This is a genomic window from Cytobacillus luteolus (assembly GCF_017873715.1).
In the GTDB taxonomy this organism is placed as follows: Bacteria; Bacillota; Bacilli; order Bacillales; family Bacillaceae_L; genus Bacillus_BV; species Bacillus_BV luteola.
In genome coordinates, this window is sequence record NZ_JAGGKM010000006.1 from 173,015 (window position 1) to 274,023 (window position 101,009).

Genomic DNA, 101,009 nt, shown 5'->3' on the forward strand with positions numbered 1-101,009 from the left:
CTGCAGGTCGATCTCCAACCAACTCGAGGTCTACTGAAATAGCGTCTTTGTTCCAGCGCTGATTTTCATCACGAGCTGCACTCTGACTAACGGATAGGATCTTTTGTTCTAGCTTCGTTAATTCTTCCTGTGATGTTGATCGGATATCAACAAGCATCGATGCTTGTGCAGCTATCGTATTAACGGAAGTCCCTCCATCAATGGTCCCTATGTTAAAGGTGGTTCTCGGTTGAATTGGTGTTTCTAACTCAGATATTTTCGCAATGGCTCTTCCAAGAGCATGAATGGCACTTGGTGTACCAAAGTTTCCGAAACTATGCCCTCCAGGACCTTTATATGTTACGCGATAACGACGGCTTCCTGTACCAAGATACACCGTGCGGTTGGGTTCACCTGGCTCAATTGAGATAAAGCCATCGATGTCATCCCTCTCCTGAAACAATGCCTTTACTCCCCGTAAATCTCCTAAGCCTTCCTCTCCAACAGTTGCAACAAAAACAAGATCACCTATTGTCTTTATATTTGAATGATTTAAGGCTCTTAGTAAGGTTAATAAAACCGCTAGCCCTCTACCATCATCTGATATACCTGGTGCATAGATCTTACCATCTCTTAACTTTGGTTTAACGTCTGTGCCTTCTGGAAAGACAGTGTCTAAGTGCGCAGAGACAACCAGTTTAGGCCCTGTGCCCGTTCCTACTTTTGTCCCAATCACATTTCCAACATCATCTACATGAACATTCTCAAGTCCTAGTTCCCTAAAGCGTCTAACAAAATCTTCTCCCCTTACCTGTTCCTGAAAGGTTGGTGCCGGGATTGAAGTGATGTCAATCTGATCTTTCGTAGTGTTATCATTATCTTCCTTTAAAAAGGATAAAGCCTCTTTTACTGTCTCTATACTTACAAGCTTGTTTACGACTTTTTCCACCATCATCGTATCCTCCTACTATGTACTATTTCAATTATAACAACTTTTTCTAATAGTCTGTTAAAATAGATACTAAACGGAGGGATTCAAATGTCTACTAGAAAAATTGTAATTACTCAAGATATTGATCAAAAATATTATGACCAAATAAAAGATATTATTCCTGACTGGGAATTGATTGTAGGAAAAGAGAAGGAAGTTTGGGAGACACACCTCCAGGATGCTGAAATCATTGCTGGCTGGAAAAAAGAAGTGAAGGAGTATAGCATTGATAAGGACTCAAAGTTACGTTGGCTTCAGGCTTGGAGTGCTGGTGTTAACAATCTACCATTATCTCAGTTAGAATCTAAGAATGTCTATTTAACAAGCGCCAATGGTGTTCATGCTTACCCAATCTCCGAAACAATTTTTGCCCTAATGCTCGGATTAACACGAAAAATTCATTCATATGTTCGAAATCAAACAGAAAAAAAGTGGCATCATGACAACCTTAAGCTAGAAATCCATGAGAAAACGATTGGAATTATTGGTGTAGGTGAGATTGGAAAAGAAACAGCTAAAATTGCAAAAGCTTTCGGAATGAAGGTTTTAGGACTACGTCATTCAGGTAAGCCCGAACAGTTTGTTGATGAAATGTATACACCCGATCAACTGAACGAGATTCTTCCACATTGTGATTATGTGGTGATTACATTACCACTTACGAAAGAAACGCAGCAAATGTTTGGTAAGGAACAGTTCAATCTTATGAAGCCTTCCTCTTTTTTAATAAATATTGGTCGCGGGGAAATTGTTATCGAAAGTGATTTAATAGCAGCATTACAAGAGGGGAAAATTGCTGGGGCAGGGCTTGATGTGTTTGAAAAAGAGCCACTTAGTGAAGAAAGCCCGCTATGGGACCTTGAAAATGTTATTATTACTCCTCATACATCAGGTTCCACTGAAAATTACAATAAAAGAGTGTTGGAGAATATTCTTATTCCAAATTTAAAAAAGTATATCAATGGAGAAGCACTTTCTATTAACTTGGTTGATTATAAAAAAGGATATTAAACGATTAACCCTCTGTACTAATCTAGTACGGAGGGTTATTTTTATGCGGCTAATGGTTTTCAATCCTCATCCTTCACATCAATATCAGCAGGAATTGGTTCATTACGTAATTCTTCGAGTAATGCTTTGTGCTTTTCCATTTGCTCTAGGTGGGTTGTGAATTGCTCTTTGTTGATAAGGTATTGTTCTCCATCATGGACAGCCCGAATTTTCTTTTCCAGGATTAATGCTTCGATGTATGATTCTGGAAAGGATAGGTATTCTGCGGTTTCTTTTATTGTTAGATACATGTATTCACCTTCTAGTTTTGGCCTGGTTATGGTTTATTCTAGTTTATTTGTTTTATCAAAACAATAGAAAGGACAAAGTATCCCAATATTGAACATTGACCGTCCCCTGAAGACAGAAGTCTTGTCCTTTGATTAAGTAGTTACCGACGAAAGTAAAATAAACGGAGTTTTTCCGGTTATATTCAGAATGGAGGATATTTTGGGCTAAATAACCGGATTTTTTCCGCTTATGCCATGCAAACTCCCCAAATTTAATGTTTTTAGAGTCAATAGGCGGAATTTCTCCGTCTATTTTAGCTATTTTCAGTGAAATTTACCAAATAAGCGGAGTCTTTCCGACTATCTATTAAATCGTGTGTTTATCTAATAACTCCCGAGCCTTTTTGAGAGGACATCCTTCCCACCCGTAATGGGAATAACACTTCCTGTAATGAAGTCTGATTTTTCGTCACATAGGAAGGATATGGTTCTGGCTATGTCTTCTCCTGTGCCTGGTCGGCCGACTGGGGTATTTTCATCGTTTTTCCCTTGGGCATCTAGGATGTTTGATTCCTTCCAGTGGCCGATGATTTCACCCGGAGACACCATATTTGCCGTAATACCGTATTTTGCTTCTTCTAGAGCGACTGTTTTTGTTAGTGAAACCAGTCCTACCTTTGCTGCAGCGAAGGCTGAGCGATAGATCCAACCTGGGGCTGTGTCAGCACGTTCAAAGCCAAAGTTAATAATTCTGCCCCACTTCTTCTCTCGCATTTTGGGTACGAAGTATTTTAGTAGACAAAATACTCCATTAAGATTTCCGTCTATTATATATTTCCATTCATCCATGTCATAATCTATTAAGTGTTTCCGTTCATGCACATACGGGCCTGCGTTGTTAATGAGAATATCAATATGACTATGTTCTGCAATACAATGATGGATGATTTTTTCACAGTCACGTACTGATGCAATGTCGCCCTGTATTACTGTACACTCTACTCCGAAGTTCTCTGTAATATATGTCTTAAGTTCACTGGCTTCCTTTTCACTATTCCGATAATTAATAACAGTGTTTATCCCTTTTTGAGCTAATTCAATTGCAGTTCGTTTGCCAAGCCCTGATGCACTACCTGTTAATAATGCGGTTCTAGTAGTAATGAGAATCCCCCCTCCAAACTTTCACTCTACTTTGAATATATTAATTTTCTGAAGTAAACATGTCCTAATATGAAAAAACCTACTATCAAATGGAAGACTCTCCACCTGAAAGTAGGTTTTTGTTTATCCTTCTTTAATATCTAGCAATTTCTGTCTTAATTCTCTGTCCATCGTTGCGAGCTCGTGCTCTGCCTGACGACGCTTATTTCTACCTTCCTCTTGAATCCGTAATGTTTCTTCAAGAGTTGATATTAAATTAGCCTGTGTTTTCTTTAAAGTTTCAATATCAACAAGGCCTCGCTCATTTTCTCTTGCTGTTTCAATTGTGTTGGACTTTAGCATCTCTGCATTTTTTAAAAGAAGCTCATTTGTTGTTTTTGATACTTGTTTCTGTGCTTCAACCGCTTTCCTTTGTCTAATAAGAGTTAGGGCAATGGCAATTTGATTTTTCCATAGTGGAATGGCTGTCATAATGGACGATTGTATTTTTTCAACGAGTGCCTGATTGGTGTTTTGGATTAGACGAATCTGTGGCGCACTTTGAATCGTTATTTCTCTACTCAGCTTTAGATCATGTAAACGTTTATCTAATCGGTCAGCAAACTGTGTCATATCATTTACTTCTTGAAATTTCATTTGATCACTTGAATTTTGGGCTTCTTTTTTAAGAGCTGGAATTGTTTTTTCATTTAGTTCTTCTAGCTTTATTTCACCTGCTGCAATGTAGATATTTAACGTATCAAAATACTCCTTGTTAACCTCATATAGCTTTTCAAGCATAGCAATATCAGCCATTAACCCATTTTTACTATGCTCCAACTTGACACTAATTCGATCAATTTGAGCACCTGTTTTTTGATACTTGGATAATACCTCTTGAACAGAACTAGTTACTTTCCCGAATACTCTTGATAACAAGGATGGCTTTTCGGTTTTTAACTCATCAGGATTAACGTCATGTAGCTTCTTCATTAGTTCATTAATGATATCTCCAACTTCACCTGCATCTTTTTTCTGAACATGATCAAGCATGCTATGTGAAAACGATAGAAGCTTGGATTGTGCAGGTGTTCCATAAGAAATCATCGCTTGATGGTTTGTGGGATCTATTTGCTCAGCCAATTGATAGGCCTTTGCTCTGTTCTCTTCTGGTATAACGTCAATCAGTTTCACTTGTTTATTTTCTCTTACTTCAATCGTAGGTTGCACCGTATTGTTGACTTCCCCAAAAGGATTGGCAAGAAGATCATCCATTAAATTTGCATTGCCGGTCTTTTTTAACAGGGATGGGTTTGGTTGATTTTCGGTCATTTTAATCTCCTGCTTTCATCATGAAATTTTGAACCCTCATCGTCTCTTTTTATTGATTGTTTCGCTACATTAATTTCAAAATTAAGTTGATCTATATCATCAGAAATGACATGATATAAATCTTTCTCTATTGATTTTTGAAGATCCTCTAAAGTGCGTCGCGTTTCATATAGTGAGAGCTCAAGCTCTTTTGTTCGCTTAGGCTGATTTGCAAGAAAAACATATTTTTCTGCAAGCTCAACAGCTGAATCTAAATTTGAGAAGAAAAAGCGCTCTGCCTTATAGAATCTTTTCGGTTCCTTTTTAGATAAGCTATACATTTTTCTCGTGATACGAACAAACTCGAGTCGTTGTTTAATTGATGGAATATGTTTTATGGACATAAGTGCCTTATTAAGCCTATAAATCTTTGGTTTTGCTTCTTCTAAATTCTTCATGATATATCGGTATTCTTTTTTTGAAAGCCTATGTTTTTTTATTAACTTGGATTTTAAATAGATGGACATTAACCAAAATATGAATAGCCCACCAAGGATTGATAAGGCTGATGATGCCACAAATGTTTGGTCGAATCCAAAGAAACTTACGAGCCAAACTGTAATCGTTGTTGGTATAGTTATTGCCATTTTACCTAAAAACGTCAAAAATGAGTTCATTGTTAATCGACTCCTGACTTTGTCTCTTATTATTCTATACGATTGGAATGTCGTGATGGTTTCATCTCCTATAAAATTAGTGCTCACCTTTCCATCTCTAACAATAAACAACGATTGTAAATAACTCCATAGACCTTAAACGTAATACCGACTAAGACTTAAGACGTATTTACTAATTTAGACTCACCTTCAGCTTTTCCAATCTATGACCTTGTAATCCTTAATTGATGGGTACATAACCTGTATTTTCAACTAGTGATTGTCCTTGTTTTGACAAGATCCATTCTATAAAAGCCTCTACATTTGGATTCGTCGTTCCAGCTGTAACTGCATAAAATTCAGAAGAAATTGGGTATTGGTTGTTACGGATTGTTTCTTTATCAGGAAAAACACCGTCAATTTTCAGATGACGAATGGATTTGTTATGAATCATATCCATTGAAAAATAGCGAAATGAATAGCCAATTGCATTTTTATAATTACGATAGTTTGCTGTTTGCTCGATAATGCCGCCCATTCCTGCTACCACATCCTCTGTAGGTGCAGCCATGATAGGGATATCTCCCATTAACTTCTCTAGAGCCGTTTGACTTCCACTGTCAGCAGGACGTTGGAAAGCTCTTATGTCTTCTTTTTTCCCGCCAACCTCACTCCAATTCGTGATTTTACCAGAGTATATATCCTGAATTTGTTGAATTGTTAAGCCCTCTACAGGATTCTTTGCATTAACGAAGAACACAAATGCCTCCCGCCCAATTGGTGTTAACTTCAGCTCGACGCCCCTATTTTTCGCCTGATTTAATTGACGTTCGGAAGGTCCAGCAACAAAAATGATGTCAACACTACCTTTAATTAAATTCTGGTAAGCGTCGGTCGTTTTATTCGACATCACTTCACTATGATATATTTCATATTCCTTTTTAGGATAGGTTGCTTGCACAAAGGCTGAGTACAACGGATAAAGTGCTGTAGCACCATCTAATACGGGTAAATCCCCTTCAAGCTTTAAGGTTGACTCTTCCTCTAGAGTTGCTACCTTTGATAATTGGTTGAAAGGTTGATATTGATATAAATCTACCTCCTGATCTGCTAATGTTTCAAAACTATTATGATACGCATCAATGCTTTCATAAACGATAACTGCGACTAAACATAGTGATAAAAAACTTAGAAAACTAACCTTCAACTGTTTTGGCTTTAAAAATGTAAAGAACCCATTCGTAACAAAGACGAGTATTCCTAAGGTTAAAACGATAATAAATGGTGTATAGAATTTGATTAACCCCATTAAGTTTGTGAAAACAATAGCTATAAAGCTGATAAAGATAATGATTGAACTAACTACTAATAATCCGACTATTTTAAGCAAACTACTACTGTTCACTAGGAATTCACCTGCCATTTATAAAAATCTCACATATATTCCCATTCTAACACAGAATGTTGTGAATATTTTCATGTATTTATAAAACAAATTATTATGAGTTGCAACCTTATTTCAGTATCTCAATAATTAAAGTAAGCATAAACAAAATTAATAAATATGTTGATTATAATAAATAAAATTAAATAATGTATTTACATTTTGAATTTTTGGTTATATAATTCAATCAAACAAAAGGAAGGATTTGGTTATAAAGTGGCTTATCCTGTTATTTCAAATTGTCCTGTATGTAGCAAAACCATGAAGGTAAAAAAGTTACAATGCTCTCATTGCCACACAACAGTGGAAAATGACTTTGAGTTATCAAAGATATCTTTACTTTCACAAGATCAACTTCATTTTGTTGAAACCTTTCTAACTTGTAGAGGAAATATTAAAGAGGTTGAAAAAGAGTTGGGAATTTCATACCCCACTGTCAGAGGAAAGCTTAACGACATTATCAGTTCATTAGGTTATGAAACACCAAAGAAAAGTGACCAGGATGAAAAGAAGATTCTTGCTATGTTAGAAAACGGAGAGATAACTCCAGAGGAAGCAATAAAGTTATTAAAAGAATAGTAGGAGGATGATTTTATGAGAGAAGAAATTTCAAAGGTGCTAATGATGGTTCAAGAAGGGAAAATCAACTCAGATAAGGGCGCAGAGCTTATTCAATTACTACAAGATAAGCAAGAAACGCAGAAACCAGTGAAAAATAATGCCTATTTAGACAAAACATTAAAAATCCGTGTGGTTTCTAAAGAAAATGACAACGTTAACATCAATCTCCCTATTAGGCTCGTGAAAGCTGTTCTTAAAGCTGGCCATAGTATTGCATCTAGTTTACCGGATTCAAAGAAATACGTTGAAGATATCAATATTGATTTAATTATTGAGGCGATTGAAAGTGAAGTAGATGGTAAAATCGTTGATATTAAATCTGGTAACGGTGACACTGTCGCTATTTATATAGAATAGAAAATGATAAAAGTAAAGGTGAAAACTGATAAAAACCATTCCTTCACAATTCCAGTACCTTTGGCTGTTTTACATGCTTCCAGTTCAATACTTTCTTCAGAGTGGATATGGAGAAAAGTAACAAGACAGATAAACCTGCATACGAAACATAACCTCAACTTAGATCATCCAAAATTCTTAAAAGCACATCTGAAGCAAATGATTAAAGAACTCAGACACCACAAAGGCTTAGTATTAGTCGATATAAAATTAAAAGATGGTACGTCTGTTTTGATAAGACTTTAAACTTTGTCCCCTACTTCTTCGTAAGTAGGGCTTTTTATGTCACTACATATCCTACATTTGCTTCCAACCTGACTTTACTTTTATACTGAAGGAAATATAGCGCAAGGGGAATTATACAATGTATTCAATTCTAAAGAGTTTAGAAATAGATGAGCAGGTTGAGTTATTAACCAGGGAATTAGTGAAAATGAAAAGTTATAATAGTACCGATGGTGAGCGTAATAAGGCAGATTTCATTCTAGAAATCATTCAGTCCTTTCCATATTTCAGTACTCATAAAAAATTTGCTTGGTCAGTTGTTATTGAGAACGATATGCTAAACAGAAAAAACGTGTTTGCTTTTATAAAGGGTAAAAATGATTCCAATCGCACAATCATTTATCATGCACATTTAGATACAGTTGGTACTGAAGATTTCGGTGGCTTGCAGTCTATTGCTCATGACCCTGTTGCTTTACAGGAATTCTACTCTAACTATGAAGCTGATAAGGAGGTACAGACAGATGCCTTGTCTGGAGAATGGTTATTTGGAAGAGGAGCTCTTGATATGCAAAGTGGTATCGCTGTACATCTTGCAAACCTTCTTTATTTTTCACAACACCCTGAGGAGCTGAATGGCAACCTACTTATTATGTTCAATCCTGACGAAGAGAATCAGCATACCGGCATACGAACATCCCTAACAGAATTAAAAAAGATACAGGCAGAACATTCATTAGACTATGTTGCTGCAATAAATAATGATTTTATTTCGCCACTTTATGATGGTGATATTACGAAGTATATATATACAGGCGTTGCGGGAAAGCTTCTTCCTTGTTTTCACATTTTCGGAAGAGAGGCACATGTAGGTGATAATCTTTCCGCAATTGATCCAACGCTTATTGCTTCCGAATTAAATCTTAGAATAGGGCAGAATCTCGAGCTTTCTGAAAAGATTCAAGGAGAAGTCATACTCCCACCTACCTGTTTATATTTGAGGGATGATAAGAAAAGCTATGATGTACAAACAGCTGTAAGCACTAAACTTTATTTTAATTATTTTGTTTATACGAAAACTCCACAACAGGTACTGGATGAATTGTACAGGATAGCCGTAGACGTTTGTAATCAATTCGAAAGTACGAAAAAAAGTGCTTTTCATGAATTTTGTCAAATGACAGATTTACCGAAGAGAGATTTAGAGTGGAAGCTGGAAGTAATTAAATTAGAAGACTATATTACATACCTTGAAGAGTGTAACTTATCCCCTCAAAAGGTAATCAATGATACATTGAATAAGTTTAAACAAGATATTCAGGATGATCGAATGCTTGCTTTCAAAATCGTAGAGGCGCTTCATTTGCTAGACCCTGAAAAGAAACCAAGAGTGATTTTGTTTTTTGCACCTCCATTTTTACCTTCCAACTTCTTAAAGGAAGCTGATCAAAAGGGTGAGTTTATTTATAAGTCCGTCCGTACTGAATTAGAGCAACCTGAATACAAAGAGGTACAATTTACAATAAAGAAATACTTCCCTTTTCTATCAGATGGGAGCTTTTTATCTTATAATGGTTCGGAAGATGATATTGTATCAATTAAAAATAATTTCCCTGCAATGGATGAATTATTCCATTTGCCTTTAAGGGAAATGAAGGAACTAGACATTCCATCTATCAACTTGGGTGTGTACGGAAAAGGTGGACACCAATGGACGGAGAGGGTCTATAAACCCTATTCTTTCAATGTTTTACCTAAACTAATAAGAAGTGTCACCAAAAGATTACTTTAAACGGATGGGATGCTATAGGGAGGATATGGAATGATTTATGAATATGCGTTAGTTTTTTTAGGAGCTGCTATTCCTTGGCTTGAAATTGCACTTGTTATTCCTTTAGGTATTATAAGAGGTCTTTCACCTTTTTGGGTTATGGTAGTCGCCTTTGTTGGAAATATGGCGACCGTGCTCCCTGTCATTATAGGCTTTGAAAAGGTAAGACAGTGGTATCAAAAACGCGCCGAAAAACTAGGCACAGCACCCTCAAAACGAAGTGAACGTGCTAAAGCCATTTGGAATAAATACGGGCTACCAGGCCTTGCACTACTAGGACCTATTCTCATTGGCACACACATCGCAGCCTTCATAGGAATGTCTCTAGGTGCAGAAAAAAAATGGACGATACTCTGGCTAACAATCAGCATCGGGCTCTGGACCCTCATATTTGGAGTAGCTACTGCACTTGGCTTTGACTTTTTTACACGAGATTAAGTAATCCTGAACAACTACAGTTGTTCAGGGTTTTTTTATTACTTGTAAAGAAATTGTAAAATTTTTAAAAATTCTAATATCTTATGTATGCTTTTCTAGTACAATAGGACATATAAATAGTTTACTAGGGAGGTGTAACGGATGAAACGGCTCACCAAAGAAGAAAATAGCTGGGTGTTTTATGACTGGGCTAATTCTGCCTATTCAATTATTATCTCTACCGCTGTTTTTCCACTTTTTTATAAAGCAGCAGCTACAAATGCAGGGGTTAGTGCAGCTAATTCCACTGCCTATTTAGGGTATACAATTGCCATCGCTACATTTATTTTAGCCATGCTTTCCCCTATTTTAGGAACAATTGCAGACTATCAAGGTTTAAAGAAACGGTTCTTTACTTTCTTTTTTATTCTAGGGATATCATCTACTGCATTTCTTGCCTTTATCCCAAGTGACGAATGGTTGTTTTTATTAATCTGTTATACAGTAACTGCAATTGGCTCTGCAGGTGCTAATGTTTTTTACGATGCATTTCTTGTGGACGTCTCAACTGAGGAACGCATGAACAGAGTGTCCGCTCGCGGCTTTAGTTTCGGATACATCGGGAGTACCATACCATTCATCATAAGTATTGCAATTATCATCCTTTCACAATCTGGTACCATTCCTATTACTACAACAACTGCAAGTAAAATCGCTTTCATTATTACAGCTATTTGGTGGGGTGTATTTTCTATTCCCTTACTCAAAAATGTACATCAACGCTATTATATCGAACGTGAACCAAATCCGGTGATTAATAGCTTTAAACGGATCAATCAAACATTCAAGGAGATCCGCAAATATCGTGCACTTTTCCTTTTTCTACTAGCTTATTTCTTTTATATTGATGGTGTCCACACCATTATTACAATGTCGACTGCCTATGGCTCTGATTTAGGGATTACTTCTACAAATCTACTTATTATTCTTTTCGTTACACAAGTGGTAGCGGCACCCTTCGCCATTTTATACGGTAGACTCGCAGAAAGATTCACTGGCAAAATCATGCTTTATGTAGGAATATTTATTTATATAATTGTTTGTATCTATGCTTATTTCCTAGAAACCACGCTCGATTTCTGGATTCTAGCAATGCTTGTTGCAACTTCACAAGGTGGTATTCAAGCACTAAGCCGCTCGTATTTTGCACAGCTAGTCCCTAAACATAAATCAAATGAGTTTTTTGGGTTTTACAATATCTTTGGAAAGTTCGCTTCCATTATGGGCCCATTGCTTGTTGCTGTAACAGCACAACTTACTGGAAATACAAATAGTGGGGTGTTTAGCCTCGTAGTTCTATTTATTGTAGGGATGGTTATTCTTGCATTTGTTCCAGTTCCTAAAAAAGAATTAAAACCAACTTCATAAACAATAGGCTTGGCAGATTGTTTGCCAAGCCTTTTTCTATGTACAAGGGAGCTCTACAGTGACTTTCGTTCCCTCTTCTTTTTTACTTTCTATTACCATAGTACCATTATGTTCCTGTATAATCTTGTTACTTACAGTTAGCCCTAGCCCGATGCCCTTGTCCTTTGTCGTATAAAAGGGGGTGCCTAAAAAGCGTAATCTCTCTTTTTCGATTCCTACACCTTCATCTGTTATAGTAACGATAACCCTACTATTTTCAGTCAACGATAGGTTAATTTTAATTTTCCCACCAAAAGCCATGGATTCAATCGCATTTTTTATAAAATTAACAAAGACCTGCTTCAATTGTTGTGCATTACTGAATACATCTACCTGATTAACTGTATAGTTTAATTCGAATTCAACATTATGTAGCATTGCTTGAGGATGTAAAACCTGAATTGTACTATCAATTATCGTAATAATATTATTTCTCTCATATTTAACTGCTTGTGGCTTAGCTAATGACATAAATTCATTTACAATCATATCTATGCGATTTAATTCAGTCATAATAATAGAAAGATAATCTTCCCTTTTATCAAGATTAGGATTATCTTGCATTAGTTTTGAGAACCCTTTTAATGCTGTCAACGGATTACGAATCTCATGGGCCACTCCTGCAGCCAATTGACCTATTATGGAGAGTCTGTCTAAATTGCGAATTGTTGCTTCATTCTTAACTCGGTCAGTAACATTTCGACCTACAACTACAAATGAATCAAATTCTCTATTTGTATTATAGATAGGTGAGACCGTAAAATCTGTATATATATCATCATCTTTCCTTGACTTAATGCGATTTTTTAATAATTGAGGTTCACCAGTACTTATGACTTGGTTAACAACATCGAAATATTCTTCTATATTATCTGACATAATTAAATCTTTTACATTTCGATCTACCAATTCATCTGGGTTGATCCCCACTACTGTTTCAAATGACGGTGATGCATAAATTACTTTTAGCTCCTTAGTAACTACTGCAATCAAATCTGTAGCATTCTCTGTGATGAGTTTATAAAGTTCACGTGTTCTATTCAGCTCACGCTCCATCCGTTTTTGTTCTGTTACATCACGAAAAATGGCAATGATTGCTATAATTTGACCGCTTATATTTCTAAAGGGAGAATAGGAAACTGCAATATCTAGTTCAGTCCCATCTTTGTGAAATCGCTGGGTGATTAAGTTGGTTATAACCGTCCCACCTTTAACCGACTCAATTATTCCCAATACTTCCTTTGGTGTGTTGAACTCATCAAAGCATCTACCAATAATATCTTCCTCTGTATACCCAAAAATTTTGGTATACATCTCATTTATTCTAATAAAACGGTTTCCCATATCTACAATCGCAATTGCATCAGCCGTACATTTAAGAAATAAATCAATTAGTTCATCCGGATTATAGAATTCTGATTCTTTATACCCACCAAGAATTGGAAAACTTTTTAACATTACATACCCTCCATTAAACAAATTCCATTATTATCATTTTACAGAATTTTAAGAGAAGTGTAAGTACCTTTTTCAAAACTACTCCTTCTTCGAAAGTTATGATATCTTAGATGAGATATTAACTTGAGAGGAGTCATTTTTATGACAAGTAATGAACTACACAACGAGTTACCACCAAAAACCTGTACAATCGAACGTCTTGTTACTATGCCAACAGACGTACAAAAGGTGCTTGAAGGAAAAAAGACAGCTACACGCAGGAATGGTAGATATGCTGATATTGGAGAGATAATGACATTAGAAGATAAGAAATTCAAAGTCGATCGTGTCTACTCCCAATCCTTAGGTGAACTTACAGACGAGCACGCAAAGCAAGAAGGCTTCGAAAATGTTGAAGAATATAAGCAAACTATTCTATCCTACCATCCAGGTATGCCTTGGCTCCCTCATATGAGAGTATGGGTTCATGAGTTTAGTCTTTTGACTAAATAAAAGAAACTATGGAGTTTTTGTACAGATTCTTAATTTTCATTCATGTTGTAAGTGCGGTTGCCTCAATTGGCCCATTTTTCATCCTCTTACCAATCATAAAAAAGCTCATCCATGCTAAAGAAGAGGAACTATTTGCGTATCTTTCAACTTTTAAGTTTGTTGTAAGATTATCAAAACATGCTGGTCATGTACTCGTTGGCTCAGGGGTGCTTCTCGTTTTACTCGGACCTTGGACTTGGGGGACGCCGTGGATTGTAATGACGCTAGTAATTATGTTTCTATCCCTCTTCTTTTTAGCTAGAGCCTTTACACCAAAGCTCAAAGGGTTCGAAGAAAGTGGTCATGATCGAAGTATTTTAGCAAAAAAACTAAACCAGACTGTATGGATTTACATTAGCCTTTTACTAGCGATGCTGTGGTTTATGGTAACGAAACCATATCTTTGGTAATTAACGAAAAGGAAAGACCTTGTCATGAATCGGATGACAAGGTCTTTCCTTTTATGGTTTTTATTTTCGTGAAGAAATAATAATACTTATAGACAACAATCAGTATGAGAGTAGCTTTTAATAAAAGACTATCTACTATGAAAAATGGAATGGCTATCATTGCATCAGCAAAAAGTAAGATTGTCATCTTCTGCTTTAGGGTCATTGCTCTCTCCATAACAAATGATTCTAAGTGATGCTTATATATTGCTGTTCCTTTGAACCATAGCTCGAAGCGTTCTGACCCCTTAACAAAACAAAAAGATGCTAAAAGTAATAGTGGTGTTGTTGGTAGAACCGGTAAAACTATACCAACAAGTCCAAAACCAAGTGCAATAAATCCGACAACGATATATATGAATTTTACTAGCTTCTTAATGATTTACTCCTCCTAGACCTGACCCTTCATTTAATCTTTATTCATTATATCACTCTAAGTTGGTAAAATTAAAAATAAAAAAAGCATCAAACCTTGTTTGTCTGATGCTAAATAAAATACATATGTTTATCTATTTCCTCTGTAATCACTAAGCTATTTCGTCCTTGCTCTTTTGCCATATAAAGTGCATTGTCTGCTGACTTTTTCAGTGAGTCAACAGTCGAACCATGGTCTGGATAAGAGGCAATACCCGAGCTAATTGATACGATGATTTCCTGATCATAAGTAATGATCGGATGTTTACTATAATAGTCTTTTAATTTAGGGAAAAGCTCTTTTACACTATCATTCAGTGGAGATTTAATAATAACCATAAATTCGTCTCCAGCATACCTGTAGCCTTCTATGTCCTCATTTGAAATACTTTTAATACCATCTGATAGAACTTTCAAATACCTGTCACCCATATCATGACCGTAATTATCATTTATTTTCTTTAAGTTATCAGAGTCTATCATTAATAAAGTAATAGCCTCATCCTCATCGTTCATTATTTTAGATAAGTCTTCGTGGAAAGCCCGATAATTTTTTAATCCTGTCATTTCGTCCACTTGAGACATTTTATATATTTTCTCATATAAACGTGCAGTTTCCATTGAGTTTATAACCTGTGTTCCGATAATTTGAAGTAGCTCTTCCTGTTCTTTTCGATAAGCAAAGTTTTCATTGCTTTGTGCTGAGATAACACCTTTTACATGGTCATCTATAATAACCGGAACGAAAATACAAGAGCTTGTTTCATCACCAATCGTCGTATTATACAAACCTTCTTGGCTTGCTCTTTTCATATGAATTATTTCTCTAGACGTAATTACCTTTGTTGTGTAGTTATCACCAAATTCAATTTTCTGCTTCGGATACTGTTCTCCACTATCCATCATAAAGGCCAATTGACTAAAAGAGTCACCCTCATTGTATAAAGCAACGAAGAATGAATCTGTCGGCATTACCTGGGACACCATTTCATAAGCCTTTTTAAGCAAAACATCCTCATTAAGTGTTTTACTACATGTTAGCGCAAATTCATGTAGAATCTTGTAATGTTTGTTTAACCATTTCATATTCTCCATTTGATCGTTGATGACTTGAACTTGATCAAGTAAAGCGTTAACAATTTCTTTCTCTTGTGTATCTTCAACATTATTTTTAAGATCATCATAGATGTCATCATTAACAATGTTTTTCTCAGAACCAATTCTCTTTAAAAGATGATAAATCTTAGTTAAAACATTCAGATTTACACTCTTGAGATTAAAATTCCCCATTTTAACCACTTCCATAAAAGTATTTTCCTTCATCTTGCCTTAATACATTATCACTGTGCTAAAGGACTGGTATGTGTCATACTACTATGAAGTATTAGCTGTTCATTTATAATCATTGGTAAACTGCAAATTCATCTATTAACTTACCGATTATTCAAACAATTTAGAGCAAAAATAAATCGTTTTTGGAGATAGGCTCCTAATTCTATTTTACAAAAGATTACATAGAAAGTAAGTAAATTTTTTTAAGATGAGTCATCCTACCCTGTAGGCTTCATCTGAAAGGAAGAGGTGCTTGTCGCTTTTCTACTAGAAGAAATAACTGTAGTTTAGAAATCGAATGATTAATTGCCCCTATACAAGATGTTAAGAGGATAACCTCTTATATGGGCCTTTATTCCTATTCAATCTATTGTACCTCTATTTCTATTATTTTACAATAGAAATAATGGTGCCCACCCTCCAATGTACTTGGGAAGAAATACACTGGAGGATAGGCACCATACAGTAAATAACGTATAGTACACATCTTATAGACATTCACAAATCTCATATAGTTTTTCAATGTTACATACCACAACTTTGCGGTCAATATAATCAATGATTCCTTCTCTTTTCCAACCATTTAAAATACGGTTAACACTTTCTCTTGATGTTCCAATATAGTCACCATATTCCTTATTTGTTAATTCGATCGTGATTAGGATTCCATCAGCACACTTAACTCCATTGTTCGTAGCTAATCGAACTAATGTTGAAGCTAATGCACCTGTCTTATCATTGAATAATAGGTCATTTAATTTTGATTGAGTTGCGCGGTGCATCCACCCTAACCAACTCATAAACTCTACTGCGAAGCTTCCGAATTCATACATTAACTTCTTTAAATCTTTTAATAAAATTACCCCTACCTCACTGTCTTCCGTTACTTCTGCTCGGTAGTCATAATATAATTCATCATTGATTCCAAGAAACTCACCTAAGATGCTGCCTTCTTCTTTAATAGAAAGAAGAAACTCTTTACCACTCTCAGTTGATGTTCTTAATTTAACTCTTCCTGATTGAACATAGTATAACTTATCCATTTGCTCGCCTTCCCAAAATAAATGGTGACCAGCTGCTATCTTCTTTGTTCTCATAATTCCTTGTAACTTATCAAAGTTCTCAGTCGATAAGAATTGGATTACACTCTTTTTAATTGAATCTATATTAAAAGAATAACCTTGATTTGATTGTTGAAGCATGATTGCCATTTTTCATTCCCCCTGTTGTGTTTCTTTGTACTTTAATCATATATCCATAGTGTTAATTACGGTATCGGGGGAATTACTGAACTTTACATTCGTTTTTTCCCTATTCAACTTACGTACTTTTCCCCAAGATTTTGTATAATCCTAGTGGAAAACAGTAAAAATGATGAGAGAAAGTCATTTTCCTGAAAGTAAAGTTAGGGGAATTCCCTGAATTACAATCTCCCTAAAAAGGATTACAATGGATGAAGTAAGATATTTATAAGGTAGTTGTAAATTGTTACCTTTCAGCTTGCTGCAGAAGATTCATAGTGCAGCTGGTCCCAAGAGCAGAAGGTCACAGAACAAGTGATCAAGGGGAGATTAATGTGGAGACAATAAAAATAGAAATGGAAGCCCAACTTAATGCACTTTGTACAGCAACATCAAGTGATTTCTCTGCGTTTGCACAAGTAAATGAGCACAACTACGAGATTCATTGGAAATATGTTTATGGTAATCAGAATAAAAGATATAAACAAATGATCGGGAAACCTGGAAAAGGCTTGTCTGGATCAGTTGTCCGTTTTGGAAGAAACATAATTATCGACCAGAATACACCTGATGTAGCACTGAGAAGGCTTGAGTACCCAATCATGCTTGCTGAGAATTTACAATCAGCCCTTGCAGTTCCCGTTAAATCATACAATCAAATTCTAGGTATCTTACTAATAGGGTCACGCTCTCCTAAGGAGTATAGTGAAGAACAAATTTCCTTTGTCGGACGTAAAGCTGAGGAAATATCATCCTTATTTTTAAAAGCAATACCATAATGACTAATGAATCCCATTGAAAGGATTCATTTTTTTTTATATGATTGAACTAACTGTGAGAAATGTCACACTACGATCAATTGGTGAAGGAGGAATAAAATGATTAAACTTCTTATTGTAGACGACCATGTCGTAGTACGATCGGGACTAATGATGTTACTAAACGGTAAAGATAATATTGAAGTAATAGGGGAAGCTTCTGAAGGGGATGAGGCAATCCGTAAAGCACAGGAATTAAATCCTGATGTTGTCCTAATGGATTTAAGTATGCCTCATGGTAAAGATGGCTTAACTGCGACTAAGGAATTACATGAACTAATGCCTCAGGTAGCAATTCTTATCCTAACCATGCATGATGACGAGGAATACTTATTCCGTGCAATCCATTCAGGTGCTTCAGGTTACATCCTAAAGAATGCTCCGCATGAGGACCTTTTATCCGCTATCCATTCAGTTGCTTCCGGTAATGCTTATTTAAACCCAACGGCAACAAAAAGTTTAATGAGTGGTTATATGGACCGTGTGAAAAATGGCGAGGGCTCAAATTCGTTTGAGTTATTATCTGACCGTGAGAAAGAGATTTTAGAGTGGATTGCAAAAGGTTACTCTAATAAGGAAATAGCATCTCATTTAGTGATTAGTGTTAAAACGGTTGAGTCCCACAAAAGCAACTTAATGGAGAAACTAGGTATAAAAACTAGACCAGAATTAGTTGAATACGCTATGAAGAAAGGATTGCTCCGTTTTGAATAAAAAAGAACGTCTATCTCACCAATCTGAAATTGGTGGCCCAAATGTAGAAATGCTTTTAGCTACTCTTCAGGATCATATTCAGGATTCAAATTTACGTACGGAGTTAAAACAATCCTTAACCCATCTTACAGATTTAACGTTCGCCCTTGATGAATCATCAATTGTTGCTTTAACGGACCAAAAAGGAAGAATACAATATGTGAATAAGAAATTCTGCGAGATATCTCAGTACACTAAGGAAGAATTACTTGGTAAAGACCATAGAATAATTAACTCAGGATATCACAGTAAAGAATTCATGACTTCATTATGGGAAACGATTTCATCTGGAAAGGTCTGGAAGGGTGAAATCAAAAATAGAGCAAAAGATGGCTCTTTCTATTGGGTAAACACGACTATTGTTCCATTCTTAGATGATGATGGGAAACCCTATCAATATTTAGCCGTTCGTAGTGAAGTAACAGAACTTAAAGAAGTTCAAGATGAACTTGAGAAAATGATGAACCGTGTCATTAGTATTCAAGAAGAAGAACGAAAGCGATTCTCGAGAGAATTACATGACGGTGTTGGGCAAAGTATGTTCTCACTTCTAATTCAACTTGACCAACTAATTAGTGACACAACAGATAATCGCCTCCAAAAACTGAGAGATGATGTTTCTTTTGTTATTGAAGATATCCGAGGACTTGCTTGGGAGCTTCGACCATCTGTTTTAGATGATCTTGGAGTAGTACCGGCAATTCGAAAGTATATCGAAAATTTCTCTCAGCACTATGGAATCAAAGTACATTTTGACTGTAACCTTAGAACTAGAATTGATATTCAAAAAGAAACAACCATCTATCGAGTGATTCAAGAGGCATTAACGAATATCGGTAAATACGCCAATGTAGATGAAGCTTCCGTTTCTGTTCATGAAACAGATAGTGAAGTGGTAGTTAAGATTGTTGATAAAGGTAAAGGATTTATCAGAGATAGAAAAGGTAAAGGCGTCGGTCTCTTCAGCATGGAAGAACGAGCAAAAGGAGTAGGCGGACACTTCTCTATCACTTCAACAGAAGGTGAAGGCACAACAATCGAATTCAATGTACCAAAATAAAAACTTGAAAACCTTGGGGCCTGACCCCCGGCGCTTTAAAGCTTTAGCGTGCCGGGGGTCAGGCCCCAAATCTTAATTCAAATCTCTTTTTTTATAGGATGTAAATGTTAGGGCAATGAGAATAAAGATCAGAACGAAAGAAAGGATAAAATATATTGTCTCATATCCTCCACCACTAAGAATTTGCTTCGCTTCAAAGTATTTAAAAGGTGTAAGGAATCTTAGTGGTTCGAGACTTTCTTTCATATCAATAGCAATGGACAAAATAAAGGCCGCAAGTAAGATTGCCGTTGCTATAGATGCGGCTTTTTTTGAGTTCTTTTTTAAAGCTGCTAATGCTGTTCCAATGGACATGAATAAAATTTGTAGCATAAACAGACCCATCATTAGTAAAGCTATGTCCTTAAAAACAGCTGCTCCGTCTGCATTTTGCTGCACAATTAGTAAAGAAGATATAAAAGTTATTATATTGAGCACCACTACATTTACTAGGGTTGCACATAGTTTTGATGAAATAATTTTATTTCTAGACAACGGTTTAACAAATAAAAACTCCGCTGTTTTATCTCTTTCCTCTTTTGCGATAATGGTCGCTCCAAGCATACTCGAATGAATAACAGCCATTAGTACAATATATAAAAATAGTAGTCCATAATAGCCCATAATGGTGGAAAGGTCGAAAGAATTGGAACCCATAATGGCTTGAAGAGATTTTGGCATTTGAGACATTAATTCATTCATTGATTGATCACTGGCGGAAAAACCTGAATACTTTCCTACACCACTTACAATCAATAAGACCATACCTATACTCCATATTATTAGTGACTTTCGATGAGCCTTTAATTCTCTGACAAATAAATTCATTATGAATCCACCTCCCTAAACAGTATGAACATCTCTTTTGTGATAAATATAGAAACTTGCAGAAATAGCTGCAACAATGATTAATCCACCAACTAATAAAAATGACCCTTCATAGCTTGCGTTTTCAATAATATAACTTGTATTAAAGTAATTAAAAGGCGTAATGTATCTTAAAGCCGTGTCATCCATCGCCGAGCTTACCATCGCAACCATAAAAAATCCAAACACAGTCCCTAATGAGACAGATATAACAGATTTTATTTTTGGAAATACCACAGAAACAATCACTCCTATTGATAGGAAAATAAGCTGCATTAAAAATAAGCTTACGGCTATTAAGAATAAGACTGTTACGTTGAACTCCTTCTCGCTTACGAATATTGCCATCATTATAGTGGTTCCTATGAAAAAGACATTCGTAACGATAAGTGATGTGAAAGCCGCTAGTAATTTTGCTGATAAAATCTGATAACGAGTAACTGGCTTTGTCAGTAGGAAGTCCGCTGTCTTTTCACTCGTTTCTTTAGATACCAATGATGTTCCTAGATTCATTGCTTGAATAGCACCACAAAGCTTTAAATATAAGAATATATAAGAGTAGAAACCTATCACTGTTGCGATACTATCAACCGATAGTCCAATTGCTTTACGCAACTCTTCTGGAAAGCCCTCTAACATTTCCTTAAAGGCTTGAGCGTCACTTGCAAAAGAAGGGAAAATCGCAAGGAATAGGACGACGAGTGACATCTGAGCCAAAGTCCATATAATCGTGGACTTACGATATACCCGTAATTCATGAAGATACATATTCATAGCCTTAGTCCTCCTTTTCGTAAAAATGCATAAAGATTTCTTCTAGACTAGGCTCCTCTATCCAAATATTTGAGATCTCAATCTCCGAAATCTTTTTCAGAATTGGATTAATATCACCCTTGAACATAAAACTTACTAGATTTCCATTTACCTCTAGTTGGTTGACACCTTGATCTAAAAAGTAGTTTTGTTCAATCTGTGCTTTTGTTTCAATCTTAATTTTCTTATAGTTATTTTCTTTTAACGTACTAATCTTTTCAACTTGAACTATGCGTCCATCCTTTATAATGGCTACTCGATCACATAGTCGCTGAACTTCACTTAGAATATGTGAAGAGAAGAGGATCGTAGCACCCTTCTTGTTCTCTTTTTCTAGTAGATCAAAGAACTTCTGTTGCATTAATGGGTCTAGCCCACTCGTAGGTTCGTCGAGAATAATTAACTTAGGTTCATGTAATAACCCCTGAACGATACCAACCTTCTTTTTATTCCCTAGACTCAGGTCATCAATTTTCTTCGTTAAATCTAGTTCTAGCAGTTCAGCTAGTTCTTTTATTCTTTTTGTACAATCTTTTTTATAAAAGCTTGCAGAGTATTTTAGCAGATCTATTACCTTCATATTGTCGTAATAAAAAACCTCAGAAGGCAAATAGCCTATTTCCATTTTAATCTCTGGTCCATGTTCAATAATGTCTTTGCCAAATATTGTGGCACTACCACTAGTTGGGTAGATTAAGGATAATAGTGTACGAATTGTCGTTGACTTACCAGCACCATTCGGTCCGATAAACCCAAAGATTTCGCCTTGTTCTACATGAAAACTTACATCTACAATTCCACGTGACTTACCATAGCTCTTCGTTAATTTATTAATTTCAATTACATTCATGCTTTGTCTCCTCCTTCTGCGTAGAAAGAATTTCTTAACATCTCTATATAAATATCAACTTCCTCAAATGCTTCGGTAAAGCTATCGTTCGCATCCTCTAGTAGTCTTGCTTTTTCAAGTGCCTGATTGCTAAAGCCTTCTAGTGTCCAAAGGATAATATTAATTGTTCTTTGAACATCAGTTCCTTCTTTAAATTTAGTTGTATCAATGCCATCAAACAATTTAGCTGAATGCTCTCTTAATAACTTACTATTGCTATCATTTAATTCAGTTTTGACTTCACTTGACTTTTCCATTTGTACAGCGACCATAAAATTAAATATTTCAGGGTATTTGTTCATCAATTTACTTTTGAGCAGGATGATATTTCGTAAGCGATTAAATATATCCTTTTCTGTTAAATCCAGTTCTGCAAACATCTCCTCCATTATAATTTCTACAAAATAGTCATACAGAAAGAAAAATAGCTCTTTTTTATTATTAAAGTAATGAAATAGCAGCCCTTTTGATATCCCTGCTCCTTTGACAATTTCGTTAGTCGATGCATTGTCATATCCTTTTTGGGTGAATTCATTCAGTGCTGCATTTAGAATTCGATCCCTTTTTTCTTGTTCTAGGCTTAAAAACTTTTCTGAATTCATCTATTAATGCCTACTTTCGAAACTAGTTTCAACATATTGACCACATCGGTCAATTACATTATATTCCCAACTGACCACTTTGGTCAATGGCTAATTTGTGTCTTTTGGGGCCTTCTTTTGGGGCCTGACCCCCAGCACTTTAAAGCTTTAATGCGCCGGGGGTCAGGCCCCAAAACATCATTTGTACTGTTAGTATGTTACAATTTAGGTACGACAATAAAACAGGAGGGATTATTTGATGGTTAGTCAAACAAGAGTAATTGTTCAAGAATCTTTGGATGCTTTATTGGAGGATAAAACATTCTTACCAGAATTAACCAATAAAACAAGAGAGCAGGCTTTTACATCCTTAGGAGCCATTCTTTCTACCCCTAACCATGTTAATAAGGCATTTTTGCGAATACCTTTAGAGGATGGGAAGGTTGTTAGAATCCCTGCTTTTCGAGTTCAACATAATAACACGCTTGGTCCTTATAAAGGGGGAATTCGTTTCCACGAGTCGGTTAATGAGGAAGAAGTAGTCAATCTCGCTTCTCTTATGACACTAAAGTGTGCACTTCACGAGGTTCCGTTTGGCGGAGGTAAGGGTGGAGTGGTATTAGATCCCCGAACAATTTCGATTAAAGAATTACATTCAGTCTGTAAAAAATACGTTCAGTATTTTAGTGATATTCTAGGGCCCGATAAAGATATTCCTGCTCCAGATGTTGGATCAGGGGAACGTGAAATGGACTGGATGATGGCTGAATACAAAAGCATTCGCCCAGGCCAACCATATCGAGGGAGTTTTACAGGAAAAAGTGTAGTCAATGGAGGGTCGCTCGGCCGTAGGGAAGCGACAGGAAAAGGAGTATACTTTACTTTCCGTTATATGCTTTATGACTTTATGAAGGAGCAAAAAAATCTCTTAGCAAAAACCGATAACCTATTTGCAAAAACAGCATTGGCTCATGAAAATAAGCCGCTCACTATGGCCGTACAAGGCTTTGGTAATGTAGGCTCTGTGGCTGCTCTTGAAGCTTATCACTGCACTCATATGCAAAATAAGATTGTGGCGGTAAGTGATCGTAATGTTACTCTATATAATTCAGATGGCTTAGATATTCCTACTTTAGTAAAATTCACTGCCCAAAACAGAGGAGATTTGCCCTCAACTGATGAATTATTAGCAAATGCTGGTGTGAAAGCAGAAATTTTAGACCGTTCAGACGTACTTTATTTAGATGTGGATTGTATAATGTTAGCAGCTTTAGAGGACCAAATCCACAAGGATAACATGGATAAAATTAAAGCATCCATCATCGTCGAAGGTGCAAATGCTCCGGTGACAAGTGAAGCTGATGCTTACTTAAATGCTAATGGGGCCATTATTATACCTGACATATTAGCAAATGCAGGTGGTGTTATTGTTTCTTACTTCGAGTGGTTACAAGGTCGAGAAACTCAGTTTTACAGTGAAGAAGAAGTCTATAAACTCTTATACGATAAAATGCAATCAACAATGAGTACAATTCTTCCTACCTATTTTAGTGACCCATTTTCATTACGACAAAACTGTTACATCCAGTCCGTCATGAAACTATCCACCATCCTATATAGGCAAGGGAAATTATATTAACATTTTGGGGCCTGACCCCCGGTGCGTTAAAGCTTTAAAGCACCGGGGGTCAGGCCCCATTTGTCATTATTTAATTTCAGATAGTGCCACTTCTTGATAGGCCTTGAAGAAATCACTGCAGAACTCATCCCACTCTGTTGCTGCTTCCATTGATGCATCACTTACTTCACCTAGGACAGGGCGTTGTAATAAATCTTCAAGTTTGGCTGAGAACTTTTCAATCGTTTCATGGGCTGCTCCGTCAAGTACGCTAGCGACAAATTCCTTTGGGGTATACCAATCTATGACTCTTTGTATGTCACGATATATTTGGGTTAATAATAAGTTTCTTGGTCCCTCCCATTGCTCGTTAACGACAACATCACGAAAAATACGTGGTAGCGATGAAAATTCCTCCATGACACCATGACCAGCGAATATTGACATGGCTTCATTTAAAACCTTAACCCCTTCATTTGTGGTACATATCTTTTGTAAAAGTACTAATTCTCTAAAATTAAATAATTGCTTTCTCGTTTCAAGTGGCGACTCCGAGTTAATGCCTGGGTTCAATGGTTGTTCTAACTTCAAAAACAGGTCATAAATTTTAAATGCACCCGCAGTTGTACGATGGGCAGCATCTTCAATGTACTTAAGTTTACTAGCTGCCAGTGGAAATTCTTTTACCTTTTTCCCAAAAACCATACGGAAATCAGCATAAAGATTTGCTTCCCTAGCAGCCCGGAGCATAAATCCAGCACACGCAATACCAATTTCTAGTCGTGAAAGTGTCAGCACTATTCCAACGGCTACAGCTATACCTTTATCTTTCGGACCAATGGGATAGGCAAGTGCTCCTTTATAATTAATCTCTCCTGTTGGCAGTTCTGCTGTTCCTAGCTTCCACTTAATTCGATTAATCTCGTAGCTGTTTCGCTTTTCCTTCTCTTTCTCACCTGGTAACCATGATGGAACAATAAAGGTTGATACCTTATCTGAACCAGATATTTTAGCGGTTACAACAGAATAATCAGCATGAGCAACTGAGCAGAAAAACTTGTTTCCGTACAAACGATAATTTTTTCCATCTGGTACTGCCTCTAAAAGATTAGCAGGCAAGTCGGAACCACCTTGAATCTCTGTCATGAACTGAGCACCAATTGCAAACTCACCATTGATGCCTTCTTTTGTATGCTCTAAAATCTCTTGTAGCTCCGGAATCTCTGGATTAGGAAATTGTTCAAGGATACCAATTAGTCCATGAGTACACGTTAATGGACACGCAACACCCGCTTCTCCTAGTTGGTGAGTTAGCATTCTTTTAATAAAACTTTCCCAAGGAGTCATTTTACTCGAAAACATTCCTTCACCAAAAACCTCTTGTTCTAGTTGGTGCATCTCCATAGGTCGTACAATCCGATCAATTCTATGATTAAATGCATCGAAATGAAGCATATAAGGACGCACTTCTGGTCTTGCAATTTGATCCGCTAGCTTATTCCACTTAAGTGAAACTGTAGGTGAGAACGAGCGTATTTTTTCATGTACTTGATCGTAGTCTGAACGAACATAATGCTTTGCTGCTTTTTGTAAAAATGGTTCATCACGATACCAATCCAAACTCTCTCGTTTTTCTAAAAACTCATTAAAGGTATATGAATTATTTCCTCTTGTTTCGTTTTCCTGGGAAGCTATGTTCATTACAAACCACTCCTTATTTCTCGTTGACAAATCTTAATATTCAGAATTATTATAAATGTAAGTGTACGTTAACGTCAACTTGGAGGAAATGCAAATGTCAGAAGAACGTCTATTTACGATTAGTGAATTAGCATCTATATTTGATATCAGCTCAAGAACGATAAGATATTATGAGGAAATCGGGATGCTTACCTCAAATAACCGCGATAGTTTAACCCAGCAACGTAGTTATACAAACAATGAACGGAGACGTTTAAAAATGATTCTCCGTGGCAAAAAGCTTGGTTTTAGTTTACACGAAATAAAAGAAATGATTGAACTCTACGAATCTAATCCTGAAGGCGATGATGAAAAAAAAAGAATAATAGACTATGCCGATCGGAAACTTGAAGAAATAAATGAACAAATTAGCCAGCTAGAAATACTAAGAGATGAAATACTCGCTCATAAAGAGAAGTATATTCAAGAGAGTTAATACTAGCGTTTAAAAAGAAGTCACTCATTTCAAGGTTACAAGCCCCCTCTAGTATTTTAGTAGGGGCCTTTTTTAGTGCATGAACATTTTAAACAATATGATATTATTAAAATGTTCATTGATAGTTATATATAGAAGGGGATTTGTTATGAAAAAAATTAGTATAATCTCAATTAGTATCATCATCTTCCTTACAGCTTCCTATGGTTTTGTTGGGAATTATTTTTATAACTACGCATTAAATGCGGATAAAAAGAAGGAGTTCCTTCAAGATAACCCACACCTCGAAAGAACTGAGGCCGTGTTGGCTGAAGTTGCAGAAGCTAGTGAACTAGCTGATGCGGAGTTTTCTAAGAAGCATTCACCAAGTCGACTAACGATTGTTTCTGAAGATGATTTAAAATTGAATGGCTACCTTTTTGAAAATGAGGGTACTACTCAGAAGTGGGCAATAGTAGTACATGGCTACAATGGAAATAGTACTCAAATGACTAGATATGTTCGGAATTTTTATGAAAATGGTTACCATGTGCTAACTCCTGATTTACGTGGACATGGAGATAGCGAAGGGCATTATATCGGTATGGGTTGGGATGACCGAAAAGATATGCTTCTTTGGATCAATCAAATTATAGAGAAGGACCCACAAGCAGAGATTCTTTTATACGGTATATCTATGGGTGGAGCTACAGTTATGATGACATCTGGGGAGAGTCTACCTGCTAATGTTAAAGTAATTGTTGAGGATTGTGGATATTCAAGTGTAGTTGATGAGTTCACATACCAGCTTGATGACTTGTTCGGATTACCTAAGTTTCCAGTTATGAATGCTGCGAACACAATAACTAAAATTCGTGCTGGCTATGATCTAAACGAGGCTTCCGCTGTGGAACAAGTTGCAAAGAGTAACACTCCTATTCTCTTTATCCATGGCGATGCTGACACCTTTGTTCCATACACCATGCTTGATGAAGTCTACAATGCCGCAAACGTCGAAAAAGAGAAACTTATCATTCCTGGCGCTGGGCATGGTGAAGCAGAAAAAGTAGACCCTGAAAAATACTGGAACACCATCTGGAACTTCGTAAACAAATTTATGTAAATTGTGTCTTCTGGGGCCTGACCCCCACTGCGTTAAAGTGTTAACGTGAATGGGTGGTAGGCTCTTTATTTTGGCATAGTTTGTCCCCTGACAAGCATAAGATTAAGTAAAAGGGGGTGTTATTCTGAGCCGTTCATTATCAGCTTTTCGATTGATTGAATATGCAGTTGCATTTGTGTTCATTATTTCAGGGCTTATGAAGATTTTCAGTTCAACACTGGGCAGTTACTTTATCTCTTTAGGTCTACCAGAGCCAATTCTTATTATGAATATTGTCGCTATTATTGAGATCATTTGTGGAATCTTTATTCTTTTAGGCAAAAGCGTTAAAAATGCTTCGATTCTCTTACTCGTAATTATGATTGGTGCGTTTTTATTAACTAAAGTACCACTGCTTCATACTGGACTTTTGCATTTTGCTTTTCATGCGAGATTAGATATTGTCATGCTCATTCTTCTTTACATCCTTTATTCGAAGTCCTATCGTTAACCACTTTCCAGATTGTATAAAGCAATCTGGATTTATTTTTGTTATGATGTAAATTCTAATAAGTAGGATTTTCTGCCGGTTTTAGGTAGAATATTATTTAGATAGACGAAATATTCATAATAGAAAAATACAGAGAGGAGATTACAATGAGCACAGCCTTGACCAAAGAAGCCCAGAATCAGAATGAAAATAAAGAGAAGATTTGGTCAAGAGATTTCACTTTGATCTGTTTATCAAATTTCTTTATTTTTCTTGGCTTTCAAATGACGTTGCCTACCATACCACTTTTTGTTGAACAACTTGGTGGAAATGATCAATTGATTGGTGTTGTTGTGGGGATTTTCACTTTTTCTGCATTAATTATGAGGCCATTTGCTGGTCATGCACTTGAGTCAAAAGGAAGAAAATTTGTTTACCTAGCTGGGTTAATCATATTCGTAATTTCAGTAGGCTCATTTGGCTTTGCATCTGCCCTAATGTTTTTATTTTTTTTGAGAATCATTCAAGGGATTGGATGGGGATTTTCAACTACAGCTTCTGGAACCATAGCGACTGATCTTATACCACCGAAAAGACGTGGCGAAGGAATGGGTTATTATGGATTATTCGGAAACGTTGCGCTTGCTGCGGGTCCAACTCTAGGCTTGACTCTGGTTGGCGTTCTAACTTTCAAACAATTATTTCTTATATGCGCAGCACTTGGTTTGGTTGCAGTCATGTTGTCATCAACGATTAACTATCGTCAGGTTGAAAAACCTACGACGAAAGCCAAAAGGTGGGACATTTATGAAAAGTCCGCATTACCACCTTCTATACTTCTATTTTTTATAACGGTTACGTTTGGGGGAATTGCTTCTTTCTTACCTTTATACACTGTTGAAAAAGGGATTGAAGGCATTCAATGGTACTTCTTTCTATTCGCGATTGGCATTATGATCTCTAGAACATTAGCTGGACGAATTTATGATCTGAAAGGTCATAGAGCAGTCTTTCCAGCAGGGTCTCTATCCATTTTTAGCGCCATGCTTTTGCTCGCATGGTTACCGAATAGCACCGTATTATACATAGCAGCTATTCTTTATGGGTTAGGCTTCGGTTCAATCCAACCTGCTCTACAAGCATGGTCCGTCCAATCAGCATCACTAAATCGAAAAGGAATGGCAAATGCTACTTTTTTCTCCTCCTTTGACCTTGGTGTAGGTATAGGTGCAATTGGATTCGGTCAAATCGCATACCTATTTGGATATAGCAGCATCTATGTGGCATCTGCGTTATCCGTATCTATTTCTATTCTCCTATACTTTTTCGTTTTAGGGAAAAAAACAAAATAAATTCGGGGCCTGACCCCCGGCGCTTTAAAGCTTTAACGCGCTGGGGGTCAGGCCCCAAGTGATTTATTTATAGTTTACAGTTACAGTGTATCCAAGGTTACTAAAGAATTCTTTAAGGACTCTTTCTGCACTATTTTCTGCTGTTTGTAATAAGCCAACTTCTAATGCTTCTTGTTTTATTAGTTCTTGGGCCTCTGCTGCAAGCTCAAATCCTTCTGACCACCTGACCTCAGTGCGGAATAACCCTTCATCTGAAAATGCTCTTACTTTATCCATCTGAATAGAGGGCTCTTGTATAAACGTTGCGTGAGGCAGTGTGAGGGTAATCTCTTTTTGCTTTTCATTTACATCTACTCTATCATTGGTTAAATTCTTTAAATCCACACCCGCAATCACTGTAGCAGGTACAACTAATAGTAGCTCTCTTTTTGTTCCTGGAATATTTACAGTTATATCTTTACCAAAAATCTTATTGTCTTGTTGTTCTATGATCACCTTTATGTGCGCTTGCGCAGTGGCAAGGGTCGATAACTCCTGAACCTGTTCAACGAATGCTGTTTCCCGTTGAGTGAAGGTACTGCCTGAAAAATACCATACCGTTCCTGCTATGAGTACAGTACAAATGATAAAAAGCCCAATAATTTTCAAGCCCCATATCTTAAAAAAATAGCGTAAAAACAAACCGGAGAGATTAGGCATTCTACTTTTTTGGCCCATAGCAACAGTTGTAGCTGACTCATCCCGACCAGCCTGTAACTCCTTTACTATACTTTCAAGCTGTAGTAACAACTCATCCTGCTTTTTCAAGTAACCCTCTCCTTTTTATCTATAAATCTCTAAAACTACACTTATATATAGTTTAACACACACGTAAGACAGGGTTCGACAAAAAACTTCTGGGGCCTGACCCCCGCTGCACTAAAGCTTTAAAGTGGCGGGGGTCAGGCCCCAGATTTTATAGTTGGGCTATTATTTTGTGGGCCGTTTTTTGTCCGTTTTCGATGCAGTCTGGTATTCCAACTCCATAGTAGGAGCACCCAGCTAACAGGATTCCTGGATAGGAGCCAGCTAGTTCGTTTTCGAGCATTTCTACGATTTTTGGATGCGTGATTTGATATGCTGGCATCGTATTTGACCAATCTGTTATTTCATTAGAAACTGGTTTAGCTGTTATCCCTAAGCTTTTTGATATGTCTGCAAGTGCTACTTTTAATAATTCATCTTCATTCATTTCTTTTAATGATTCAAATGAAGGATGACTGCTCTTATAGAAGAGTCTAACGAGCAAATTACCACTTTCTGATGTATGTTTCCATTTTCGACTTGTCCATGTACATGCATTACAAGATAGTTCATCATTTTTTGCTGTGATAAACCCTGTACCTTCAGCAGGCAGAATCGAATCTGGTACATCAAAGGCAACATATACACTTAATAGAGAGCCATTTTTCAATTCAGCAAATGGTTGGTCCAAACTAGGTTCGTTTAACAACTCCTGTGCTGCTATATGAGGGATGCCTAAAATAATATAATCCACATTTACCGCTTCACCATTTGCAAAGCTGACTCTGTAACCTTCATCATTTTTATCAATAGCTGTTACTGGGTGGTTTTTTAAAACCTCTACATCATCTTTAAAAGTATCTTCATAAGCATCAATTAGAGTACCCATTCCAGTATTAAAGGAGATAAACTTTTGTCCACCTGACGAATTTTGAAATTTTGCCTTGTGCGCCTCGAACCCTTTAATCACACTCCCGTACTCATTCTTATAATCAATCAGGTAAGGAAGGGTTGATGCAATTGTCAAGTCAGCAAGGGTTCCTGAGTATACACCGGACAACACTGGCCCGATTTGTTTTTCAACTAATTCTTTTCCAAAACAAAACTCCAGAAACGATCCAACAGAATCATCCTTTGTAAAGGATTCATTCTTCGTATAAAAATCCTTTAGAGCCTCTACCTTTCCTTCAGCTGATATCAGTGTACTTTTTGCTAGTGATTCTATACTCATTGGAATTCCAAAAATGGAGTCATCAGGAATAGATTTCAACTCTCCATCTACATAAATAAATGAACGCCCTGTTGCATTATAGACCACTTCATTTTCTAATCCTAAATCCTTAATAAATGTCATTGTATTCGCTTTTCGAGCTACGATTGAATCCGCTCCTGTTTCCATCACAAAGCCGCTATCACTAAGTGTACGTATTTTTCCACCAAGAATTTCTGATGCTTCAGAAAGAATGAGACGAACATCCGCCTTATTCTCTTTTTTCCATTTATGTAATTCATGCATGGCAGATAGACCAGTAACTCCTCCACCAACTACTAATATTGTTTTCATGTTCTACACACCTCTGTTTTTTACTAATCACTAGTAAAATCATAACATATCCCTATTTAGTGGCGAGTGACAAATGTCTCACCCTTACTTTACCCTTCTAGCTGCTTGCTGAATAGGGTCCCACACTCCATTATAAGGTGGTGCATAGGCTAAATCTAATTCTAGTAATTGTTCCATTGTCATCGAGTTGAATAATGCAGTTGCTAGTACATCGATTCGTTTATCTACTCCATTGCCTCCAATGATTTGACCACCGAGTAGACTGTGACTTTGCTTATGATACACAAGTTTAACAGTCATTCTTTCACTTTCTGGGTAGTATCCAGCAATATCTTTTGTCTTTATGGTTACTGTACCATAAGGAATGTTAAGACCCTTCGCTTCATTTTCAGATAAGCCTGTTCGACCTAGGGTTAGATTGAAAAATTTAATAACAGATGTACCTACTACTCCTTTAAATGTATGAGGTTGATTTATCATATTTAGTCCAGCGATTTGCCCCTGTTTATTTGCATGAGTCCCTAGTGGGATATGGTCATCTCTTTCTTTTATTCGATGGTAGTGAGTGGAGCAGTCTCCTGCAGCAAAAATATCCTTAACATTCGTTTGCATATAAGCATTTACCTGGATAGCTCCGTTAACACTTGTATGAACCCCGCTCCCTTCAAGTAACGAGACATTTGGCTTTACACCTATTGCTATCAGGACAAGGTCTGCTTTATACTCACCTTTATCAGTAATGACAGTCTCTACATGAGCCTCACCTTTAAAACTCTCTACAGATTCACCAAATTTCAGGGTAATATTCTGCTTCTTCGCTTCCTCATGGATGAGTTCCGCCAGATCTTCGTCAAAAATTTTAGCCAATTGTTGATTTCTTTCAATAATTGTTACATTCTTTCCTAATTCTGCAAAGCTTTCAGCCATCTCTAGTCCGATATATCCTCCGCCAATAACCGTGACATTCTGGACATCTTTTTCTAGATAATCGATTATTTCGTTTGCATCTGGAATTGTTTTTAATGTAAAAACACCCGGAAGCTGCACTCCCTCCCATTTAGGCACGACCGGACTTACCCCAGTAGCAACTAGAAGACGATCATAGGGGATTTCAAAGGGTGTTCCTGTTTCACGGTTTATGCCTTGGACCACTTTGCGTTCCTGGTCAATTTTTTTAACATCATGATAGACCCTGGCATCTATTCCATATTTATCTTTAAACTCATCCTGAGTACGTGCAATTAACTTATCAGTAGACTCAATTTTACCGCTTACTACATAAGGGAGACCGCACTGTCCGTATGAATAAATGCCTCCCTTTTCTAAAACAGTAATTTCATGACCAGAGCTATTGCGCACAATCTGCATAGCTGCACTCATTCCCGCTGCATCTCCACCAATAATTACGAATTTCATCATCCATCCCTCCATCTTCTTAGTTTCATATGATACTCCAAAAGATATACATAAAAGGGTACATTTAAGGGGCCTGACCCCCGGCGCTTTAAAGCTTTAACGCACTGGGGGTCAGGCCCCACTTTCCCCACTTTTTAGGTTAGATCATAGTGATAGCATGTAACTGCCTCAACTTGTTGAAAGCCTTCTTGTAAGTAAAGTGCTTTCGCCCTCTCATTATCTGCATTTACACATAGGTATGTTCGTTTATAGGATTTTTCCTTTGCAAAGCGAAGCATAGCTCTTAGTAAAGTTCTGCCTAAGCCGTTCCCCTGGTATTCTGGGATGACTGCTATGGGCCCAATATTCATAATGGGTGCATCCTCAAATTCATCATCTGACCCTCTAATCACACCAACAGGCATGTTGCCATGGAAAAGAATCATTAAACCACCTTTTATATATTCGTCAGAAGCTAGCATTTTAGAAACCATCTCTGGTGTAACTGGTGTCTCACTTCCTTTAAGAGTAGCAAAGCTAGCGTTTCTAACTTCACACCAAATGTTTTCATCTTTGCCTTCTTCAAATGATCTTAATTCGTACCCTTCTTGAAGCCCTATCTCGGGGACATCTAAATCCTCTCGTACTAAAAGATACGAATACCTCTCAACGGAGAAGTTCAAACCTTTAATACATTCTTCTAAGTTTTCATTTATCATTGGAACAAAGATAAATACTTTTTCAAGACCCTCTGTGTGTTTTATAATAGCTTCCATTAACCTCTGATAGATTTCTAGGTCATTGATTTCTGAATGAAAAATCCTAAACCTTGCCTTTTTTCCCCGCTTGTTATACTCATCTACAATTAATGATACTGTAGCAATTATATTATTTTCGCTATTCACAACAATATAAGTCGGGTTCTCTTCGTCAGGCTTGAAATCCCTTAAATCATCATCATATAAAAATGACTCGTCTACTTCATGCTTATGTTTCTTACAATATGCAACAAAATCGGCTATTCTTTCAGATCCTAATGCTTCTATTTTCACGCTATTTCCTCCCAGGGGAAATTCTATTAAATCTCTTTTAACCTTTTAGCTAACTCTCGGAACGCTACTTCTAACTCTCTCTTCGGAACACCGGCATACTGGTCGCCAATACTTACCTCAAAGTAACATAATTGATCGTCTATCACCCTTAAATGACCGCTTAATCCAATTCCAGTTTGCTCATACAAATCTAGCAAAATAGGTTCTATTAGTTCTTTTGAGTGGCTAAAATGTACATGGAACATATTTGAAACTGGTACCTCAGGTAGGGTCGTTATTCCTGGACAATCATTATAGAGCCTAGCTAGTTCTGTAGCGTCTTCGTGATACTGACCCATTTTATGGATCCGTTTATCAAAATAATAATCGGCTGTAACAATATAAGGATAAAGACTAATTAGGTCTCCACCGTGACGTCTTTTCCACACCTTTGCCTCTTCCGTAAACCCTTTTTCACCGGCTAAAATAGCCCCGGCTAGTCCACCAATTCCCTTATAAAATGATACATAAACACTATCAAAAAGATCACAAATCTGGGCAGCCGTTTTGTTGTAGTATGGTAAAATCTCAAAAAGTCTTGCTCCATCTAGCTGTAGTTTAATTCCATTTTCACGACAGAATTGAGAAATAGAAACAAGAGTTTCATAGTCAGGTAACTGACCGCCAATCTCTCGCTGCGGTAACTCTAACAATAAACAGGCTATATTCTCGTTCATATTTAAGACATCATCTAATTCTATAACTCTAGTCTTGTCAGCTAGAAGGATTGGCTCAATATGATGTAGCTTTCTTAGTCCATCTTCTTCATGTATCTCTAGATGAGATAAGGGATGATACGCAACCTTGTTTATCCCTTTTTGGTCACACCAAATTCGTAATGCGATCTGTTGGGCCATCGTACCGCTTGGAAAAAACACTGCCGTTTCTTTACCTAAATAAGCAGCCATTTTATTTTCAAAGGCTTCAATAAAGTTACCCGTTCCGTACAAATCACTTTCTTCCTGACTGCTCACAGCCTCAAATGCCTCTTTCAACACATCAACATTCCTTGTACCATGACCACCTAATTGATATTTTGTTGCTTTAAATGCTTCTATTAAAGAATTACTGCTCATCGTACTATTTCCCCTTTCTCGATTATACTCACTTTATCACTTTAACGCACCGGGGGTCAGGCCCCGATAGACTAAAAATCTTTCATTTTGGTTTTGTTGATAGTATCCTTCAACCTGAATTTCGTTTTTTAGCTCAAAAGAGGTTTGGTTTTCTAAGTAGTAGATATAATCTTCAGATGGATAATATAAGACTATCTCGACCTCACGAGGTGATTTTTCCATTGATACTAAAATATTAGAGATTACCTTCATAAATACCTTTATTGAAAACGGGTTAAAAAAATAAAATCGGTTATCAGTAGGTTCTATCTCGTACTCCTCTGCATAACTGTTGTGGATTAGTGAGATTGCCTTTGTACTAAGGGTTCTGTGACGTTTTGAATAATTCTTCAAATTAGCACTAGCTTCTTCATAAAAAGTTGAGTTCATCTCAACGCCCTTTACCACTGCCCCACTTGTATAATGAAGGAAGAATAGCAGCCTTCCTTTTCCGCAACCAAAATCTACAATTTGATCACTTTTGTTCACATCATATCTTTCTATTAACTGCTCTAACGCTTCATACGGTGTTGGCTCATACGGATGATAATGTATAGATTGATTCGACTTTTTTTGATTATCCCTCGTGCGTATATTTAACAATTTTTCATAGTAATGTTCTTTCATCTTATTACTCCTACTTTAAGGTCGGTTACTTACAATCATAGCCTATTTTATGAAAATATAAAAAGAGAGGCGGTACCTATCACTAGGCCCACCTCCCTCTAACTCGTATAAGCTACTTAACTCTAAACGAGTTTTGCTACAACTTTATTTCCCTCTTGCTTTTGTTCTGTGGTATCCTCTGCCTGTGTAGCTCGTTTTATAAAAAATGCTAAAATCAATGCCACCACAGCAATAATTGACGATACTAAGAAAGAGTAATTGATACCATTTAACATAGCCTGCATTGCAATTTGTTGCTGCAGTTCAGTTGTTACTGCCCCAGTAGCTTCTGCAGATAATTTTAAAGTCTGAGATTCAGTTCGAGTAGACATAACCGTAACTAATAAAGCAGTACCAATCGCACCTGAAACTTGATTAAGCGTGTTATTCATAGCCGTTCCGTGCGGGTAAAATCGTGTTGGCAACTGATTTAGTCCGTTGGTTGAAACAGGCATGAATACCATTGACATACCAAACATTCGTAATGCATGAAGCATCATTAAATACGTATATGGCGTTTCAAATGTTAATCGACTAAAATAAAAGGTTGTTACAGTCATAATGGTCAAACCGGTTATCGCTAAAATTTTTCCGCCAAATTTATCAAATAATCTTCCAGTGATGGGAGACATCACTGCCATTAATAACGCTCCTGGAAGCATCAGCAATCCTGCATCCAAAGGTGAAATTCCTCTTAATGTTTGAACATAGATAGGAATTAAAAGCATTCCCGAAAACATTGCCATATTTACAACCATCGAAATGGCTGAGGATAACGCAAACATTGGGTACTTATATATTCCGAAGTTAAGCATAGGTTTCTCAAGTTGGGATTGACGTAAAATAAACCATACTAATGAGGTTGCCCCAATAATAATCGTTGCATATACTTGTGGACTGTCCCACCCCTTACTACCAGCGGAACTAAATCCATACAATAGACCTCCAAAACCTACACTTGATAAAAGAAGTGAAAACAGATCTAAACGTAAATGCACTTTCTCTTTTTTATCCTTTAGTAAAAATAAACCTAATAAAAATACAGAGACAGCAATTGGCGTGACAAAATGGAAAAGCATTCTCCAGTGATAATGCTCCACAATCCAGCCTGACAATGTAGGACCAATGGCAGGTGCAGCCATCATAATTAAGCCAAAAACACCCATTGCCGTTCCTCTTTTTTCAATTGGAAAACTCACTAACATTACATTCATTAATAACGGCATCATGATTGCCGTACCTGATGCTTGAACCATGCGCCCGGTTAACAGTAACGGAAATATATGAGCACTTCCTGCGATAATCGTTCCAGCTGCAAATAGCCCCATGGCAACTAAAAACAAGCGTCTTACTGAATATTTTTGAATTAAATATGCCGTTGTTGGAATCATAATTCCATTCACTAACATAAAACCTGTTGTAAGCCATTGGACAGTGGCAGCATCAACCTTTAAATCTGCCATTATAGACGGTAATGCTATATTTAATAAAGTATTATTTAAAAATGCTATAAAAGCGCCGACCATTAATACAGCTAAAATGCCATATGGAGGGCGACTTGTTTGATTAATTGGTTGATCCATTTCGTTCCTCCTGTAGACTATCAGTCTAATAAATTATACTATTGTTCCACACTCATATATTATACCATGAGTACAATTATTGCAATTGGTAATATCCCCTTTACTAAAAGGTTTGTATTAAGGAATTAATTGATGTACTATAATTTTTAGACAGGCAGTCTAGTTAAAGTAAGGGTGAGGATATGAACGATAAAAAGAAGCACGTTATAAAAATGGCACATCAACTTTTTATTGAAAAGGGCTTTCAAGCCACTTCAATTCAAGACATATTAGACTATAGTGGAATTGCGAAAGGCACATTTTATAATTACTTTTCATCCAAAAATGAATTATTAATGGAGCTTCTAAAAACCATCTATCGAAAAATGGAGCAAGACCGAAATGAGTTGTTACTAGGTCAAGATCCCGCAAACCTAGAAATCTTTATTAAACAAATTGAATTACAAATGGAAACCAACCGAACTAAAAAACTGGTTGCTCTATTTGAAGAGGTTAATTTTTCAGATGATAAAGACTTAAAAAACTTTATTATTAAAGGACAATTAAGAATAATCCGATGGTTTTATCGACGATTTATAGATATCTTTGGAGAAAATAAAAAACCTTACTTATTAGACTGTGCAATTATGTTTAATGGGATTATATATCAAAATATGAGATATTCATCCATGGCTTATGATTCAAATAGTAGTATTCACAAGGTTGTTCAATATAGCGTTAACAGGATTGTAAAGGTTATCGAAGAAGTGTCACAAGCAGGAGAACAACTAATTGACCCAGAAGTGCTAACTAGGTGGTTTCCTGACGAACAACTAGAACACCCATACCAGCATAGGCTATATAATACTGTTCTAAAACTAAAAGCATCATTAACAAAACAGGATACACAAGCTAAATATCATGAGTTATTAGATTTTATTCAAAGTGAGCTGACCAATTCAAAGCAACCACGAATCTTCCTAATCGAAAGTGCCTTTGAAGCAATCAAAAACAGCGAAACACCCTTCAACGAAAATGCACTTAAACAACTAGAACAATTAATCAAAGAATACAAATAAAGTGGGGCCTGACCCCCGGCGCGTTAAAGCTTTAACGCACCGGGGGTCAGGCCCCTTTTGTCATATTTTAATAGCTATAATAGTACATTTTTTTCATAGCGCGAATAGCTTCTAAGGTCTCTTGTGTATCTGAACATATCTCGGTTAGTGGGGTTCCATTGACTAATGGAGTTTTATCATACACTTTTTTGACTTCTACCCCTACAGCTCCAACAGTGTCTTCCTCGTGAATTGACACCTTTTCTGGGTACCATAGGATAATGGAAAGAATCTTATTTACCGCTTCTATGTTAGCATTTTGAAGTAATTGAAGAAGTTCATTATTTGTCAGTGATTGAATAGACTGCAAATCCACCTCTTTTTCACTAGCAAATATAGAAATAGCTTTTGCTAGCATTGAATCAAGTGCCAGTGAAATTGGTTTTAGGAAGGTCCTATGATCTTCGTAGATAGCCCCGATAATGTGCTTACTTGTATCTAGGTTCGCTTCAACATACTGATGGTTAAAAGAAAGGTTTTTAAAGATGGTTGCAGGGTGTTCCTTAATCTTCCCTAACATATAAGCATCTCTCAAAAAACTATCCAAATGGTCTGCACTTAAATACGGTGTTTTATGTGATAAGGGGGAATCATTATCCAGAATTTCAATGATTCTATTTGGATCATAACCGTACTTGTTTAGGATCGTTGAAATTTCTTGTCCTCTAATATTTTCCTCTGTAATCGTATGATGATTGAAACCAAGTGTTCTTTCAACAGCATGCGAAAATGGAAGGTGACCAATATCATGAAGAAGTGCTGCTATCCGCAATTCTTCCTCCTTTGGAAAAAAGGTCGAGACAATTGCCCAAACTCCGATTGTATGTTCAAATCTTGTATGTTTTGCTGAGGTTATTAGTGACCCGGTTCCGTAATGAGATAGAAATTTTAACCTTCGAAAAGCTTTACTCTCAAGAAGTTCTACCTCACAAGGAAATGGTCTGATACTAGTTTGATAGAAAGGCTCGATGAATTCTTTCGGTTCTTTAAAAACATATACCATACAAAAACACTCCTTTAGAAAAATAAAAAGCCAGCTCCATATCTGCAAAAGATACGAAACCGGCCCATTTAATTGAAATGAGGGTGATAGCAACCACGGTTTATCAGTTCGTGAATAAAAACCATATTTATACATCTAAATTATACAAACTTTCCCAACTGAGTCAAGCGTTTTTTACAGGACCATTTCATGGGGCCTGACCCCCAGCACGTTAAAGTGATAAAGCGGTCAGCTTTTTCAATTGGGTACATATTATTTTGCATTTTTCTGACTTTTGCCTTTTAATAAGAGTAAAGAGCCTAGAGAGGAAGACAATTATGCAAAAGACAATCTTTAACTTTTCAGCTAAGGATGGTAAGAGTATATATGCAAAGAAGTGGGTTTCAGAAGATGAACCTAAAGCGATTGTGCAAATTGCTCATGGTATGGCTGAGCATATTGACCGCTATCATGAGTTTGCTTCATTCTTAGTAAGTCATGGGATTTACGTGTTTGGGAATGATCACAGAGGGCATGGGCAAACCGAAACTCGTGATTCTGACCGCGGGTATTTTGCCGATGAGAATGGGTATGAAATCATTGTAGAAGATATGAAAGCGTTGACCTACCTTATTAAACAGGATTATCCTACTACTCCCATCTTTCTGTTGGGCCATAGTATGGGTTCATTTCTATCTAGACGATACATTCAACTGTATGGTGACCTAGTAGCAGGAGTTATCTTTTCCGCAACAGGTGGACATCCTGGTTTCCTTGGAAAGGTAGGCCATTATCTAGCCGTACGTGAAGCCAGAAAACACGGTAGACGAACACCTAGTAGTAAGATGAACGCTTTAACCTTTGGCAGCTACAATAAAGCTTTCAAACCTAATCGTACGGAATTTGATTGGTTAAGTCGCGACGAAAAAGAAGTGGATAAGTATATTAGTGATCCTTTAGCAGGTGGTGTTTTCTCAGCAGGTTTTTTTGAGGACTTTCTCAAGGCCCTGAACTCACTATATGATGAGGATGATAAAATACCAAAGCAACTTCCTGTCTGTTTTCTAGCAGGAGACAAAGACCCAGTTGGGAAAAATACAAAAGGCGTATTACAAAGCTATAATCAACTAAAATCTGCTGGATTGAAGGATGTAACCTATAAATTTTATCCTGAAGCTAGACATGAAATCCTAAATGAAATTAATAAACAAGAGGTCTACGATGATATTCTAAACTGGATAAATAACCACTTATAAACTACCACCTGACCCCCACTACGTTAGCACTTTAACGTAGTGGGGGTCAGGCCCCTTTCGACATATTTGGGTTATTTATTGAATAGGTTGGTGTTAGAAAGGGAGGTTATTTTTGATGCCAAACTATTCTAAGTCTTGTTTACCTGGATTAACACCGTATCAAGTAAAAGAAGGAGAGACTATATATCAAATTGTTCAACAGTTTCGAATACCTTTAGAAGCAATTAAGGATGCCAATCCAACTGTAGATGTGGAAGAACTTGCTGTTGGTGAGACAATATGTCTACCCAGACAGGAGAATTTTCCGTCCTGCTCAAACGGAAAATTCTACTTCATTCAGGAAGGTGACTCTTACTACCGAATTGCCCACTATTTTTCTATTCCATTAGACTATTTACTCCAGGCAAACCCCAATACAAACCCGAACAATTTACAAATAGGGCAAGCTATCTGTGTTCCAACTGAATCTCCCTTTGCATATTGTCCACCTGGCACAACTCCTTATCAACTTAAACAAGGAGATAGCTTTTATAAGCTTTCCCAAGTGTTTAATGTTTCTCTCGAATCCATTATTCAACTTAATCCACAAGCGAACCCTTTTCAATTAACAATTGGGCAGTATGTCTGTCTACCATTTGATTGGAAGTATTTCTTTGACCAATCTCACCGTATTGCTTTTATGCATCCAAGAGGTTGGAGCAAAGTGTATACTTCCCCAATTAGGTATGAAGGAGAATCTGGTTATTTTGAAGTATCCAGTATAATAGCAGCTCCTCCTTCGGAACCAAGTAATGTTGCTCCTTTGAAGGAGGTATGTGAGAGCTATGCTCACGATAAATTTGACTCATATGGTTCTAACCCTGAAATTGTAGATATGACAATCGATGGGCAACAAGCATGCTTAATATTGCCTTCTAGTGATCAATCAGATGATTATAATAATAAAGCATCACTAATTGTTAAATTTCCGAAACCCTATGTAATTGGCGATTCACTTAGTCACTATTTGTTTATAGTAGCTAATAAAAAGAAGATTCGTGGTATTGCAAACACAATGAAGCTACTCAATGTTGAAAAAGATCAAACACTTTCTAAAACACAAGCTGAAAATCTAGTAAGAAGAGCATTAGGTTTGGCCAATCATCCAGAAGTCTATATAAAGTATGATCATACAGTAAATGATCAATATTTAATTCATGTTTTTGATATAGTTGATAACCACACAGCAACCAGAGGATGGTACCTCGTTCATCCAATGACAGGCGCAATTACTAACTATATGTAATAAACAGGGGCCTGACCCCCGCTGCGCTAAAGCTTTAAAGCGCCGGGGGTCAGGCCCCATTTGACACATTTGACATTTTTATTTCAGGGTTACAGTCAACACTTCCGTTTCTCCCGCTCGCCCTGTGTCTGTAGTGTTCTTTTCTAAGTTCCCTACGACCTCGTCTGTATTGGTTATGATCATTGGTGTAATGGTACTTGCTGCTTTTTCTTTGATTATATTCAAGTCAAATGCGATAAGCTTGTCTCCTCGCACTACTTTGTCACCAGCCTGAACAAAGCTTTCAAAGCCTTCTCCATTTAAGGTTACTGTCTCTAATCCAATATGGATTAGAATTTCTAAGCCGGATTTTGTTTTGATTCCAACGGCATGTTTTGTAGGAAACACTTGGACAATTTCACCATCAACTGGTGAAACAACCTGTCCGTCTGCTGGTTCAATGGCAATTCCTTCACCCATCATTTTTTGCGAGAAGACAGGATCTGGAACTTCTGTTATATCAAGAACTCGTCCGTTTATTGGTGATGTAATATGTTCAACAACTGGCTCACTGCTTTTTCCGAAAAGCTTCTTTAACATATAATCACTCCTTATTTTTTCAAATGAAATACAATCGACTCATACGGACGCAAGAGGATTTCTTTCCATTCTTCCGATGAATCATCATAATTTGAAAGTAACCTCTCACCGCTAAATCCTTCTATATCTACATTCTCTGGCAGTTTAAACATTGTTTCTCGACCATAGAAATTATTGACCACAAGCAATTTCTCATTCTCAGAACTGCGTACATAAGCAAAAATCGTATCATCATTCTCTAGAATTAGCTGATAATCTCCATCAATGATGATATTGTACTTTTTTCTAAGACTAACTAGTTTTTGATAGTGATAAAAAATAGAATTCTTATCTTCCAGTGCTTTTTCCGCATTTACTTCTTTATAATTACCCGCAACGTTTATCCATGGAGACCCAGTCGTAAAACCTGCATTTTCATTAGTATTCCATTGCACTGGTGTCCGAGAGTTGTCTCTTGATTTCTGTTTAAGGATCTCAATAATCTCTTCCTCACGCATACCTTCTTGCTTTTTTATATTAAAAATATTTAAGGATTCCACATCACGGTAATCATCAATTGTATCAAACTTTGGGTCAGTCATCCCAAACTCTTCACCTTGATAGATGTAGGGTGTTCCTTGCATCATATGGATGGTAGTAGCTAGCATCTTTGCTGATTCTTTATGGTATGTACCATCGTCACCAAATCTTGATACAACACGTGGTTGGTCATGATTACACCAAAATAACGCATTCCACCCAGAGCCCTTATGCATTTCTACCTGCCAAGTTGAAAGGATTTTTTTCAATGCTAAAAAATCAAACTCAGCCTTTGTCCACTTTTCTCCGTTTGGATAATCCACTTTTAAGTGATGGAAGTTAAAAGTCATATTTAGTTCGTTTCGCTCTGGATTGGTATATTTAATACAATTTTCAATTGTTGTAGAAGACATTTCGCCGACCGTCATGATGTCATACTTTGAAAACACTTCCTCATTCATCTCACGGAAAAATTCATGCACTCTTGGTCCATCGGTATAAAATTTTCTTCCATCACCTGGAGGTACTGAACCATCATCATTAGGGAAATCTTGGTCTTTTGAAATTAAGTTAATAACATCTAACCGGAACCCATCGACTCCCTTTTTAAGCCAGAAGTGCATCATTTCATAAACAGTATGACGTACCTTTTCATTTTCCCAATTTAAATCAGCCTGAGTTACATCAAATAGATGCAAGTAATACTGTCCAGTCGTTTCATCATACTCCCAAGCAGACCCGCCGAACTTAGACGCCCAGTTAGTAGGTGGATTACCATCTTCGCCGTCTTTCCAAAAATAAAAGTCTCGATATGGATTATCTCTAGAAGACATAGATTGATGAAACCACTCGTGCTCAGTGGAAGTGTGATTTACCACAATGTCCATTATTATTTTCATTTCCCGTTTATGAGCTTCATCTAACATTCGGTCAAAGTCTTCCATTGAACCATATTCTTCATAAATCGAATAATAATCACTAATATCATAGCCATTATCTCTTTGCGGAGATTTGTAAATTGGGGTCAACCATAAAACATCGACCCCAAGCTCCTTTAAGTAATCCAACTTTTCAATGATACCTTGAATATCTCCAACACCATTCCCTGTCGTGTCATTAAAGCTTTTAGGATAAATTTGATAAACAACAGATTTCTTCCACCATGGATGTGTCAATTTAAATTGCACCTACTTCTTCTTTTGATAAAATTAACGAGTTTTCCCTAAACGCTTATATGCATTTTCACCCATTTTTGTTTTTGCTAAAATAAATGTTAATACAATTGGTACAACGATAGCTACAAGCATAGCCAATGCGAACAGAAGCATATCCTGAACTTGAATTGATAAAATACCAGGAATTCCCCCTACACCAATTGAGTTCGCCATTACACCAGAACCTACTGATATGATGGCCGCAATCATTGAGCCAACCATTGCTGCTAGAAACGGGAAAGCATACTTTAGGTTAATACCAAACATAGCTGGCTCTGTTACTCCTAAATAACAGGAGATTGCCGCAGGAACTGAAACCTGTTGTTCTTTTTCATCTTTTCTATTCAAGAAAATCATGGCAACAACTGCAGATCCTTGGGCAATATTTGATAATGCAATCATTGGCCAAAGGTTGGTTCCGCCAAATTCACTCATTAGCTGAAGGTCAATTGCATTTGTCATATGATGTAGACCAGTAATAACTAATGGAGCATAAGCGAAACCGAATAATGCAGCAAATAACCATCCAAACGAAGATGTTAGACCTGAGTAGACTACATCAGAAATCCATGATCCTATTGCCCATCCGATTGGTCCTAACACAACGTGTGCTATTAAGACAGCAGGAACTAGAGCAAAAAACGGAACAAAAATCATAGATATGACGTTTGGAATCACTTTACGCAATCCAAGCTCTAAGTAAGAAAGTACAAAACCTGCTAAAATCGCCGGAATTACTTGTGCCTGATACCCTATCATCTGAACTTGAGCAAACCCAAAATCCCACACAGGTATATTCTCGGCTCCAGCAACGCCATATGCATTTAACAATTGTGGAGAAACAAGTGTAATCCCTAAAACGATACCTAATATTTGAGTTGTTCCCATTTTACGTGAGATTGCCCATGTAATACCAACTGGTAAGAAGTGAAATATCGCTTCACCAATCAACCATAAAAATGCATGAGCACCTGCCCAGAATTGTGAAACTTCGACTAATGTTTTAGTTCCACCATCGAGCATTTTGATTTCACCGATTACATTTCTAAAACCTAGGATTAGACCCCCAACAACTAATGCTGGAATTAATGGAGTAAAAATGTCTGCTAAATGTGAAACCATTCTTTGTAACACGTTCATATTCTGTTTTGCAGCAACTTTGGCATCATCTTTCGAAGCTGTGTCTCCTACGCCTGCAATCTTCGAAAATTCATTATAAAACGTCGCAACCTCATTGCCGATAATAACCTGAAATTGTCCTGCTTGAGTAAAAGTACCCTTAACGAGCCCAATATTCTCAACGGCCTTAACATCTGCCTTGCTTTGGTCTTTTAAAACAAACCTCATTCTAGTTGCACAGTGGGTAACAACCGAAATATTGTCTCTACCACCCACATGCTCTAGCAATTCCTTTGCCGAGTCAGTATATTTGCCCATAATTTTATATCTTCCTCCAATCTATCTCTAATAAATTTTGTTCTCATAGTTGCATATTCATTATTTTCTTACGCCAACCTTATTATTATTCATAACAAAAAGGGGCCTGACCCCCGGCACGTTAAAGCTTTAACGCGCCGGGGGTCAGGCCCCAAAATTCACATAGTATCTAGTTGGCCAAATACATCAACTACTACTTTTTCTAATTCATCTATTAACCTGAATTCTTCCTTCTGAGGTGCTAACACTTTCACAATACTTGAGTAATACCAATGTTGTTGGCTTTTACCTCGGTTAAAACGATTCCATACATCCTCTCCATTTGTTTCAATATCTTCTTTTATGCTCTTTAGATTATGTAATTTATCAGCCACTATAACTTTTATTTCATCCAATTCCGCATTCTTTAAGTGCTCAATGGTATGCTTTTTTCTTTCCTCCCAGGATAAGCTTTTATCCTGCTCAGAAGCAGCACGAACTAGACTTGTAACTTTAGATCCAAATAAGTTTGTCAAATCCTCATAAGTTACATCTGTATCCTCAACTGTATCATGAAGGATTCCTGCTGCAATGATTTCATCTGAACACTTCTCCTTTTGTAGTAACATTCCTACTGCAAACGGATGTGTTATATATGGAATGTCTGTTAATTTTCTAGTCTGACCAGCATGAGCTTTTGCTGCGATTACAATCGCTTTATCAATCAAATTCATTTATCTATGCCTCCTTACAAATATATTAATTGAAGAAACTCCTTTTTTATTCAACATATAATTATAGTATTACCATTTTAAAGGAGGTGTCCACTTTGATCCATACAATAAAGCCCGGAGAGACCCTTAATCAGATAGCAAGAGATTATCGCACCCCACTCGCCTCAATCATTACAGCAAACCCTTCAATCAATCCAAATATCATCTATCCCGGTCAAACCATTGTGATTCCAGGCTATCCATCTCCAGATACGATCCCATTTACAATAGATGTATCTATCAACAACCGAAAACTAACCTTATTTAAAAATGGCGTTTTCCAAAAACAATATCCAATTGCAGTCGGAAGAATCTTACACGGTACGCCTGTAGGTAGCTATATCATTATTAACAAAGCTCCCAATCCCGGCGGTCCATTCGGTACAATGTGGATGAGTCTTTCAAAACAGCATTATGGAATTCATGGAACCAATGACCCAAGTTCCATTGGAAAAGCTGTTTCTAAAGGATGTATTCGCATGTATAACCGTGATGTTGAAGAACTTGCGAGAACCATTCCTATTGGAACCCGTGTAAATATCCATTCTTAACAATGTATGAATAAAATCCTTTTGGGAGACGTTATAAGAAAAAAGGAGTCGTTCCTATGAGGATTATTCTTCTTATGGTGGTTCTTCTTTTCTCAAGCTTTATGTCCAATGCAGCAGCAAATGTAGATAACACAAAGAAAGTTTTAGCAATTGTAATTGATGATTTTGGGAATAACATGAAGGGTACTGAAGATATGCTTGCTCTTCCAATTCCTCTAACAGTGGCTATTATGCCACATATGACAACAACCGAACGTGATGCGAAATTAGCCCACTCAAGAGGTCATGAGGTAATTATTCATCTTCCAATGGAGCCTAAGAGAGGCAAGAAAAGCTGGCTGGGTCCTGGTGCAATTACAACAGACTTAAGTGACGAGGAAATTCGAAAAAGAGTGGAAGCAGCAATAGAAAACGTTCCATATGCGGTAGGCATGAATCATCATATGGGTTCAAAGGTAACTGAAAACGAACGAATCATGAGAATTGTTTTAGAAGTCTGTAAAGAAAAAGGTCTTTATTATTTAGACAGCAAAACAGCTGGTAAAAGTGTGATTCCCAAGATTGCAGCAGAGCTATCCGTTCCCTATTTAGAAAACAACATGTTCTTTGATCACCAATATTCAAGTAAGCATATTTATAAGCAAGCTTCAGTTATTGTAAAAAAACTTGAGGACCGCAGTCCGTTAATTGCGATTGGCCATGTTGGAATTACTGGAGATAATGTTGTTGGTGCAATTAAGGCAAACATTCCTGAATATGAAAAACATGCTGAAATTGTATTACTATCTGAACTAATTCCAAATTCTGTTCCATTATATTAATAGATCCAACATAAAAAATTCGCCAAGTAACATACTCGGCGAATTTTTTTATAACGATAATCTATATAACTGTTCCCGCTACTTTAGGCACTCTTTTCGCTTCTCCGTATTCAGGGTGAACCTTACGAACAACAGAACTCCTTGCCAAGAATAAAACCACACCAATTAGCAATAGTGATGAAGTTAACAGAATCCACTGCGGTGGAAATACATCATATAGGAATCCATAAATGACCATTCCTAGTGGCATAAGAGCCATAGCCATTGTTTCTAAAATTGAAAAGACACGTCCTTTAAAGTCATCATCAATTTCCTTTTGCATCAGTACTTGTAAAGGTGTATTCACAATCATTACCGTCACTCCAAAGCTAAACATGATGGTTGCATAATAGATAAATGTTAGTAGACTTGATAATTCGACCACTAAAGGTATTCCAATTGCCGCCATTAGTAAACCTAATCCGATGATGCCACGCTTTGAAACCAAGAAAGGATACTTTACTTCTTTTCCCATTGAGAAGTAAATCGACATTAGTAACATCCCAACAGCAAAAGCACCTTGTGTAAGACCGAAAGCTTGAGAATCCATTTTCATTTTTTCAATTAAAATAAAAGAATAACCTACCTCAAAGGCTCCAAATAAGAAATTGATTAATAAGGATATCCAAATCATAGTCATTACGAGCTTTTGTAATTTTAAATAGTTCACTCCTGCTTTTAGACCTTGCCACATTGACTCTTTTTGTTGCCCATCTTCTTTTTGTGCTCTATTAGCAAAGAGGTTAAAGTCCATTGTAGCCTCAAGGATAACAGCAACAATTGATGCACAAATATAAATGATAAGGAAGGTCGACATAGAAACCGCACCATATAGTAAACCACCTACTGCCGGGCTTGCAATTGCAGCAAATGAAATAGACATTTGATTTAATGACATTGCCCGTTGAATTCTATCTTTATCAATCAAACCGGTAATCGATGCAGTAAATGTCACACCAGAAAACATTGATGTTAATGAAAGGACGCAAGTTGTTATATATATTGCTAGTAATGATAGCCCTGAGGTAAGAGTAACTGCTAATAACGTTATGATTGTTACTGTTGTTGCAATTTGTGAGATGATAACAATCTTTTTCCGCGAATATTTATCTGCTACATAACCTGCAATCGGAGAAGCTAATGTTCTTGGCAAGATATTGCATATTAAGTTGGTAGCGAAACTTGTTGCAGAGCCTGTTAATTGCAAAATATAAAAACTGATTGCGAAAGTATACACTTGTGCTCCAAATGTAGAAATAAGCTTACTTATCGTAAACGTATACAGATGATAAGTTGCTTTTTTTAACTTTAATGTTTGATCCATCGGATAACACCTTCCAAAAGTTTAATTTAATTAAACAAATTATATCATCTTCCGTTCTTCCATTTCAACAAAAAGTTTAATATAATTAAACTAATTAGATTTTAGGAGTGAAATGCACAATTATGCTGGGAGAAAAAATACGAAAACTACGTAAACAGAAAAAACTAACCTTAGAACAGCTTGCAGGATCTGAACTTACTAAGGGTATGCTCAGTTTAATTGAAAATAATAAAGCAAAGCCTTCAATGGAAAGTCTAGAATATATTGCGAGTCGACTCGGAGTAGCTATATCAGATTTAATGGGAGAAACAAGTATCCAGGAAACTAGAGAACTATTGGAAAAAGCTGAGGCTTTAATAAATTTGGACTTTGAAAACAATAAGGACAAGTTTAAAGAATTAATTATGTTAATTGAACCATATACACCTAAGCTTTCTCATGGATATGAATCAGCTAGACTGTTAGATATATATAGTCGAAGCCTTTTTCATGAACAGAAAAGTGGCTGGAAGGAACTCGTACAACAGGTTTCAACAATGTATGATGAAATGAATTTAACTGCTAGACGTGCCTCTATCGGAATATTTAATGCTCTTGAAAAATTTTATGAGCACCGCTACTCAGAATCACTGGCGATTTTTATAAATGAACGTAAAGAGGTCGAAGCTAAACATGCCTTTATTGACCCTATGACACGTCTAGACTTTGACTATTATGAAGCAATACTGTACTTCGCGGTGGGTAATGCAGATGCCGCTTCAAAGGTTATTGAAAATGCACTGAGTTATTCAAAGGAGAAAAGAATCTTTTACCTAATTGATGAATTATACCGTATTGCGGCTGCACATTCGATGATGTCTAACGATAAGGAAAAAACGGATTACTTCTTAACTAAGTTAAAGCAATATGGAGAATTTGTTGAAGATTTTAAACCTCTCTTTTTCTATAAATTATTTAAGCTCATGTCTCTAACTTTTGAACAGCATAAATATGGACTAGCTCTGGAATTGATAAATGAGTATTCAGAGGATTTTGCCCTGGTGGAGCAGTTCGGACCTTGGCTTTATATTGAAAAGGGAAAGGCCTTATATGGTTTAGGGCACTATCAAGAGGCGATCGAAAATATCGAAAAGAGTGAAATTCCTCACTATATACATCATCCTTTCGACTTGTCGATTTTCTATATAAAACACGCTTATAAAGCACTGGCATATCTAGCTTTAGAGGATCATTCAAAAGCTTTGCTAACAGCAGAAACAGCGGTTACACTATTCGAACCTTTGCCGGATTCATCTTTTAAGCAATTTTCAAATGAAGTCTACAATAAAATCGTGGAGACACAAAAAAAGGCCTGATTATCAGGTCTTTTAGTTCTTAAGAATATTCTTTCACTATTGTTCTTGCTGCATAATATCCACTTAAACATGATGACAGTGTTCCTGGGCCCGGAAAAACATGTTCCCCCACAATATAAAATTGAGGTAGCTTTGAACGCACTCCCCTAGGCTTCCTAATTGCATTTTTTACAGTTAACGGAAAACCACCGACCCCTGATTTACCAATAAACTTCTCATAAGTTAACGGAGAACCAGCTTCGAAATACTTTAGCTTTTCCTTCACAGGTATTACATGCTCAACCTCATTAAGAATTTCACCTACTAGTTGTTCTTTAGCAAGCTTATATTCCTCTTTAGAGTAAGCATTCCATAAACTGAGGTCTGTATGCACAGATATTGTCATGGCCACCTCATTATTTATTGGCTCACCGTTCTTACCCTTCGCGTTGTGAAATGTAACATAAACTGGCCCATGTGCTCGATTTAAAAGGGTAGACTGAGATGAGCTAGGAACAATTTGGTAAGCAAACGGAAGACTACTGTCTTTTGGAAGTTCTTTTTTAATCTCATCCGATACAATCGCATCTAATCTGAATGCTCCCCAAGAGAATTCACCATCATCTGTGTAACTTGTTTTAGGACCAAAAGATATGCCAGAATTATTAATTACTATATCAAAAAGTGAAGAACACTTTTTACTTTCAATTCCCCATTTCTTCTGAATAGGATCGTAGTTTACTTTCTGAACTGGTGATTTTAGTAGCACTCTGCCGCCGTGCTCCACAATTTTATCAGAAAGTGCTTTGCTTAATTGCCCCATCCCATTTTCAAAAGTAAAGCTCCCTTTTCTGTAAATAGATAGTGCAACACATGAAGGTAAAAGGGCTGCTTCACTTACATCTGTTTGAACAGCGTCAATTAGTTGAGCATCAAGGAAATGAATGAGAGGTTCATATGAATCAAGATTATGTCGTTTTAGTAGATCCCTCACTGTCCACCGAGCAAATCGCGCCAGACGAAGTGCTGCATCAGGGTGTTTTACTAGAAACTTAGGCAACGTTCCTAAGTCATATAATCTTCTAATCGGCAAAGATACCTCAGATTCTGTTACTCCAAGAACATCCTGACTTAATTGGTTAAGTTCATCCCAAAATTTAATGACATCTCCACTTCGATCAGGAAAGGCTAGTTTTAGCTCTTTCTCCCAGCTTTCTTTTGACTTGTAGATGGAAACCTTACCACTCGGTAAAATAACATCCATCGGGTGAAGCATATCATTAACCGGCAGCTCTATTTGTAGTTCATTCACTATTTTTCTTAATACACCATTTTCCTCTAATCCAAAGGCAATGGTAGCTCCAGTAGGGAACATTCTTCCTTTACGAATATACCAACCTGCAGATCCTCCAACTGTAGTAGCTTTTTCTAAAACAGTCACATCATAGCCAGCCTTTGCTAAATAGGCTCCAGCAGTTAACCCACCTATGCCTGCACCGATGATGCATATGGACTTTGTCAATGTTCTCCCTCCTTCCATGAGTTATATATATTCTTTTTAAGAAGATAAGCAGTTGATCTGTTTGATCAACTGCTTTCTTCTAAATTTCCACTTCTATAGCTGTCACAACTAATCGTTCTTCATGTGTTCTTTTAAACGGATTATATGAACCAGTACATGTTATTAACTGCAATCTCTTTTGAGAAGTGAAACCAAATATCTCTTCAAGTGGTCCATCCTGGTATGGATATTTTTCTATTTTTGTTATACGATAGGTGATTTCTCTATTATGACCATCTGTAATAATAATTTTATCATTCAAAGTAACATTTTCTAAATGAAAGAAGATACCAGGACCAAGATAGCTATCCACATGTCCAGCTAACACTACATTCCCGTTCTGACCCGGCTTAGCACCTTGCGTATACCATCCAACTTCCATAACATCCTTTGGTACTTCCATCGTTCCATCCTCTTGAAGTCCCACTGATATGATATTTGCATCTAAGTTTAGAGATGGTATGGCAAGATTCTGAGGAACAAATCCTGTATCTTGCCTTATCACTCTAGTAGAAATCGCTTGATCCTGAAACGATTTACCTTCTACAACCGGTTCTTTATTGACTGAGCCTTCTTGTATCTCATCATATATCATTTCATTCGTTGCACAGCCTGTTAAAGTAAGGAAGAATACTAGACTAAGATTGAAACATGCTTTTTCTTCTAAATAAAAAGTATGAAAGACCTGCTGCTAGTAAAACAATTGGTAGGATAGTTGTAATTAACCCAGTTAACCCACCATTCCCTGTTTTAGGCATCTCTGTAGGCATAGCTGAAGTTGCTGGATCTGCTAATACAATTACATCTAAAGCAGGTTCACCGGCAGCAAGACCTACAGCTAGAACTGTATAAATTGTGTTTGCTTTAAGCTCAGTACCTGGTAAAGAAAGAACTACATCTTCAGTACCCGCAACACGCACTTCCAAATCTAGAGTCGCTGGATCAATCTCAGCATATTCTGTTACAGCTTTAAAAGGTGCGTCTGAGAATAGAACGTCTCCACCTGTTACCGCTACATCAACATTTGGTGCATCAGGTGAAAAGTGACCTACTCGAACCTTTGTTTTATCTGTTGTTGTTGTCATATCATCATTTAATACTGCTACTTCTAGACTTTCAAGTTTATTAACAGCTAGTGCAGTATAAGCTTTACCCGCTTCAACTGTAAGTGTTGCAGTTAATACTGGATTGCCGTCTGCGACCGTACCTGCAGCAAAAATACTCACTTCATGGTCACCAGCTGGAACCATTAAATAATCTGTAACAGCTTTAAAGCCTGCATTTTCGACTACAGTATCTCCATTGACTGTAATATCTACAGCAGGAGCATCAGGTGAGGCATGGATAATTCGAACTTTAGCTTGCTCATGATTATCCGCCATTACAGCCCCTCCAAATAATGAGAACACAAGTGTAAAGATTGATACTAAAATTAGCTTCTTCATCTTCATCTCTCCTTTGGATTGTTTAATATGTGTATAACTTATGTACAGAAAATGTATACATATGTTATACAATAGTTATACAAATTTTATACTTATCCTGTCAACAAAAAACTTTTAATTCAAGATATCTTTTTAAAAAATAGTCATAACGTCACAAAAATTCCACAAAAAAAAGAGACCTGATGGCCTCTCTTGATAGTAAAATATTACTTATAGAGCATGTGAGCTTCTTTGTTTTACTTTTGACTTTTTATTCGCCAGGTACACTCCCAAGAAGATGGTTGCCAATCCTAGCAGCAAGTTACTTGTAATGGGTTCGCCAAGTAATACATTTCCCCATAATAGTGCTGTAAGTGGGATTAAGTAGGTGACAGTACTGGCAAACTCAGCTCCTCCATCATTGATTAAGTAATAATAAAGTAAGTAAGCAATACCTGATCCTAAACATCCTAGTCCGATGACCGATCCGATAAAGACGAAATCTGCAGTATCTATTATTCGCCCAAATGCTGCTGGATCTGTAATAATTACACCGATTAACCCGACACACGCCCCCACTAGAAGAGAGAATGTAGAAGTGACAACCACATGTGTCTGTTTTAGGTATTTCCTCGTAAATTGGGTGGCAAATCCATAACAGGTTGCTGCAAGTAGCATTGTTCCGATTCCAATAAACTGACTGGAAAACAACTCGTTCACATTAAAATTCATAAGAATTAAGATGCCTATAAATCCCAGTCCAATTCCGATCCATTGCATTTTAGTGAGTATAATAGCAAACACAAAAAATCCCATTAAGCCAGTCAGTATCGGAGTCAGTGCATTTAAAACAGCTGCCGTATTACTTGTAATATTCGTTTGACTCAAAGCAATAAGTCCCCATGGCAAACCCGCATTAACAACACCCACTGTTACTAGTGCTTTCCAAGGAAGAGGTCTTTGTACTTCCTTCTTTTTTATTTTAACTAATAAAACGGGTAATAAAATCAGTACACCTGCTATACAGCGCAAAAATACTGTACCCCATACACCTGCCGTACTTATTAAGGTCTCTATAAATACAAATGATAAGCCCCATATTAAACTTAGTAGAATTAGTGCACCATATAGTTTCATCCTACACTCCTTGGTCTTACTAGTAATCTAGTTTGTTTTATAATACTATACCAAAATTCTAAATATAGACAATATAATCAGGGTATCTAGAAAGAAAAAAGAATAATGAAAGCCTTAGAATTAGATACATTTGGCATTATTCATGAAGAAATGGAGGATATCGGGGAGGACTACTTTAATTTAACACTTGAAAAAACGAACGAAACCTAGTAAACTTTTCAAAGTGATTTCTTAAACTAAATAAGTAATACCTGTATAACCTCAAGAATATGGCTTGAGGGTCTCTACCAGGAACCATAAAATCCTGATTACAGAAAATGAATGACTCATTTTTTGTAATCAGGATTTTTTTTATTTTCTAAAAAGTCCATATTGATTATTTAAAGAAAGGAAAAAGAATATGAATTTAAAAGTTTTTATACTTGCATTATCAGCTGTTGCAGTTGGACTTGTTGAGTTAATCGTAGGTGGCATACTTCCTACTATAGCAAATGATTTTAACATCTCCTTAAGCTCTGCAGGGCAACTAATTACGGTTTTTGCGCTTATTTATGCTATTGCCGGTCCTGTTTTACTCGTTTTAACGAGCAAAACTGAGCGTAAAAAATTATATCTTACATCTTTGTTAATCTTCTTCATCGGGAATGTCATGACCTATTTCAGTCCAAATTTCACTTTTATGATGATTGCAAGAGTGTTAACGGCAATGAGTACTGCATTGATTGTTGTACTTTCTTTAACCATAGCTACAAAGATTGTTTCGCCAGCACATCGAGCAAGGGCTTTGGGACTTATCTATGTAGGTATTAGCTCATCACTTGTCATGGGTGTACCACTAGGAATTCTTATTTCAGATACATTTGGCTGGCGTGTTATATTCCTTGGAATTGCTGTTTTAGCCATAGGATCCTTCGTCCTGATTTCCATCTTTCTAGAAAGAATCCCTGGTGAAAACGCAATTCCACTTTCACAACAAGTAAGAGCTGTGGGTAGTCTAAAAATTGGTAGTGCCCATCTTGCAACCATGTTTATGTTGGCAGGACATTATACCCTTTATGCCTATTTCACTCCATTTTTAGAAACGGAGCTTCATCTGAGTTCCAACTGGATAAGTCTTTGTTATTTACTATTTGGCATTGCCGCGGTAAGTGGGGGAGCATTTGGAGGAATTCTTTCTGATTCGATTGGAGCTCCGAAAAGTATCATAGCTGTGATCAGTGCATTTGCCGTTGTACTGTTTATATTGCCATTTACAACCTTCACACTAATTCTGTTCATACCAATGATGATGTTATGGGCGGCGTTAAGTTGGGGGCTAGCTCCACCACAACAAAGCTACTTGATTCAGACAGACCCTGCTACATCTGACATTCAGCAAAGCTTCAATAATTCAGCACTACAAATCGGTATTTCACTTGGTTCAGGGTTTGGTGGTGTTGTGTTAAGTCAAACTGGATCGGTTGCTAGTACGGCTTGGTTTGGCGGAGTACTTGTTATTATCGCATTGTTGTGTGCGGTCTTTTCTTTAACAAGGAGAACGTCCGAGAGAGAACAGTCAATTGTAACCTCGGCTGCTTACAAGTCCAATGTTTGATAGCTTAGTGTATGTGAAAAGCAGCAGGAATCCCCTATTTGGGGCCTGCTGCTTCTTTTAATACCATCTGCGCCACACACTCAACATGTGTCGTATGCGGAAACATATCCACCGGCTGTACTTCAACAGTCTTAAACCCACCGTCCTCAAGGATTTTCAAATCCCTTGCAAGAGTTGCAGGGTTGCAGGATACATACACCACACGCTTTGGCTGCATTTCAATAATCGTGTTAAGTAATGCCTCATCACACCCTTTACGAGGCGGATCTACGACAATCACATCAGCTTTAATCCCCTCTTTGTTCCAACGCGGGATCACTACCTCCGATTCACCTACAGCAAATTCTGCATTTTCGATTCCATTTAATAACGCATTTCTATTTGCATCTTCAATCGCTTCAGGGACAATTTCAACTCCATATACTTTTTTAGCTTTTTGCGCTAAGAATAAGGAAATTGTTCCAATTCCACAATAAGCATCTATAACGGTTTCTTCACCTGTTAAGTTTGCATACTCTAATGCCTTATCATAAAGCACCTTCGTCTGTTCAGGATTTACTTGATAAAATGATCTTGCTGAGATCGCGAACTTGATGTCACCTATATAATCATAGATATATTCTTCGCCCCATAGGACACTAGTTTCTTCTCCAAAGATGACATTTGTTCGTTTAGGATTGATATTATGAACAATTGATTTTACATTTGGAAGGTTTGTATGAATTTCCTCGATAATCTTTTCCTTATGTGGAAGCTCATTTGTTTTTGTGATCAAAACAACCATGATTTCATTTGTCACTAATCCATAACGCGCCATAATATGACGAATTGTTCCTTTATGCTTTTCCTCATTATAAGCAGTTACCCCATATTTCTCACAGATTGCTTTAACGGTTTGGATAACCTGATCATTTTTTTCTTGCTGGATTAAACAAGCTTCCATGTCAATGATTTCATGGCTACGTTGTTGATAGAATCCTGCAACAAGTCCACCTTCTCGTTCCCCTACAGGAACTTGGGCTTTATTACGGTACCTCCATGGTTCTTCCATCCCTAAAACTGGGTGTACAGTGATATCCTTTAGATGTCCAATTCTCGTTAAGACATCTTGTACTTGCTTTTGTTTTGCTTTTAGTTGCCCTTCATAGCTTAGATGTTGTAATTGACATCCTCCGCATTCTTTATACAGTGGACAAGGTGCATCCACTCGGTCTCTACTTTTTTCTTGAAGCTCAATTAAACGGCCAAAGGCATAGCCTTTTTTCACTTTTATTACCTTTATTTTAGCTCGTTCCTCTGGTAAGGCGTTTTGTACAAAGATCGGAAAACCTTCAACCTTTGCCACCCCAGCTCCGTCGTGAGTAAGGTCTTCAAAGGTAACTTCATAGTATTCATTCTTTGCAACTGGAACTTGCGTATTGGTCATATTTTCTTCTTCCTTTTCGTCAAAATGCTTAATTGATTGTAACATAACTATAACTCTGTCTGCCAATTGCCAATTAAAAAACCCGGCATAAGCGGCCAGGTTTTAACTATTATCATGCATGAATTGGGATTTTTCTTTCGAAACAAACACATCAAAATGATGGTACAAGTTTACGAACTCTCCAGGTAGCAATCCACCGTATTCACCATCAAGATTCAACTGCATTTTTTCAGTAGGATTTACTTTCACTCGATTTGCTTTTGTGTAAATCACATGTGGATCATTTATGTGCTCACCACGTAACGCAAGTGAGGCTATTTTTACAAAATCGGCTAGGTTTGCTTTTTTAAGAATGATTAAATCGAACAAACCATCATTTAAACGGGAATCAGGAGCTAGCTTTTCAAAGCCACCTACTGAGTTTGTAAGAGATACTAAAAACAACATAATTTCTCCTTCAAACTCTTTGCCATCGTACTCAATTTCAACGTGAGTCGGTCTAATGGAAGGAAGAATCTCCATTCCCTTTAAGTAATATGCTAGTTGGCCAAGCATCGTTTTTAATTTGCTAGGTACCTCGTACGTTAATTCCGTCAAACGACCACCACCAGCAATGTTTACGAAATACTTGTCATTCACCCGGCCAATATCGATAGGTTCCGTTATACCTTCTACAATAGCTCCAACAGCTGTTTCTATTGAGCCATTCACGCCAATAGCGCGAGCAAAGTCATTTGTTGTACCAACCGGGATTACTCCTAACTTTGGTCGATAGGGTTGTTCAGCTAGTCCATTTACAACTTCGTTAATCGTTCCATCACCACCGGCCGCAATGACTACATCGAAGTTTCTCTCAGCGGCAATTCTAGCTGCATTTGTTGCATCCCCTGCCCCTGTCGTTGCATGACATGACGTTTCATAACCTGCTACTTCTAACCGTTGCAATACATCTGGCAAATGCTTTTTAAATATCTCTCGTCCTGATGTCGGATTGTATATAATTCTTGCTCTTTTCATACCCATCATCCTATTATTTATTTAAATTATATTATGATTAAAGTCCATTTCCTTTACAAATTAGACCGCTGACTTTTTGCCACTATTTAACATCATAGCTTATTTAAACTGTTTAATCAATTTTAGCATAATAAGCAGGTTATTTTCCTGTTTATTGATGTCACCGAATCAAATTAACATATACTCTCATTTTATGCACCTTGTATTATTCTTTAAACCAATGTACGCACCAAAATTCCGATTAAGTCTATCTAACTCTAATTTTATAAAAGTTTCTTTCTCCCCCTAAAAATTCTTGATTATTTAACCGAGAAAAAATTATGATATAATAGAATATAGTGTTGTCCAAAAATTAGTTGCTAGCGATATCCTTTAAAAGAATCGCTTATTTTAGATTAATGGAAAGAGAGTGTTCATTGTGGGCCGTAAGTGGAACAATATTAAAGAAAAGAAAGCATCAAAGGATGCAAATACTAGTAGAGTTTATTCAAAGTTTGCTCTGGAAATCTATGTAGCAGCAAAATCTGGAGAACCTGATCCAGAATCAAATCAAGCACTAAAGTTCGTACTTGAACGTGCTAAGACATACAATGTACCAAGAGTAATTATCGATCGCGCAATCGACAAAGCAAAGGGTGGCTCTGAAGAAAGTTATGATGAGCTACGTTATGAAGGCTTTGGGCCAAGCGGCTCTATGATTATTGTTGATGCTCTAACTAATAATGTAAATCGTACTGCGTCTAATGTACGTGCTGCATTTGGTAAAAACGGTGGAAATATGGGTGTTAACGGCTCTGTTTCTTATATGTTTGATGCAACAGCAGTTATCGGGATTGAAGGTAAATCTTCAGATGAAGTACTTGAATTATTAATGGAAGCCGATGTAGATGTACGTGATATCATTGAGGAAGACGAAGCAGTTATTGTTTATGCTGAGCCAGAACAATTCCATGCTGTACAGGAAGCTTTCAAGTCAGCAGGGATAACTGAGTTCTCTGTTGCAGAATTAACAATGCTTGCTCAAAATGACGTAACTCTTCCTGAAGATGCACTAGCTCAATTTGAAAAGCTAATTGATGCACTTGAAGACTTAGAAGATGTTCAACGTGTATATCATAACGTTGATTTAGGTGAATAATACATTTAATAGCAGACCCCTTAAATAGGATGGGTCTGCTTTTTTATGTGATTATATAATCAAACTATTGCATTGTATTCGACTTCTTTTTCTTCATCTTCCCCATAATAAAGACTACTAATGGAAGAATAAGTCCTATGAGAATCATGTAAGGTGTACTTGCATACTTTGAAAATGCTTTTAAGTAGATACTACTTGGGATCATTATTAATGTAAGTACTATCACTAAAATTCCAAAAGGAAACGTAAGGGGCCGATAGTCTTTCAGATTGAAAAGTTGACTCATTCCAATTAAAAAGGAATACGAAACGAGTGCTAGCTTAAAGAAAATACTTAAAAACCAGATAAGAGCAATTAGCACTTCAATTCTCTCTAAGAAATTACCAATACTTATTTTCTTTACTAAAACATAGATAGGGAATTCATTTCTTGTTGAAAAATCAGGCCCAAGAACTAGTATACTTAGTAGTGTCAGCGAAAATAGGATAGCTCCCCCCAAAACTACACCCCATATGAAGGCAGAAGTCACTTTTTTTTTATCACTCACATGTGGTGTAATCATTAAGAGTAGTACCATTTCTACGAAAGGAAATCCTACCACATAATAAGATCCATAGAGAATGGGCCTTACCCCTTCTTCAAATATTGGAAAGAGATTTTTCGCTTCAGCTTCAGGTAATAGAAAAATAACAATGAATATAAATATTAAAAAAATCCATGGAATAAAAATTTCAGCTGAGCGAGCAATTGGTTCAATTCCAAGTCTAACACCATATACGATTGTTACAAAAATAAACAAATAATAAATAACTTCTATAGGTGTACCTACTAGTATTTGAGTCACTAAAAAATCGCCAATATCCCATAAAAGAAAACTCGATAACACTAAATGTAAAGACAACGTCACAAGTGCAATGCATCTACCTACCCATTTCCCTAAGGCAAATACAGCTAATTCAAAATAACTCAAATTAGGGTCAATTTTGCTAAAACTGCCATAAAACCAAGCTAACAACACTCCAACAATAATAGCGATTAAACAGGATATCCATGCATCCTGTTTTGCAACGCTTGCTAGGATAGTAGGGATAAATAATACCGCGCTTCCTACAACAAACATCGAAGTTAGAATTGTAAACTGCCAAGGACTAATCTGTACAGATTTATTATTCATACCTACCCTCCCCCTATCAATATGGCCTCTATCGCTTTTCCAACAGGCTCAAACGTGAATTTCAAACCATCAAGAGGATTTATTATTGCAACCCCCATTCTCTCCAAGATAAACAAAGTAGATGAAAATAATAATAAAGATAAAAATAAAATTATCTCTTTCTTCATGTTATTTTCCCTCAATCTTTTAAGCTCAAAATAAGAAACTACTCCAATAATCATTAAAAATAGAAAGACTTTTATAATCATTCTTATTTTCCACCCTGTATTTCATTGAGAAATGGTTCATTAGTTGAACCCAAACGACGGATATTGGTATCTGACTTAATATCTACTGTAAGATTCACAAACCCCTCATCATTCCATTTATCTTTTATTTGATTCCAAAGCTTTGGATCCTCCCGGTGAATCACTTCTCCAAAACCAAATATATCAGTTTTTAATTCCTTTGCTTTTTCTACAGCTTGATTCATTTTGGATACTTTGTTCCGATTTAATTCTTCTTCTAGCTGTTCTATTATATTCTCGTTAAGTAAATCAATCTTTGCTTGTACCTCACCTACATTCACTTCGGTAGTAACCTTCACTTGGATTTTTGGTTTGCTATCTTCTATTACAGCATCTACTTTTGTTTGTGTATCTCTCACTTCAAACGTAATATTTCCATCTTCCCAATCAACTACAGCAACTGTACTTTCAACTTTATCTGTTATATAGTTGTGGCCTTTACTTTCGTCCTCATTCAACCAGCCTACTAGTTTATCTCCTTTAAACACGGCAAAATGATCAATTATTAATGAAGCAGGCGTTTCAGTTTTTTCTACATTACTAAGGGTCTTTCCAATTTCTTTATTTCCTTTTACAATAATACCTGTTAACACAGGATTATCTCCTTGTTGTGTAAGTTCACTTATTAGATTATCTAGCTTTACCCCTAGTGTCGGAGCCCAGTAAGAATGAGATATTTCAAGTGATGTAAACACTTTATTAGCTGGATTTTTTTCGATAGCTGTTAGTATATTTAAGGTGTCAGAAGCCTTAACGTCTTTTGAGATAACAGTATAGAAATCTGTTCTAAATTCATGATCTCTTGACATTAAATCTAAGATTTTACTAATACCCGATTTCGCTTGTTCCTCACTAATAACAACCATTCTTAAATGCGAAAAGTACAAACGCTTAGCTGATTCTTTTGAGATTTTTCGTAAAGATTCAAAAATACTCCTACCAGTTGCTTTGTAAGTAGTAACAGGTAATCTACTCGAAAAGGTTTTACCAGCAATTTCTCCTGGATTAACAACTTGAACAGTCAGTAAATATTCCTCGTCTTCTTTATCAATTGCCATCCCACTCACTATGGCAAGTTCTGTTAGTTCATTTCTACTCCAGCAACTAGTCAAGCAAAGTAACATTACAATTATCATAGATAATCTAGTTACTCGGTTCATGATTGTCATTACTACTCTCACCCCTTGTTGATTTTTCCGAGGAACCCTTTGGATGGGGAGCAGGGGTTTCATTTTTAGTGACATCTTCTTGATTAATTAACTGTGGTCGGGACTTCATGTTCCATAAAGGAGTACGATAAATCGTATCATGAAGATCACTTGCTATTGTTGGCGCAAATGGAGCCAAATAAGGAACTCCGAATGAACGGAGACTTGATAGATGTAATACCATAAATAACAAACCCAAAATAATCCCAAATAATCCAAATGTAGCAGCTAAAATCATGAAACCGAATCGTAACATTCGAGTTGCTATACTCATATTAAATTTCGGTATTACAAAACTACATATCGCCGTAAATGAAACAACAATTACCATTGTCGCTGAGATAAGACCCGCTTCTACTGCAGCTTGGCCAATTACAAGGGCTCCTACGATTGAAATAGCAGAACCAATAGCGCGTGGCATTCTCAAACCCGCTTCACGTAATATCTCGAAGGTAACCTCCATGATTAATGCTTCTATTACTGCAGGAAAAGGGACACCTTCACGCTGTGCTGATAAGCTTATAAGCAGAGCAGTTGGTAACATTTCCTGATGAAAGGTTGTAACAGCAATATATGCTGATGGAACGAGTAAAGAAAGTAAGAATGCTGTATAACGTAAAATTCTAATCATAGTTGAAATATCTGGTCGTTGGTAATAATCTTCACTTGATTGCATGAAGTGATTAAATAGTGCTGGAACAAGTAGGACAAAAGGAGAACCATCTACAAGGATAACTATCCTTCCTTCCATTAACCCCGCGGCAACGACATCAGGACGCTCGGTATTATAAATGGTAGGAAAAGGGGAATACGTTTCATCTTGAATAAATTCTTCAATATATCCTCCCTCTAAAATTAAATCAATGTCAATTCGATCTAAACGCTCTCTTATCTCCTGAACAATCTTCTTGTCTGCTATATCTTTCAGATATCCAATCGTTACATCAGTCTTAGATCTTTTCCCAATTTGAAAGTTTTCATATACCAAGTTTTTATCACGAATTCGCCTTCTAATTAATGCTGTGTTCGTTCTGATATTTTCTGTAAATCCATCTTTCGGACCTCTAACAACTTGCTCAGTAGAAGGTTCCTCCACACTTCGACCTTCCCACCCCCTAGTCCCAACTGAAAAGCCGCGAACTTCTCCATCCAGAATAATAACTGTATCACCGGATAAGACACTTTGATTTACGGACTCATAATCATAAACGAATTTTAATTCACCTGTTGTAAGCGAGTATTGTTTCATTAGTTCACTAATGGATATAGAAGGACCAATTGAATCATTCAGTTCTGTCTCTCTAATTGAAAGCATTAAAGGATTTAATATAAACTCATGAATAAACTGCCTATCTACAAGTCCATCAGCGTAAATGATAGCAATCTTCGTTTGTTTCTCTTTACCAATTTCTACTTCTCGGAAAATAATATCTGAACTATGTCCTATATCTTTTTTTATCATTTCTATCGATAAGGACAATTCACTTATTAAAGGAGTTTGATTATTACTAGACTCTTCGACGCCCTTTAGGGGTTTTTTCTTGCTGCTATTGAACCATTTTGATAGTCTTCTCATCTACTTTACCTTCTTTTTTATAGCGATTAATTTAATACAGCACTAGCCATTTTATTAATGGATAAACATGGTATGTGAATAGTATGCTTAAACAGATATAACCTAATGCATATAATTGTTCTTACTAATAGACGAAGGGAAGTACTTTAAATGAAAAGAATAGTTGCTCTTATCACTGCTGTTTTCCTTATTCTCCCTACCTTATGTTTAGCACAACAACCAGTTTCAGATCCTTTAAGGGCAGCATATATAAAAAACAATCATTTATGGATAATAAATGGTGAAAACCAGAAGCAGATTACAACTGGGGGAAATTCAAGTTATCCTAAGTGGTCATTCGACGGCAAATGGCTTGCCTATTTAAAAGGCAACAAAAAACCTGTTTTTGAAGGAGAGCTTTGGCTTTATAGCCTTGAACAAGATAAACATTTCAAGCTTCATTCTAATAGTAAAAATAACTTCCAGTGGGCACCCGCTACAAATAGGATTGCCTATCAGATTAATCCAAAGGAACAGGGAAATGGTTTTCAATCTAAGGGTCAGCTGTACATGGCTGATGTTATGACATTAACGAATGTTCAGCAAATCTACTCTACGACTTCAAATTTTTCATGGTTACCTGATGGTAGTGGATTTTTGGTCTCAACGAAAACTGGAGATAAGTTAGATTCAGATATAGAACTATCACAAATCTTATTAGAGTCAAAAAAAATCCAGCCATTAGTTTCAATACCAGTTGCTGAAAATGAGTATTTCATAGCAACAAGCCCATTTAAATGGTCTAAGGACAACGAATGGATTGCCTTTTTACTTATTCCTACTGCTTCATTGTCGGCTGATTCTAATACTCTTTGTATAGTATCTAAGGACGGAAAGCTTTTTACCAAGGCTGATAAAATGCTAAATCATAATGAGTGGATTCAGTGGTCACCTACCTACCCATTGTTAGGCGCAATTATTGGGGAAGGAAGAGAATCTACTAGTAATAAATCTTTAAAGCTTCATCACCCTCTTTACGTTAAAACTGAAGATTTCACTCCTGCTAATTCTGTAGATCGGGATTTAACGTGGATTAATAATGAGGAAATTGTTACTGCAAGGTCCATTGAATCTGAATGGTTGGAGGAAGCGAAGCGACCTTTACCTGCATTATACAAAATAGATATTCATACACAAAAGCAAACACAATTCTCTACTCCCTCGAAGAATGAAGGGGATTTCCGACCTCAGCATATAGATGGCAAGGTGGTATGGGTACGTACTAACCGTGAAAATGCAAGTATCTGGATATCAGCTTCAGAGGGCACTAATCAAAAGGAATGGATATCAACTATTGATATCGGAAATTGGTATTATGATAAGTGGGATTGGGATGAGGTATTTGGATTGTATATCCCAAGATGATCATTTCTTGAAGGTTAGCGGACTGAGATACCGTTATTTACTTAAAAAAGGTACTTTTCCTACCTTCGCGGACTCACAGACCGTTATTCATCCAAAAGTTGACCATTCAACCACTCTTTTTTGCATATAACGGATTTTCAGTCCGGAACCACTCTGAAAATCGGCCTATTTAGCAAAATAACGGATTCTGAGTCCGAAATGGAAGGCAAATAAGAGAGTAATATATCAAATCAACACGAAAAAAGTCGGGCCTCTAAACGGCTCGACTTTTCCTATTATCCTAACGCTTATTAATCTCTTCCACTAAAACCTTATTAACAACTCCAGGATTCGCCTGCCCCTTCGTTTGCTTCATAACCTGTCCAACTAAGAAGCCGATCGCTTTATCTTTTCCATTTTTATAATCATCAACCGATTGTAGGTTGGCGTCTAGAATTTCTACAATGATTTTCGTTAAAGCACCCTCATCTGAAATTTGAACGAGCCCCTTCTCTTTAACGATCGCTTCCGGATCTCCACCATTTTCAACTAATTCTTTAAACACAGTCTTAGCTATTTTTGATGAAATCGTACCATTTTCAATTAACTTAATCATTCCTGCCAAAGCTAAAGGTGTAAGTTGAACTTCCTCTAACGACTTCTGCTCAGAGTTTAGATAGGCCGATACTTCTCCCATAATCCAGTTTGATGCTTGCTTCGCATCAGCGTCCGCTTTAACCGTTGCGTCAAAAAAGTCAGAGATTTCTTTAGTCAATGTCAATACATTTGCATCATAAACAGGTAAACCTAACTCTTCCACATAACGCTTTTTACGCGCATCTGGAAGTTCAGGAATGTCAGCACGAACTCTCGCTTTCCACTCTTCATCAATATGTAGTTCAACTAAATCAGGTTCTGGAAAATAACGATAGTCATCAGAACCCTCTTTTACACGCATTAGAATTGTTTCTTTTGTATTCTCGTCATATCGACGTGTTTCCTGTTGAATGACGCCACCCTCAGAAAGAACCTTCTCCTGACGGGCAATTTCATATTCCAGTCCACTTTTCACAAAGGCAAATGAATTTAAGTTCTTTAACTCAGTCTTTGTACCAAATTCTTTTTGACCAACCGGGCGTAAACTAACATTCGCATCACAGCGTAATGAGCCTTCCTCCATTTTACAGTCGGAAACACCAGTATATTGAATAATAGCTTTTAATCTTTCAAGGTACGCATAGGCTTCTTCTGGAGAGCGCATATCTGGCTCAGAAACAATCTCTACTAACGGTGTTCCTTGTCGGTTAAAATCAACCAAAGAATAACCATCACCGGTATGCGTCAACTTACCCGCATCTTCTTCTAAATGTAAACGAGTAATTCCTATCTTCTTCTTTGCTCCATCCACTTCTATTTCAATCCAACCGTTTTCCCCAATCGGCTTATCAAACTGTGAAATTTGGTACGCTTTAGGATTATCAGGATAAAAGTAGTTTTTTCGATCAAATTTCGTATCTGTCGCTACTTCGCAGTTTAGTGCCATTGAGGCGCGCATTCCATATTCAACTGCCGTTTTATTCAGGACAGGCAAGACACCTGGATAACCTAAATCAATCACAGAGGTTTGTGTATTTGCTGGTGCACCAAATTCTGTTGGGCTAGCCGAGAATATCTTTGATTTTGTTTTTAATTCAACGTGGACCTCTAGTCCGATAACTACCTCGTACTTCATCTTTATCCCCCCTTACAGTTGTGGTTTAGCTTTATGATGTTCAGTAGCTTGTTCGAATGTATGTGCAACACGGAATAATGTGCTCTCATCGAAATGTTTTCCAATGATTTGTAAACCTAATGGCAGTCCTTTTGAAAATCCACAAGGTACAGAGATTGCGGGTACTCCAGCTAAGTTCATCGGGATGGTTAAAATATCATTTGCATACATTGTCATTGGGTCCTTTGTATTTTCACCTAATCTAAAAGCATGTGTAGGTGCAGTAGGGCCAATAATCACATCAAAGTTCTCAAACACATCCTCAAAGTCTTTCTTAATTAACGTACGCACTTTTTGTGCTTTTTTATAATAGGCATCATAGTATCCAGAGCTTAATGCAAATGTACCAAGCATGATACGACGCTTAACTTCATCTCCAAAGCCTTCACTACGAGTTTGTTTATACATTTCAAGTAAGCTCTCGGCATTGTTCGTACGATGACCATAACGGACACCATCAAAACGAGCCAGGTTTGCTGAAGCTTCAGATGATGATAATAAATAGTAGGTTGCTAGAGCGTATTTTGAGTGTGGTAAGGATACCTCTTCCCACGTTGCACCTAACCCTTCGAGTACCTTTAGAGCATCCAGGACAGATTGGCGCACATCCTCTTTCACCCCTTCTGCAAGATACTCTTTAGGAACTGCTATCCGTAAACCCTTCACATCTCCTGTGAGAGCGGACAAGTAATCTGGAACATCCACATTGGCTGACGTAGAATCCATTGGATCTACTCCTGCAATTGCTTGTAATAAATAGGCATTATCTTCTACGTTTCGTGTAATCGGTCCAATAATATCTAAGGACGAAGCGAACGCCACAAGTCCGTAACGAGAAATACGGCCATATGTAGGTTTTAATCCTACAACCCCACAGAATGATGCAGGCTGTCTAACAGAACCTCCCGTGTCTGACCCTAATGAAAAGAGAACTTCTCCTGCTGCAACCGCAGCGGCAGAGCCTCCACTTGAACCACCGGGTACATGATTCGTATTCCAAGGGTTCTTCGTTTTCTTAAAGCTAGAATTTTCGTTTGAAGATCCCATGGCAAACTCGTCCATGTTTAGTTTTCCTATTGTAACAGTCTCCGCATCCTTTAGCTTTTGAACAACTGTTGCATCATAAATCGGATCAAAATTCTCAAGAATTTTACTTGCACAAGTAGTTCGCAACCCTTTTGTGACAATATTATCCTTAATTCCAATTGGCATCCCAAAAAGCAGGCCGAACTCATCCTTTTTTCCTAGTGCTTCATCTAATGTGTTAGCGTAGTTCATTGCTTTTTCTTCATCTAAAGTTAAAAAAGCTTCAATTTTATGGTCAACCTCATTTATTCGTTTAAAGGATTCATGAACAAGATCAGTAACACGTATCTCTTTCTTATGTAAAAATTGATGAAGTTCTGAAATTTTATAGTCAAATAGTGACATACACTTAATTCCCCCCTATTCAATAATTGACGGAACACGTATATGTCCATCCTTTGAGTCTGGTGCATTCTTCAGCACTTCTTTCAGTGGCAAACCTGTTTTAGGCTCGTCCTCTCGCAATACATTTTTCATTTTGAGCACATGCGTAGTAGGCTCAATATTATCTGTGTTTACCTCATTTAACTGCTCAGCGTATGTAATGATTGCTTCTAATTGTGTTTTAAAATTGTTTGCTTCCTCTTCCGTTATAGCTAATCTTGCTAAATTAGCTACATGCTTTACTTGGTCAATTGAAATTCTAGTCAACCGATCCACCCCCATATAAGTCGTCCGTTAATTATTCTGATAATATCAAAGTCTAAAGCATTAAAGCAACCGATGTGTGTATTTATTCTCAATCTCTTCTTTAAATGGTATAATCTTACATGAATTGAATACAACCTTCGGGGCATGGTGAAATTCCTGACCGGCGGTGATAGCTTTAAAAGCTTAAGCCCGCGACTCATTAGCATCTAATGTTAATGACTGACTTAGTGTAACTCTAAGGCCGACGGTATAGTCCGGATGGGAGAAGGTAGAGGAGTCTTTTTGTGAAGATTTTTTTAAAAATCTATTACAATAGGCTTATTTCTGTATGCCCTAACTAGATGTGTAGTTAGGCATTTTCTTTTTCCGGTTGTAGGATATTCAAAAATCTATTTTATGGAGGTTTTTGAATGACAAAGACAGCTGTTAGTCGTGTTGAAATGGCAATTGAAGAAGTAAGTAAAGGAAAGATGGTCATCATTCAGGATGATGAAAGCCGTGAGAATGAGGGAGACCTTGTCATGGCTGCTGAAAAAGTAACGGGTGAGCACATTAACTTTATTGCTACCTATGGTAAAGGGTTAATCTGTACACCAATGCTTGAGGATCGGTTAAACTTTTTAAATCTGCCACAGATGGTGGAAGAAAACGAGGAATCCTTACGTACAGCTTTTACTGTATCAGTAGATGCGAAGGAAGGAATTACAACTGGTATCTCTGCGTATGAGAGAGCACATACGATTCTAAAGTTAATCGACTCTACAGCCTCTCCCCAGGATTTTGTAAGGCCAGGACACGTATTTCCACTAAAAGCTAGAAGCAATGGTGTATTAGATCGAAGAGGCCAGACTGAGGCTTCCATTGATTTGATGAAATTAGCAGGTCTTTATCCTGCTGCCGTTATTTGTGAGATTATGGGAGATGACGGGCATATGGCTAGGAGAAGTGACTTAGAGGTATTTGCTATTAAACATGAATTAGCATTGATAACCGTACAGGATATAGTTGATTATCGGGTGAAACAGGGGTATTTGAATTGGTAATCTAGATTAATAGCACGAGCACGAGGGTTAAAGTGCTCGTGCTTTTGTTTTATTTTGAGGGTTTGGTTTGAGTATTTTAGGTTCGGCCCGATTTTGTATTTGTTCCGCCCGATTTCCAATTGGTTCGGCCCGAATTCAACATCATTCGGCCCGATTATTCCTCATTTTGGCCTGATTCTCTCTTAATCTCATAAAAAAAGACCTACTCGTTATTCACAAGTAGGCCTATTAGTCTTATAAACTATTTTTCACTTCATCAAATTTATCTTGAATTTCTTGGTCTGGCTCAGCTGTTACTAAGCTGACAATTACTACAGCTAGTGTTGCTAGAATGAATCCTGGTACAATTTCATAAAGCGGTGTACCTAACTTACTCCAAACAACAACTGTTACAGCACCAACAATCATACCTGCTAAAGCACCCCAACGGTTCATACGTTTCCAGAACAACGATAGAATGATTACTGGACCAAATGCTGCACCAAATCCTGCCCAAGCATAACTTACTAATGCTAATACTGAGCTATCTGGGTTACCTGCTAATAGGATCGCAATTAGAGCGATACCTGCAACAGCAATACGTCCTACCCATACAAGTTCTTTTTCAGAAGCATCCTTTTTAAGAATAGCTTTGTAAAAGTCCTCTGCAAGAGCACTTGAAGATACAAGTAGCTGTGAATCAATTGTACTCATAATAGCTGCTAAGATTGCTGCTAATAGAATACCAGATACCCATGGGTCAAATAATACTTGAGTAAAGAGAATGAATACTTGCTCTCCATCTGCTAATGGGCTATCCGCAAAGAATGCAATCCCCGCAAAACCTGTGAATACTGCACCAAATAGTGCAAATACCATCCAAGTCATACCAATCATACGAGCTTTTGGTACATCTTTAACCGATTTTAATGCCATAAAACGAGTTAGGATATGTGGTTGACCGAAGTAACCTAATCCCCATGCTAATAATGAGATAATACCAATAGTGGTCATTCCTGCAAACACGTCTAGGTAAGAAGGATCAATTTCTCCTACTGTGTTTACAGTGTTGCCCCAACCACCAAGTTTAGAGATCGCAACAATTGGCACCACGATTAACGCAAGGAACATTAAAATACCTTGAATAAAATCGGTCCAGCTTACTGCTAGGAATCCACCTAAGAAGGTGTAGGAAATGATAACAATTGCTCCAATCCAAAGTGCTTGGTTATACGTAAGTCCAAAAGAAGCTTCAAATAACTTTGCTCCTCCGACCATACCTGATGATGTATAGAAAGTAAAAAACAATAGAATTACTAATGCAGAAATTACACGTAAAGACTTCGAGTTATCCTTAAATCGATTTTCAAAAAAATCAGGAATCGTAATTGAATCGTTTGCCTTTTCTGTATAAGAACGTAAACGTTTTGCAATGAACTGCCAATTTAGATAAGCACCAATTGCTAGACCAACGGCAATCCAAATTTGCGGCATACCACCTGAAGCGTAAACTGCACCTGGTAAACCTAATAGTAGCCAACTACTCATATCTGAGGCACCTGCACTCAATGCAGCAACACCCGGAGATAGTCGCCTTCCACCTAATACATAGTCTGATAGATTACTTGTCATGCGATATGCAATAACACCTATTAATAGCATACCAATTAAATAAATGATAAACGTTACTAAAACTGCTGGTTCCATTAATTATTCTCTCCCCTCGGTAAAATTCGATATAACTGATAGGACTACTGTGATTAACATCGGCACAAATAGCCAAAACCAAGTTGCTCCAGTTAACGAATATTCCATTTCATCACCTCCAAGATTGTCTTACATGAAATTAATATGCAGTCACATACAATTTCATGATTATTCTAATTATGGACTAGGTATTTCGTCATGTTGATTATCATATCACAAATAGAATTTTTAGTCTTATTGAAAATTCAGACTACTTTTTCAAGATGTATATTTATAAGCAATTTTGAATCATTTTTTAAATATATCAGCTTTAATAACATATCTATTCATGTAAATTAATAAAATTAAATTGAGGTTCCGTCACAATTTAGACGAAATTTAAGTTGACTTTTTCCCCGATACCGCCAAAAATATTTTTTATTCTAACTACAAAAATAGATTTTTAGATATGAAAAAAGCCCCTCGGGCAGGAGGGACTTTCATAAAGATATTTATAACTTAAAGCATTTCAGATGTAGTTTTAGCTTGCATGTGAAGAACTAGGTAGTCTGGGCCACCAGCTTTTGAGTCTGTACCAGACATGTTGAATCCACCAAATGGTTGATATCCAACAATCGCACCTGTACATCCACGGTTGAAGTATAAGTTACCAACATGGAAGTCTTCACGTGCTTTTTCAATGTTTGCACGGTTATTAGTAATAACTGCTCCAGTTAGACCATACTCAGTGTTGTTTGCAATGTCGATTGCATGATCGAAGTCTTTTGCTTTGCATATTGCTACAACAGGTCCGAAGATCTCTTCTTTCATTAGGCGAGCATCTTCAGCAACATCACCGAAGATTGTAGGTTCGATGAACCAACCTTTAGAGTCATCGCCTTTTCCACCATGAAGAAGTTTACCTTCTTGATTACCGATTTCAACATAGCTCATGATTTTATCAAAAGCACCTTGGTCGTTTACAGGACCCATGTTCGTTGTAGGATCAGTTGGATCAGCTAATCTTAGTTCTTTTGTTAATTCAACAACGCGATCTACTACTTGATCATAAACATCCTCTAGGATAACTGCTCTAGAGCATGCAGAACATTTTTGTCCTGAAAAACCAAACGCAGAAGCCACGATTGATTTAGCAGCTAATTCAAGATCAGCTTCTTTATCAACAACAATTGTATCTTTACCGCCCATCTCAGCAATTACACGTTTTAACCAGATTTGGCCGTCGTTTAGCTTTGAAGCACGTTCGAAAATACGAAGTCCTACATCACGAGAGCCTGTAAAGCTAATGAAACGAGTACGTGGGTGGTCAACTAAGTAATCTCCAACCTCAGCTCCACTACCAGGAATATAGTTAACTACTCCTGCAGGAAGACCCGCTTCTTCAAGAACTTCCATGAATTTCGCAGCAACAACTGGAGTTGTACTAGCAGGCTTTAGTAAAACTGTGTTACCAGCTACTAATGCTGCCGTTGTCATACCAGCCATAATTGCAAATGGGAAGTTCCATGGAGAGATGATAACCCCTACTCCAAGTGGAATATAGTTAAAACGGTTGTATTCGATTGGACGGCTTTCTACTGGAATGCCATCTTTTAACTTAAGCATTTGACGTCCATAATACTCTAAGAAGTCAATTGCTTCAGCTGTATCTGCATCTGCTTCATTCCATGGTTTACCTGCTTCTTTTGTTAAAAGAGCAGAAAACTCATGCTTACGACGACGGATGATTGCAGCTGCACGGAATAATATATCTGCACGCATTTCAGGCTTCGTCTTGCGCCATGTTTGGAACGTTTTATCTGCGATTTGCATTGCTTTTTCTGCTAACTCACGGTTTGCTTTTGAAACGCGACCAACAACTTCTTCTCTGTTTGACGGGTTTACAGATACAATTTTGTCATCTGTTGAAATACGCTCTCCACCAATGATTAAGTCGTAGTCTCTTCCAAGGTAAGACTCAACTGTCTCAAGACCTGCTAAATATGCCTTCTTGTTTGCCTCGACAGTAAAATCCGTAAATGGTTCATGTTTATAAGGTACTACCATTCTACTTTCGCCTCCCTTTGTATATAAAAACGTTTTCATCATACAAATCCCATTCTACTAAAAGAAGTAGATTTCTTCAAACGTTGCGGTAATAGTCACAATTGTAAAATTTTTTTATGATACTTATTCATTATGTATAAAGTTGCTAAACTAACCAGTTGATTTCAGCTACAGGCACTCGCTTTCCGTGGGTGGTCCGTGAGCCTCCTCGGCGCTATGCGCCTGTGGGGTCTCACTTTGACACACTTCTCCCGCAGGAGTCTCGTGCCTTCCGCTGAAATCAACATAATATTTAAATCACTACTAAGTGCCCTCTAATTATATATATGAACAAATGGTTCTTCTTGCCCAGCGTCGCGTACGATTATGCTTTCTGGTCCGCTTTCGGAGGATATATAGACTTGCATTGAGAAATAATTCGGGAAATGTTCCATAATTTCACCTGTGATGTATTGGGTAAATCCGATGATCTCTGCCTTGCCGTAGAACTGCATCGGAATTTCGATTGTTAGTTGGTAAAGTTCTTCATTTTTATAAAAACCTCTTCCAATAACACCTGTGTAATTTGGGAAGAATTCATCGATATCATCTTTAAAGTTTTGGAACATCATAGCATCTTCTCTATACTCATTTGTAGCTGCAGAAGATGGGAAGAAATGATATTCTTCGTTGACATCCTCCCATTTGTTAATTTTGTTTCCTTTTTCAATCACACCTGTTTTTGCAACAAAGTTTCCCGGAGCAATTGAAGAAACTGCTTCTTGCTCAAATAAAGCAATAACAATAGGGACTTCATTTAATTCATTAATCTCACGGACTCTTGCTAAAACTTCTTCTGCAATTTTCTTACCCTCTCTAACCAGCACTTCTGTTTCAATCTTTGTTTCTCTCGGATAACCACCTTGATTATCTGGAAGATTGTAATATTGTACAGAGTTTAGTGCAATTCCAAGCACAATCCCACCTAATGCGACCTTATCATCTTTATTTTTAATAAGATAATTATGTTCGAGCATGTGGGCAAAGTAGATCGGACTTTGAGCCATTTGTTCCTCATACGACACTTCGCTGTTAGGATCATACTCAAAGGCTGGGTTAAGACCGATATTATCTGCTTGTTTCATTTTATTTTGTGTTAGTTGCGCAGGAGTCTGTTTACGTTCCAGCCATTTTTCAATCGAACTCTTTGGTATTCTCTGTCCTTCTTGATACAGATATCGGTCTGATGGAAAGGATTCTTGTGCAATTCTCATCAGTCCTGTTTCAAACTCATCAATATCAAGTCTTGTTCTTAAATTTCTTACTACAAGACCTCTTGCTTCCCCAGGCTTGAACGGTAATATCGTACGATAATAGGAATCCGATATTTTGTATCTAGGAATTATGGCTGTCTCCTCTTGTGCTTCGTCGGTATCCTGTACAATTTCCTCTTCTTTATTAAAAGTAGGTGCACACCCTGAAAGGAAAAGGACAAACGCCAACATTATCATTATTAGGCTTTTCAAAACATACACCTCTTATTTCTTTAATTCTTGAATCAAACGCTCCTCATCCCACACTTCAATCCCTAATTCAGTAGCCTTGTCTAATTTTGAACCAGCTGCCTCACCAGCAATGACTAAATCGGTACTTTTACTAACACTTCCAGTTACTTTACCACCTAGAGCCTCAATTTCTGATTTCGCATCATTTCTAGATAAAATCTCTAATTTCCCGGTCAAAACGACTGTTTTACCAGCGAAGTATGAATCAATTTCATCAGCGTTTACTAGCTTTGGACCTTTGTATTCAAGATTTACTCCGAGAGATCGAAGTTCTTCAATGAGCTCTGATACTTCAGGGGCAGAAAAATAGGTCACAATGGAATCAGCCATTTTTTCACCAATTTCATTTATTGCAATTAACTCTTCTGTTGTTACCTTAAGTAATTTTTCCATTGTTTCAAATTGCTGTGCCAAAGTTTTAGCAGCCTTAGCACCAACATGACGTATTCCAAGCCCGAATAAAAGCTTTTCTAGTGAGTTTTGTTTTGAAGCTTGGATGGCGCTGATTAAGTTATCCGCTGATTTTTCACCCATTCGCTCTAATTGAATAAGCTGGTCTTTACGAAGTTTATAAATATCAGCTACATTTGTGATTAATTTTTCTTGGAATAGTTGAGCGATTACCTTTTCACCAAGACCATCGATGTTCATTGCCGTTCTAGATACAAAATGGATTAAACCTTCACGTATTTGAGCAGGACACATTGGATTTATACAACGTAGGGCAACTTCCTCTTCTAAACGGACTAATTCGCTATCACATTCAGGACACTCTGTCGGCATGTTAAACGTTTGTTCTTCTCCTGTACGTCTTTCGACTAGTACGTTAACTACTTCAGGAATAATGTCACCTGCTTTTTTTACAACGACAAAATCCCCTATCTTGATGTCCTTTTCTCTAATTAGGTCTTCATTATGAAGGGAAGCACGCTGCACCGTTGTACCTGCTACTTTTACTGGCTCTAATATTGCAGTAGGTGTTACTACCCCTGTTCTACCAACACTTAACTCTATATCTATTAGCTTTGTGACTACTTCCTCTGCTGGGAACTTATACGCAATTGCCCATCTAGGACTTTTAGCAGTAAAACCTAATTGTGATTGTTGTTCTAATGAATCAACTTTTATAACGATCCCATCAATGTCATAGGCAAGTTTAGGTCTTTTCTCAACCCATCCTTCAACAAATGAAATGACTTCTTCGATCGATCCACATTTTCTTCGTTCAGGATTTGTTTTAAAACCAAGTTTATCAAGAAGATCAAGACCTTCACTATGGGAAGTGACTCCGGTTTCACCTAAGTCTGCAATACTATAAACATAAATATCAAGATTTCGTTTTGCGGCTAACTTAGGGTCTAACTGTCTTAGAGAACCCGCGGCAGCATTTCGAGGATTCGCAAAGAGCATCTCATCGTTTGCGTGTCTTATCTCGTTTAGTGCTTCAAAGGATTTTTTCGGCATAAATGCCTCACCACGTACCTCAATATCGAGTACGTTTGTTAAACGTAACGGAATTGAACGGATTGTTTTAAGATTCTCCGTAATATCCTCACCAATGCTCCCATCACCGCGCGTTGCACCCTGTGCAAAGATCCCTTCCTGATACCTAAGAGAAACAGCAAGTCCATCAATTTTCATCTCACATACATAGGAAACATCATTTCCAACAACCTGTTTTACTCTACGATCAAAATCACGCAAGTCTTGCTCACTGAAGGCATTTCCTAAACTCAGCATAGGTGTTCGATGTTCTACTTTATCGAATGCATCTAAAATTGTACCTCCAACTCGTTGTGTCGGAGAGTCCACAGTTTTAAATTCTGGAAATTGACCTTCAAGATCAACTAACTCACGCAATAGTGCATCATATTCGGCATCTGAAACAGAAGGAGTGTCCATTACATGATATTCATAGTTATATCGATTTAGTAACTCTTGTAATTCTTGAACGCGACTTTGTGCAGTATGTTTGTCCATGCATCGGTTCCTTTCATCATTTCATTAGTAGCAATCAATACTAGAACTAGTACTTATTCTTTAGTAATCGGTGCGAATTTAGCTAACAGGCGCTTAATACCTACCGGACTTGGAAAGGCAATATCTAGCTCCTTGGATTCTCCTTCACCTTTCACGCTCACAACTGTGCCTACTCCCCATTTCTTATGGGATGCTTTGTCTCCTACCTTCCAGCCAATTTCATCCCCACCAGTTGAAGACATAGTTGGGCTAATGGTTGCTCTTCGTTCAGGCTGTCTAGTATTTGAAAACGGTGATGTATCGAATGGTGAAGCTTGCGACCTTGGCTGTCTTTGTTGTCTTTGCTGCCTTTGTTGCCTTTCTTCTTCCATTAACTTTTCACGCAAATCTTCAATTAAGTCTGCAGGAATTTCACTAATAAAACGAGAAACAGGATTCATATTCGTACGTCCAAATAACGTTCTCATTTGTGCGTTTGTTATAAACAATTCTTCTTCAGCTCTTGTAATTCCAACATAGGCAAGACGTCTTTCTTCTTCCATTTCATCTTCTTCCATTAAGGAACGACTATGCGGGAAAACCCCTTCCTCAAGGCCAATTAGGAATACAACAGGAAACTCTAGTCCCTTAGCTGAGTGTAAAGTCATTAGGACTACCGCATCGCCTTTGTTTTGGTCATCTTCTTCTAATTTATCAATATCTGCAACAAGAGCCAAATCAGTTAAGAACGCGACTAAACTTTTATCTTCATTCTTTTCTTCAAAGTTCTTTGTAACAGATAGAAACTCATCGATGTTTTCAAGTCTACTTTGTGCTTCTAGTGTTTTTTCAGTTTTTAACATTTCACGGTAACCTGTTTTATCTAATACTTCATCTACTAATTCAGTCACAGATAAATACTCTTGCATGTTGACCCAATTATTAATTTGATTACGGAATTCAACAAGAGCATTGTAGATTTTGCCGCTTAATCCTATCTGTTCGATTTCTTCTAATGCCTGAAACATGGATAGATCATGTGCAGTTGCATAGTTTGCAATCTTATCAATAGACGAAGCACCAACACCTCGTTTAGGGGTATTTACAATTCTTGTTAAGCTAATATCATCATCTGGATTTGCGATTACACGTAAATAAGCAAGAATATCCTTGATTTCTTTTCTGTCATAGAACTTGATCCCACCAACAATCGTGTAATTAATATTTGATTTAAGTAAAACTTCCTCCATTACACGGGATTGTGCATTCGTTCTGTAAAGAATCGCGATATCTGAGTATTTCCTAGCACCACTATCCACTATTTGCTTTATTTTACCTGCAACAAATTGCCCCTCTAAAAATTCGCTATCCGCACGGTAATAAGTAATATTGTTTCCTTCCATATTTTCAGTCCATAATTTCTTAGGCTTACGATTGGAGTTCCTTTCAATTACTTCATTTGCTGCACGTAGAATTCTTTGTGTAGAGCGGTAATTTTGTTCAAGCATAATTGTCGTTGCATGTGTATAATCCTTTTCAAATGAAAGGATATTGCTGATATCAGCGCCACGCCAACGATAAATAGATTGGTCAGAGTCACCTACAACACATATATTTTTGAACCTAGAAGCTAGTAGTTTCACTAACATATATTGAGCACGGTTTGTATCTTGATACTCATCAACATGAATGTATTGAAATTTACGCTGATAAAATTCAAGAACCTCAGGGATTCGGGTAAATAATTGTATGGTCGTCATGATTAAATCATCAAAGTCTAATGCTTGGTTCTTCTTTAGACGTTTTTGGTATTCAGTGTAAACACTACTTACGACACCATCATACATACCGCCCGCTGTCTTTGCATAGTCTTCCGCCGTCGTTAATTCATTCTTTGCACTGCTAATAGACCCTAAAAGACTACGAGGATCAAACTTTTTTGGATCTATGTTTTTATCTTTAAGAATGTTCTTAATAACTGATAGCTGATCAGTTGTATCTAATATTGTGAAATTACGGTTAATACCGATTCGATCTATATCCCTTCTAAGGATTCTTACACACATGGAGTGGAAGGTGGATATCCATATATCTTCTGCAGCTGGTCCTAACAATTTTTGGACCCTTTCTTTCATTTCTCTAGCAGCCTTATTCGTAAAGGTAATCGCTAATATGTTCCAAGGTGCAACTTCCTTTTCAGCCATTAAATACGCAATTCGATGGGTAAGCACTCTTGTTTTTCCACTTCCTGCACCAGCCATAATTAAAAGTGGGCCATCTGTTGCTTTAACTGCTTCTTGTTGTTCTTTATTTAAACCAGAAAGTAATCTTTCACTGATAAATTGCATCTTTTCACCGCCTATTTACTTTTATATTACGTGAACGTATGTTCTCATTTTATAGTAAAGTTTGCTTTTTTACAAACTTGTCTTTTTAACAGCTTGTACTGTTTTTAAAGCAGCGTTCAGATCACTGTAAATGATGTTACCGACTACAATTGTGTCAGCAATCTCTCCCATTGATGCTGCTTGTTCACTGGTTGAAATGCCCCCACCGTAAAATAACTTCGTGTTTTCGAGGCTAGCTTTTACCTGTTTAACTACAGTTTCATCTCCATATTTTCCGCTATATTCTAGATAGAAAATAGGTAGATTATAAAACTTTTCTGCCATCCTACTATAAGCAATAATATCATCAATTTCTATATTAGTATTTGCATTGGTAAGCTTTGCTGCCTTACAATCCTCATTTAAGATGCAGTAGCCTTCAACTACTATTTCATCCCAGTTCATAATATCACCAAACTGTTTTACAGCTTCATGATGAAGTCCTGTAATCCATCTAGTGTCTCTACTATTTAAAACAGTTGGAATAAAATACAAATCAAACCCAGGCGTAACGGAATCGATTGTAGAAACTTCTAATACACACGGCACAGTGTATCGGCGTATTCTAGACATAAGACTAAGAACGTTATCAAGAGATACACCGTCACTTCCCCCAACAATAATCGCATCCGTACCAGACTCACATATCATTTCCAATTGTTTGTCATCTATTTCTTTATTTGGATCGAGTTTAAACACATGTCGCCACTCTTTAAAATCGTACATAGTGGTCCTCCATTCCTTTTCCATTATTCCATTATACCAAAATATGATTAGATGATTAAAGAGAAGAAGGGTACAAAAAACCCCACAGTTGTCAATTAAACAACTGCGGGGTTTGCTTAGAGTCTTCTTAGCTCTCAACTGTTTCTTCTTTACTATCTTTTAGACGATCTAATGCCATTGTATAAGCATCGTTTCCATAGTTCAGGCATCGCTTCACACGAGAGATCGTAGCAGTACTAGCCCCTGTCTCTGTTTCAATTTTATGATATGTGAAGCCTTCTTGAAGCATTCTTGCAACCTCTAAACGTTGTGAAAGAGATTGAATTTCATTAATCGTACATAAATCATCAAAAAAGCGGTAGCACTCTTCAATATCTTTTAAGGAAAGAATTGCATTGAAAAGCTGATCTAATTCCTGCCCACGTAACTTATTTATTTGCATAATTGTTATCTCCTTTATTTAATTTTCATCAAATGTAACAATTTTTAAATTAGGAACTATATTAATCCAGGTTTTACCCGGAACAAATCCGATTTCTTTACCGTCTTTAAACGGGATAATTCTACCTTCAATATTCTTCCATTCAACCTCTGTTTTCAATCCCTTTTGTAAAAGCCAGCCTTTTCCACCCGAGGTTAAGTCTATATCCCTTCGGCCTGCCTGGTCAATCACTTTATGATCCATTTCAACGATAAAGATATTGTCTAATAACACAGGTGATTTATTCTCTTTATCAACTGTTTGAACTTCAGCGCTATAACGCTTGTATTTTTCTGGTTGTGAATCGTAGTCATATTCTACTTTCCACGTTTTACTTGAATCATAGGCAATCGTGACATGATTAGAAGCATCACCATCTAGATTAGCTATATCCTCTTCAGTTAGGAAGGTATAGTTTTTAGGCTTTACTGTAAGATCATAATTCTTCTTTGCAGCACCCTTTTCAATATTCTCAAAAGAGATATAAGAATTATGGGGAGCTACCCTATCCTTTGATCTCCAGAAAAGTGTACCATCATAAAAAAGCCCGTTTATATTGTCGACCTCTCCTGCTTCAAGCATTTGTTTTGCTTTCGGGCTCCATCCGTGAGCGATAAAAAAAGGATTAAAGCTTTTTGTTAAGTCTATGAAATAGTCCCTTGCACTCCTAACTGGTCCTATAATCTCAGCCTTTTCGCTTTGATAAACTGCTACAAAACGTGTAACGTTCCCTTCGGCAAGTACCTCGTAGATAATATCTGCTTTATGTAATCCTGACTGTGGTCTTGCTTTCGGATGATTATTCACAGTAATAACTACTGCACGATTATCGATATTATCATTTGTCCCTATCCCTGTAAGAGGGTATGTGTGATCAAAAGCCAGTTCTTTAGACTCAGCCTCAGTTTCTTCTTCAACCACGTCTTTCTCTTCGATTTCAATCTCCGGCTCAACTTTTACTACTTCTTGTTGTTTGCTGCATCCCGTACTGAGTATTAGTAGCGCAATTAAAAAATAGAACATTTTACGTTTCATTTTGTAAACACAACCTTTGGGTAGTATCGTTTGCTATTCGATTTTCTTTTACATTTTAACGCATTATTGACGGAAAGAGTACAATTTTATTCATAACATCATAAATTCCTTGAGGTGTAATCCTAATATAAGGTAAGTGAGTAGATGATAAAAATAACAGAGTATAGATAGGATCAGAGAATGAATAACCCCTTGCTCGCAGTAAAGCTGTTAGCGCTTTTTCTTCTTCTATTATTTCTTCTACCTTCTTATTAGACATGACCCCTGTCAATTTTAATGGGATTTCATGAATTACCGTATCGTTCTCTGTAAGAACGATGCCTCCTCCAATTTCTTTCATATGATTGAAAGCTAAGAGCATATCTTTTTTATTTTTTCCAATGAGGATAATATCCCCAGTATTTGAAAAGGAACTTGCAAAACCTGATACATGGGTTGCAAACCCTTTAATAACCGTATTAATTCGCCATTTCCCTTTTCTGTCAATTAACATTAAGAAACTTTCATCATGCTTCATTGAAATATCATCATTTGATACATCAATTGTGATTGAATATGGTTTTATAATGACTGCGTTCTCCATTGATAATCCAAATGGCATAGAAAATTGGAGGTCGTCCATTGTTAGTTCATAATTTAAATCTAGTAAACTCAAATCATGACTCGCCCAGTCAATATCATTGAAGGCAGATACAGGTTCTCCGTATTTTTTAACCCATTTACCTTTTGCAAGAACCGAAATAGGTGTTGGCTGATCGCTTGCCTCTAGAAAATTAATATTAGCTACTCTTCCCGTTGCAATACTTCCATGTAAGTATTCAATATTATAATGTCTAGCAATATTTAATGTTGCCATATTATAAGCATCTATTAGTGGTACACCTTTTTCTATTGCTATTTTTATCATTTTATCAACTACACCTTCCTCATGAAAAGAAGGTGTGGAGCCATCTGTGGTCATTATCAAACGATCATATTGATCAATACCTAACTCATGCATTTCGTCTAACAAAACTGGTAGGTCAGGTCTTATAGACGAGTACCGAAGAGATGTTGTGTAACCCTGTAATAATCGATTTAAAACATCTTTACCTGTCATCGATTCATGGTCACAATCTGCCCCCAATAATTTAAGCTTGGCTAACGTTTTTTCAGAAGCACCTGGAAAGTGACCTTCGATTTGTTTGCGCATTCTCTTTGCTTCCTGAATCCAGTGAAGCATTAAGTCATCTCCATCTAGCAACTTCGGCCATCCTGTTAGTTCTCCACCTTGTAAAACGGCATCATGCTCAAGCCACGATTTAATATTGCCGTGTGAAAACACATCCTCCTCATCAAGAATTTCAGTCTGAGGATCAAAGCGACACCACCAATACATCGTTACTGGTATTGTTCTCATCTCACGTAAAAAAGAAAACGCTTTCTTTTTTGATAACTGTAAGGCCAGCATCATATTGTCATTAATAAGAGTAGTTGTCCCAGTTTGCGATACATATTGAGCAAATGAGTGGGGATTATATAACTGAAAAGGATGAGCATGTGGTTCAATATAGCCTGGAACTAGGAATAATCCATCACAATCAACTATTTCACAGTTCTCAGTTTGCCCAGGAAGCATATCACCAACATAGACAATCCTGTCTTCGTATATCCAAATGTTTGCCGTTATCCACTTTCGTAGTGCCTGATTTAAGTAGGTAGCATTTTTCAACAAAAGAGAAGGTGATTTTTTTCCATCTAGCACGGCAACATGTTCTCTTAGTTGTTTATTTTTCCAGCGATAGCGTTGATCTAGCATGAACATCCCCCTTTGTTACCTTTTCTGTTTTTCACCAAAATTTGTTATTACTATCGTACCATATTAAATAATTTACCGCATTAAAGAGTTTGTAAATTTATTCAAAATATTTTGTTAATATTTGAAATTTAGTTGAATACGGAGGCTAACTTAAACTATGAGACCAAATATCGGAATTGTAAACGCATTAGTTAGAATAACATGTGGCTTTACCATGCTTGCTTGGGCAACTTCTAAGCTTGTAAAACGTCCATGGAACAGCTACTCCTACATCGTAGTAGCTATGCTAGGTGGAATGAAAGTAGGCGAAGGAATCACCAGATTCTGCCCGCTAACAGCATTATTCGAAAACTACCAAGAAAACACGCAAGAAGAAAAACACGAAGAAACAGTAATCAACCCAACCTAAATATGTCTTACGGGGCCTGACCCCCAGCGCGTTAAAGCGGTAAATTATAGAAAAGGGCCAGCATTAACTGGCCCTGAATAAAGGAGTTGTTATTATGTTTTTTGAATATCTAACTGACATGAGCTTTGTACTTATAACATTGATAGGTGGAATTGTTGCCATATCATTCGCTTATATTAGGAAAAAGAAACGGGTGAGATAGCACGATACCCGATGTCTTTACGATAGAACAATTCATCACACGTGATTTTATCCAGCTCTTTATAAACCTTTTCTTTTGCTTCAACAATGGTCGAACCGACTGAAGCAACAACCAAAACTCGACCACCATTTGTTTTTATCATGCCTAAATCATCCGTAGTAGCTGCATGAAATGCAAGTGTTTCTTTATCTAGTGTTTCTAGACCTTGAATGACAGCACCTTTTTTATATTCATTTGGGTAGCCTTTAGCTGCTAATACTACCCCTACTACAGCATTAGGTGACCATGATAAAGTAACCTCTTGATCATTCAATAATCGTAGAATAACATCAACAAGGTCGTTTTCAAGTCTAGGTAAGACAACCTGTGTTTCTGGATCACCAAATCGAGCATTGAATTCGATTACCTTAGGTCCAGTTGAGGTGTTGATGAGCCCCGCATATAAAATACCTGTGAAAGCTCTCCCCTCCTGAGACATAGCCTTGACCGTCGGCTCTAAAATCGTTTTAACTGCTCCGGCAACTACTCCCTCAGAAATCTGGGGTACGGGTGAGTATGCTCCCATTCCACCAGTATTCGGTCCTTCATCATTGTCATAGGCACGCTTATGATCTTGAGATATCACCATTGGGTACACTTTCGTTCCACGGACGAAAGCCATTAGAGAAAATTCCTCACCCTCTAAGAACTCTTCGATTACAACCTTAGAACCCGCTTCACCAAATTTAGCTTCTTCCATCATTTCGTGCAGACTTTGATGTGCTTCTTCAAGTGTCATTGCAACAACAACACCTTTCCCTGCAGCAAGACCATCTGCTTTAAGTACGATTGGTGCACCCTTCTTTTCAATGTAGGCTTTCGCTTCAGAATAAGAGGTAAATGCTTCATACTCAGCTGTAGGTATTTCATATTTTTTCATTAGATTTTTTGAAAATGTTTTACTTCCCTCTATAATAGCTGCTTCTTTTGATGGACCAAAGATAAGCAATCCTTGCTCTTCGAAACGATTTACCACACCTTGTGTAAGAGGAACTTCTGGACCAACAATGGTTAAATCGATTTCCTCTTTTTTTGCGAACATAACTAGCTGATCTAGGTCTGTTTCATCGATATCGACTAAGGAAGCAACATTTTTCATTCCAGCGTTTCCTGGTGCAACAAAGACTTCTTGAACCTTTTTGCTTTGTGAAACTTTCCAGGCAATTGTATGTTCACGGCCACCACGGCCAATAATTAAGATTTTCAATTTGGTTTACACCTGCCTTTTCGATTATAAAGGGTCATAGTTTAATGTTATCAATTTGATCCTAGACCGTTCCTTTTCGCTGCAGGCACTTGCTTTCCGCAGGGAGGAAGTGCCTTCCGCTCCAATCCACTACTAATTTATATATTGTTGAGTAGCACAAACCTTTATGAAAAGAGAAAGTCCCCTAGAGACTAGTGTTTAAAGTGTCGAACTCCTGTGAATACCATTGTAATTCCGTATTCGTCGGCTTTTTTGATGGAGTCTTCATCACGGATGGATCCTCCTGGTTGGATAATCGCTGTTACACCAGCTTTGGCTGCTGCTTCAACGGTGTCATCCATTGGGAAAAAGGCATCTGACGCAAGCGCTGAACCTTTTGCTCTTTCACCTGCTTGTGTAATTGCAATGTTTGCTGCTCCTACACGATTCATTTGTCCAGCACCTACACCAACCGTCATTGAATCCTGTGCTAACACAATAGCATTTGATTTAACATGCTTAACCACTTTCCACGCTAGCTTTAGATCAGCCCATTCTTTTTCTGTTGGCTCGCGCTTAGTTGGGATTGAAATTGCAGCATCTTCTAATGTGAATAAGTCATCGTCCTGAACAAGAAGTCCACCTTGAATAGACATTAAACGGTCTTCCACTTTTTGTTTAGCCGAAAAATCGATTGTTAACAACCTAAGATTCTTCTTAGCTGTTAATACCTCTATTGCCTCGTTTGTAAAAGAAGGAGCAATGATTACTTCTAAGAAGATTTCATTCATTTTCAAGGCTGTCTCACTATCCACTTCACGATTAAGAGCAATTATTCCACCGAAAATCGAAGTTGAGTCTGCTTCATAGGCTTTTGTAAATGCTTCACCAATGCTTGCACCCACTCCAACACCACATGGATTCATATGCTTAATGGCTACCGCTGCAGGCTCCGTGAATTCACGTACTACTTGTAATGCTGCATTCGCATCATTAATGTTATTAAAGGATAATTCTTTACCATGTAACTGACTTGCAGCCGCAATTGAAAAGTTCGATCCTAATGGTTTTTTATAAAATGTAGCTGCTTGATGAGGGTTTTCACCATAGCGAAGATCTTGTTTTTTCTCAAAAGTAACCGTTAATTTTTCTGGACTATCTTCACCTACAGCATTTGTTAAATATTCAGCAATTAATGCATCGTATGCTGCTGAATGACGGAATACCTTTGCAGCAAGCCTCATTTTCGTTGCTGCTGAAACCTCACCATTTTCGTGTACCTCTTTTAAGACGATTTCATAATCAGCTGGATCTACAACAACCGTCACATCTTGATGATTTTTAGCAGCCGAACGAAGCATGCTTGGTCCACCAATATCAATATTTTCAATTGCATCTTCAAATGCTACATCAGGCTTAGCAATCGTTTGTTGGAATGGATAAAGATTAACAACCACTAGATCGATTGGTGTAATGTTATGCTCTTGCATTTGTTTAACATGATCAGGATTAGTACGCATTCCAAGTAATCCACCGTGAATCATTGGGTGTAATGTTTTAACGCGACCATCTAACATTTCAGGGAACCCAGTTACCTCCGAAATTCCGATTACCTTCACACCATTTTCCTCAAGTGTTTTTGCTGTACCACCCGTTGAGATAATTTCAACACCAGCTGCAGCAAGCTCTTTAACAAATGGAACGATACCGTTTTTATCTGATACACTGACAAGCGCTCTCTTAATTGGCACTTTCGATTCCTCCGCCCTTTTATAAATTAGATCTATTTTTCCTGTAAAAATATAGTCTGTAGTGTTTTGGGATATAATTTGTGCTCAACTTCATGAATTTTCTTTTCTACCGTCTCTATCGTATCATCATTTGTAATTGAGACAACTGCCTGTTCAATAATAGGCCCTGTATCCATTCCTTCATCAACATAATGAATGGTAACACCTGTTACCTTCACACCTGCACGGTACGCTTGACCAACCGCATCCAATCCAGGAAAGGATGGTAACAACGAAGGATGTATATTCACAATTTTCCCTTTAAACTGTGATAATAACGTTCCGCCAATTAGCCTCATATACCCTGCTAACACGATGAATTCGATCTCTTTATCTAGTAATTTTTTAGTGATCTCTGTTTCATAGGCAGCCTTATTTTCAAAGTTTTTCGGAGAGATAACAAAGCTATCAACACCAAACTTAGCCGCACGCTCAATGACTTTTGCACCTGGCTTATCACAAACAACTAGACTCACTTGTGCATCTAGCTCTCCATTTTTGATTGAGTTCATAATCGCTTCAAAATTAGAACCACTACCAGAAGCAAATACCGCTACATTCTTCATGCAAGGTCTCCCCCACCAAATGAAACTCCCTCTTCATTTGTTACTCGACCAATAATGTACGCCTTTTCTCCCGCTTCTTCTAGCTTCGAAATGACAGGCAATAATTTAACTACATCTACAGCTAACACCATTCCAATTCCCATATTAAAAATATTGAACATTTCTCTTTTATCTAAATTACCGTGTTTTTGTAGAAAATCAAAAATAGGTGGAATCGGCCATGAACCATAATCGATTTCTGCCCCCAATCCTGCAGGTAACATACGTGGAATGTTTTCGATGAAACCGCCACCTGTAATATGAGACATCCCTTTGATCTCATTCTCCTTCATTACTTCAAGTAAAGGTTTTACATAGATTTTTGTAGGACGTAAAAGTTCTTCACCTAATGGTAACTCTAGGCCATCATAGGTTTCTTCAAGGTTTAGCTTAGCATCTTCTAGAAGGATTTTTCTCACTAATGAATAGCCATTACTATGAATTCCACTTGAAGATAGTCCGATAAGCACATCACCTGATTTAATGTTCTCGCCTGTTACTAGTTTTGACTTTTCCGCCACACCTACAGTAAATCCAGCAAGGTCATAATCTTCTTCACTGTACATTCCAGGCATTTCAGCTGTTTCTCCACCAATAAGTGCACATCCTGCCATTTCACAACCATCAGCAATTCCCTTTACAATGTTTTCGATCTTCTCTGGAATGGCTTTGCCACATGCAATATAATCTAAGAAATAAAGAGGTTCAGCACCTTGAACAACGACATCATTCACACACATAGCAACGGCATCAATCCCAATCGTGTCATGCTTATCCATCATAATAGCTAGCATCAGTTTTGTCCCAACACCATCCGTACCTGACACTAATACAGGTTCTTTAACATTCACCTTTGAAAGATCAAACATTCCACCAAAGCTTCCAAGACCCCCCATTACTTCAGGCCTCATTGTTTTTTGAACATGCTTTTTCATGCGTGATACTGCTTCATAACCAGCTTCAATGTCTACTCCAGCTTGCTTATACGCATTTGCCATTGTACCTTAGCCTCCTTGATTACTAATAAGAGGGCCAGAACAGCGATGATCTGACCCATTTTTTTAAAAAATAAGTTTGTTGTTTGAAAAAGTAGGTAATTTCCCTTCTTAAACAACTTCGTTTTGGTAATTAATTGACAATACTTAACTAATTGGCTCATTTACTTAACTAAAAATCATAAATACTTACCTAAACTATGGTTTTACTTAATTGAAATAGGACTTTACTTAACAAAACATGGATTTTACTTAATTTTAAGTAGTTATCCCTTAGTTTTCTACTATCTCAATGCCTTCTCATGAGGCAAGACTGTATCTGGATAAATATCCGTCGGGTATTTCCCAGTGAAACATGCCATACATTGGCCACGGTATTCTCCACCATACGGTCTACCAATCGCTTCTAACAATCCATCCTCACTCAAAAATGACAATGAATCTGCACCAATCAGTTGGCGCATTTCTTCGATAGAATGTGATGATGCCATTAACTCTTCATGAGTTGATGTATCAATTCCATAGAAGCACGGATTTTTGATCGGCGGCGAGCTGATTCGTACATGGACTTCTTTCGCTCCCGCTTCACGTAGCATGGATACAATGCGACGGCTTGTCGTACCACGTACAATTGAATCATCGACCATAACAACACGCTTGCCTTCAACAACCCCACGAACAGGAGAAAGCTTCATTTTTACCCCTTGCTCACGTAGTGATTGAGAAGGCTGGATAAACGTACGCCCAACATAACGGTTTTTAATCAAGCCTAACTCGTAAGGAATACCTGAAGCCTCTGCATAACCAATCGCTGCTGACATACTAGAATCAGGAACACCAGTTACGACATCTGCATCAATAGGAGCCTCGTAAGCTAGTTTTTTACCTAAATTTTTACGAGCAGTATGAATATTGATTCCATCTATATCACTATCAGGTCTTGAAAAATAAATATATTCCATGCTACAAATTGCACGATTTGTATTTAGTGAGAAGAACTCCGACTGCATTCCTTCATCATTAATGATTAAGAATTCACCAGGTTCTACATCTCGCTCATATTTCGCACCGATAATATCGAATGCACAGGTCTCAGAAGCAACAACATACGCATCTCCTAATCTACCAATGGATAACGGACGTAGACCGTTTGGATCTAATGCTACCATCATCTTTTTCTCAGTCATTAAGATAAAAGCATAGGCACCCTTGATCATTGTTAATGCGTTCTTAACACGATCATGAATTTTGGTATAACCACTTCTCCTCGTTAAGTGAGCAAGCACTTCTGTATCTGAAGTTGTTTGAAAAATACTACCTTGATTTTCTAATTGGTGCTTAAGTGCATTTGCATTTACTAGATTCCCATTATGAGCAATCGCAAGACCGCCAACTTGAGAGTGGAACAGAAGTGGCTGAACATTTTCAATTCCGCCACCACCAGCTGTTGCATATCTTACATGACCAATAGCCGCTTTCCCTTGCAAATTACTCAATTGACCGTTTCCAAACACCTCTGAGACAAGACCTTCGCCTTTATGACCCTTTAACTTCTCTCCATTTGTTACAACGATACCAGCACCTTCTTGACCACGGTGCTGCAAGCTGTGTAGACCATAATAGGTAATTTGAGCAGCGTCGGGATGTCCCCAGATTCCAAAGACACCACACTCTTCGTTTAAGCCTTTGAGTTCAGCAAGCATGGAATAGCTCCTTTCCAAGCACTACGTAATTCCTCAACTGTTGAGCTGATTAGTACTTCGCCTTGGTTGTTGTTAATCACTAATGAAGCTTCATTTGTTATTTCACCGACTAATTTTGCATCTACCATTTCTTCAAAACGAGCTTTATCTTCTGGTTTTACCGAAACAATAAATCGAGATTGTGATTCTGCGAATAATTCAGTTACAGCTTCTCCACTCACCGTTACTGTAGCACCTAATCCTCTTGCGCCAATTGCACTTTCAGCTATAGCAACTGCAAATCCACCTTCTGCTACATCATGTGCAGATGCAACAACACCTTCACGAATTGCAGCTAAAAGTTGATTTTGTGCACGTAGCTCAGCTTCTAAATCTAATTCTGGTGCTTTACCAAAGATTTTGCCATTCATTAATTTTTGAAGCTCGCTTCCACCAAACTCAGGCTTTGCTTCTCCAATTACATAGATTAAATCTCCAGCTTGTTTGAACTCTTGAGTAGTAATATGAGCAATATCCTCAATCAGACCAACCATACCCACAACAGGCGTTGGATAAACAGCTACACCATTTGTTTCATTATATAAAGATACATTTCCACCAATAACAGGTGAATTTAATGTACGACATGCTTCACTCATACCATCTACAGCTTTTTCAATTTGCCAAAAAATTTCTGGTTTTTCCGGATTACCAAAGTTTAAGCAATCTGTGATCGCCAGTGGCTGACCACCTGAGCAAACAACATTACGTGCAGCTTCTGCTACTGCAATTTTCCCACCAACTTCTGGATCTAAATATAAATAGCGTGAATTACAGTCAGTAGTCATTGCTAAAGCTTTCTTAGTACCACGAATACGAACAACCGCAGCATCTGATCCAGGTGATACAACTGTATTTGTTCTTACCATGTAATCGTATTGATTATAAACCCACTCTTTGCTTGCAATAGTTGGTTGTGATAGAAGCTTCACTAACGTCTCGTTGTAATCAGTTACTTCCGGAACTCCTACTTCCATCGCTTGGAATTCACGGTAATAAGCTGGTTCTGCTGACGGCTTGTTGTATACAGGTGCATCTTCTGCAAGTGCATCAACTGGCACATCCGCTATTACTTCACCTTTATGAACTAAACGTAGCTTCTTATCATCTGTTACTACACCGATTGCTACTGCTTCTAAGTCGTATTTCGAAACAATATCTTGAATCTCTTTTTCTCTACCTTTTTCAACAACAACAAGCATACGCTCTTGAGATTCTGATAACATCATTTCATATCCAGTCATGCCAAGTTCACGTTGTGGAACTAAATCTAGGTTCATTTCAATTCCTGAACCCGCTTTACTTGCCATTTCAGCAGATGAACTAGTTAATCCTGCTGCTCCCATATCTTGAATCCCAACTAAGGCATCACATTTAACAAGCTCTAAGCATGCTTCTAGTAAAAGCTTCTCCATGAATGGATCGCCAACTTGAACTGCTGGACGTTTTGCTTCTGATTCATCAGAAAGCTCCTCGGATGCAAATGTTGCACCATGAATACCATCACGACCTGTTTTTGCACCAATGTACATTACTGTATTTCCGATTCCTTTTGCTTGACCCTTTTGAATATCTTCATGATTGATCAATCCAACACACATTGCATTTACTAATGGGTTACCTTCATAAGAAGGATCAAACTGGATTTCCCCACCAACCGTTGGAATCCCAACACAATTTCCGTAGCCTGCAATCCCTGCAACTACTTCCTCAAACAAATACTTCACACGAGGTGATGTTAACTCTCCAAATCGTAAAGAGTTTAATAGAGCGATTGGACGTGCTCCCATTGAAAATACATCACGAATAATTCCACCTACACCTGTAGCAGCACCTTGGTATGGCTCGATTGCTGAAGGATGGTTGTGACTTTCAATCTTAAATACTACTGCTTGGTTGTCACCGATATCTACGATTCCAGCACCTTCACCAGGCCCTTGTAATACCTTTTCCCCTGTAGTTGGAAATTTGCGTAACACAGGTTTAGAATTCTTATAGCTACAGTGTTCAGACCACATAACTGAGAATAACCCAGTTTCTGTATAATTTGGAGTACGCCCAAGAATGTTTTCAATCATGGCAAACTCTTCGTCACTTAATCCCATTTCACGATATATTTTTTCGGACTTAATCATCTCAGTACTTGGTTCAAGAAGTAACGACATTGGCTGATAACCTCCATTGTTTTACAATTGATTGGAATAACTTTAAACCGTCTGCACTTCCTAAAAGCTCATCAACCGCTCTTTCAGGATGTGGCATCATTCCTAGTACATTTCCTTGCTCATTTACAATTCCGGCAATATCCGCTAGGCTTCCATTCGGATTTGTTCCATAGTATTTAAATACAATTTGGTTATTATCAATTAATCTAGTTAGCGTTTGCTCGTCACAATAATAGTTACCTTCACCGTGTGCAATCGGAATCGTGATAACCTGCTCTAGCTCATAACCTGAAGTAAACATTGTTGAATTGTTTTCTACTCGTAGTTCAACTTGCTCACATTTGAATTTCAGCTTCTCGTTACGTCTCATTGCTCCAGGTAAAAGACCTGCTTCTAGTAAAATTTGAAATCCATTACATACACCTAAAATTGGCTTACCCGCTTCTGCTGCTTCTTTAATTGCAGTCATTACATTTGAAAAACGTGCGATTGCCCCTGAACGTAAGTAGTCACCATATGAAAAGCCACCTGGTAAAAGAATGCCATCAAATTCATCTAGATTCGTCGCATCATGCCATACGTACTCTACTTCTTCACCTAGTTCATCTTTAATCGCATGGTACATATCAATATCACAGTTAGAGCCTGGGAATACTATACAAGCAAATTTCACTGTGCGACAACCTCCTCAACCTCATAACGGTAGTCTTCTATTACAACGTTTGCTAGTAATCTTTCACACATTTCTTTTACGATTACATCAATTTCACGAGTGTTATCTTCAATTGTCAATTCCATGTACTTACCAATACGAACATCTTTCACTTCGTTATATTCCATACTGTGTAATGAATTTTTCACTGCATTTCCTTGTGGATCTAAAACGCTTTCTCTTAACGTTACATAAACCTTTACTTTAAACATGTTGTTTTCCTCCTAAACGATTTAAAATTTCAGTGTAAGCTTCGGTTAAATTGCCAATATCTCTACGGAATACGTCTTTATCGAATTTTTCGTTCGTATCCTTATCCCATAATCTACATGTATCAGGTGAAATTTCATCAGCTAGGATGATTTGGCCATCTTCTGTGATGCCAAACTCTAACTTAAAATCTACTAATCTTAAATTACAGCTAGAAAAATGCGTTAGTAAGATATCATTTACTTTTAAACCAATCGTTCTTAAAATCTGTAATTGTTCTGGAGTTGCTAACTTCAATGTTTTGATATGATCTTCAGTTACGAGAGGGTCTCCAAGGTCATCATTTTTATAGTAAAACTCAACGATTGTTTCTTCTAAGGAGATTCCTTCTTCTATTCCAAGTCGTTTTGAAAGGCTACCTGCAATAATGTTACGTACAACAACTTCTAGTGGAATAATATCTACTTTTTGAACCAGTTGCTCTGTTTCAGATATTTTTTTTATAAAATGATTCTGAATCCCTTCGTTCTTTAGCTTTTCAAATAGTAAACTAGTAATCTCGTTATTTAAGCGGCCTTTTCCGGTGATTTGAGCTTTTTTCTCACCGTTAAATGCTGTTGCGCTATCTTTATATTCAACCCAGACGATTCCTTCATCATTTGTTCTATAAATTCTTTTCGCTTTCCCTTCATATAACAAATCTAGCTTTTCCATTGAATAAGCCCTCCCAGGGACAGAATGTTATGACTTTTTGCTATAGAGATTAGACTCTCAACCGTTGATTGAAGCGAAATGCAATCGCTTCAATCAACTAGGTATATAAACCAAGATTTGAATCAATCTCCGCTTATACAAAGTTTTACAAACCTAGTCGTTCAAAAATCATATCCACATGTTTGATGTGGTAGTTGTAGTCAAAGCAGTCGTCGATTTGTGCTGGTGTTAGGCGTGATGATATTTTTTCTTCTGCTTCGACTAGTTCACGGAAATGGACTTGTTTTTCCCAAGCTTCCATTGCTTTTGGTTGGACTGTATCGTACGCTTCTTCACGTGTCATTCCTGCATCGATTAATGCTAGTAAAACACGTTGAGAGTAGATTAAACCTAATGTACGATCCATGTTACGCTTCATGTTTTCTGGGAACACAGTTAAGTTTTTAATGATATTGCTAAAACGGTTTAGCATATAATTAAGGCCGATTGTTGCATCCGGTAAAATAATACGTTCTGCAGATGAATGTGAGATATCACGTTCATGCCATAATGGTACATTTTCATAGGCTGTTAACATGTAACCACGAATAACACGAGCAATTCCTGTCATGTTTTCTGAACCGATTGGGTTACGTTTATGAGGCATAGCTGATGAACCTTTTTGACCTTTTGCAAAAAACTCTTCAACCTCACGTGTTTCACTCTTTTGTAAGCTTCGAACTTCTACTGCAAATTTTTCAATCGAAGTTGCAATTAAAGCAAGTGTACTCATATATTCTGCATGACGATCACGCTGAAGAGTTTGTGTTGAAATAGGAGCAGCTGTTAAGCCCAATTTTTCACACACGTATTTCTCAACAAAAGGATCGATATTTGCATATGTACCAACAGCTCCGGAGATTTTTCCAGCTTCCACTGTTGCTGTAGCACGCTTGAATCTTTCCAAGTTACGCTTCATTTCTTCGTGCCATAAAGCAAGCTTTAGACCAAATGTAGTAGGTTCTGCATGCACTCCATGAGTACGTCCCATCATAACGGTGTGTTTATGTTCACGTGCTTTTTCAGCTAAAATCTGAACAAAATTCTCAATATCTCGTAACAAAATATTGTTAGCTTGTTTTAATAAATACGATAATGCTGTATCAACAACATCTGTTGAAGTTAATCCATAATGTACCCATTTTCTTTCTTCGCCAAGGGTTTCTGACACTGCACGTGTGAAAGCCACAACATCATGACGTGTTTCTTCTTCTATTTCTTTAATTCGATCTATATTGAAAGATGCCTTTTCACGAATAAGAGCAACATCTTCCTTTGGAATATCACCAAGTTCAGCCCACGCTTCACAAGCTAAAATTTCTACCTCTAACCATGCATTAAAGCGATTTTCTTCTGTCCAAATCGCACCCATTTCTGGTCTTGTATAACGTTCAATCATGTCTTAACCCCCGATTAATTCTTTAGTTTCTTTACTCCATATTTGAAGCGTTTCTATCTGCATAAGGATTTCTTTTGTATTATTACCTAAAATGGTCAAATGCCCCATTTTTCTTTTAATCTTCGCTTCCTTTTTACCGTATAAATGCAATTTGCATTTTTCAAACTCCTGAATCTTTTGTAAAACAGGACCCACATGCTCACCTAAAATATTGACCATCACAACCGGCTTTAACAACGTTGTTTCACCTAGTGGCCAATTACAGACTGCCCTGATATGCTGTTCAAACTGTGATGTTTCACATGCATCAATTGAATAATGACCTGAGTTATGCGGCCTTGGTGCCAACTCATTAATATAAATCATATTATCCGCTGTCACAAACATTTCAACAGCTAATGTCCCAACCATATTGAATTCCCGAGCCATTTGAATCGCCATTTGTTCAGCTTTAAATGCTACTTCATTTGGAATTCTTGCTGGCACGATTGTTTGATGTAAAATATTTTCAACATGGATATTTTCTGCTACAGGAAACGTTTTTACATCTCCTGTGACATTTCTTGAAACAATCACTGAAATTTCCTTCGTATAAGAAATCCAAGCTTCAACTACACAGGTTCCATTCTTCAATAATGCCTTTGCTTCAGTTATATCTTGTTCTTTTGTTATGACGTACTGCCCTTTACCATCATAGCCACCACGGCAAGTCTTTACAACACAAGGGATTTGTAGCTTTTGCACTGCGTCCTCTAGTTCTTGTTCAGTTTCTACAACAATATACGGGGCTACACTTAATCCAATACTTGAAATGGCATCTTTTTCTGTAGCCCTATCCTGTGTTATAGCTAATAATCTACTACCCTGTGGTAGATTTGCATTCTGCTCTAGCCATGTCAATGTTTCATAGTCTATGTTTTCAAACTCATATGTTATAACATCACTAACTTCTGCTAATTTTTTTATAGCATCTATGTCTGTAAAACCAGCTGTAATTTCTAGGTCAGCTATTTGCCCACAAGGAGAATTAGGGGTAGGATCTAATACTGCAATAGAATAACCCATCTCTCTAGCTGATAGTGCCATCATTCGGCCTAATTGACCTCCACCTATAATTCCAATGGTTTCTCCAGGTAGTGTTATTTTTCTAATCAAGCTGATCACTACTTTCTACTACCTTTAGGCGAGTACTTTCTCTTCGGTTCACCAAGGCTTGATTGTATTCTGGAAACTGTGTTCCTAAAATCGAAGCTGCTAATAGCCCTGCATTGGTTGCTCCCGCATTTCCAATCGCCACTGTCGCAACCGGAACACCACCTGGCATTTGAACAATTGATAATAATGAATCTAGACCATTTAGAGCCTTTGATTGTACTGGAACCCCGATAACCGGTAATACAGTTTTTGCTGCAACCATCCCAGGTAAGTGAGCTGCTCCACCAGCCCCTGCAATAATCACTTTAATCCCGCGCTCTTGTGCTGTTTCTGCATACTGAAACATTAAATCAGGAGTGCGGTGAGCAGAAACTACTTTCTTCTCATAAGGAATTTCTAACTCTTCTAAAATGTCACAGGCAAGCTTCATTGTATCCCAATCTGACGTACTCCCCATTATTACCCCAACAAGTGGCTTCATCCTCTTCCTCCTACACCGTTCATTAACTTATGTCATTTTTCTGAAAATAAAAACCCAGGTAGAATGCTTCCCTTTTTTATAAGAGAAAGCAATTCTACCTGGGCATTGGACAGCATATCAAAAAAGTCAAATGGTCAGGAAAAACGCATTACTTTCCCTTATAGTCCAATAATTTACGGTTATCGGGTAGAAACTTATGGGCCATATCCCCAAGATTATATAAGGTAATCATATTATCTAAGCTTAGTTTACCAGTCTATTTATGAGATTGTCAATTAAAATCGAACGATAAAATTTATATTTACATTTAATGTTCGTGTTTTACAGTAACTTTCCTTCGAATATAATCTTTCTTCCGCATGGTTGAACTTCAGTTTGTCCATTTACAATCACTTCTTCAAATATCGGTTCTTCCATTCTGCGTACTGGCATATATCCATCCTTTTGCATACGCTCTAGGCATTGGTCAATTGATTCATTATCTGCAACTTCATATCTTTTCTTAGCTTGTTTTTTCACTCATTTAACTTTCCTTTCTTTACAGCCTTTACCCAAAACCCACCATGTATCGTTTTAGGTTCATATGCAATAATAAATGCCTTTGGATCAATTTCTTTAATCGTCTGATACAATTTTAATTCATATTTCCTTGGTGTTAAAATCTGCATCGATTGGCGATTGCCTTCAAGGCCTTGGGCTAACCAATTCGTAACACCATATCCCTTTTCACGAAGCATCCTTGGCAAATCCCTATCATCTTCCGCGGTAATTACATTTACTGTTATATACCCTAGAGCCAATTTCTCTTCAATCTTCATTCCAACAATAACACCAATTCCATACCCAACTGCATACGCAACTAAATTGTGAATTTGATTCAAGTTATCTAGAACCAAACCAAGACCTACTACATATATTACGACTTCTATTGTACTTATTAAAGCAGCTAAATAACGCTGTCCCTTTAATGTTAGTATCATTCTTATTGTAAAAAAAGAAACATACACAATGTTAATAAGTAAAATAATGATTACCATTACGATTCCATTCTCTAACAAGATGAAAATCCCCCTTTTAAGTTAGCATACCAAAGTACTAATTGTACTAAACATATACCCTGAATTAAATACCTTATCGTGGAATAGGCACAAATTATATAATTTCTCATATTATGGGAACAGCAATTTATAGGGGGAGCCTAACAATGAACATTAATCAATTTAAAGGAATGAATGACTGGATGAAACAGATGGACCAGTTCTTTGGAAAGGACTTTTTAGGGGGATTTGAACCAATGCTCCGAGCCAGCCAAACACAGGTTAATCTGTATAAAACAGAAAATGAGCTTTTAGTAGTTATAAGTTTACCTGGATTGGAAAATGTAGATGAGGTAGATGTTTATGCAAACCATCAGAAGCTAGAAATCAAAGGTAGGATTAATTTAAAGTTTAAGGGATTTGAACTTATTGAAGAAAATATCTTTCAAGGACATTTCGAGCGAACGGTTGACCTGCCTTATCCAGTAAGAGATGATCGTGTTGACGCTTCATATCATAATGGACTTTTAATCATCCACTTACATCGCCTCATACAATCTGAAGCATCCCGCAAGAAAATTGCGGTACGAAAGATTGAGGAGTAGAAAGAACCAGCATTGGATGCTGGTTCTTTCTGTGTGGATTTATGTGTGATTGGGTGGTTGATTTGTTTAACTCTTTTTAAGTAGTTTTTTTATTAGACAGAACCCAACTACTAACGCTAGCACATTTGCAGCGTCACCAAGATTGATTGTTATGCTAAAGTTGTTGTTAACTTTTACATCATTATTATTGTGATTTACGGTCGAACGACTGCTTTGATTTTTATCTTCTTTCATTGAATCCCCTCCCAATACAACTCTATCATATTTATATAGTTTGATTGGAAAAATAATGTAGTACTTGGAAATAAAAAGGAGATAAACTATTATTGGGACTCGTTTTATGGATTCTTGCTCAACCTGTCTGAATAAACCTTGGATTCCGACTTGTTTGCCTATGTACTTGCTTAACCTGTCGGAATACACCTTGGATTCCGACTTGTTTGCCTATGTACTTGCTCAACCTGTTTGAATAAACCTTGGATTCCGACTTGTTTGCCTATGTGCTTGCTCAACCTGTCCGAATAAACCTTGGATTCGGACTCGTTGGTCTATGTGCTTGCTCAACCTGTCTGAATATGTTTTGGATTCGGACTCGTTTATCTATGCGCTTGCTCAACCTGTCGGAATACACCTTGGATTCCGACTTGTTTGCCTATGCGCTTGCTCAACCTGTCTGAATAACCTCTGGATTCGGACTTGTTTTGTAACAGGCTCGATCAACCTGTCGGAATAACCTTTGGATTCGGACTTGTTTTATAACTGGATCACTCAACCTGTCGGAATAATCTCTGGATTCGGACTCGTTTGCTGAATTCTCGATCAGCCTGTCTGAATAAGTGTAGAAATTACAACAGCACTACCTACCAAAAACCTCTCAGTAAGTCCTTTTCAAAAAAAACACAAAAAAAGAACCAGCACAGTGCTGGTTCTTTCGCTTCGCTTGGCAACGTCCTACTCTCACAGGGGGAAACCCCCAACTACCATCGGCGCTCGAGCTTTAACTTCCGTGTTCAGCGGTCGGCTTCCGATAAGCTTCAGAATCCTTCGTCAGTTTCCCTCGCTCCGATCCTCATGTACGCTGTACACTCCGGTTCTCGCTCACTCACTTCCTCGACTTCTTCGCTTCTCGAAACCCAACCAATAAAGTTTTTCACATTTTATTATTTGAAACCTTGCGGTTTCATAAACACAAAAAAAGAACCAGCACAGGGCTGGTTCTCTCGCTTTGCTTGGCAACGTCCTACTCTCACAGGGGGAAACCCCCAACTACCATCGGCGC

The 101,009-nt window shown here is 37.3% G+C and carries 94 protein-coding genes and 3 riboswitches (1 of these 97 cut by a window edge); of the genes, 29 read left to right on the forward strand and 65 right to left on the reverse strand.

Features of this window, described 5'->3' with window-relative positions; all coding sequences use genetic code 11:
* Positions 1-934: the 5' portion of a M20/M25/M40 family metallo-hydrolase gene (locus J2Z26_RS17585; protein ID WP_193539913.1), read on the reverse strand. It extends 293 nt beyond the left edge of the window; only the first 934 of its 1,227 coding nucleotides appear in the window; the start codon lies at positions 932-934; the stop codon falls past the left edge of the window.
* Between the two features lie 84 nt (positions 935-1,018).
* Here J2Z26_RS17585 and J2Z26_RS17590 point away from each other — a divergent pair, with 84 nt between their 5' ends.
* Positions 1,019-1,981, forward strand: coding sequence for a D-2-hydroxyacid dehydrogenase (locus J2Z26_RS17590; protein ID WP_193539914.1), 963 nt, complete (start codon positions 1,019-1,021; stop codon positions 1,979-1,981).
* Between the two features lie 59 nt (positions 1,982-2,040).
* On the opposite strand, the gene J2Z26_RS17595 is transcribed toward J2Z26_RS17590, so the two are convergent.
* The 5 genes from J2Z26_RS17595 to J2Z26_RS17615 form a co-directional block, all read right to left on the reverse strand.
* On the reverse strand, positions 2,041-2,271 hold the full coding sequence (locus J2Z26_RS17595; RefSeq protein WP_193539915.1) for an excisionase family DNA-binding protein: 231 nt from the start codon (positions 2,269-2,271) through the stop codon (positions 2,041-2,043).
* Between the two features lie 363 nt (positions 2,272-2,634).
* Positions 2,635-3,417 (reverse strand): SDR family oxidoreductase, encoded by a 783-nt coding sequence (locus J2Z26_RS17600; RefSeq protein WP_319638107.1) that lies wholly within the window; start codon positions 3,415-3,417, stop codon positions 2,635-2,637.
* Between the two features lie 117 nt (positions 3,418-3,534).
* Positions 3,535-4,722, reverse strand: coding sequence for a toxic anion resistance protein (locus J2Z26_RS17605; RefSeq protein WP_193539916.1), 1,188 nt, complete (start codon positions 4,720-4,722; stop codon positions 3,535-3,537).
* Positions 4,719-5,378, reverse strand: a complete 660-nt coding sequence (locus tag J2Z26_RS17610) for a 5-bromo-4-chloroindolyl phosphate hydrolysis family protein (protein WP_193539917.1) — start codon at positions 5,376-5,378, stop codon at positions 4,719-4,721. The genes J2Z26_RS17605 and J2Z26_RS17610 overlap by 4 nt, the downstream gene beginning before the upstream one ends.
* Positions 5,379-5,598: 220 nt before the next feature.
* The gene (locus tag J2Z26_RS17615) at positions 5,599-6,762 is read right to left on the reverse strand and encodes a PstS family phosphate ABC transporter substrate-binding protein (protein ID WP_319638105.1); all 1,164 of its coding nucleotides are present in this window, start codon (positions 6,760-6,762) and stop codon (positions 5,599-5,601) included.
* A gap of 255 nt (positions 6,763-7,017) precedes the next feature.
* On the opposite strand from J2Z26_RS17615, the gene J2Z26_RS17620 reads away from it, so the two are divergent.
* The 5 genes from J2Z26_RS17620 to J2Z26_RS17640 all read left to right on the forward strand — a co-directional run bounded on the left by J2Z26_RS17620 (position 7,018) and on the right by J2Z26_RS17640 (position 11,719).
* Positions 7,018-7,380: a DUF2089 domain-containing protein gene (locus tag J2Z26_RS17620; protein WP_193539967.1), complete on the forward strand. Its 363-nt coding sequence runs from the start codon at positions 7,018-7,020 to the stop codon at positions 7,378-7,380.
* A gap of 15 nt (positions 7,381-7,395) precedes the next feature.
* Entirely contained in the window at positions 7,396-7,779 is a 384-nt protein-coding gene (locus J2Z26_RS17625) for a hypothetical protein (protein ID WP_193539919.1), read from the forward strand.
* Between the two features lie 403 nt (positions 7,780-8,182).
* Positions 8,183-9,835, forward strand: a complete 1,653-nt coding sequence (locus J2Z26_RS17630) for a M20/M25/M40 family metallo-hydrolase (RefSeq protein WP_193539922.1) — start codon at positions 8,183-8,185, stop codon at positions 9,833-9,835.
* 30 nt (positions 9,836-9,865) lie between these two features.
* Positions 9,866-10,312: a small multi-drug export protein gene (locus J2Z26_RS17635; RefSeq protein WP_193539923.1), complete on the forward strand. Its 447-nt coding sequence runs from the start codon at positions 9,866-9,868 to the stop codon at positions 10,310-10,312.
* 141 nt (positions 10,313-10,453) lie between these two features.
* Positions 10,454-11,719: an MFS transporter gene (locus J2Z26_RS17640; RefSeq protein ID WP_193539924.1), complete on the forward strand. Its 1,266-nt coding sequence runs from the start codon at positions 10,454-10,456 to the stop codon at positions 11,717-11,719.
* Positions 11,720-11,755: 36 nt separating this feature from the next.
* Here J2Z26_RS17640 and J2Z26_RS17645 read toward each other — a convergent pair whose 3' ends face one another.
* Positions 11,756-13,216, reverse strand: coding sequence for a PAS domain-containing sensor histidine kinase (locus J2Z26_RS17645; protein WP_193539925.1), 1,461 nt, complete (start codon positions 13,214-13,216; stop codon positions 11,756-11,758).
* A gap of 141 nt (positions 13,217-13,357) precedes the next feature.
* On the opposite strand from J2Z26_RS17645, the gene J2Z26_RS17650 reads away from it, so the two are divergent.
* Complete coding sequence (locus tag J2Z26_RS17650) at positions 13,358-13,708, forward strand: ASCH domain-containing protein (RefSeq protein WP_193539926.1); 351 nt, start codon at positions 13,358-13,360, stop codon at positions 13,706-13,708.
* Between the two features lie 8 nt (positions 13,709-13,716).
* Positions 13,717-14,157 carry a hypothetical protein gene (locus J2Z26_RS17655; protein ID WP_193539927.1) on the forward strand — a complete coding sequence of 147 codons (441 nt, stop codon included), beginning with the start codon at positions 13,717-13,719 and terminating at the stop codon, positions 14,155-14,157.
* Between the two features lie 22 nt (positions 14,158-14,179).
* Here the strand turns inward: J2Z26_RS17655 and J2Z26_RS17660 are convergent, their stop codons facing one another.
* From J2Z26_RS17660 to J2Z26_RS17670, 3 genes are all read right to left on the reverse strand, one after another.
* The gene (locus tag J2Z26_RS17660) at positions 14,180-14,578 is read right to left on the reverse strand and encodes a YbaN family protein (RefSeq protein WP_209794403.1); all 399 of its coding nucleotides are present in this window, start codon (positions 14,576-14,578) and stop codon (positions 14,180-14,182) included.
* 104 nt (positions 14,579-14,682) lie between these two features.
* Positions 14,683-15,915, reverse strand: a complete 1,233-nt coding sequence (locus J2Z26_RS17665; protein ID WP_193539928.1) for a sensor domain-containing diguanylate cyclase — start codon at positions 15,913-15,915, stop codon at positions 14,683-14,685.
* Positions 15,916-16,430: 515 nt separating this feature from the next.
* A complete protein-coding gene (locus J2Z26_RS17670; protein ID WP_193539929.1) occupies positions 16,431-17,153 on the reverse strand; it encodes a Crp/Fnr family transcriptional regulator in 723 nt (240 codons plus the stop codon).
* A 365-nt stretch (positions 17,154-17,518) separates the two neighbouring features.
* Here J2Z26_RS17670 and J2Z26_RS17675 point away from each other — a divergent pair, with 365 nt between their 5' ends.
* From J2Z26_RS17675 to J2Z26_RS17685, 3 genes are all read left to right on the forward strand, one after another.
* The gene (locus tag J2Z26_RS17675; RefSeq protein ID WP_193539930.1) at positions 17,519-17,962 is read left to right on the forward strand and encodes a GAF domain-containing protein; all 444 of its coding nucleotides are present in this window, start codon (positions 17,519-17,521) and stop codon (positions 17,960-17,962) included.
* A gap of 99 nt (positions 17,963-18,061) precedes the next feature.
* Positions 18,062-18,715, forward strand: a complete 654-nt coding sequence (locus J2Z26_RS17680; RefSeq protein ID WP_193539931.1) for a response regulator — start codon at positions 18,062-18,064, stop codon at positions 18,713-18,715.
* Between the two features lie 49 nt (positions 18,716-18,764).
* Positions 18,765-19,814, forward strand: coding sequence for a PAS domain-containing sensor histidine kinase (locus tag J2Z26_RS17685; RefSeq protein ID WP_193539969.1), 1,050 nt, complete (start codon positions 18,765-18,767; stop codon positions 19,812-19,814).
* Positions 19,815-19,886: 72 nt separating this feature from the next.
* On the opposite strand, the gene J2Z26_RS17690 is transcribed toward J2Z26_RS17685, so the two are convergent.
* From J2Z26_RS17690 to J2Z26_RS17705, 4 genes are read right to left on the reverse strand one after another with little or no spacing between them, the layout of a single operon-like run.
* On the reverse strand, positions 19,887-20,681 hold the full coding sequence (locus J2Z26_RS17690) for an ABC transporter permease subunit (protein WP_193539932.1): 795 nt from the start codon (positions 20,679-20,681) through the stop codon (positions 19,887-19,889).
* A gap of 15 nt (positions 20,682-20,696) precedes the next feature.
* A complete protein-coding gene (locus tag J2Z26_RS17695) occupies positions 20,697-21,494 on the reverse strand; it encodes an ABC transporter permease subunit (RefSeq protein WP_193539933.1) in 798 nt (265 codons plus the stop codon).
* A 4-nt stretch (positions 21,495-21,498) separates the two neighbouring features.
* Positions 21,499-22,383: an ABC transporter ATP-binding protein gene (locus tag J2Z26_RS17700; protein WP_193539934.1), complete on the reverse strand. Its 885-nt coding sequence runs from the start codon at positions 22,381-22,383 to the stop codon at positions 21,499-21,501.
* The gene (locus J2Z26_RS17705; RefSeq protein WP_193539935.1) at positions 22,380-23,024 is read right to left on the reverse strand and encodes a TetR/AcrR family transcriptional regulator; all 645 of its coding nucleotides are present in this window, start codon (positions 23,022-23,024) and stop codon (positions 22,380-22,382) included. The genes J2Z26_RS17700 and J2Z26_RS17705 overlap by 4 nt, the downstream gene beginning before the upstream one ends.
* Before the next feature lie 238 nt (positions 23,025-23,262).
* Between J2Z26_RS17705 and J2Z26_RS17710 the strand changes: the two genes are divergently transcribed.
* The gene (locus J2Z26_RS17710; RefSeq protein ID WP_193539936.1) at positions 23,263-24,642 is read left to right on the forward strand and encodes a Glu/Leu/Phe/Val family dehydrogenase; all 1,380 of its coding nucleotides are present in this window, start codon (positions 23,263-23,265) and stop codon (positions 24,640-24,642) included.
* Between the two features lie 66 nt (positions 24,643-24,708).
* On the opposite strand, the gene J2Z26_RS17715 is transcribed toward J2Z26_RS17710, so the two are convergent.
* Positions 24,709-26,322, reverse strand: a complete 1,614-nt coding sequence (locus J2Z26_RS17715) for an acyl-CoA dehydrogenase family protein (RefSeq protein ID WP_193539937.1) — start codon at positions 26,320-26,322, stop codon at positions 24,709-24,711.
* Between the two features lie 94 nt (positions 26,323-26,416).
* On the opposite strand from J2Z26_RS17715, the gene J2Z26_RS17720 reads away from it, so the two are divergent.
* From J2Z26_RS17720 to J2Z26_RS17735, 4 genes are all read left to right on the forward strand, one after another.
* Positions 26,417-26,797, forward strand: a complete 381-nt coding sequence (locus J2Z26_RS17720) for a MerR family DNA-binding protein (RefSeq protein WP_193539938.1) — start codon at positions 26,417-26,419, stop codon at positions 26,795-26,797.
* 148 nt (positions 26,798-26,945) lie between these two features.
* Complete coding sequence (locus J2Z26_RS17725; RefSeq protein ID WP_193539939.1) at positions 26,946-27,899, forward strand: alpha/beta hydrolase; 954 nt, start codon at positions 26,946-26,948, stop codon at positions 27,897-27,899.
* 151 nt (positions 27,900-28,050) lie between these two features.
* Positions 28,051-28,389, forward strand: a complete 339-nt coding sequence (locus tag J2Z26_RS17730; protein ID WP_227413893.1) for a DoxX family membrane protein — start codon at positions 28,051-28,053, stop codon at positions 28,387-28,389.
* A gap of 146 nt (positions 28,390-28,535) precedes the next feature.
* Positions 28,536-29,720: an MFS transporter gene (locus J2Z26_RS17735; RefSeq protein WP_193539940.1), complete on the forward strand. Its 1,185-nt coding sequence runs from the start codon at positions 28,536-28,538 to the stop codon at positions 29,718-29,720.
* Between the two features lie 63 nt (positions 29,721-29,783).
* On the opposite strand, the gene J2Z26_RS17740 is transcribed toward J2Z26_RS17735, so the two are convergent.
* From J2Z26_RS17740 to J2Z26_RS17770, 7 genes are all read right to left on the reverse strand, one after another.
* Positions 29,784-30,527, reverse strand: a complete 744-nt coding sequence (locus J2Z26_RS17740; RefSeq protein WP_193539941.1) for a DUF4230 domain-containing protein — start codon at positions 30,525-30,527, stop codon at positions 29,784-29,786.
* A gap of 148 nt (positions 30,528-30,675) precedes the next feature.
* A complete protein-coding gene (hemG, locus tag J2Z26_RS17745) occupies positions 30,676-32,067 on the reverse strand; it encodes a protoporphyrinogen oxidase (RefSeq protein ID WP_193539942.1) in 1,392 nt (463 codons plus the stop codon).
* Between the two features lie 84 nt (positions 32,068-32,151).
* Positions 32,152-33,483 carry a CoA-disulfide reductase gene (locus J2Z26_RS17750; protein ID WP_193539943.1) on the reverse strand — a complete coding sequence of 444 codons (1,332 nt, stop codon included), beginning with the start codon at positions 33,481-33,483 and terminating at the stop codon, positions 32,152-32,154.
* A gap of 134 nt (positions 33,484-33,617) precedes the next feature.
* On the reverse strand, positions 33,618-34,514 hold the full coding sequence (locus tag J2Z26_RS22465; RefSeq protein WP_193539944.1) for a GNAT family N-acetyltransferase: 897 nt from the start codon (positions 34,512-34,514) through the stop codon (positions 33,618-33,620).
* Between the two features lie 26 nt (positions 34,515-34,540).
* Positions 34,541-35,629, reverse strand: a complete 1,089-nt coding sequence (locus J2Z26_RS17760; RefSeq protein WP_193539945.1) for a threonine aldolase family protein — start codon at positions 35,627-35,629, stop codon at positions 34,541-34,543.
* A gap of 36 nt (positions 35,630-35,665) precedes the next feature.
* On the reverse strand, positions 35,666-36,295 hold the full coding sequence (locus J2Z26_RS17765) for a methyltransferase (protein ID WP_193539946.1): 630 nt from the start codon (positions 36,293-36,295) through the stop codon (positions 35,666-35,668).
* A 122-nt stretch (positions 36,296-36,417) separates the two neighbouring features.
* A complete protein-coding gene (locus J2Z26_RS17770; protein WP_193539947.1) occupies positions 36,418-37,917 on the reverse strand; it encodes an MDR family MFS transporter in 1,500 nt (499 codons plus the stop codon).
* A gap of 182 nt (positions 37,918-38,099) precedes the next feature.
* Between J2Z26_RS17770 and J2Z26_RS17775 the strand changes: the two genes are divergently transcribed.
* Positions 38,100-38,975 carry a TetR/AcrR family transcriptional regulator gene (locus J2Z26_RS17775; RefSeq protein ID WP_209794397.1) on the forward strand — a complete coding sequence of 292 codons (876 nt, stop codon included), beginning with the start codon at positions 38,100-38,102 and terminating at the stop codon, positions 38,973-38,975.
* A gap of 67 nt (positions 38,976-39,042) precedes the next feature.
* Here J2Z26_RS17775 and J2Z26_RS17780 read toward each other — a convergent pair whose 3' ends face one another.
* A complete protein-coding gene (locus J2Z26_RS17780; RefSeq protein WP_193534800.1) occupies positions 39,043-40,017 on the reverse strand; it encodes an HD domain-containing protein in 975 nt (324 codons plus the stop codon).
* Positions 40,018-40,334: 317 nt separating this feature from the next.
* On the opposite strand from J2Z26_RS17780, the gene J2Z26_RS17785 reads away from it, so the two are divergent.
* Positions 40,335-41,252 carry an alpha/beta hydrolase gene (locus J2Z26_RS17785; protein ID WP_193534801.1) on the forward strand — a complete coding sequence of 306 codons (918 nt, stop codon included), beginning with the start codon at positions 40,335-40,337 and terminating at the stop codon, positions 41,250-41,252.
* Between the two features lie 115 nt (positions 41,253-41,367).
* On the forward strand, positions 41,368-42,537 hold the full coding sequence (locus J2Z26_RS17790) for a LysM peptidoglycan-binding domain-containing protein (protein ID WP_193534802.1): 1,170 nt from the start codon (positions 41,368-41,370) through the stop codon (positions 42,535-42,537).
* A gap of 78 nt (positions 42,538-42,615) precedes the next feature.
* On the opposite strand, the gene J2Z26_RS17795 is transcribed toward J2Z26_RS17790, so the two are convergent.
* The 4 genes from J2Z26_RS17795 to J2Z26_RS17810 form a co-directional block, all read right to left on the reverse strand.
* Positions 42,616-43,116, reverse strand: coding sequence for a PTS sugar transporter subunit IIA (locus tag J2Z26_RS17795; protein WP_193534803.1), 501 nt, complete (start codon positions 43,114-43,116; stop codon positions 42,616-42,618).
* 11 nt (positions 43,117-43,127) lie between these two features.
* Entirely contained in the window at positions 43,128-44,810 is a 1,683-nt protein-coding gene (gene treC / locus J2Z26_RS17800; protein ID WP_193534851.1) for an alpha,alpha-phosphotrehalase, read from the reverse strand.
* A 33-nt stretch (positions 44,811-44,843) separates the two neighbouring features.
* Positions 44,844-46,286, reverse strand: a complete 1,443-nt coding sequence (gene treP, locus J2Z26_RS17805; RefSeq protein ID WP_193534804.1) for a PTS system trehalose-specific EIIBC component — start codon at positions 46,284-46,286, stop codon at positions 44,844-44,846.
* Between the two features lie 158 nt (positions 46,287-46,444).
* Complete coding sequence (locus J2Z26_RS17810) at positions 46,445-46,999, reverse strand: HD domain-containing protein (protein ID WP_193534805.1); 555 nt, start codon at positions 46,997-46,999, stop codon at positions 46,445-46,447.
* Positions 47,000-47,094: 95 nt separating this feature from the next.
* Between J2Z26_RS17810 and J2Z26_RS17815 the strand changes: the two genes are divergently transcribed.
* Together J2Z26_RS17815 and J2Z26_RS17820 are read left to right on the forward strand one after the other, a co-directional pair.
* Positions 47,095-47,589: a L,D-transpeptidase family protein gene (locus J2Z26_RS17815; protein WP_193534806.1), complete on the forward strand. Its 495-nt coding sequence runs from the start codon at positions 47,095-47,097 to the stop codon at positions 47,587-47,589.
* A gap of 56 nt (positions 47,590-47,645) precedes the next feature.
* A complete protein-coding gene (locus tag J2Z26_RS17820) occupies positions 47,646-48,410 on the forward strand; it encodes a divergent polysaccharide deacetylase family protein (RefSeq protein ID WP_193534807.1) in 765 nt (254 codons plus the stop codon).
* 61 nt (positions 48,411-48,471) lie between these two features.
* Here J2Z26_RS17820 and J2Z26_RS17825 read toward each other — a convergent pair whose 3' ends face one another.
* Positions 48,472-49,773 (reverse strand): MFS transporter, encoded by a 1,302-nt coding sequence (locus tag J2Z26_RS17825; protein WP_193534808.1) that lies wholly within the window; start codon positions 49,771-49,773, stop codon positions 48,472-48,474.
* Between the two features lie 122 nt (positions 49,774-49,895).
* On the opposite strand from J2Z26_RS17825, the gene J2Z26_RS17830 reads away from it, so the two are divergent.
* Complete coding sequence (locus J2Z26_RS17830; RefSeq protein ID WP_193534809.1) at positions 49,896-51,128, forward strand: helix-turn-helix domain-containing protein; 1,233 nt, start codon at positions 49,896-49,898, stop codon at positions 51,126-51,128.
* A gap of 19 nt (positions 51,129-51,147) precedes the next feature.
* On the opposite strand, the gene J2Z26_RS17835 is transcribed toward J2Z26_RS17830, so the two are convergent.
* From J2Z26_RS17835 to J2Z26_RS17850, 4 genes are all read right to left on the reverse strand, one after another.
* Positions 51,148-52,629: a phytoene desaturase family protein gene (locus tag J2Z26_RS17835; protein WP_193534810.1), complete on the reverse strand. Its 1,482-nt coding sequence runs from the start codon at positions 52,627-52,629 to the stop codon at positions 51,148-51,150.
* A 79-nt stretch (positions 52,630-52,708) separates the two neighbouring features.
* The gene (locus tag J2Z26_RS17840; RefSeq protein ID WP_193534811.1) at positions 52,709-53,263 is read right to left on the reverse strand and encodes a class F sortase; all 555 of its coding nucleotides are present in this window, start codon (positions 53,261-53,263) and stop codon (positions 52,709-52,711) included.
* Between the two features lie 43 nt (positions 53,264-53,306).
* Positions 53,307-54,113, reverse strand: coding sequence for a DUF4397 domain-containing protein (locus tag J2Z26_RS17845; protein ID WP_193534812.1), 807 nt, complete (start codon positions 54,111-54,113; stop codon positions 53,307-53,309).
* Between the two features lie 210 nt (positions 54,114-54,323).
* Positions 54,324-55,229 carry a DMT family transporter gene (locus J2Z26_RS17850; RefSeq protein ID WP_193534813.1) on the reverse strand — a complete coding sequence of 302 codons (906 nt, stop codon included), beginning with the start codon at positions 55,227-55,229 and terminating at the stop codon, positions 54,324-54,326.
* Between the two features lie 231 nt (positions 55,230-55,460).
* Positions 55,461-55,560: riboswitch (purine riboswitch) on the forward strand.
* 69 nt (positions 55,561-55,629) lie between these two features.
* Here J2Z26_RS17850 and J2Z26_RS17855 point away from each other — a divergent pair.
* Positions 55,630-56,823 (forward strand): MFS transporter, encoded by a 1,194-nt coding sequence (locus J2Z26_RS17855; protein WP_193534814.1) that lies wholly within the window; start codon positions 55,630-55,632, stop codon positions 56,821-56,823.
* A 34-nt stretch (positions 56,824-56,857) separates the two neighbouring features.
* Here J2Z26_RS17855 and rlmD read toward each other — a convergent pair whose 3' ends face one another.
* Together rlmD and J2Z26_RS17865 are read right to left on the reverse strand one after the other, a co-directional pair.
* Complete coding sequence (rlmD, locus tag J2Z26_RS17860) at positions 56,858-58,249, reverse strand: 23S rRNA (uracil(1939)-C(5))-methyltransferase RlmD (RefSeq protein WP_193534852.1); 1,392 nt, start codon at positions 58,247-58,249, stop codon at positions 56,858-56,860.
* Between the two features lie 102 nt (positions 58,250-58,351).
* Positions 58,352-59,266 (reverse strand): diacylglycerol kinase, encoded by a 915-nt coding sequence (locus J2Z26_RS17865; RefSeq protein ID WP_193534815.1) that lies wholly within the window; start codon positions 59,264-59,266, stop codon positions 58,352-58,354.
* Positions 59,267-59,684: 418 nt separating this feature from the next.
* Between J2Z26_RS17865 and J2Z26_RS17870 the strand changes: the two genes are divergently transcribed.
* Positions 59,685-60,404 carry a YebC/PmpR family DNA-binding transcriptional regulator gene (locus J2Z26_RS17870; protein ID WP_193534816.1) on the forward strand — a complete coding sequence of 240 codons (720 nt, stop codon included), beginning with the start codon at positions 59,685-59,687 and terminating at the stop codon, positions 60,402-60,404.
* A gap of 64 nt (positions 60,405-60,468) precedes the next feature.
* Here J2Z26_RS17870 and J2Z26_RS17875 read toward each other — a convergent pair whose 3' ends face one another.
* The 4 genes from J2Z26_RS17875 to J2Z26_RS17890 are packed head-to-tail and all read right to left on the reverse strand — an operon-like array spanning position 60,469 to position 64,649.
* A complete protein-coding gene (locus J2Z26_RS17875) occupies positions 60,469-61,578 on the reverse strand; it encodes a GerAB/ArcD/ProY family transporter (RefSeq protein ID WP_193534817.1) in 1,110 nt (369 codons plus the stop codon).
* A 2-nt stretch (positions 61,579-61,580) separates the two neighbouring features.
* Positions 61,581-61,826 (reverse strand): hypothetical protein, encoded by a 246-nt coding sequence (locus tag J2Z26_RS17880; protein WP_193534818.1) that lies wholly within the window; start codon positions 61,824-61,826, stop codon positions 61,581-61,583.
* Positions 61,827-61,828: 2 nt separating this feature from the next.
* A complete protein-coding gene (locus J2Z26_RS17885) occupies positions 61,829-63,034 on the reverse strand; it encodes a Ger(x)C family spore germination protein (protein WP_193534819.1) in 1,206 nt (401 codons plus the stop codon).
* Entirely contained in the window at positions 63,009-64,649 is a 1,641-nt protein-coding gene (locus J2Z26_RS17890) for a spore germination protein (protein ID WP_193534820.1), read from the reverse strand. Before J2Z26_RS17890 ends, J2Z26_RS17885 begins: the two co-directional genes overlap by 26 nt.
* 150 nt (positions 64,650-64,799) lie before the next feature.
* Between J2Z26_RS17890 and J2Z26_RS17895 the strand changes: the two genes are divergently transcribed.
* Positions 64,800-66,053, forward strand: coding sequence for a TolB family protein (locus J2Z26_RS17895; RefSeq protein WP_193534821.1), 1,254 nt, complete (start codon positions 64,800-64,802; stop codon positions 66,051-66,053).
* 280 nt (positions 66,054-66,333) lie between these two features.
* Here the strand turns inward: J2Z26_RS17895 and gatB are convergent, their stop codons facing one another.
* From gatB to gatC, 3 genes are read right to left on the reverse strand one after another with little or no spacing between them, the layout of a single operon-like run.
* Positions 66,334-67,764: an Asp-tRNA(Asn)/Glu-tRNA(Gln) amidotransferase subunit GatB gene (gene gatB / locus J2Z26_RS17900; RefSeq protein ID WP_193534822.1), complete on the reverse strand. Its 1,431-nt coding sequence runs from the start codon at positions 67,762-67,764 to the stop codon at positions 66,334-66,336.
* Positions 67,765-67,776: 12 nt separating this feature from the next.
* A complete protein-coding gene (gatA, locus tag J2Z26_RS17905; protein WP_193534823.1) occupies positions 67,777-69,234 on the reverse strand; it encodes an Asp-tRNA(Asn)/Glu-tRNA(Gln) amidotransferase subunit GatA in 1,458 nt (485 codons plus the stop codon).
* A 15-nt stretch (positions 69,235-69,249) separates the two neighbouring features.
* The gene (gene gatC, locus J2Z26_RS17910) at positions 69,250-69,540 is read right to left on the reverse strand and encodes an Asp-tRNA(Asn)/Glu-tRNA(Gln) amidotransferase subunit GatC (protein ID WP_193534824.1); all 291 of its coding nucleotides are present in this window, start codon (positions 69,538-69,540) and stop codon (positions 69,250-69,252) included.
* A gap of 129 nt (positions 69,541-69,669) precedes the next feature.
* Positions 69,670-69,814, forward strand: a riboswitch (FMN riboswitch).
* A gap of 136 nt (positions 69,815-69,950) precedes the next feature.
* Between gatC and ribB the strand changes: the two genes are divergently transcribed.
* A complete protein-coding gene (ribB, locus tag J2Z26_RS17915) occupies positions 69,951-70,583 on the forward strand; it encodes a 3,4-dihydroxy-2-butanone-4-phosphate synthase (RefSeq protein ID WP_193534825.1) in 633 nt (210 codons plus the stop codon).
* A gap of 234 nt (positions 70,584-70,817) precedes the next feature.
* On the opposite strand, the gene putP is transcribed toward ribB, so the two are convergent.
* The 9 genes from putP to J2Z26_RS17960 form a co-directional block, all read right to left on the reverse strand.
* Positions 70,818-72,269 (reverse strand): sodium/proline symporter PutP, encoded by a 1,452-nt coding sequence (putP, locus tag J2Z26_RS17920; protein WP_193534826.1) that lies wholly within the window; start codon positions 72,267-72,269, stop codon positions 70,818-70,820.
* Between the two features lie 498 nt (positions 72,270-72,767).
* Positions 72,768-74,315 carry an L-glutamate gamma-semialdehyde dehydrogenase gene (pruA, locus tag J2Z26_RS17925; RefSeq protein ID WP_193534827.1) on the reverse strand — a complete coding sequence of 516 codons (1,548 nt, stop codon included), beginning with the start codon at positions 74,313-74,315 and terminating at the stop codon, positions 72,768-72,770.
* Positions 74,316-74,629: 314 nt separating this feature from the next.
* Entirely contained in the window at positions 74,630-75,820 is a 1,191-nt protein-coding gene (locus J2Z26_RS17930) for a CamS family sex pheromone protein (protein ID WP_193534828.1), read from the reverse strand.
* A gap of 12 nt (positions 75,821-75,832) precedes the next feature.
* Positions 75,833-77,839, reverse strand: a complete 2,007-nt coding sequence (gene ligA, locus J2Z26_RS17935; protein WP_193534829.1) for an NAD-dependent DNA ligase LigA — start codon at positions 77,837-77,839, stop codon at positions 75,833-75,835.
* A gap of 53 nt (positions 77,840-77,892) precedes the next feature.
* Positions 77,893-80,166, reverse strand: coding sequence for a DNA helicase PcrA (pcrA, locus tag J2Z26_RS17940; protein ID WP_193534830.1), 2,274 nt, complete (start codon positions 80,164-80,166; stop codon positions 77,893-77,895).
* Positions 80,167-80,235: 69 nt separating this feature from the next.
* On the reverse strand, positions 80,236-80,931 hold the full coding sequence (pcrB, locus tag J2Z26_RS17945; RefSeq protein WP_193534831.1) for a heptaprenylglyceryl phosphate synthase: 696 nt from the start codon (positions 80,929-80,931) through the stop codon (positions 80,236-80,238).
* Positions 80,932-81,058: 127 nt separating this feature from the next.
* On the reverse strand, positions 81,059-81,373 hold the full coding sequence (locus J2Z26_RS17950; RefSeq protein ID WP_193534832.1) for a YerC/YecD family TrpR-related protein: 315 nt from the start codon (positions 81,371-81,373) through the stop codon (positions 81,059-81,061).
* Positions 81,374-81,391: 18 nt separating this feature from the next.
* Positions 81,392-82,447 (reverse strand): DUF3048 domain-containing protein, encoded by a 1,056-nt coding sequence (locus J2Z26_RS17955; RefSeq protein WP_193534833.1) that lies wholly within the window; start codon positions 82,445-82,447, stop codon positions 81,392-81,394.
* Positions 82,448-82,502: 55 nt separating this feature from the next.
* On the reverse strand, positions 82,503-84,245 hold the full coding sequence (locus J2Z26_RS17960) for an adenine deaminase C-terminal domain-containing protein (RefSeq protein ID WP_193534834.1): 1,743 nt from the start codon (positions 84,243-84,245) through the stop codon (positions 82,503-82,505).
* A 157-nt stretch (positions 84,246-84,402) separates the two neighbouring features.
* Between J2Z26_RS17960 and J2Z26_RS17965 the strand changes: the two genes are divergently transcribed.
* Both J2Z26_RS17965 and J2Z26_RS22470 read left to right on the forward strand, forming a co-directional pair.
* Entirely contained in the window at positions 84,403-84,654 is a 252-nt protein-coding gene (locus J2Z26_RS17965; protein WP_193534835.1) for a YgaP family membrane protein, read from the forward strand.
* 118 nt (positions 84,655-84,772) lie between these two features.
* A complete protein-coding gene (locus J2Z26_RS22470; protein WP_325168895.1) occupies positions 84,773-84,856 on the forward strand; it encodes an EYxxD motif small membrane protein in 84 nt (27 codons plus the stop codon).
* On the opposite strand, the gene purD is transcribed toward J2Z26_RS22470, so the two are convergent.
* From purD to J2Z26_RS18035, 14 genes are all read right to left on the reverse strand, one after another.
* The gene (gene purD, locus J2Z26_RS17970) at positions 84,831-86,102 is read right to left on the reverse strand and encodes a phosphoribosylamine--glycine ligase (protein ID WP_193534836.1); all 1,272 of its coding nucleotides are present in this window, start codon (positions 86,100-86,102) and stop codon (positions 84,831-84,833) included. The genes J2Z26_RS22470 and purD overlap by 26 nt on opposite strands.
* Before the next feature lie 191 nt (positions 86,103-86,293).
* Positions 86,294-87,832 (reverse strand): bifunctional phosphoribosylaminoimidazolecarboxamide formyltransferase/IMP cyclohydrolase, encoded by a 1,539-nt coding sequence (gene purH, locus J2Z26_RS17975; RefSeq protein ID WP_193534837.1) that lies wholly within the window; start codon positions 87,830-87,832, stop codon positions 86,294-86,296.
* A gap of 32 nt (positions 87,833-87,864) precedes the next feature.
* Complete coding sequence (purN, locus tag J2Z26_RS17980; RefSeq protein WP_193534838.1) at positions 87,865-88,437, reverse strand: phosphoribosylglycinamide formyltransferase; 573 nt, start codon at positions 88,435-88,437, stop codon at positions 87,865-87,867.
* The gene (gene purM / locus J2Z26_RS17985) at positions 88,434-89,474 is read right to left on the reverse strand and encodes a phosphoribosylformylglycinamidine cyclo-ligase (RefSeq protein ID WP_193534839.1); all 1,041 of its coding nucleotides are present in this window, start codon (positions 89,472-89,474) and stop codon (positions 88,434-88,436) included. The genes purN and purM overlap by 4 nt, the downstream gene beginning before the upstream one ends.
* A gap of 281 nt (positions 89,475-89,755) precedes the next feature.
* Positions 89,756-91,174 (reverse strand): amidophosphoribosyltransferase, encoded by a 1,419-nt coding sequence (purF, locus tag J2Z26_RS17990; RefSeq protein ID WP_193534840.1) that lies wholly within the window; start codon positions 91,172-91,174, stop codon positions 89,756-89,758.
* Positions 91,150-93,378: a phosphoribosylformylglycinamidine synthase subunit PurL gene (gene purL, locus J2Z26_RS17995; protein ID WP_193534841.1), complete on the reverse strand. Its 2,229-nt coding sequence runs from the start codon at positions 93,376-93,378 to the stop codon at positions 91,150-91,152. The genes purF and purL overlap by 25 nt, the downstream gene beginning before the upstream one ends.
* A complete protein-coding gene (gene purQ, locus J2Z26_RS18000) occupies positions 93,362-94,051 on the reverse strand; it encodes a phosphoribosylformylglycinamidine synthase subunit PurQ (protein WP_193534842.1) in 690 nt (229 codons plus the stop codon). Before purQ ends, purL begins: the two co-directional genes overlap by 17 nt.
* Complete coding sequence (gene purS, locus J2Z26_RS18005; RefSeq protein WP_193534843.1) at positions 94,048-94,302, reverse strand: phosphoribosylformylglycinamidine synthase subunit PurS; 255 nt, start codon at positions 94,300-94,302, stop codon at positions 94,048-94,050. The genes purQ and purS overlap by 4 nt, the downstream gene beginning before the upstream one ends.
* Entirely contained in the window at positions 94,295-95,014 is a 720-nt protein-coding gene (gene purC / locus J2Z26_RS18010; protein ID WP_193534844.1) for a phosphoribosylaminoimidazolesuccinocarboxamide synthase, read from the reverse strand. Before purC ends, purS begins: the two co-directional genes overlap by 8 nt.
* A 145-nt stretch (positions 95,015-95,159) precedes the next feature.
* Positions 95,160-96,452: an adenylosuccinate lyase gene (gene purB / locus J2Z26_RS18015; RefSeq protein ID WP_193534845.1), complete on the reverse strand. Its 1,293-nt coding sequence runs from the start codon at positions 96,450-96,452 to the stop codon at positions 95,160-95,162.
* Between the two features lie 3 nt (positions 96,453-96,455).
* The gene (gene purK / locus J2Z26_RS18020; protein WP_193534846.1) at positions 96,456-97,607 is read right to left on the reverse strand and encodes a 5-(carboxyamino)imidazole ribonucleotide synthase; all 1,152 of its coding nucleotides are present in this window, start codon (positions 97,605-97,607) and stop codon (positions 96,456-96,458) included.
* Positions 97,600-98,088, reverse strand: coding sequence for a 5-(carboxyamino)imidazole ribonucleotide mutase (gene purE / locus J2Z26_RS18025; protein WP_193534847.1), 489 nt, complete (start codon positions 98,086-98,088; stop codon positions 97,600-97,602). The genes purK and purE overlap by 8 nt, the downstream gene beginning before the upstream one ends.
* 141 nt (positions 98,089-98,229) lie before the next feature.
* Positions 98,230-98,331: riboswitch (purine riboswitch) on the reverse strand.
* Positions 98,332-98,409: 78 nt separating this feature from the next.
* On the reverse strand, positions 98,410-98,607 hold the full coding sequence (locus J2Z26_RS18030) for an NETI motif-containing protein (RefSeq protein WP_193534848.1): 198 nt from the start codon (positions 98,605-98,607) through the stop codon (positions 98,410-98,412).
* Positions 98,604-99,125: a DUF2179 domain-containing protein gene (locus J2Z26_RS18035; protein ID WP_193534853.1), complete on the reverse strand. Its 522-nt coding sequence runs from the start codon at positions 99,123-99,125 to the stop codon at positions 98,604-98,606. Before J2Z26_RS18035 ends, J2Z26_RS18030 begins: the two co-directional genes overlap by 4 nt.
* 167 nt (positions 99,126-99,292) lie before the next feature.
* Here J2Z26_RS18035 and J2Z26_RS18040 point away from each other — a divergent pair, with 167 nt between their 5' ends.
* Positions 99,293-99,730, forward strand: coding sequence for an Hsp20/alpha crystallin family protein (locus J2Z26_RS18040; RefSeq protein WP_193534849.1), 438 nt, complete (start codon positions 99,293-99,295; stop codon positions 99,728-99,730).
* A gap of 66 nt (positions 99,731-99,796) precedes the next feature.
* Here the strand turns inward: J2Z26_RS18040 and J2Z26_RS18045 are convergent, their stop codons facing one another.
* The gene (locus J2Z26_RS18045; RefSeq protein ID WP_193534850.1) at positions 99,797-99,964 is read right to left on the reverse strand and encodes a hypothetical protein; all 168 of its coding nucleotides are present in this window, start codon (positions 99,962-99,964) and stop codon (positions 99,797-99,799) included.
* Positions 99,965-101,009: the final 1,045 nt, after the last annotated feature.

Excerpts from the sequence above, each read along its gene's own strand:
- J2Z26_RS17825 (WP_193534808.1), bottom strand. The coding sequence starts at position 49,773 with ATGGATCAAACATTAAAGTTAAAAAAAGCAACTTATCATCTGTATACG.
- J2Z26_RS17735 (WP_193539940.1), top strand. The coding sequence starts at position 28,536 with ATGAGCACAGCCTTGACCAAAGAAGCCCAGAATCAGAATGAAAATAAA.
- J2Z26_RS17855 (WP_193534814.1), top strand. The coding sequence starts at position 55,630 with ATGAATTTAAAAGTTTTTATACTTGCATTATCAGCTGTTGCAGTTGGA.
- J2Z26_RS17760 (WP_193539945.1), bottom strand. The coding sequence starts at position 35,629 with ATGAGCAGTAATTCTTTAATAGAAGCATTTAAAGCAACAAAATATCAA.
- ribB (WP_193534825.1), top strand. The coding sequence starts at position 69,951 with ATGACAAAGACAGCTGTTAGTCGTGTTGAAATGGCAATTGAAGAAGTA.
- J2Z26_RS17640 (WP_193539924.1), top strand. The coding sequence starts at position 10,454 with ATGAAACGGCTCACCAAAGAAGAAAATAGCTGGGTGTTTTATGACTGG.
- J2Z26_RS17780 (WP_193534800.1), bottom strand. The coding sequence starts at position 40,017 with ATGGTATATGTTTTTAAAGAACCGAAAGAATTCATCGAGCCTTTCTAT.
- J2Z26_RS17810 (WP_193534805.1), bottom strand. The coding sequence starts at position 46,999 with ATGAATTTGATTGATAAAGCGATTGTAATCGCAGCAAAAGCTCATGCT.
- J2Z26_RS17950 (WP_193534832.1), bottom strand. The coding sequence starts at position 81,373 with ATGCAAATAAATAAGTTACGTGGGCAGGAATTAGATCAGCTTTTCAAT.
- J2Z26_RS17795 (WP_193534803.1), bottom strand. The coding sequence starts at position 43,116 with ATGTTAAAGAAGCTTTTCGGAAAAAGCAGTGAGCCAGTTGTTGAACAT.
- pcrA (WP_193534830.1), bottom strand. The coding sequence starts at position 80,166 with ATGCAATTTATCAGTGAAAGATTACTTTCTGGTTTAAATAAAGAACAA.
- purS (WP_193534843.1), bottom strand. The coding sequence starts at position 94,302 with ATGTTTAAAGTAAAGGTTTATGTAACGTTAAGAGAAAGCGTTTTAGAT.
- J2Z26_RS17750 (WP_193539943.1), bottom strand. The coding sequence starts at position 33,483 with ATGAAATTCGTAATTATTGGTGGAGATGCAGCGGGAATGAGTGCAGCT.
- J2Z26_RS17790 (WP_193534802.1), top strand. The coding sequence starts at position 41,368 with ATGCCAAACTATTCTAAGTCTTGTTTACCTGGATTAACACCGTATCAA.
- J2Z26_RS17770 (WP_193539947.1), bottom strand. The coding sequence starts at position 37,917 with ATGGATCAACCAATTAATCAAACAAGTCGCCCTCCATATGGCATTTTA.
- J2Z26_RS17665 (WP_193539928.1), bottom strand. The coding sequence starts at position 15,915 with ATGGAAGTGGTTAAAATGGGGAATTTTAATCTCAAGAGTGTAAATCTG.
- J2Z26_RS17715 (WP_193539937.1), bottom strand. The coding sequence starts at position 26,322 with ATGAACATAGCTTCCCAGGAAAACGAAACAAGAGGAAATAATTCATAT.
- J2Z26_RS17960 (WP_193534834.1), bottom strand. The coding sequence starts at position 84,245 with ATGCTAGATCAACGCTATCGCTGGAAAAATAAACAACTAAGAGAACAT.
- purF (WP_193534840.1), bottom strand. The coding sequence starts at position 91,174 with ATGCTTGCTGAACTCAAAGGCTTAAACGAAGAGTGTGGTGTCTTTGGA.
- J2Z26_RS17845 (WP_193534812.1), bottom strand. The coding sequence starts at position 54,113 with ATGAAGAAGCTAATTTTAGTATCAATCTTTACACTTGTGTTCTCATTA.
- J2Z26_RS17680 (WP_193539931.1), top strand. The coding sequence starts at position 18,062 with ATGATTAAACTTCTTATTGTAGACGACCATGTCGTAGTACGATCGGGA.
- J2Z26_RS17610 (WP_193539917.1), bottom strand. The coding sequence starts at position 5,378 with ATGAACTCATTTTTGACGTTTTTAGGTAAAATGGCAATAACTATACCA.
- rlmD (WP_193534852.1), bottom strand. The coding sequence starts at position 58,249 with ATGACCAATACGCAAGTTCCAGTTGCAAAGAATGAATACTATGAAGTT.
- J2Z26_RS18040 (WP_193534849.1), top strand. The coding sequence starts at position 99,293 with ATGAACATTAATCAATTTAAAGGAATGAATGACTGGATGAAACAGATG.
- hemG (WP_193539942.1), bottom strand. The coding sequence starts at position 32,067 with ATGAAAACAATATTAGTAGTTGGTGGAGGAGTTACTGGTCTATCTGCC.
- pruA (WP_193534827.1), bottom strand. The coding sequence starts at position 74,315 with ATGGTAGTACCTTATAAACATGAACCATTTACGGATTTTACTGTCGAG.
- J2Z26_RS17645 (WP_193539925.1), bottom strand. The coding sequence starts at position 13,216 with ATGTTAAAAAGTTTTCCAATTCTTGGTGGGTATAAAGAATCAGAATTC.
- J2Z26_RS17595 (WP_193539915.1), bottom strand. The coding sequence starts at position 2,271 with ATGTATCTAACAATAAAAGAAACCGCAGAATACCTATCCTTTCCAGAA.
- pcrB (WP_193534831.1), bottom strand. The coding sequence starts at position 80,931 with ATGTACGATTTTAAAGAGTGGCGACATGTGTTTAAACTCGATCCAAAT.
- gatB (WP_193534822.1), bottom strand. The coding sequence starts at position 67,764 with ATGAAGTACGAGGTAGTTATCGGACTAGAGGTCCACGTTGAATTAAAA.
- J2Z26_RS17705 (WP_193539935.1), bottom strand. The coding sequence starts at position 23,024 with ATGAATTCAGAAAAGTTTTTAAGCCTAGAACAAGAAAAAAGGGATCGA.
- J2Z26_RS17775 (WP_209794397.1), top strand. The coding sequence starts at position 38,100 with ATGAACGATAAAAAGAAGCACGTTATAAAAATGGCACATCAACTTTTT.
- J2Z26_RS17885 (WP_193534819.1), bottom strand. The coding sequence starts at position 63,034 with ATGACAATCATGAACCGAGTAACTAGATTATCTATGATAATTGTAATG.
- J2Z26_RS17850 (WP_193534813.1), bottom strand. The coding sequence starts at position 55,229 with ATGAAACTATATGGTGCACTAATTCTACTAAGTTTAATATGGGGCTTA.
- J2Z26_RS17685 (WP_193539969.1), top strand. The coding sequence starts at position 18,765 with ATGCTTTTAGCTACTCTTCAGGATCATATTCAGGATTCAAATTTACGT.
- purM (WP_193534839.1), bottom strand. The coding sequence starts at position 89,474 with ATGGCAAATGCGTATAAGCAAGCTGGAGTAGACATTGAAGCTGGTTAT.
- J2Z26_RS17955 (WP_193534833.1), bottom strand. The coding sequence starts at position 82,447 with ATGAAACGTAAAATGTTCTATTTTTTAATTGCGCTACTAATACTCAGT.
- J2Z26_RS17630 (WP_193539922.1), top strand. The coding sequence starts at position 8,183 with ATGTATTCAATTCTAAAGAGTTTAGAAATAGATGAGCAGGTTGAGTTA.
- J2Z26_RS17650 (WP_193539926.1), top strand. The coding sequence starts at position 13,358 with ATGACAAGTAATGAACTACACAACGAGTTACCACCAAAAACCTGTACA.
- J2Z26_RS17820 (WP_193534807.1), top strand. The coding sequence starts at position 47,646 with ATGAGGATTATTCTTCTTATGGTGGTTCTTCTTTTCTCAAGCTTTATG.
- J2Z26_RS17625 (WP_193539919.1), top strand. The coding sequence starts at position 7,396 with ATGAGAGAAGAAATTTCAAAGGTGCTAATGATGGTTCAAGAAGGGAAA.
- J2Z26_RS17830 (WP_193534809.1), top strand. The coding sequence starts at position 49,896 with ATGCTGGGAGAAAAAATACGAAAACTACGTAAACAGAAAAAACTAACC.
- J2Z26_RS17720 (WP_193539938.1), top strand. The coding sequence starts at position 26,417 with ATGTCAGAAGAACGTCTATTTACGATTAGTGAATTAGCATCTATATTT.
- J2Z26_RS17875 (WP_193534817.1), bottom strand. The coding sequence starts at position 61,578 with ATGAATAATAAATCTGTACAGATTAGTCCTTGGCAGTTTACAATTCTA.
- J2Z26_RS17655 (WP_193539927.1), top strand. The coding sequence starts at position 13,717 with ATGGAGTTTTTGTACAGATTCTTAATTTTCATTCATGTTGTAAGTGCG.
- J2Z26_RS17635 (WP_193539923.1), top strand. The coding sequence starts at position 9,866 with ATGATTTATGAATATGCGTTAGTTTTTTTAGGAGCTGCTATTCCTTGG.
- purN (WP_193534838.1), bottom strand. The coding sequence starts at position 88,437 with ATGAAGAATGTAGCGGTATTTGCTTCTGGTAGTGGTTCTAATTTTGAA.
- J2Z26_RS17785 (WP_193534801.1), top strand. The coding sequence starts at position 40,335 with ATGCAAAAGACAATCTTTAACTTTTCAGCTAAGGATGGTAAGAGTATA.
- J2Z26_RS22470 (WP_325168895.1), top strand. The coding sequence starts at position 84,773 with ATGAGCTTTGTACTTATAACATTGATAGGTGGAATTGTTGCCATATCA.
- J2Z26_RS17965 (WP_193534835.1), top strand. The coding sequence starts at position 84,403 with ATGAGACCAAATATCGGAATTGTAAACGCATTAGTTAGAATAACATGT.
- purL (WP_193534841.1), bottom strand. The coding sequence starts at position 93,378 with ATGTCGTTACTTCTTGAACCAAGTACTGAGATGATTAAGTCCGAAAAA.
- J2Z26_RS18045 (WP_193534850.1), bottom strand. The coding sequence starts at position 99,964 with ATGAAAGAAGATAAAAATCAAAGCAGTCGTTCGACCGTAAATCACAAT.
- J2Z26_RS17890 (WP_193534820.1), bottom strand. The coding sequence starts at position 64,649 with ATGAGAAGACTATCAAAATGGTTCAATAGCAGCAAGAAAAAACCCCTA.
- J2Z26_RS17700 (WP_193539934.1), bottom strand. The coding sequence starts at position 22,383 with ATGAATGTAATTGAAATTAATAAATTAACGAAGAGCTATGGTAAGTCA.
- J2Z26_RS17690 (WP_193539932.1), bottom strand. The coding sequence starts at position 20,681 with ATGAATTTATTTGTCAGAGAATTAAAGGCTCATCGAAAGTCACTAATA.
- putP (WP_193534826.1), bottom strand. The coding sequence starts at position 72,269 with ATGGAACCAGCAGTTTTAGTAACGTTTATCATTTATTTAATTGGTATG.
- purE (WP_193534847.1), bottom strand. The coding sequence starts at position 98,088 with ATGAAGCCACTTGTTGGGGTAATAATGGGGAGTACGTCAGATTGGGAT.
- J2Z26_RS17840 (WP_193534811.1), bottom strand. The coding sequence starts at position 53,263 with ATGATATATGATGAGATACAAGAAGGCTCAGTCAATAAAGAACCGGTT.
- J2Z26_RS17765 (WP_193539946.1), bottom strand. The coding sequence starts at position 36,295 with ATGAAAGAACATTACTATGAAAAATTGTTAAATATACGCACGAGGGAT.
- J2Z26_RS17605 (WP_193539916.1), bottom strand. The coding sequence starts at position 4,722 with ATGACCGAAAATCAACCAAACCCATCCCTGTTAAAAAAGACCGGCAAT.
- treP (WP_193534804.1), bottom strand. The coding sequence starts at position 46,286 with ATGGGCAAATATACTGACTCGGCAAAGGAATTGCTAGAGCATGTGGGT.
- J2Z26_RS17895 (WP_193534821.1), top strand. The coding sequence starts at position 64,800 with ATGAAAAGAATAGTTGCTCTTATCACTGCTGTTTTCCTTATTCTCCCT.
- J2Z26_RS17865 (WP_193534815.1), bottom strand. The coding sequence starts at position 59,266 with ATGAAAAGAGCAAGAATTATATACAATCCGACATCAGGACGAGAGATA.
- J2Z26_RS17710 (WP_193539936.1), top strand. The coding sequence starts at position 23,263 with ATGGTTAGTCAAACAAGAGTAATTGTTCAAGAATCTTTGGATGCTTTA.
- purB (WP_193534845.1), bottom strand. The coding sequence starts at position 96,452 with ATGATTGAACGTTATACAAGACCAGAAATGGGTGCGATTTGGACAGAA.
- J2Z26_RS17695 (WP_193539933.1), bottom strand. The coding sequence starts at position 21,494 with ATGAATATGTATCTTCATGAATTACGGGTATATCGTAAGTCCACGATT.
- J2Z26_RS17725 (WP_193539939.1), top strand. The coding sequence starts at position 26,946 with ATGAAAAAAATTAGTATAATCTCAATTAGTATCATCATCTTCCTTACA.
- J2Z26_RS18035 (WP_193534853.1), bottom strand. The coding sequence starts at position 99,125 with ATGGTAATCATTATTTTACTTATTAACATTGTGTATGTTTCTTTTTTT.
- J2Z26_RS17590 (WP_193539914.1), top strand. The coding sequence starts at position 1,019 with ATGTCTACTAGAAAAATTGTAATTACTCAAGATATTGATCAAAAATAT.
- J2Z26_RS17670 (WP_193539929.1), bottom strand. The coding sequence starts at position 17,153 with ATGGCAATCATGCTTCAACAATCAAATCAAGGTTATTCTTTTAATATA.
- purC (WP_193534844.1), bottom strand. The coding sequence starts at position 95,014 with ATGGAAAAGCTAGATTTGTTATATGAAGGGAAAGCGAAAAGAATTTAT.
- gatA (WP_193534823.1), bottom strand. The coding sequence starts at position 69,234 with ATGTCACTATTTGACTATAAAATTTCAGAACTTCATCAATTTTTACAT.
- J2Z26_RS17880 (WP_193534818.1), bottom strand. The coding sequence starts at position 61,826 with ATGATTATAAAAGTCTTTCTATTTTTAATGATTATTGGAGTAGTTTCT.
- ligA (WP_193534829.1), bottom strand. The coding sequence starts at position 77,839 with ATGGACAAACATACTGCACAAAGTCGCGTTCAAGAATTACAAGAGTTA.